Raw genomic sequence first — 112449 nt, 5'->3', positions numbered from 1 at the left:
TCCGGCCCCCGTTCGACCGCTCCAACCCCTCTCTTTCACGCCGATCAAGGATAGACCATGCGCCTGCCTTTGCCGCTCGATCTGCCTGCCGCCCTGCAACCGCTGGTTGCCCGCAATCAACAGTTCCTGCGCGATGCGCTGGCCGGGCACCCCGGGCTGAACCCGGACAGCTGGAGCGTTGAGCAGCGACGGCAGTTCGACCAGGTGTGCGCCGCGAGCGACTTCGTGCTGGCCCAGGCCCAGCGCGACCCGGCCATGCTGTTCGGCCTGCTGCAAGGTGGCGAGCTCGATCGGCCCTATGCCCCGGGCGAGCTGCGTGGGCAGATCAACGCCGTGGCCCAGGCCGCCCAGAGCGAGGACGAACTGGCGCGCAACCTGCGCCGCGAGCGCAACCGCCAGCAGCTGCGCATCATCTGGCGCGACATCACCCGCGCTGCGGCCCTGGGCGAAACCTGCCGCGACCTGTCCGACCTTGCCGATGCCTGTATAGATGAAGCCTACGCCTGGCTTTACCCACGCCACTGCCAGCAGTTCGGCACGCCCATCGGCAACCGCAGCGGGGAAGTGCAGCACATGGTGGTGCTGGGCATGGGCAAGCTGGGCGCGGTAGAGCTCAACCTGTCTTCCGACATCGACCTGATCTTCGCTTTCCCCGAAGGCGGCGAAACCACCGGGGTCAAGCGCTCGCTGGACAACCAGGAGTTCTTCACCCGGCTCGGCCAGCGCCTGATCAAGGCGCTCGACCCGGTCACCGTCGATGGTTTCGTGTTCCGCGTCGACATGCGCCTGCGCCCTTATGGCTCGGCCGGCTCGCTGGTGCTGAGCTTCAATGCGCTGGAGCAGTACTACCAGGACCAGGGCCGCGACTGGGAGCGCTACGCGATGATCAAGGCGCGGGTAGTGGCCGGCGACCAGGCGGCCGGCGCGCAGTTGCAGGAGATGCTGCGCCCGTTCGTGTACCGCCGTTACCTGGATTTCTCAGCCATCGAAGCGCTGCGCACCATGAAGCAGCTGATCCAGCAGGAAGTGCGACGCAAAGGCATGGCCGACAACATCAAGCTTGGCGCCGGTGGCATCCGCGAGGTGGAGTTCATCGCCCAGGCCTTCCAGCTGATCCACGGCGGGCGTGACCTCAGCCTGCAGCAACGGCCCTTGCTGAAAGTGCTGGCGACCCTGGAGGGGCAGGGTTACCTGCCGCCGGCGGTGGTCGCCGAGCTGCGCGAGGGGTATGAGTTCCTGCGTTACACCGAGCATGCGATCCAGGCCATCGCCGACCGCCAGACCCAGATGCTGCCGGATGACGACACCGACCGTGAGCGCATTGCCTACATGCTCGGCTTTGCCGACTGGGCCAGTTTCCACACGCAATTGATGGAGTGGCGCGGGCGCATCGACTGGCACTTCCGCCAGGTGATCGCCGACCCCGATGAAGACGAAGCCGAGGGCGAGCTGGTGGTGGGCGGCGAATGGTCGCCGCTGTGGGAGCAGGCCCAGGATGAAGAGGCGGCCTGTCGCCAACTCGAGGAAGCCGGCTTCAAGCAGCCCGCCGATGCCCTGCGCCGCTTGACCGCCCTGCGCGTCAGCCCGTCACTGCGCTCGATGCAGCGTATCGGCCGCGAACGCCTGGACGCCTTTATTCCGCGCCTGCTGGCCCAGGCCGTGGAGCATGCCAACCCAGACTTGGTGCTGGAACGGGTGCTGCCGCTGGTCGAGGCCGTGGCCCGTCGTTCGGCCTATCTGGTTTTGCTCACCGAAAACCCCGGCGCCCTGCGCCGCCTGCTGACCCTGTGCGCGGCCAGCCCGTGGATCGCCGAGCAGATCGCCCGTTACCCGTTGCTGCTCGACGAGTTGCTCAACGAAGGCCGCCTGTTCAGCCCGCCGCTGGCGCCAGAGCTGGCCGCCGAGCTGCGCGAGCGCCTGACCCGCATCCCCGAAGACGACCTTGAACAGCAGATGGAAGCGCTGCGCCACTTCAAGCTGGCCCACAGCCTGCGCGTGGCGGCGTCCGAGATCACCGGCAACCTGCCGTTGATGAAGGTCAGCGACTACCTGACCTGGCTCGCCGAAGCCATCCTCGACCAGGTGCTGGCCCTGGCCTGGCGCCAGACCGTAAGCCGTCATGGCCAGCCCAAGCGCAGTGATGGCAGCCTGTGCGACCCGGGCTTCATCATCGTCGGCTACGGCAAGGTCGGTGGCATCGAGCTGGGCCATGGCTCGGACCTGGACCTGGTGTTCATCCACGATGGCGACCCACAGGCCGAGACCGATGGCGCCAAGCCCATCGACAGCGCGCAGTTCTTCACCCGGTTGGGCCAGCGCATCATTCACCTGCTGACCACCCAGACCAACTCCGGGCAGCTCTACGACGTCGACATGCGCCTGCGCCCGTCCGGCGCCTCGGGCCTGCTGGTCAGCTCGCTCGGGGCCTTCGAGCGCTACCAGCAGAACGAAGCCTGGACCTGGGAGCACCAGGCGCTGGTGCGCGCCCGCGTGCTGGTGGGTTGCAAGCAGGTAGCGGCGGCGTTCGAGACGGTGCGCGCGGGGGTGCTGGGCAAGGCCCGTGACCTGGATAAACTGCGCGCCGAAGTGAGTGAAATGCGCGCCAAGATGCGCGACAACCTGGGCACCAAGGGCACCGCTGCAGGTACTGCGGGCAACGCCTTCGATGCCGGGCAACCCTTCGATATCAAGCAGGATGCCGGCGGTATCGTCGATATCGAATTTATGGTGCAATACGCCGCTTTGGCCTGGTCCCACGACCACGCGGCCATACTGCGCTGGACCGACAATATCCGCATCCTCGAAGAGCTGGAGCAGGCCGGGCTGATGCCCGCCGCCGACGCTGTGCTGCTGCGCGAGGTGTACAAGGCGTTCCGCGCGGCCTCGCACCGCCAGGCCTTGCAGAAGCAGGCCGGGGTGATCGATGCGGCGCAGTTCGTCGATGAGCGCCGCGAGGTGCGGCGGATCTGGGGTGAATTGGGCCTGACTTGAGGCGGGTGCAGGCCCTGTGGGAGCGGGTTTACCCGCGAAGAATGCGCCGCGGTGGTTGGCACGGGCTACGCCCGTGTTCGCGGCGGTTCGGCGCCCCGATAAACCCGCTCCCACAGGGGGCTCGACCACGACCGAGTGTCACCAGTGGTACACTGCACGCCACATAGCCTGAATATAAAGAGGGGAGGCCAGGTTGTAACGCAGCCTGCAGCCTCCCCGAATGTTTCTGGATAAAGCATGAAAATACTGATCATTGGCCCCAGCTGGGTCGGCGACATGGTGATGGCGCAGACCTTGTTCCAGTGCCTGAAACAGCAGCACCCCGACTGCGAGATCGATGTGCTGGCCCCCGAGTGGAGCCGGCCGATCCTCGAGCGCATGCCCGAGGTGCGCCAGGCCTTGAGCTTCCCGCTCGGCCACGGCGCGCTGGAACTGGCTACCCGCCGGCGCATCGGCAAGTCGCTGGCCGGCCAGTACGACCAGGCGATCCTGCTGCCCAACTCGCTCAAGTCGGCGCTGGTGCCGTACTTCGCCGGCATCCCCAAGCGCACCGGCTGGCGCGGCGAAATGCGCTACCTGCTGCTCAACGACGTGCGCAAGCTGGACAAGGCGCGCTACCCGCTGATGATCGAGCGCTTCATGGCCCTGGCCTACGCACCGGGTACCGAACTGCCGCAGCCTTATCCACGCCCCAGCCTGCGGATCGAGGCCCAGAGCCTTGATGCGGCCGTGGCCAAGTTCAACCTGCAGCTGGACCGCCCGGTACTGGCCCTGTGCCCCGGCGCCGAGTTCGGCGAGGCCAAGCGCTGGCCGGCCGAGCATTACGCGCAAGTCGCCGATGCGATGATCCGCCAGGGCTGGCAGGTGTGGCTGTTCGGTTCGAAGAACGACCACCCGGTGGGCGAGCAGATTCGCGACCGACTGATCCCGGGCTTGCGTGAAGAATCGTACAACCTGGCCGGCGAAACCTCGCTGGCCGAGGCCATCGACCTGATGTCCTGCGCCAACGCCGTGGTCTCCAACGACTCCGGCCTGATGCACGTGGCCGCCGCCTTGAACCGCCCGCTGGTGGCGGTGTACGGCTCGACTTCGCCGGGCTTCACCCCGCCGCTGGCCGAGCAGGTCGAGGTGGTGCGCACCGGCATCGAGTGCAGCCCCTGCTTCGACCGCACCTGCCGCTTCGGCCACTACAATTGCCTGCGTCTGCTCGAGCCGGCCAAGGTGATCGCCGCCCTGCACCACCTGGGCGGACCGAACCTGATCGATAGCGTGGCAGAGGTCGACTGAGTGCGGGTCCTGATCATCAAGACGTCGTCCCTGGGCGACGTCATCCACACCCTCCCGGCGCTCACCGACGCCGCCCACGCCATCCCCGGCATCCGTTTCGACTGGGTGGTGGAAGAGGGCTTTGCCGAGATCCCCAGCTGGCACCCGGCGGTCGACCAGGTGATCCCGGTGGCCATCCGCCGTTGGCGCAAGAACCTCTGGCAGACCATCAAGAGCGGCGAGTTCAAGGCCTTCAAGCAACGCTTGCGCGCGCGCAAGTACGACCTGGTGATCGACGCCCAGGGCCTGGTCAAGTCGGCCTGGCTGACTCGCTACGTGAAAGCGCCGGTGGCCGGGCTCGACCGCTATTCGGCCCGTGAAGGCCTGGCCAGTCGGTTCTATGACCGGCGCCTGTCGGTCGCCGTCGGCCAGCACGCCGTCGAGCGCGTGCGCCAGCTGTTCGCCCTGGCCCTGGCCTACGACCTGCCCGAGGGCCTGGGCAACTACGGCCTGGACCTCAACCGCCTGCAACTGCCGCCAGCGGCGCCCTACGTGGTGTTCCTGCATGGCACCACCTGGGCCACCAAGCACTGGCCGGAAGCCTACTGGCGCGAGCTGGCCGAACGCATGGGCCGGCGCAAGCTGCAGGTGATGCTGCCGTGGGGCAACCCGGCGGAGAAGGCCCGCGCCGAGCGTATCGCCCAGGGCTTGAATAACTGCCAGGTGCTGCCCAAGTTGAACCTGGTCGGCGTCGCCCGCGTACTGGCGGCCGCCAAGGCCTGCGTGGCGGTCGATACCGGCCTGGGCCACCTGGCCGCTGCGCTGGATGTGCCGACCATTTCGCTGTTCGGCCCCACCAACCCTGGTTTGACCGGTGCCTACGGACGCGCCCAGATCCACCAGGCGAGCAACTTCCCCTGCGCCCCGTGCCTGCAGAAGAAGTGCACCTACAAACCGAGCGCCGAGGATCTGCGCCGGTTCGATCTCAAACGCGAGTGGCCGCTGTGCTTCACTCGCCTGAATCCCGAGCATGTAGCGGGCCGCTTGAGCGCGCTGCTGCTGGCTGAGGATGTTCGTTGATGCAACTGGCTTTCGTGCTCTACAAATATTTCCCTTTTGGCGGGCTGCAGCGCGATTTCATGCGCATCGCCCTGGAGTGCCAGAAGCGTGGCCACCAGATCCGCGTGTACACGCTGATCTGGGAAGGTGATATTCCGCCGGGCTTCGAGGTGCTGGTGGCGCCGGTCAAGGCGCTGTTCAACCACCGCCGCAACGAGAAGCTCAGCGCCTGGATGGCGGCGGACCTGGCCAAGCGCCCGGTCGACCGCCTGATCGGCTTCAACAAGATGCCCGGGCTGGACGTGTACTACGCCGCCGACGGCTGCTTCGAGGACAAGGCCCAGACCCTGCGCGGTGGCCTGTACCGCCGCTGGGGCCGCTACCGCCATTTCGCCGAGTACGAGCGGGCGGTGTTCGCCAAGGATGCCCATACCGAGATCCTGATGATCTCCGAAGTGCAGCAGCCCCTGTTCATCAAGCACTACGACACCCCCGAGGCACGCTTTCACCTGCTGCCGCCGGGGATCTCCCAGGACCGCCGCCGCCCGGCCGATGCCGACGCCATCCGCGCCGACTTCCGCAAGGAGTTCGGCCTGGCCGACGACGAGCTGCTGCTGGTACAGATCGGTTCGGGCTTCAAGACCAAGGGTGTGGACCGCAGCCTCAAGGCCCTGGCCGCGCTGCCTTCGGCCCTGCGCAAGCGCACCCGGCTGATGGTCATCGGCCAGGACGACCCCAAGGTGTTCCAACTGCAGAGCGCCACCCTGGGCCTGGGCGAGCAGGTGCAGTTCCTCAAGGGCCGCAGCGATATTCCGCGCTTCCTGCTGGGGGCCGACCTGCTGATTCACCCGGCGTACAACGAAAACACCGGCACCGTGCTGCTCGAAGCGCTGGTCGCCGGCCTGCCGGTGCTGGTCTCGAAGGTGTGCGGCTATGCCCACTACATCGCCGAGGCCGACAGCGGCCTGGTGCTGGACGACCCCTTCGAGCAGGAACAGCTCAATAGCTACCTGCAACGCATGCTCGAAGACGCCGAGGCCCGCGCGGTCTGGTCGCGCAATGGCGTGGCCTTCGCCGACAGCGCCGACCTGTACAGCATGCCGCAGCATGCCGCCGACGTGATCCTCGGCCAGGAGACCGCATGAAGCTGATACTGGCCGAACCGTTCAAGCGCCTGTGGGCCGGGCGCGACCCGTTCGAGGCCGTCGAGCAGCTGCAGGGCGAGGTGTACCGCGAGCTTGAGGGCCGCCGCACGCTGCGCACCGAGGTCGATGGCGAGGGCTTTTTCGTCAAGATCCACCGTGGCATCGGCTGGGGCGAGATCTTCAAGAACCTGTTCAGCGCCAAGCTGCCGGTGCTCGGCGCCGGTCAGGAATGGCGGGCCATCCAGCGCCTGCACGAGGTCGGTGTGCCGACCATGACCGCGGTAGCCTACGGCGAGCGCGGCAGCAACCCGGCCACCCAGCATTCGTTCATCGTCACCGAAGAGCTGGCGCCGACCGTCAGCCTGGAAGACTTCAGCCTCGACTGGGTTCGTCAGCCGCCCGAGCCACGGCTCAAGCGTGCGCTGATCGCCGAGGTGGCGAAGATGACCGGCGGCATGCACCGCGCTGGCGTCAACCACCGCGACTGCTACATCTGCCATTTCCTGCTGCACACCGCCCGCCCGGTGACGGCGGATGACTTCAAACTGTCGGTGATCGACCTGCACCGGGCCCAGACCCGGGCGACAATCACCCGGCGCTGGCGCGACAAGGACCTGGCCGCGCTGTACTTCTCGGCACTGGACATCGGCCTGACCCGCCGTGACAAGCTGCGCTTCCTGCGCGGCTACTTCCAGCGCCCATTGCGTGAAGTGTTCAAGGAGGAAGCCGCACTGCTGGCCTGGCTGGAAAGCAAGGCGCAGAAACTCTACGAACGCAAGCAACGCTATGGGGATGCGCTCTGATGGCGGGTTGGACACTGGCGCCGGGCTACGAATGGCTGGCGGCGGACTTCGGTAGCTTGAACACGGTGTTCGCCCTGCAGGGCGAACACCTGACCCGCGACCCGCTCAGCGAGGTCATTCGTGTGCAGCGCGACGGCGTCTGGTATTACGTCAAGCGCTACACCGGTGCCGGCAAGCATATGCGCCGCTACCTGGGGCGTCCGCGGATCAAGGCCGAATGGCAGAACCTCAAGCAGTTCGCCAAGTGGGGCATCCCCACCGCCGAGGTGGTTGCCTGGGGCCTGGAACGCAACGGCCTGGCCTTTGGCCGCGGGGCGATGATCACCCGCGAGCTGCCGAACACCGAGGACCTGTCGGCGTTGGCCGAGCGCAACGACCCGCGCTTGAAAGATCGCGCCTGGGTCGACCATGTCAGCCGCCAGCTGGCCCGGCATACCCGCGAGATGCACGACCATCACTTCGCCCACAACGACCTGAAGTGGCGCAACCTGCTGGTGGACGATCAGGGCACGCTGTTCTTCATCGACTGCCCGACCGGCGATTTCTGGCGCGGCTTCATGCTCCGGCACCGGCTGATCAAGGACCTGGCGTGCCTGGACAAGGTCGCCAAATACCACTTGTCGGCGACCCAGCGCCTGCGTTTCTACCTGCAGTACCGCCGTCACGCGCGCCTGACTGCCCGCGACAAGCGGCGCATTCGCCAGGTGCTGAGCTTTTTCGAGGGAAGGGAATGACCGATTACCTGGCCAGCGCCGACCAGGCGCTGCTCAAGCGCCATGGCCTGAGCGATTTCGAAGCGCTGTGGGCATTGCAGCTGGACGCCGTGGACGAGCCCAACACCGGCCGTGGCGGCTGGAGCAGCGTGTTCCGCCTGGAGCTGGAGGGCAAGGGCTACTACCTCAAGCGCCAGTGCGACTACCTGACCCGCAGCCTGCAACGGCCGTTTGGCGAACCGACGTTCGCCCGCGAATTTCGCAACATCAGCCGCTACCAGAAGCTGGATATCCCGGCGTTGCAGGCGGTGTTCTTCGGCGAGCGCAAGCAGGCCGGCCAGCACCGTGCGATCCTCATGACCCGCGCGCTGGACGACTGGAGCGACCTTGAGCGTTTGCTGGAGCAATGGCCGCAGCTGCCCGAGGGGCAGCGCCGGGGCATCCTGCAGGCTTGCGGCCAGCTGGCCCGCACCCTGCACGGCGCCGGGCAGATGCATGGGTGTTTCTACCCCAAGCACATCTTCCTGCGCGAGCGCCGCGAAGGCTGGCAGGCACAGCTGATCGACCTGGAGAAGACCCGCCCGCTGCTGTTCGGCCAGCGCGACCGGGTCAAGGATCTGGAGCCGCTGTTGCGTCGCGCCCGTGCCTGGAGTGAGGCGGATGTGCGCGAACTGCTCGGCGCCTACCTGCAACAGCCGGTGGACAGCGCGCAGGTGAATGCCTGGCTGCAGCGCCTGACGCAACGCCGTCGCCATAAAGAGGCCCGCTGATGCTCCTGTCCGAACTGAAGGACCTCGGGCGCAGCCCGTCGTTGCCGCTGACCGTCACCCTCGCCGATGCTGCGGGCATGGCCGACCTGCAACTGCTCAGCCTGCTGCGCGTGCTGCCCGGCCAGCGCTATGTCGGCGCCGGTATCTGGCGCGGCACCCCGGTGCTGGCCAAGCTGCTGGTGGGCGGTAACGCCGCCCGCCATTTCCAGCGTGAGCTCGATGGCGTGCGCCTGCTGGCCGAGCAAGGCCTGACCACGCCGCAGTTGTTGGCCGATGGCCTGAAGGAAGGCGAGGGCGGCTGGCTGCTGTTCGAGTACCTCGATCACGCCGAAAGCCTGGCCGATGCCTGGGCCGCAGTGGAGCACCTGCCGATGCTCGCCGACGAGCAGCATGCAGTGCTGGGCGAGGCGCTGACGGCAGTGGCGCAGATGCACGCCAAGGGCCTGTGGCAGGAAGACCTGCACCTGGACAACCTGCTGCGCCAGGAGGGCCGGGTGTACCTGATCGATGGCGCTGGCATCAAGGCCGAGACGCCTGGCCAGCAACTGTCGCGTCAGCGTGTGCTGGAAAACCTCGGGGTGCTGTTCGCCCAGTTGCCCAAGCGCCTGGAGCCGTTCATCGAAGAGGCGCTGGTGCATTACCTGCTGGCCAACGGCGAGCACGCGCTGCCGCTCGAAGCCTTGCAGAAGCAGGTGGACAAGGTGCGCAACTGGCGCCTGAAGGATTACCTGGAGAAGGCCGGGCGCGAATGCACGCTGTTCAGCGTCGAGCGCACCCTGTCGGGCTTGCGCGCGGTGCGTCGCCCACAAGCCGAGGCGCTGCTGCCGGTGCTGGAGCAGGCCGATGCGTTGATCGACCAGGGCCACCTGTACAAGACCGGCGGTGCGGCGAGCGTCGCGCGGATCGAGGTGGGCGGGCGCACGCTGGTGCTCAAGCGCTACAACATCAAGAACACCGCGCACTGGTTCAAGCGTTTCTGGCGCCCGAGCCGGGCCTGGCATTCGTGGATCGAGGGCCACCGCCTGGAATTCCTCGAAATTGCCACGCCACGGCCGCTGGCAGTGCTGGAAACCCGCACCCTGGGCCTGCGCAACCGCGCCTACCTGCTGACCGAGTATGTCGATGGGCCGGACCTGACCGCCTGCTTTGCGCCGTTCGTGGACAGCGGCGACGCGCCGGATGAGCAGGTCGAGGCGCTGGTGCAGCTGATGCAGCAGCTGATCCGCGAACGCATCAGCCACGGTGACTTCAAGGGCCACAACCTGTTCTGGGACAACGGCCGCTGGTCGCTGATCGACCTCGATGCCATGTGCCAGCATGCCACCCAGCTCAGCTTCGCCCCGGCATTCGGCCGTGACCGCGCGCGGCTGCTGCGCAACTGGCCGCGCAGCAGTGCGTTGTATCAGCGGCTGGACCAGGTGTTGCCGCGCTTGACCGAGTGATGCACGAGGCCAGGTTTACGCGGTCCCTGTAGGAGCGGCCTTGTGTCGCGATAGGGCCGCAAAGCGGCCCCAGGATTTCAGCGTGAATACAGAAATCGCCGGGGCCGCTGCGCGGCCCTATCGCGACACAAGGCCGCTCCTACACGGACAGCGTGGTTCCCTCTAGCGTCGCCAGAACCCGCTCAGGCCCAGCACGGCCGAAGCCCCCAGGCCGATCCAGGCCAAGCTGTCCCAGAGCCCATCCCCGAGCAGCGCGGCGAACAGCCCGACGAGGCTCAGCAGCGCCACCAGCGCCGGCCAGGCGAAGATCCGCCCGGTGCTTTGCGAGTTGTGGCTCATGCCCGCGCCTCCTTCGCTTTGCGCTGTTTGCCCCACCACAGGTACAGGCCGCTGCCGAGCACGATGATGGTCAGCACGTCGAGCATGGCCCAGAGGATCTGCATCGGCCGCCCGCCGTAGTCACCGAAATGCAGCGGCTGCGACAGGCCCATGGCATCCATGTACCACGGGCGCTCGCCGACGGCGGTTACCTGGAGCGTGCGGGCGTCGATCAGCACCGGGGTGAACAGGTGCGAGGTCAGTGGCGTGGCGCCGTTCATGAACACCGCGTAGTGGTGCTCGCTGGAAAAGCGTGTGCCGGGGAAGGCGATGAAGTCCGGGCGCATGCCAGGGGCGGCTTGTTCGGCGATGTGCAGCAGCTGGGTGGCGGGTGCGCGCTCGGTGAGGGGCGGCGCATTGCGGTAGGGCGCGACCATGGCCGCCAGGCTGTCGTTGCGCCAGGCGGCGATGACCAGGTCGGACAGCGCGCTGATCACCCCGGTGACGCCCACCACCAGTGCCCAGCTGAGGGTGACCACGCCGATCAGGTTGTGCAGGTCGAGCCAACGCAGCCGTGAAGATTTTTCGTGGCGCACGGTGGCGAACTTCAGACGGCGCATGAACGGCGCGTAGAGCACGGTGCCGGAGACGATTGCCAGCACGAACAAGACGCCCATGAAGGCCAGCAGCAGCTTGCCCGGCAGCCCGGCGAGCATGTCCACGTGCAGGCGCAGCATCAGCATCATGAAGCCGCCGTTGGCAGCCGGCATGGCCACCGCCTCGCCGGTGCGGGCGTCGAGCATGAAGGTGTGCGAGTCGTTCGGGTCGGTGCCGGCGGTGGCGGCGGTGATCGCCACCACGCCGTTGGGTTCGTCCTTCTCGTAACCGAAGTACTGCATCACCTCGCCGGGGCGGTGCTGCTCGGCCTTGAGCACCAACTGCTGCAGGTCCAGGTGCGGGGTGCCTGCGGGCATCTCGCGCAATTCGGGGGCTTCGCCCAGCAGGTGCTCGATCTCGTGGTGGAAGATCAGGGGCAGGCCGGTGAGGGCGAGCAGCAGCATGAAGAGGGTGCAGATGAGGCTGGTCCAGGTGTGGATCGCTGACCAGCGGCGGATGGTTGAGCTTTTCATCACGGTACCGTTTACGTCTGTTGGACCGTGGGGCTGCTGCGCAGCCCTTTCGCCGGCAAGCCGGCTCCCACCATGCGATCCCTGTGGGAGCCGGCTTGCCGGCGAAAGGGCCGCGCAGCGGCCCCGGTCACTCAGAACTTGTAGGTGGCGCTGGCGACGACGCTGCGCTGGTCGCCGTAGTAGCAGTAGAAGCTGTCGCAGGTGGAGATGTAGTCCTTGTCGAACAGGTTGCTGGCGTTGAGCGCCACCGACGCACCCTTGAGGCTGTTGTCCAGGCGGCCGAGGTCGTAGTGCACCGAGGCGTCGAACACCGTGTAGGCGTCGGCCTTGCCCAGCCAGGTGTTGCCCTGGTCGCCATAGGTATTGCCGGTGTAGCGCGCGCCGGCACCGATGCCGAAGCCATCGAGCACGCCGCTGTGCCAGGTGTAGTCGGCCCACAGCGAGGCTTGCTGGTTGGGCATCAGCTGCAGGCGGTTGCCTTTGTACTGGCCATCCTGCACTTCGGACTTGGCCAGGGTGTAGGCGGCGATCACCTTGAGGTTCTCGGTGACGTCGGAGGTGGCTTCCAGCTCAAGGCCGCGCACCTTCACTTCGCCAGTCTGGCTGGTGACCGGCACCGCGCCGACGAAGCTGGTGGCCGAGACGTTCTTCTGGGTCAGGTCATACACCGCTGCGCTGAGCAGGGTATTGGAGCCGGGTGGCTGGTACTTGATACCCAGTTCCCACTGCTGGCCTTCGGTTGGCTTGAGCGAGTTGGTCGAGGTGACGTCGGCCTTGCTGGTGGGCTGGAACGACTCGGCGTACGACAGGTAGGGCACCAGGCCCGAGTCGAACACGTAGCTGATCGCCGCGTTGCCGCTGAACTTGCGGTTGAGCTGGCTGTTGTCGGTGTCGTCCTTGATGAAGTGGGTATCGGTCTTCACCCAGTCCTGGCGGCCACCCAGGGTCAGGCGCCAGTTGTCGAGGGCCATCTGGTCCTGGATGTACAGGCCGGTCTGGCGGGTTTTCTGGTCGTAGTCGTAGAACGCGTCGGAACGTGGCGGGCGGGTGATGGGCGCGCCGGTCACCGGGTTGTTCACATTGATGTCGGTGGCGCTGCCAAAGATCGCCGTGTAGTTGTTGTTCATGCGCTGGTGGTCCAGGCCGAGCAACAGGGTGTGGCTGACGGCGCCGGTGTCGAAGTCGCCCTGCAGGTTGTTGTCGACGGCGAACTGGCTGATGTCCTCGTCGACGTTGGTGGTGCCGCGGCCGACTGTGCCATCTGGACTGACCGTCGTGCCATTACTGTTGTAGCTGCGCACTGTGACGGTCTGGAACGCCAAGTCCGACTTGGTGTAGCGCAGGTTCTGACGGAACTGCCAGACATCGTTGATGCGGTGTTCGAACGCATAACCCAACGCGTAGTAGGTGCGGTCGTAGAAGTCGTAATCCGGATCGCCGAGGTTCTTGTGGTGGGAGATATCACCGAACGGCATCGAGATCTTGGTGCCCTGGATCGGGTAGAACTGGCTGGTGACGCCGGTGTCGTCACGGGTGAACTGGCTGAGGAAGGTCAGCTTGGTGTCGTCGTCGATGTTCCAGGTCAGGCTCGGCGCGATGTTGTAGCGCTTGTTCTCGATGTGGTCGATCTGCGTGTCGCTGTCGCGCACCACACCGCTGACGCCATAGAGGAACTGGCCCTGGTCGTCGATCTTGCCGGTGCTGGCGAAGTTGATCTGGCGATGGTTGTCGCTGCCGTACTGCACCTGGATCTCGTGGGCGCTTTCGGCTTGCGGGCGGCGGCTGACCATGTCCAGCAGGCCGCCGGGCGGGGTTTGGCCATAGACCGACGAAGCCGGGCCGCGCAGCAGGGCCAGGCGGTCGAGGTTCCAGGTTTCGGCTTTCGGGTTGGCGTACACGCCGCGGGGCAGTGGCAGGCCATCGAGGAACTGGGTCGGCTCGAAGCCGCGCACCAGCATCCAGTCATAGCGGGTGTCACTGCCGTAACTGGCGGAGACGATGCCCGGCATGTATTTCACGGCGTCATCGAGGCTGTGCACGCCGCGGTCGTTCATCTGCTGGCGGGTGGCAACGGAGATCGAACGCGGTGCTTCCACCAGGGCGGTGTCGGTCTTGGTGCCGGCGGCGGTGCGCTTGGCGAGGTAGCCGTCTACCGGGCCCCAGGCGCTTTCGCTGTCGCTGGCGGCGTTGACGGTGGTTTCCGGCAAGGCCAGGGCCGTTTCGGGGACGGCCACCAGGCTGTAGCTGCCGGCGCTGCTTTGCTGCAGTTGCAGCCCGGTGCCGCGCAGGGCGGCCTGCAGGGCGCCGAGGGCGTCGTACTGGCCGCTGACCGGGGCCGAGGTGCGGCCGCTGACCAGGGCCGGGTCCAGGGCCAGGGTGATGCCGGCCTGGCTGGCGATCTGGTTCAGGGTGCTGGCCAGTGGTGCGCCGGGCAGCGCGTAGGTGCGCAGGGCCGACTGTTCGGCGGCGAACAGGGCGGGGCTGGTCAACGGGGCGGCCAGGCCGATGGCCAGGGCCATCAGGCTGGGGCGAAGCAAGGCATCAACAGCGCGGGACATGCGGCGGCTCCTCGACGGATAAGTGCTATCTGCTTCCTTGCCGAGTGAGTTTTGAAAAGTGACAGGGGGTGGGGGAAAAAAAGCTGAAAGTTGCAAGCTTCAAGCTGCAAGAGCAAAGCGGGATCTGCAGTGACCTGCTTTTTCTTGAAGCTTGAAGCTTGAAGCTTGAAGCTTGAAGCTTGAAGCTTGCAGCTCGAGGCTGCCTCAGCGGGCGCTGACGGTTACCCACCACGGCGTATGCCGCTCGATCTTCACCGGCATTACCGGTTGCAGCGAGGCCAGCGCCAGGTCGGTGTTGGTCAGCGGGAAGCTGCCGCTCACGCGCAGGTCGGCGACCTCGTCGGCCACCCCCAGGTGGCCGCTGCGGTACTGGCCAAGGGTGGCCACCAGGTCGGCCAGGCGCACGTTGTCGACCACCAGCATGCCGCGGGTCCAGGCATCGGCGCCGACCGCTACCGGGCTGACCGCGCCCAGGCCTTCGGTGTTCATCAGCACTTGCTGGCCTTCGCGCAGTACCTGCTCGTCGCCGCTGTCGCGGGGTTTGGCGGCCACCGACGATTGCAGGACTTCCAGGCGGGTGCCACCGGCTTCGCGCTTCACCAGGAAACGTGTGCCCAGCGGGCGCAGGCGACCATCGGCGGTGCGCACTTGCAGTGGACGGCTGTCTTCATGCCCGGTTTCCACGGATATCTCGCCCTGGTGCAGCACGATCAGCCGTTGTTCGCCCTGGAAGTCGATATCCACTGCGGTGTGGCTGTTCAGGCTCAGCAGCGTGCCGTCTTCCAGGCGCAGGGTGCGTAGTTCGCCGGTGGCGGTACGTTGGTCGGCCAGCCAGTAGTCCGGCGACAGCGAGGGCATGCCGGCCCAGGCCAGCACGCCGCCGAGCAGCAGCATGCCGGCCAGCCCGCCGAGCCGTCGGCGCATGCCGCTGCGCGACTGCAGCAGGGCATGGCGGGCGGGGCCGGCGGCGGTGTTGAAGCGCTGGTCGAGCAGGCTCAGTTGCAGCCAGGCGCGGGCATGCTCTTCGTGGGCGGCATGCCAGCGCATGAATTCGTTGCGTTCGTCGGGGCTGCCGCTGCCTTCGTCCAGGCACAGCTTCCAGGCGATGGCGGCGTCCAGCACGGTGCTGGAGACGGGGCTGTTGTTCATGTCGGCTGCCCGTACAGGGCGATGTAGCACTGGCGCATGCCTTGGGCGATGTACTGGCGCACGCGGGACACCGAAACCCCCAGGCGCTGGGCGATTTCGGCGTGGCCGAGGCCGTCCAGGCGGTTGTGCAGAAACGCGGCGCGCGCCTTGCTCGACAGCTTGCCGAGCAGGCGATCGATGGCCTTGAGGTCTTCGAGGATCAGGTATTGCAGTTCTGGCGAGGGCTGTTCGGCTTCGGGCAACAGCGCAAGTTCCGCGAGGTAGGCCTGTTCCAGCGCGGCGCGGCGGAAGTGGTCGAACAGCAGGCCCTTGGCCACGGCAACCAGGAATGCGCGGGGTTCGCGGGGGGCGTCCAGCCGTTCGCGGCCGAGCAGGCGCACGAAGGTGTCCTGGCTCAGGTCTTCGGCGCGCTGGCGGCAGGCTGTGCTGCGTTGCAGCCAGGCCAGCAGCCAGCCGCGATGGTCGCGGTACAGCGCGCTGACCAGTTCGGCGTGTGGGCTCTGCGCAGACGTCAAGGAACGTCCCCCGATAAAGAATGCGTTAACTAACGATAATTATTCGCGATTGTCGCAGAGGCGAGGGTAGGGGCGCAATTGACGCTTATCGGATTGCCATTACGGTTGGATGCATGCCATCTGTGCAGCAGCGGCCTTGCCGGGGCACTCGACCGGTGGGAAAGGGGCTGCCTTGCAGCCCTTCGCGGGTAAACCCGCTCCCACAGGATTGCGCACAATCTCAAGCCAACACTGTACCTGTGGGAGCGGGTTTACCCGCGAAAGGCCTACAGGGCGACATGAATCGCGGCCGTTAGAAGCCGTGACTCGGCATTTTGCGCCGACGCCACTGTTTAAGCCTTTGCTCCAGCTGCAACGGACTGTCCAGTTGCTGGCGGCGGGCCTGGCTGAACAGGATCAGGGCCAGCTCGGCGGTGACCTGGGCGTCGGCACTGGCATGGTGGCGGGCTTGGACTTCGAGGCCGAAACGGGCGATCCAGTCATCCAGCCCGGCTTCGCGCAGCACCGTGTCGGGGTTGAGCATGGGGGCCAGCTCCGCCACATCGAAAAACGGGTGGCGCAGGCGCAGGCCAAGGCTGTCCTGCAGCGCCCGCGCCAGCATGTGCTGGTCGAACGAGGCATGGAACGCCAGCACCGGGCTGTCGCCAATGAACGCCATGAGGTCGAGCAAGGCTTCGGCCGGGTTGCAGCCGGCGGCCAGGGCGCTGGGGCCGAGGCCGTGGATCAGCACGCTGGCGTTGGTCTTCTGCTCGGGGCGGTGCAGGGTGCGCTCGAACTGCTGGCCGAGGTCGATGGCACCATCTTCGATGGCCACCGCGCCGATCGACAGCACCTGGTCGCGGTTGAGGTTCAGGCCGCTGGTCTCCAGGTCGAGCACCACCCAACGCTGCTCACGCAGGGAGCACACGGCCAGCGGCGCAGGCCCGGGCAGGCTGGCCAGGCGCTGGCGCAGGTGCTCGTCCAGCGTGGGCGCCGGTGGGCGCAGCCAGGCGAACAGGTTCACAGCTGATACCGCAAGGCCAGGCTGCTTTGCAGGCGCTGGGCCTGGCGCAGGGATTCGCGCAGGATGCGCCGGTCCAGGTGGTTGAGGCTGTCCGGGTCGAGGCGGTTGGAGTACGCCAGGTTGGCGCGGGTCTGGCGCTGGTGCTGCTGCATGCGGGTCTGCTGGATGAAGTGGTAAGCCTCCTCGAAGGCGGCGCCGTCGAGTGCGTCGATGACGCCCTTGGCAACCAGTTGGCGCAGGCGCTCGAGGGTGTTGCAGGCCTTGATGCCATGGGCCAGGGCCAGCAGCCGCGCGCCGTCGACGAAGGGCGTCAGGCCCTGCACCTTGAGGTCGAGGGTGGCGGCCTTGTCGTCACCCTGGCGGGTCAGTACGAACTCGCGCAGGCGCCCCACCGGCGGGCGCTGGCGCAGGGCGTTGTCGGCCATCATGCGCTGGAAGATGCGGTTGTCGGCCACCTGCTGGAGCAGGCCTTGGCGCAACTGTTCACAGCCCTGTTCATCGCCCCACACCACGCGCAGGTCGAAGTAGATGCTCGAGCCCAGCAGGTTCTCCGGGCTGGCCTCGCGCACGAAGCCGGCGAAGCGCCGCGCCCACTCGCTGCGCGACAGGCACAGCTCGGGGTTGCCGGCCATCACGTTGCCGGTGCACAGGGTGAAGCCGCACTGGGCGAGGTTGTGGTTGATGTGCTGGGCCAGCGGCAACAGCCTGGCGCGGATGGCATCGGCTTCGGCGCGGTCGTGGGCTTCGAAGAGGATGCCGTTGTCCTGGTCGGTGTGCAGGGTCTGTTCGCGGCGGCCTTCGCTGCCGAAGCACAGCCAGCTGAACGGCACGCCCGGGTCGCCGCGTTCGGCGATGGCCAGTTCTATCACCCGGCACACGGTGTGGTCGTTGAGCAGGGTGATGATCTGGGTGATCTGGGTCGAGGAAGCGCCGTGGGCGAGCATGCGTTCGACCAGTTGGCCGATCTCGCCACGCAACGACACCAGGCTGTCCAGCCGCGGGGCGTGGCGGATGGTGCGCGCCAGGTGCACCAGGTCGACCCGTTGCAGGGAGAACAGGTCGCGCTCGGAAATCACTCCGCACAGGCGCTGGTTGTCCACCAGGCAGACGTGGGCGATATGCCGTTCGGTCATGGCCATGGCGGCGTCGAAGGCGCTGGCCTGGGGGCTCAGGTAGAACGGCTTGGCGGTCATGTAGCGTTCGATCGGCGCGGTCAGCTCGGCGCTGGCATCGGCGACCACCTGGCGCAGGTCGCGCAGGGTGAAGATGCCGATGGGGTAGCGTTGCGGGTCGACGATGACGATGCTCCCGACCTGTTGTTCGTGCATCAGCCGCACCGCTTCGCGCAGGGGCGTGTCGGGGCTGCACACCACCGGGTGGCGCATGGCCAGTTCGCCCAGCGGGGTGTTCAGCGAATACTGGGTGCCCAAGGTCTCGACCGCTTTCTGGCGCACCTGCTGGTTGACCTGATCGAGCAGGCTGCTGACCCCGCGCAGGGCGAAGTCGCGGAACACGTCGGACAGGGAGAACACGCGGATGAACGCGGCTTTGTTCAATTGCAGGCAGAAGGTGTCTTCGCCTGCCAGGTGCTCGGTGCGGGTGGCGCGTTCGCCCAGCAATGCGGCCAGCGGGAAGCATTCGCCGCCGGTGATCTCGAAGGTGGTCTCGGTGCCCGGGCGGGTGATGTGCTGGCGTTCGCCGACCACACGGCCCTGCTTGACGATGTAGAAGTGCTCGACCGGGCCGTCGCTGGGCTTGATGATGCTTTCGCCAGCCGCGTAGAAGCGCAGCTGGCACTGTTCCACCAGGAAAGCCAGGTGGCTCTGTTCCATCTGGTTGAACGGCGCAAAGCGCTGCAGCAACTGCAGGGTGCCCTGGATGTTCTGCTGCACTGCGGTTTTGCCCGCCTGGCGGTAGGCGTCCTTTTTACTCATGAAGCTGACCGTTTCGCTACGCCGAACTATATATATCTATCTATAGGGCTCGGCTTTGTTGTTCTCGGCCTCCATGGTCGGCTGGCCGCCTTGTGGTGCCCATTGGACGTAAGTCTAGAGGCACTGATGGCAAGGCCCCGACGAAAGGCGCACAGGGCGGTGCGGGTTTAGGGTCTTAGGGTTTGAGCGACATTTTTGACGAGACGACCATGGCTGAGCATGACGACATATTGAGTGACGCCGAGCGTGAGGCGTTGGCCGTGGTGAGCGCGCCGGTGGCGCCCAAACCGGTGGTGCTGGTGGTGGATGACAACCCGGTGAACAGCCAGGCGCTGAGCTTGTACCTCAAAAGCCGGGGCATCGACTGCATGACCGCCGACGGCGCGCAGGAGGCGATGTTGAAGCTGCATTACGAGCGTCGGATTGCCCTGATGATCACTGATTTGCGTATGGAGCCGAAGGATGGCATGGAGCTTATCCGCCAGGTTCGCGAGTCGGAGCGGGCGGCGCTGTCGATCATCGTGGTGTCGGGCGACACCGATGTGAAGGAAGCGGTGGACGTGATGCACCTGGGGGTGGTGGATTTCCTGCTCAAGCCGGTGGACCTGGGCAAGCTGCTGGGGTTGGTGAAGAAAGAGCTGAAGATCGAAGATCATCCAGGGAGTCCGGCCCCCACTGGACACCGTGCATCGCATAAACGGCGTTGACCCTGTGGGAGCCGGCTTGCCGGCGAATGGGCCGCACAGCGGCCCCTTGCGGCTTACAGCCCGTTACGCGCCTTGAACTCGCGGCGACGACGGTGCAGCACTGGCTCGGTGTAGCCGTTTGGCTGCTTGGCACCTTCAACCACCAGCTCGATCGCCGCCTGGAACGCGATGTTGTCATCGAAGTTCGGCGCCATCGGGCGGTACTGGGCGTCACCGGCGTTCTGCTTGTCCACCACCGCGGCCATGCGCTTGAGGCTTTCCAGCACCTGCTCCTGGGTGACCACGCCATGGCGCAGCCAGTTGGCCAGCAGCTGGGCCGAGATGCGCAGGGTGGCGCGGTCTTCCATCAGGCCGACATCGTTGATGTCCGGCACCTTCGAGCAGCCCACGCCGTGGTCGATCCAGCGCACCACGTAGCCGAGGATGCCCTGGGCGTTGTTGTCCAGCTCGTTGCGGATCTCGTCGGCCGACCAGTTGGTGTCGGCGGCCAACGGGATGGTCAGGATGTCGTCCACCGAGGCCGGGGCACGCTGGGCCAGCTCGCGCTGACGGGCCTGCACGTCGACCTTGTGGTAGTGCAGGGCGTGCAGGGTGGCGGCGGTCGGCGATGGCACCCAGGCGGTGTTGGCGCCGGCCAGCGGGTGGGCGATCTTCTGCTCGAGCATCGCGGCCATCAGGTCGGGCATGGCCCACATGCCTTTGCCGATCTGCGCACGGCCTTGCAGGCCGGTGGCCAGGCCGACGTCGACGTTGTTGTTCTCGTAGGCGCCGATCCACTTCTCGTTCTTCATGGCGCCCTTGCGCACTACGGCGCCGGCTTCCATGGAGGTGTGGATTTCGTCACCGGTGCGGTCGAGGAAGCCGGTGTTGATGAACACCACGCGCTCGGCGGCGGCCTTGATGCAGGACTTGAGGTTGACCGTGGTGCGGCGCTCCTCGTCCATGATGCCGACCTTGACGGTGTTGCGCTTCATGCCCAGCAGGTCTTCGACGCGGCTGAAGATTTCGGCGGCGAAGGCCACTTCTTCCGGGCCGTGCATCTTCGGCTTGACGATGTACACGCTGCCGCTGCGGGTGTTCTTGCGGCTGGTGTTGCCGTTGAGGTTGTGCAGGGCGATCAGGTTGGTGAACAGGCCGTCCTGGATGCCTTCGGGGATTTCGTTGCCCTGGGCGTCGAGGATCGCTGGGTTGGTCATCAGGTGGCCAACGTTGCGCACGAACAGCAGCGAACGGCCGTGCAGGGTAACGCTGCCGCCGTTGGGGGCTGCGTATTCGCGGTCCGGGTTCATGGTGCGGGTGAAGGTCTTGCCGCCTTTGCTCACGCTCTCGGCCAGGTCGCCTTTCATCAGGCCCAGCCAGTTGCGGTAGACGATCACCTTGTCAGCGGCGTCGACGGCAGCGACCGAGTCTTCGCAGTCCATGATGGTGGTCAGCGCCGATTCCATCAGGATGTCTTTCACGCCAGCGGCGTCGGTGCTGCCGACCGGGGTGCTGGCATCGACCTGGATCTCGAAGTGCAGGCCGTTGTGCTTGAGCAGCACGGCGGTCGGTGCGGCGGCGTCGCCGTGGAAACCGATCAGTTGGGCGTCGTCACGCAGGCCGCTGTTGCTGCCGCCCTTGAGGGCCACGACCAGCTTGCCGGCTTCGATGCGGTAGGCGGTGGAGTCGACGTGGGAGCCGGCCGCCAGTGGCGCGGCTTCGTCGAGGAAGGCGCGGGCGAAGGCGATCACTTTGTTGCCACGCAGCTTGTTGTAGCCCTGACCCTTTTCGGCGCCGCCTTCATCGCTGATCACGTCGGTGCCGTACAGCGCGTCATACAGGGAGCCCCAGCGGGCGTTGGCGGCGTTCAGGGCGAAGCGGGCGTTCATCACCGGCACCACCAGCTGTGGGCCGGCCATGTGGGCGATTTCTTCGTCGACGTTTTGCGTGGTGGCCTGGAAATCGTCTGCTTGTGGCAGCAGGTAGCCGATTTCCTGGAGGAATGCTTTGTAGGCTACGGCGTCGTGGGCCTGGCCTTTGCGTGCCTGGTGCCAGGCATCGATCTTGGCTTGCAGCTCGTCGCGCTTGGCGAGCAGGGCTTTGTTCTTGGGAGCGAGGTCTTTGATGATCTCTGCCGCCCCGGCCCAGAACTTGTCGGCTTCGATGCCGGTTCCAGGGATCGCTTCGTTATTGACGAAGTCGTACAGGGCCTTGGCGACCTGAAGGCCACCGACTTGAACGTATCCAGTCATTGCTTGCCTCACCTCTGCTCAGCTATTTCGCTTTCGCTCTTCTGTATTAAGCCTGTAGCGCTTCTCTAAACACGGCACCAGTGCATGCACTCGTCGGGCGAGCGCGGCTGGGTGCGGCTCGCCAGACTGGCTGGCGGGCGGCTCGCGTATTTTCACAGGCGCCTTGGCAGACATCCAAACGACGCTTTGTAGTCCGCGTCGACGCATACTACATGAAGCAGCAGGCAGGTAAACATCAGACTAAAAGCGTCGCTGCGTGACCGATAAGTCGCGTAGGGTCACGCCGGGAAAGGGTATGTTCGCAAAAAACAGGTGGATTGTTCCAGATAAATCTTGAAACAGTACACGATTGGTCGGCCAGACTGTCCTGCGGCAGGTTGCCGCGCCTTGCCTATACTGATTCGGTCCCTGTTGTTCGGCCGTTTGACACGGCCCTGACCGAACCTGAAGGAGTGGCCTGTGGACCATCTCGTACTCACCGTGATCGCCCCCGACAAGGCCGGGCAGGTCGAACGCATTGCCCAGTGCATCGCCGATCACAGCGGCAACTGGCTGGAGAGCCGTATGTCGCGCATGGCCGGGCAGTTCGCCGGGATCCTGCGGGTGGCGGTGCCTGCTGAGAACTACGACGAACTGGTCGTGTCGCTCAATAAACTGTCGAAATACGATATTCGCGTGCTGATCGCCGAGAGCGGCATCGAGCCTTCCTGTACCTGGAAGCCGATCGCCATGGAGCTGGTGGGCAACGACCGGCCGGGCATTGTCCGTGATATCACCCGGTTGCTGGCGGAGCAAGGGGTCAACGTCGAGCGTTTGAGCACCGAGGTGCGGCCGGCGCCGATGAGCAGCGAACCGCTGTTCCATGCCGACGCCCTGCTGGCGTTGCCGTTGACCTTGGCTCTGGACGATTTGCAGGTGAAGCTGGAGAGCCTGGCGGATGACTTGATGGTGGAGTTGAAGTTGCGGCCGGAGGAGTGATTCGAAATCGCAGGGGCTGCTTCGCAGCCCTTTCGCGGCACAAGGCCGCTCCTACAGGTGACCGCGATCCCTTGTAGGAGCGGCCTTGTGCCGCGATGGGGCGCGAAGCGGCCCTGAGGTGGTTATCCCGATTTAACGGGGACGCTCCTGTGGATAACCTGGGGGCGTACCGCTACAACCCAACAACGGTGCAGGCTGGCGCGATTTGAGCAAAAAACACCCAGTAATCAGTAGCTTGTGCACAAACCACGGGGACGAGGGTGTGGATAACCTCTGGAGCGCTTGCTGCAGGCCACGCACCGCGTGGCCTGTAGGGGTTTGAGCATTATTTGATCAGTCGCGCTTGCGCAAACTGAGCCAGGCATCGACGCTGTACACGGCCAGGCCCGCCCAGATGCAGGCGAAGGCCATCAATGTGCTGGACGACAAATGCTCGCCGAACAGCAGCACCGCCTGCAGCAGCACCAGGGTCGGCGCCAGGTACTGCAGGAAGCCCAGGGTGGTGTACGGCAAGTGACGGGCGGCGGCGTTGAAGCACACCAGCGGTACCAGGGTCACCGGGCCGGCGGCGATCAGCCACAGCGCTTCGCTGCTGCTGAAGAAGTCCAGGCTGGCGCTGTTGGCGGTGGGGTGCAGCAGCAGCCAGCCGATGGCCAATGGCACCAGCATCCAGGTTTCCACCACCAGCCCCGGCAATGCGGCCACTGGTGCCTGTTTACGAATCAAGCCATAGAAGCCGAACGACAGCGCCAGCGCCAGCGACACCCATGGCAGGCTGCCGACCTGCCACACCTGCTGTGCCACTCCCAATGCCGCCAGCCCCACCGCCAGCCATTGCAGGCGGCGCAGGCGCTCGCCGAGTAGCAGCATGCCCAGCAGCACATTGATCAGCGGGTTGATGTAGTAGCCCAGGCTGGCCTCGAGCATGCGCCCGTTGTTCACAGCCCACACGTAAGTCAGCCAGTTGCCGGCGATCAGCGTGCCGCTCAGGGCCAGGATGGCCAGGCGGCGTGGGTTGTCACGCAGTTCGCGCCACCATCCGGGGTGTTTCCACACCAGCAGCAGCAACGAGCCGAACAGCGCCGACCAGAGCACTCGATGGACGATGATTTCCACCGCCGGGACGCTCTGGATGGCTTTGAAGTACAGGGGGAACAGGCCCCAGATGATGTAGGCGCCGAGGCCCAGAATGTACCCGCGGCGCGGGTTGGCGGCGTGCATGCAGAATCCTTGCTTAGGTAGCTAAATAACGCGACGCCTATTGTAGACAGAGCGCGCTGTGCTTCTAGAACAATTTCAACGGTTGTTCATCCAGCGCAGCCATCTGTTCGCGCAGCGCGAGGATCTGGTCGCCCCAGTAACGCGGCTGGCCGAACCAGGGGAAGCTCGGCGGGAACGCCGGGTCGTCCCAGCGCCGCGCCAGCCAGGCGCTGTAGTGCAGCTGGCGCAGGGCGCGCAGGGGCTCGATCAGGGGCAGTTCGCGCGGGTCGAAATCGTGGAATTCGTTGTAGCCGTCGATCAGTTCGGCCAGTTGGCCGAGGCGCTCTTCGCGGCTGCCGGCGAGCATCATCCACAGGTCCTGCACCGCCGGGCCCATGCGGCAGTCGTCGAGGTCGACCACATGGTAGGCCTCGTCGCGGTGCATCAGGTTGCCGGGGTGCAGGTCGCCGTGCAGGCGGATCAGCTTGTGCGGGGTACGTGCGTAGATGTCCTCGACGCGCTTGAGCAGGTCACGGGCCACGGATTCGAAAGCTGGAAGCAGCTCGCGGGGGACGAAATTGCCTTCGAGCAGGGTGCGCAGGGAGGCGTGGCCAAAGTTGTCCACAGCCAGTTGTTCGCGGTGTTCGAAGGGGCGGGTGGCACCGACTGCGTGCAGGCGGCCGAGCAGTTGGCCGAGGCGGTAGAGCTGGTCGAGGTTGCCCGGCTCGGGCGCATGCCCGCCACGGCGAGGGAACAGGGCAAAGCGAAAGCCCTGGTGCTCGAACAGCGAACGGCCGTCGTGCTGCAGCGGCGCAACCACCGGCACCTCGCAGTCGGCCAGTTCGGCGCTATAGGCATGTTCTTCGAGAATGGCCGCGTCGCTCCAGCGCCCCGGGCGATAGAACTTGGCGATCAGCGGCTGCGCGTCCTCGATGCCCACCTGGTAGACCCGGTTTTCGTAGCTGTTGAGCGCCAGGACACGGGCATCGCTGAGAAAGCCCAGGCTTTCCACGGCATCGAGCACGAGGTCGGGGGTGAGGGTGTCGAAGGGGTGGGACATACAGGGCTCCAGGCGCGGGGACAGCGTGGGCGCATGGTAGCGCATTCCTCGCGGCAACCGCGGAGCTGCGCTACACCGGCACGCCCAGCAGTACATAGGAGGGATGGAACTGCACCCGGATCTCGCAGCCTGCCCGTACCTGATGCTGCTCCAGCCATGGCTGCTCGGCGATCGCGCACAAGGTCTGGCCGTTGTCCAATACCAGGCGCACTTCGCGTTGTTCGCCGTCATCGGCGAGGACTTCCTCGACCGTGGCCTTGAGGCAATTGCTGCCGTGCTCGGCCTGCTCATCGGCGCCCAGCAACTGCAGCCAACCCGCTTTGAGCAGCGCCAGCACCGTGGCGCCCAGGGTCAGCTCGAGCCGTTCGGTACTGCCGCGGGTGATCAAGGCTTCTATCTCCAGCCCGCCGCCGAGGGTCAGGCTGATACGGTCATGCCGGCCTTCGCGGCGCAGGCCGCTGATCCGTCCCTGCAACTGGTTGCGGGCGCTGGTGCGCAGCATCAGACGCCCGAGCAAGTCGAGGTCGCTGCTGTGCTCTGCGGCTTCGAGCATCTGTGTCTGCAAGGCTTGCAGGCGCTGGTACAGGCGCAGCACGCGTTCGCCCTCGGCGGACAGCCGTGCGCCGCCACCACCGCGCCCGCCCGTGCTGCGCTCGACCAGCGGCTGGTCGGCGAGGTTGTTGAGCTCATCGATGGCGTCCCAGGCGGCCTTGTAACTGATGCCGGCGGCCTTGGCGGCGCGGGTGATCGAGCCTTGTTCGGCGACATGCTGCAACAGGGCAATGCGCTGCGGGCGGCGGGCGATGTGCTGGGTGAGCAGGGCGGGCAGGGACATGGGCGGGGTTCGGTTGTGCGGAAGATCCCGCGACGTTGCCGCCCGCACCCGGCCAAGTCAAGCCTGATCGGGCCGGGGCGTGCGCGCCAGGCAATAGATGTCGACGCGCCGGGCGCCCTGTTTGCGCAGCAGGCTGGCGATGGCCTGGGCGGTGGCGCCGGTGGTCAGCACATCATCGATCACCGCCAGGTGCAGGCCTTCGACTTCAGCGCCCGGGGCGAGGGCGAAGGCCTGGCGCAGGTTGCGCCGCCGGGCCTTGGCCCCCAAGGCCTGCTGGGCCTGGGTGTCGCGTGTGCGTTCGAGCAGCTGTTCGTCGCAGGGCAGTTGCAGTTGCGTGGCCAGCCAGCGGGCCAGCATCGCCGACTGGTTGAAGCCGCGTTGGCGCAGGCGGCGGCTGGCCAGGGGGACGGGCAACAAGCGATCAGGCCTTGGCAGGTGTTCGTTGAAGCGATGTTCCAGGGCCTGGCCGAGCAACTGTGCCATCAAGCGGCCCATCGGCCACTGGCTGTTGTGCTTGAAGCGGCTGATCAGGCTGTCGACCGGAAAGCCGTAATGCCACAACGCAACGACCTGGTGGAACGCCGGTGCGCGGCGGCGGCAACTGGCGCAGGTGAAGCCGTCCATCGGCAGTGGCAGCCCGCAGCGGCGGCATTGTTCGTGGAGCCAGGGCAGTTCGCTTTCGCAGGCCATGCACAGTGGCCAGGGCTGTTGCGCGGGTTCGTCGCAGAGCAAACAGTCGCGATCAATATTTATACACTTGTAAACCAGTGCTTTTATGTTTGGTTGACAGTCCATGGTCCTTCCGTAAATATGCGGGCTATCCGTGATGCGCTGGCGGGCTTTCCTGTCCCGGCGTCAGTCAGACCATAGATAAGGAAACGCCGATGAGCGCCAGCACAATTGCAACCACACGTCACGACTGGTCCCTGGCCGAGGTCAAGGCGCTGTTCCAGCAGCCGTTCAACGACCTGCTGTTCCAGGCGCAGACCATGCATCGCGCGCACTTCGACCCCAACCGCGTACAGGTATCGACCTTGCTGTCGATCAAGACCGGCGCCTGCCCGGAAGACTGCAAGTACTGCCCGCAGTCCGGCCACTACAACACCGGGCTGGAAAAACAGAAGCTGATGGAAGTGCAGAAGGTGCTGGAAGAAGCCGCCCGGGCCAAGGCCATCGGCTCCACCCGGTTCTGCATGGGCGCTGCGTGGAAGCACCCATCGGCCAAGGACATGCCCTACGTGCTGGAGATGGTCAAAGGGGTCAAGGCCATGGGCCTGGAAACCTGCATGACCCTCGGCAAGCTCGACCAGGAGCAGACCCTGGCCCTGGCTCAGGCCGGCCTGGACTACTACAACCACAACCTCGACACCTCGCCGGAGTTCTACGGCAGCATCATCACCACCCGTACCTACAGCGAGCGCCTGCAGACCCTGGCCTACGTGCGTGATGCCGGCATGAAGATCTGCTCCGGCGGCATCCTCGGCATGGGCGAGTCGCTGGACGACCGCGCAGGCCTGCTGATCCAGCTGGCCAACCTGCCTGAGCACCCGGAATCGGTGCCGATCAACATGCTGGTCAAGGTCGCTGGTACGCCGTTGGCTGAAGAGGAAGATGTCGACCCGTTCGATTTCATCCGCATGCTGGCCGTGGCTCGCATCCTCATGCCCAAGTCCCACGTGCGCTTGTCCGCCGGCCGTGAACAGATGAACGAGCAGATGCAGGCCCTGGCCTTCATGGCTGGCGCCAACTCGATCTTCTACGGCGAAAAACTGCTGACCACCGCCAACCCGCAGGCCGACAAGGACATGCAGCTGTTCGCCCGCCTCGGCATCAAGCCCGAAGCCCGTGAAGAGCACGCCGACGAAGTGCATCAGGCCGCCATCGAGCAGGCAGTGGTCGAGCAGCGCAACAGCGCGCTGTTCTACGACGCAGCCTCGGCCTGAGCATGGCCTTCGACCTCGCCGCGCGGCTGGCCGAACGGCGTGCCGCGGACCTTTACCGCCAGCGGCCACTGCTGCAGAGCCCGCAGGGGCCGCAGGTGGTGGTCGATGGCCAGCCACTGCTGGCCTTCTGCAGCAACGACTACCTGGGCCTTGCCAACCACCCCGAGGTGATCAAGGCCTGGTGCGACGGCGCCGAGCGCTGGGGTGTCGGCGGCGGTGCCTCGCATCTGGTGATCGGCCACAGCACACCGCACCACCAGGTCGAGGAGGCATTGGCCGAATTGACCGGGCGCCCGCGGGCACTGTTGTTCTCCACCGGTTACATGGCCAACCTTGGCGCCATCACCGCGCTGGTGGGGCAGGGCGACACGGTGTTGCAGGACCGCCTCAACCATGCCTCGTTGCTGGATGGCGGGCTGCTCAGTGGGGCGCGTTTCAGCCGCTACCTGCACAACGATCCGGCCAGCCTGGCCAGCCGCCTGGGCAAGGCCACCGGTAATACGCTGGTGGTCACCGATGGCGTGTTCAGCATGGACGGCGATTGCGCCGACCTGCCGGCCCTGGCTGAAGTGGCCCGCGCCCGTGGTGCCTGGCTGATGGTCGACGATGCCCATGGCCTGGGTACCTTGGGTGCCAAGGGTGGCGGTATCGTCGAGCACTTCGGGCTGGGCATCGAAGATGTGCCGGTGTTGATCGGCACGCTGGGCAAAGCCTGTGGCACGGCGGGCGCCTTCGTCGCGGGCAGCGAGGAACTGATCGAGGCGCTGGTGCAATTCGCCCGCCCCTACATCTACACCACCAGCCAGCCACCGGCGCTGGCCTGCGCCACGCTCAAGGCGCTGGAGTTGCTGCGCCGGGAAACCTGGCGGCGCGAGCACCTTTCGGCGTTGATCCGCCAGTTCCGCGAGGGCGCCGAGCAGATCGGCCTTAAGCTGATGGACAGCCACACGGCGATCCAGCCGATCCTGATCGGTGATGCCGCCCGGGCGATGGCGTTGTCGCGCCGGCTGCGCGAGCTTGGCCTGTTGGTGACGGCTATTCGCCCACCTACCGTACCCGCTGGCAGCGCGCGGCTGCGGGTGACGCTGAGCGCCGCCCACAGTGAGGCGCAGGTCCAGCTATTGTTGAATGCATTGGCCGAGTGTTATCCACCGCTGGAGGCCGCTGATGCGTAACCGTTTGATCCTTCTGCCCGGCTGGGGGCTGGGTACTGCGTCACTGGAGCCGCTGGCCGCCAGCCTGCGTGCCCAGGACCTGCGCCTGCAGGTGGAGCTGATGCCGCTGCCGGAACTGCCCCACAGCGATGTGCAGGCCTGGGTCGAGCACCTCGACCGGCAGTTGCCGACCGATGCCTGGCTGGGCGGCTGGTCGCTGGGTGGCATGCTTGCCAGCGCCTTGGCCCACAAGCGTGGCGACCACTGCTGTGGGCTGCTCACCCTGGCCAGCAATCCCAGTTTCGTCGCCCGGCCGGACTGGCCCCATGGGATGGCGGCGGACACCTTTGGCACCTTCCTCGATGGCTGCCGAAGCCATACGCAGGTCACCCTAAAGCGCTTCCGCACCCTGTGCAGCGACGGCGCGCTGCAGCCGCGCACCTTGTTGCGTCAGTTGGGGGTGGGCGTACCCGATACCGACCCGTTGTACCTGGCCACCGGCCTGGAAGTGTTGGCCAAGCTGGATACCCGCGCGGCACTGGAGCAGTACGGCGGCCCGCAACTGCACCTGTTTGCCGGCAGTGACGCGTTGGTTCCGGCGGAGGCGGCCAAGGCGTTGAGCGAGTTGTTGCCGGACGTGGAAGTCGGCCTGGTCGAAGACAGTTCCCACGCCTTCCTGTTGGAATATCCGCAGGAGCTGGCGGCGGGCATCAAGAGTTTTTTGCATGAGAGTGGCGATGACTGACCTTTCCCAGCCGAGCCTGCCCGGCGGCCTGCCAGACAAACGCCAGGTGGCGGCTTCGTTCTCCCGTGCCGCCGCCAGCTACGACAGTGTCGCGGCCTTGCAGCGTGCGGTGGGGGCGACCTTGCTGGACAAACTGCCGGACGACCTGGCGCCTGAGCGCTGGCTTGACCTGGGCAGCGGCACGGGGCACTTCAGCCGGCTGCTGGCGACGCGTTTCGCCGGTGCCAGCGGCGTGGCCATGGATATCGCCGAGGGCATGCTGCGCCATGCCCGTGAGCAAGGTGGTGCGCAGTATCACGTGGCGGGTGATGCCGAGCGCCTGCCGCTGGCCGATGGCAGTGTCGACCTGCTGTTCAGCAGCCTGGCGGTGCAGTGGTGTGGCCAGTTCGGCAGCGTTTTGAGCGAGGCCGGGCGGGTGTTGCGCCCGGGCGGTGTGATGGCGTTCAGCAGCCTGTGCGTCGGTACGCTCGATGAACTGCGCGCCAGTTGGCAGGCGGTAGACGGCATGGTCCACGTCAACCGCTTCCGCCATTTCGACGACTACCAGCGCCTGTGCGCGGGCAGCGGCCTGGAACTGATCGGCCTGGAGCGCCGCGCCCATGTGCTGCACTACCCGGACGTGCGCAGCCTGACCCACGAACTCAAGGCCCTTGGCGCGCACAACCTCAACCCTGGGCGCCCTTCGGGGCTCACCGGGCGGGCGCGGATGCAGGGGCTGCTGCAGGCTTACGAGCAGTTCCGTCAGCCCCAGGGGCTGCCGGCCACCTACCAGGTGGTCTATGGTGTGCTGCGTCAATCTGCGGCAGAGGGGCAGTAACATGAGCCAGGCCTATTTCATCGCCGGCACCGACACTGACGTTGGCAAGACCACCATCGCCGCCGGCCTGCTGCATGCGGCGCGACAGCATGGCTTGAGTACCCTGGCAGCCAAGCCGGTGGCGTCCGGTTGTGCGGTCACCTCCAAGGGGTTGCGCAACAGCGATGCCCTGGCGCTTATCGATGAAAGCTCGATCAAGCTGCCTTATGAGGAGGTCAACCCTTTCGCCTTCGAGCCGGCCATCGCGCCCCATGTCGCCGCGCGCGAAGCCGGGGTGGCGCTGAGTGTGCCGACGTTGCTGGAAGCCATGCACCATGTGCTGGCACAGAATGCCGATTTCACCCTGGTCGAAGGTGCCGGGGGATGGCGCGTGCCGCTTTCGGGCCACGCCAACCTGTCGGACCTGGCGATTGCCCTGAAGCTGCCGGTGATCCTGGTGGTTGGCGTGCGCCTCGGGTGTATCAACCACGCCCTGCTCAGTGCCGAGGCGATTGCCCGAGATGGCCTGCAACTGGCCGGTTGGGTAGCGAATATCGTCGACCCACGGACATCGCGGCTGGAAGATAACCTTTCCAGCCTGGCAGAGCGGCTGCCCGCGCCTTGCCTGGGGCGGGTGCCATGGCTCAAGCAGGCGAGTGCGGATGCGGTGGCCGCGCATCTGCAGCTGGATCTGCTGGATTAGACGGCCTGCCGGATGGCGGCATGATCCGGTCTATTGGCTGGCACTAGGCTATTAGGGATTTAAACGGGCCTTTTCCTGGCTGGCCTGCTTTAATAAGCCCTGTTCATTACCCAGCGTCACGGAGTCCTGACATGGAAATCAACGCAAGCTCCGCCTTCTACGCAGGCCTGGGGGCTATCCAGAACGGGCAGAACCGCGTCGACCAGGCCGCCCAGCAGATCGCCAGTGGCGCCGTCGAGCGTGGCAACACCAGCCAGTCCACCGACTACCAGGCCGAGCGCCTGCGTGGCGTCGACCGCAGCCAGCAGATGGACCTGGCCACCAGCACCGTGCAACTGGCGCTGGGCAAGCAGGAAGTCGAACTGGGCGTCAAAGTCGCCAAGGCCTCGGACGAAATGCTCGGTCGGTTCATCGACACCTACGCCTGATCGTCACCTCACATTCAGCAACATCGCGGGGCAAGCCCGCTCCCACGCCCCGCCCTGCGGCATTGCGTGGGAGTGGGCTTGTCCCGCGATGCGTTTAGAGGGTAGTGGCGTAAATGTCATGTTGGGCGGCGTAAATGACACTGAGCCTTCCTTGACATCGCAGTCACCTAAACGTAAGTTTCAAACAACTGTTTGATCGATAACCGCCAAGCGTTGGTCGGTGTCAGCGGTCTCCCCAGAGAACTCATCACAGAGGTTCATCGCAATGCCTGATTACAAAGCTCCCTTGCGTGATATCCGCTTCGTCCGCGACGAACTGCTTGGCTATGAGGCGCACTATGCGAGCCTGCCGGCCTGCCAGGACGCCACGCCAGACATGGTGGACGCGATTCTTGAAGAAGGCGCGAAATTCTGTGAGCAGGTATTGGCCCCGCTGAACCGTGTCGGTGACCTGGAAGGCTGCACCTGGAGCGAGTCGGGCGTGAAAACGCCGACCGGTTTCAAGGAAGCCTACGAGCAATTCGTCGAAGGCGGCTGGCCGAGCCTGGCCCATGACGTCGAGCATGGCGGCCAGGGCCTGCCTGAGTCGCTGGGCCTGGCCCTGAGCGAGATGGTCGGTGAGTCGAACTGGTCGTGGGGCATGTACCCAGGCCTGTCCCACGGCGCGATGAACACCATCTCCGAGCACGGCACCCCCGAGCAGCAGCACACTTACCTGACCAAGCTGGTGTCCGGTGAGTGGACCGGCACCATGTGCCTGACCGAGCCGCACTGCGGTACCGACTTAGGGATGCTGCGCACCAAGGCCGAGCCTCAGGCCGACGGCAGCTACAAGGTTTCCGGCACCAAGATCTTCATCTCGGCCGGTGAACACGACATGGCCGGCAACATCGTCCATATCGTCCTGGCTCGCCTGCCCGATGCGCCTGCCGGCACCAAAGGCATTTCGCTGTTCATCGTGCCCAAGTTCCTGCCAAACGCCGAAGGCGGCGTCGGTGAGCGCAACGGCGTGAGCTGCGGCTCGCTCGAGCACAAGATGGGCATCCACGGCAACGCCACCTGCGTGATGAACTTCGACAGCGCCACCGGCTACCTGATCGGCCCAGCCAACAAGGGCCTGAACTGCATGTTCACCTTCATGAACACCGCACGCCTGGGCACCGCACTGCAAGGCCTGGCCCACGCTGAAGTGGCGTTCCAGGGCGGCCTGAAGTACGCCCGCGATCGCCTGCAGATGCGCTCCCTGACCGGCCCGAAAGCGCCTGAAAAGGCGGCCGACCCGATCATCGTCCACCCCGACGTGCGCCGCATGCTGCTGACCATGAAGGCCTTCGCCGAAGGTAACCGTGCGATGGTCTACTTCACCGCCCAGCAGGTGGATATCGTCAAGTACAGCCAGGATGAAGAGGCCAAGAAAAAGGCCGACGCACTGCTGGCCTTCCTCACCCCGATCGCCAAGGCCTTCATGACCGAAGTCGGCTTTGAAGCCGCCAACCACGGCGTGCAGATCTACGGTGGCCACGGCTTCATCGCCGAGTGGGGCATGGAGCAGAACGTGCGCGACAGCCGCATTTCCATGCTGTACGAAGGCACCACCGGCATCCAGGCCCTCGACCTGCTCGGCCGCAAGGTGCTGATGACCCAGGGCGAGGCGCTCAAAGGCTTTACCAAGATCGTCCACAAGTTCTGCCAGTCGCAGGAAGGCAACGAGGCTACCAAGGAGTTCGTCGAGCCACTGGCGGCGATCAACAAGGAGTGGGGCGAGCTGACCATGAAGATCGGCATGGCGGCGATGAAGGATCGCGAGGAAGTCGGTGCCGCTTCGGTGGATTACCTGATGTACTCCGGCTACGCCTGCCTGGCTTACTTCTGGGCCGACATCGCTCGCCTGGCCGCCGAGAAGCTGGCTGCCGGCACCAGCGAAGAGGCGTTCTACACCGCCAAGCTGCAGACTGCGCGCTTCTACTTCCAGCGCATCCTGCCGCGCACCCGCACGCATGTCGCGGCGATCCTGTCCGGTGCCGACAACCTGATGGCGATGAAGGAAGAAAACTTCGGCCTGTCCTACTAAGGCCAGCCGGCTGTAGCAAAACCGCCTGCCGTTACCGGCAGGCGGTTTTTTTTCGTCCGTCGATTCAGCTGGCCAAGTGGCGGTGGCCCGCTGGGCAGGGGCTCAGGCATCTCCAATGCGATCGCGGAGCAAGCCCGTTCTTACAAAAAGAAGGGAAAAGTTTGCAGAGATGTCGCATCCAGTAACGAGTGTGCCTCAAGCATGCACACCTACCTGCCGTTAACCCGACGTCAAAATTTCATCTATTCAGGTGCACAGTGGATGAAGTAGGGGCACAATGCCATTATTGATCTGCCGGGTCGGAGATTACCCTTGTTTCGTCTATCCGCTGTACGCGTGAGCCACTTCCTGCCTTCGCTGATTCTTTTGCTGTCGGGCCTTGCCGCGGCCTATGTGAGGGACCTGAGTGTCTTCTTCACATCGCTGTTCAATGTGCTGCCCACCTTGGTCCTGCTGTTGGGCGGGGCCTATTGCGCGGTGTATCGCCGGCAGCGCGAGCTGTTCCTGATGGTCACGGTGTACATCGCCTATTTCCTGCTCGACACCCAGACCGACTTCTACCGCGACAATGGCCGGGTGCGCGAGGATGCTGCAGTGATCTTCCACCTGGTCTGCCTGCTGCTCCCGGCGTTGTTCGGTCTGTATGCGGCCTGGCAGGAACGTACCCACCTGGCCCAGGACATGCTCGCCCGCTTTGCCGTGCTGTTCGCTGTCGGCAGCGTGGCGCTGGCGCTGGAGCAGAGCTTCCCCGAGGCCCTGTTGGGCTGGCTGGCGGAGATCCGCTGGCCGTCGCTGCATGGCCAGTGGATGAGCCTTATCCAGTTGGCCTACCCGCTGTTCTTCGCCGTGTTCATCCTGCTGGTGGTGCAGTACCTGCGCGAGCCCCGGCCTTTGCATGCGGCGCAGGTCATCGGGCTGATCGGTATCTTCTGGATGCTGCCCAAGACCTTCATTCTGCCGTTCACCCTGAACATCATGTGCAGCCAGGTGATGCTGATGATCGCTGCCGCCGTCTCCCACGAGGCCTATCAGATGGCCTTCCGCGACGAACTGACCGGCCTGCCGGGGCGCCGCGCATTGAACGAGCGCATGCAGCGGCTGGGGCGCAACTACGTGATCGCCATGAGCGACGTCGACCACTTCAAGAAATTCAACGACACCCATGGCCATGACGTCGGTGACCAGGTTCTGCGCCTGGTGGCCAGCCGCCTGTCCAAAGTCACCGGCGGTGGCCGCGCCTACCGCTATGGCGGCGAGGAGTTTGCCCTGGTGTTCGCCGGCAAGACTGCCGAGGAATGCCTGCCGCACCTGGAGGCGGTGCGCGAGATGATCGCCAACTACGCCATCCAGCTGCGCGACCAGAGCAATCGCCCGCAGGACGATGGCGCCGGCCGACAGCGCCGTGCTGGGAGCGGTAGTAGTACGGTTTCGGTCACCATCAGCATCGGTATCGCCGAGCGCCAGCTTGAGCATCGCAACCCCGAGCAAGTGCTCAAGTCCGCGGACCAGGCCCTGTACAGCGCCAAGGGCGCGGGGCGTAACTGCGTGATGACCTTCGGCCAGCAATCGCAGCGCGGTGCCATACGCATGGCGTGACCATGGATGACTATTCGGTCGCATGATGACCCTATGTCTCGAAAAAGTTGTTCGGTTACACTGGCTACAACCCAGTGCCGCGGTCCCGTCGGACCGCCCCGAGCCTTATAGCGAGAGGTTGTCATGGCTGAATATAAAGCGCCCCTGCGCGATATGCGCTTCGTTCTCAATGAAGTCTTCGACGTGGCCGCACTCTGGTCGCAGTTGCCCGCCCTGGCCGAGACGGTCGATGCCGACACCGCCATGGCCGTGCTGGAGGAGGCCGGCAAGGTCACCAGCAAGACCATTGCCCCGTTGAGCCGTGCCGCCGACGAAGAAGGCTGCCACTGGGACAACGGCGCAGTGCGCACCCCGGCAGGCTTCATCGAGGCCTACCAGACCTTTGCCGAAGGTGGCTGGGTGGGCGTGGGTGGCGATCCGCAGTTCGGCGGCATGGGCATGCCCAAGGCGATTTCCGCCCAGGTCGAAGAGATGGTCAACGCCTCGAGCCTGGCGTTCGGCCTGTACCCGATGCTCACCGCCGGTGCCTGCCTGTCGATCAACGCCCACGCCAGTGAGGCGCTGAAGGAGAAATACCTGCCGAACATGTACGCCGGCGTCTGGGCCGGTTCCATGTGCCTGACCGAGCCCCACGCCGGTACCGACCTGGGCATCATCCGCACCAAGGCCGAACCGCAGGCCGACGGCAGCTACAAGGTCAGCGGCACCAAGATCTTCATCACCGGTGGCGAGCACGACCTCACCGAGAACATCATCCATCTGGTGCTGGCCAAGCTGCCGGACGCCCCGGCCGGCCCCAAGGGCATTTCGCTGTTCCTGGTGCCCAAGTTCCTGGTCAACGAAGACGGCAGCCTCGGTGCGCGCAACCCCGCCAACTGCGGCTCGATCGAGCACAAGATGGGCATCCAGGCCTCGGCCACCTGCGTGATGAACTTCGACGAGGCAGTCGGCTATATCGTGGGTGAGCCGAACAAGGGCCTGGCCGCCATGTTCACCATGATGAACTACGAGCGCCTGGGTGTTGGCATCCAGGGCCTGGCCTCGGCCGAGCGCTCGTACCAGAACGCCGTCGAGTACGCCCGTGACCGCCTGCAGAGCCGCGCACCAACCGGCCCGCAGGCCAAGGACAAAGCCGCCGACCCGATCATCGTCCACCCGGACGTGCGTCGCATGCTGCTGACCATGAAGGCGCTGATCGAGGGTGGCCGGGCCTTCTCGAGCTACGTGGCGCTGCAACTCGACAGCGCCAAGTACAGCGAAGACGCCGCGACCCGCAAGCGCAGCGAAGAACTGGTGGCCCTGCTGACCCCAGTGGCCAAGGCTTTCCTCACCGACCTTGGCCTGGAGTGCACCGTGCACGGCCAGCAGGTGTTCGGTGGCCACGGCTACATCCGTGAGTGGGGCCAGGAGCAACTGGTACGTGATGTGCGCATCACCCAGATCTACGAAGGCACCAACGGCATCCAGGCCCTGGACCTGGTCGGTCGCAAGGTGGTGGCCAGCGGCGGCGCCTACTACCAGCTGTTTGCCGACGAGATCCGCCAGTTTGTCGCCGCCGCTGGCAGCGAGTTGGGTGAGTTCACCAAGCCGCTGGCGGCTTCCCTCGACCAGCTCGACGAACTGACGGCCTGGGTGCTGGACAAGGCCAAGGGCAACCCTAACGAAATCGGCGCGGCGTCGGTGGAGTACCTGCACGCGTTCGGTTACGTCGCCTATGCCTACATGTGGGCACTGATGGCCCGTGCGGCCAAGGCGGGCGAGGGCGATGCCGACTTCTACGGGGCCAAGCTGGGTACTGCACGGTTCTACTTCGCGCGGCTGTTGCCACGGGTGCATTCGTTGGTGGCTTCGGTGAAGGCAGGGAGCGATTCGCTCTATCTGCTGGACGCTGAACAGTTCTGATCAACCTGTGGGCTGCCCTGCCGCCCACTCCAGTCCGTCCGGCGCGTCAATCGGCAGCGCTTACGCAGGGCACGATTTTCGTGGCCCTGCTTGTAGGAATGTTGTCGTGGTGGCGTGGGATTGATCGGAAAGCTGCAAGTATCAAGTCCCTGCTGGCCTCGCCATTTGCCCATGAATCCTTTTGTAAGCTTTGGCTTACATGACGTGGTGACTTTTCGCCCCTTTCCTAAGATTGGATCCACGGTTACTCTTTCTTACATGGACGTAGCGCAGGAAGCGCAATGGACAAACAGGGACACGAAAGGATCCTGCCAGGACGGTGGGGAGATAGGGATGTCACAGGGAAACAGTCTAGGAAACCTCGCTTCGGCGGGGTTTTCTTTGTGCCTGTGTTTTTCAGCCGAGCACGTCCAGCGCTGATATGCCCAGCTGGCGCGCGTCGGTTTCTGCTTCCAGCAGGGTGCGCAGCAGCTCCACAGACGCCTGCTGGCGCTGGGCATCGCGGAATACCAGGCCGACCTTCAGCGGTACCCGCGGCTCGCTCAAGGGTTTCCACAGCAGTGCCTGGTCATCCTCGGCAGCCTCTTTGGCTCGCCCTGGCAGGACGGTGGCCAGCGCCGTGTGCGCCAGGCTGTCGAGAATCCCCGCCATGTTGTTCATCTCTGCCTGTACCTGCGGCCTGCGGCCCAGGTTGGCCAGTTGTGCCTTCCAGATCTGGCGGATCTGGAACTCTTCACCCAGCATCAGCATCGGCAGCTCGGCCGCCTGGCGTAGCGAGACCTTCTTGAAGTCTTTCAAGGGGTGGGTATTGGGGATGACCAACTGCAACTCGTCCTCATACAGCAACAAGCCGTGCAGCCCCGGTTGGCGCGGTGGCAGGTAGCTGATCCCGATATCCAGGTTGCCGTTGAGCAAGCGTCGCTCGATCTCCAGCCCCGACAGTTCATAGATCTGCACCACAAGGTGCGGCTGAGCCTTGCGCACGCGTTCCAGCAGCTGTGGCACCAGGCTTGGGCGCACGGTCTGCAGCACGCCGATGGCCAGGGTACGCAGCGACTGGCCCTTGAAGTTGCGCATGGCCTCGTGGGCCCGCTGCAGGCCATCGAGCAGGGGCAGGGCGTGGTTGTACAGGGTGTGGGCGGCCAGGGTTGGCAGCAGGCGTTTGTTGCTGCGTTCGAACAGGCTCAGGTCGAGGCTGTGCTCCAGCTGACGGATCTGTTGCGACAGCGCCGGCTGGGACAGTGACAGGCGTTCGGCGGCGCGGCCCACATGGCCTTCTTCATACACCGCGACGAAATAACGCAGTTGGCGAAAATCCATAAGTGATACTTATCGAAAAAGCTGAAAAAACCAAATGGCCCCGGAGCGCCCCGAGGCCTAGTCTATCGCCGTATTCCAGTGGGTTACAGCGATCATCGAGGCGATTGTTACCCCGGATGAAAAACACTTTTGATAGGCAAGGCAAAATATCAAATCCGGCATTCGACCGGAGGCCTTGACCGCCGCCGACCGTGAATGGCTGGAGCCCTGATGAACCTGTTCAACCTGCGCCGCCCGGCCCCTGCCGTGGCAGCGCCCAAGCCTGTCCCGGCGGCCGAGCCCGCCACGGCGCAGCTATCGCGCGAACGGCTGATGCCCGGCAGCGAGCGTGCGGCGCAGGTGTTCGTGCGCGGCCAGGGTTCCTGGCTGTGGGACAGTGAAGGGCATGCCTACCTGGACTTCACCCAGGGCGGCGCGGTCAACAGCCTCGGCCACAGCCCGAGCGTGCTGGTCAAGGCGTTGGGCAGCCAGGCCCAGGCATTGATCAACCCAGGCGCGGGTTACCACAGCCGCACCCTGCTCAGGCTGGTCGAGCTCCTGTGCCAGAGCACCGGCAGTGACCAGGCCTACCTGCTCAACAGCGGCGCCGAGGCCTGTGAAGGGGCGATCAAGCTGGCGCGCAAGTGGGGCCAGCTGCACCGTAACGGCGCCTACCACATCATTACCGCCAGCCAGGGCTGCCACGGGCGAAGCCTGGGGGCGCTGTCGGCTTCCGACCCGTTGCCGTGCAACCGCTGCGAGCCGGGGCTGCCGGGTTTCAGCAAGGTGCCGTTCAACGACCTCGCCGCGCTGCATGCGGCGGTGGACTCGCGCACCGTGGCGATCATGCTCGAACCGATCCAGGGTGAGGCCGGCGTGATCCCGGCCACCCGTGAATACCTCAAGGGTGTCGAGCAGTTGTGCCGTGAACTGGGCATCCTGCTGATCCTCGACGAGGTGCAAACCGGCGTAGGGCGTTGCGGTGCCCTGTTGGCGGAACACACCTACGGCGTGCGGGCTGACATCGTCACCCTGGGCAAGGGCTTGGGCGGCGGTGTGCCATTGGCGGCGTTACTGGCCCGTGGTTCGGCCTGCTGCGCCGCTCCCGGCGAGCTGGAAGGCAGCCACCACGGCAACGCCCTGATGACCGCCGCTGGGCTAGCGGTGTTGCAGACCGTGCTGGAGCCGGGGTTCTGCGAGCAGGTGCAGGACAGCGGCCGGCACCTGCGCGATGGCCTCAGCCGCCTGGCCGGGCGCTATGGCCAGGGCGAAGTGCGCGGCCAGGGCTTGCTGTGGGGGCTGCAGTTGCGCGATGACGCCGCCGCAGCCTTGGTCGAGGCCGCGCTGCATGAAGGCCTGCTGCTCAATGCCCCGCAGGCCGATGTGGTGCGCTTATCGCCGGCCCTGACCGTGAGCAAGGGCAACATCGACGAGATGCTCCTGCGCCTGGCCCGCGCCTTTGCCCGTTTGCACACCCAGCAAGCCAACCGCCGTGAAGTGTCGGCCTGACCGGCCACCCGGCGTAACGAATTCAACGAACCGTCTCGCGTTTCTGCGCATCGCCCTTGGCCTGTAGTGTTTGGCTCGGGGCGTTTTTTTTGCCTGGCGTTCTGTGATGGAACCACTGCGCGGTGCAGCTAGTCTTTGTTGAAACCCTTCAAGGAGCGTTTCGCATGGATTTCATTCGCATCATCATCGCCATCATCCTGCCGCCACTGGGGGTGTTCCTCCAGGTGGGTTTCGGTGGGGCGTTCTGGCTGAACATCCTGCTGACCTTGCTGGGGTACATTCCGGGCATCGTGCATGCGGTGTACATCATCGCCAAGCGTTGAGGCCTGGCTGGCCTCATCGCCGGCAAGCCGGCTCCCACAGGCAAAGTACAGGTCTTGAGTTCGGCGCGCTCAGGTGGGAGCCGGCTTGCCGGCGAAAGGGCTGCAAGGCAGCCCCGTCCATCTACCGGCCCAACACCCGGCAATAGAACTTCCACTCCTCCTCCAGCGCATGCGCCAGGTTCGCCGCCTGGCGGAACCCATGGCGCTCACCGGGATAGAAGTGCCCCTCGGCCTCGATGCCGTTGGCCGTGAGGGCGTCGAGCATGCTGCGGGTCTGCTCCGGTACCACCACCGCGTCCAGCTCGCCCTGGAAGAACACCACCGGCACCTTGATCCGCCCGGCGTGCAGCAGCGGCGTGCGCTGGCGATAACGTTCGGCATCGCGCCGCGGGTCGCCGATCAACCAGTCGAGGTAATCGCCCTCGAACTTGTGGGTCGCGCGGCCAAGTGCCTCAGGGTCGCTGACGCCATAAAGGCTGGCACCGGCACGGAAGACCTCATGGAACGCCAAGGCGCACAAGGTGGTATAGCCCCCGGCGCTGCCGCCGCGGATAAAGGCCTGGCTCGGCTCGATCAGGCCCCGTGAGGCGAGGTGGGCGACGGCGGCGCAGGCATCCTCCACGTCGCTCTCGCCCCAGCGCAGATGCAGTGCCTGGCGGTAGGCACGACCATAGCCGCTGCTGCCGCGGTAGTTGAGGTCGGCGACGGCGAAACCGCGCTGGGTCCAATACTGGATACGCGGGTCGAGCACCGGGTAGCAGGCCGAGGTCGGGCCGCCGTGGATGAACACCAACAGTGGCGACGGTGTGCCACCGGCCATGGCGGGGTAGAAGAAGCCGTGGGCCACGCCATCGCCGCTGGCATAGCGGATCGGCTGCGGGGTGCTGATATGCGCGGCGGGCAGTACCTGCGCGCCGCCTGCCAGTACCAGGACGTCATGGTTGCTGCGGTCGATGGCAATCACAGCCGGCGGGCTGATCGGCGACGCGGCGATGGCGTAGACATGCCCGGCATCCATGGCCAGGCTGCGAAAGCGTGTATAGGCGCTGGCGTAACGCGCCATCTCGCCCGTGTTGCTGCGTAGCCCGAGCTGGCCGAAGCCGTCCTCGAACCAGCTGGCCAGGTAGCTTTGCGGGCCAAGCGCCAGCCAGGTGCAGGGCCCCAGTTGCCAGGGAGCCGCGGCGTGGTCGGCGCTTGCCGAAGGCAGGCGCTGCCAGTGCCCATCGACCTCGCCCCAGGGCTGCCAGTAGCCGTCGAGGTCAGACAGGCAGTACAAGCGGCCCTGGGCATCGAAGCGCGGTTGTTGCAGGGACTCTGTGCCCCCGGCAATGCAGTGTGGCGCCCCCCACGCACCGCTGGCATCGCGCTCGCGACACATCAGGCGGGTGACGGTCCAGGGTTGATGCGGGCGGTCCCATTCAATCCAGGCCAGGCGACAGCCATCGGCGCTGATGGCCGGTGTGGCATAGAAGTCGGCCCCTTCGGCGAGCACATCACGCCGGCCTTCGGCAAGGGCAACCAAGCGGTGCTCGATGTGGCTGCCATGGCGCTCCTCGATCGCCAGCACCTCACCCGCGTGCCACAACAGGTCGCCGTAACGGCAATCGTTGTGCTGGGTCAGCTTGTGAGGTGGCGTGCCATCGAGCGCCTGGAAATAGACCTGTTGATCGTTCTCGTTGACGAACGCCAGGCCATCACCCGTGAGGCAGAAGCTGCCGCCACCATATTCGTACACCCGGCTGCGCACACTGAAACCATCGGGGGTGAGGCAGTGGGCCTGTTGGTCGCGCCAGTGCCAGATACGGCAAGCGCCGTCGGCTGGGCGGAACTCATTCCAGAACAAGCCCTGCTCACCGGCCTTGAGCTCGGCAAAATCGGTGCCGGCGGCCACCGCCTGTGCGGCGCTGAACTCAGCCGCGGGCGATGACATGGGAGTTGCGCTCATTGCGGAAGGTCAGCTCTTCGATGGCAAGGGTGGCGTGCTCGGCCTCCTCGCGGGCCTTGAGGATGATGCCGTGGTCCGGCGATTTGCCGCACACCGGGTCCGCCTTGCTGGCATCGCCGGTGAGCATGAACGCCTGGCAGCGGCAGCCGCCGAAGTCCTTTTCCTTTTCGTCGCACGAGCGGCAGGGTTCGGGCATCCAGTCATAGCCGCGGAAGCGGTTGAAGCCGAACGAGTCGTACCAGATGTGGTGCAGGTCATGCTCGCGCACATTGGGGAACTGCACCGGCAACTGGCGCGCGCCATGGCAGGGCAGGGCGGTGCCGTCGGGGGTGATGGTCAGGAACAGGCTGCCCCAGCCGTTCATGCAGGCTTTGGGGCGCTCTTCGTAGTAGTCCGGGGTGACGAAGATCAGCTTGCAGGGGTGGCCTTCGGCCTTGAGCCTGGCGCGATATTCGTTGGTGATGCGCTCGGCGCGCTCCAGCTGCTCGCGGGTTGGCAGCAGGCCCAGGCGGTTGAGCTGCGCCCAGCCGTAGAACTGGCAGGTGGCGAGTTCGACGAAGTCGGCTTCCAGGGCGATGCACAGCTCGATGATGCGGTCGATCTTGTCGATGTTGTGCCGGTGCGTGACGAAGTTGAGCACCATCGGGTAGCCGTGGGCCTTCACCGCCCGGGCCATCGCCAGCTTCTGCGCGAATGCCTTCTTCGAGCCGGCCAGCAGGTTGTTCACTTGCTCGTCGCTGGCCTGGAAGCTGATCTGGATATGGTCCAGCCCGGCCTGCTTGAAGGCGGCAATCTTCTGCTCGGTCAGGCCGATGCCGGAGGTGATCAGGTTGGTGTAGTAACCCAGGCGCCGGGCTTCAGCGATCAATTCGGCAAGGTCCTGGCGCACCAGCGGCTCGCCGCCGGAAAAACCGATTTGCGCGGCGCCCATCTCGCGGGCTTCGGCCATCACCTTGAACCACTGCTCGGTCGTCAGCTCCTTGCCCTGCTCGGCGAAGTCCAGCGGGTTGGAGCAGTACGGGCACTGCAACGGGCAGCGGTAGGTGAGCTCGGCCAGCAGCCACAAGGGCAGGCCGACCGGCACCTCAGGCGAGGGTGATCCAGTGTTCGGCACGGGCCACCTCCATGAATTGCTCGATATCGTCGGCGACTTCGGGCACACCGGGGAACTGCTGTTCAAGCTCGCTGATGATCGCCGCAACGCTGCGTTGGCCATCGACCAGCCCGCCGATCAGGCCGGCGCTGTCGTTGAGCTTGATCATGCCTTCGGGGTACAGCAGCACATGGCCCTTCTGCGCCGGCTCGTACTGGAAACGGTAGCCGGGGCGCCAGGCGGGCACCTGATCACGATTGAAACTCATAGGGCGATCCCCTTGTGCCAGACCCGTTCAGCCGTGACGCTGTGATAGGGCGGGCGGTTCAGTTCATAGGCCATGCTCATGGCGTCGAGCATGCTCCAGAGGATATCCAGCTTGAACTGCAGGATCTGAAGCATGCGCTCCTGCCCGGCACGGGTGGTGTAGTGCTGCAGGGTAATCGCCAGGCCGTGTTCCACATCGCGGCGGGCCTGGCCCAGGCGGGTGCGGAAGTACTCATAGCCGGCCGGGTCGATCCAGGGGTAGTGCTGCGGCCAGCTGTCCAGCCGCGACTGGTGGATCTGCGGGGCGAACAGTTCGGTCAGCGAGCTGCTGGCGGCCTCCTGCCAGCTGGCGCGGCGGGCGAAGTTGACGTAGGCGTCGACGGCAAAGCGCACGCCGGGCAGCACCAGCTCCTGGCTGCGCAACTGGTCCGGGTCCAGGCCCACGGCCTGGCCCAGGCGCAGCCAGGCCTCGATGCCGCCGTCCTCGCCTGGGGCGCCGTCATGGTCGAGCAGGCGCTGGATCCATTCGCGGCGCACCTCGCGGTCCGGGCAGTTGGCCAGGATCGCTGCATCCTTCATCGGGATGTTGACCTGGTAATAGAAGCGGTTGGCCACCCAGCCCTGGATCTGCTCGCGGCTGGCGCGGCCCTGGTACATCGCCACGTGAAACGGGTGATGGATGTGGTAATAGGCGCCCTTGGCGCGCAGGGCCTGCTCGAATTCGGCAGGGGACATCGGTGTTGCGTCATTCATTCAGCACACTCCCTTGGAATGAACCATCGGCCCCTGTGGGAGCGGGTTTACCCGCGAATGCTTCGGTGCAATCACTGCCGCATTCGCGGGTGAACCCGCTCCCACAGGCTTGTGCAAGACCTTCACAATTCGATGCTCATGCCATCGAAGGCCACTTCCACACCCCGACGCAGCACCTCGGCCCTTTGCGGCGAGTCTTCGTCGAGGATCGGGTTGGTGTTGTTGATGTGGATAAGCACCTTGCGCTGGCGCGGGAAGCCGTCCAGCACTTCGAGCATGCCGCCTGGGCCGTTCTGCGCCAGGTGGCCCATCTCGCGGCCGGTGCGGGTGCCGACACCGCAACGCTGCATTTCATCATCCTCCCACAGGGTGCCGTCGACCAGCAGGCAGTCGGCGCCGTGCATCATCTGCAGCAGCTTGTCGTCGACCTGGCCCAGGCCCGGGGCATAGAACAGCTTGCCGCCGGTGCGGGTGTCCTCCACCAGCAGGCCCAGGTTGTCGCCCGGGTGCGGGTCGAAACGGTGCGGCGAGTAAGGCGGTGCGGCGCTGCGCAGGGGGAAGGGGGTGAAGCGCAGGTTGGGGCAGGCGTCGATCACGAAGCTGCCTTCGAGCTCGATGCGGTTCCAGGCCAGGCCGCCGTTCCAGTGGCTGAGCATGGTGAACAGCGGGAAGCCGGTGGTCAGGTCCTGGTGGACCATGTCGGTGCACCACACCTTGTGCGGGCAGCCTTCGCGCAGGCTGAGCAGGCCGGTGGTGTGGTCGATCTGGCTGTCGAGCAAAACGATCGCGTCGATGCCGGTATCGCGCAGCGCGCGGGCCGGCTGCATGGGCGCAAAGGCCTGCAACTGGGCGCGGATGTCGGGCGAGGCGTTGCACAGGATCCAGTGCTCGCCGTCATCGGACAGGGCGATGGAAGACTGGGTGCGCGCAGTGGCGCGCAAGGTGCCGTCGCGGTAACCCTTGCAGTTGGCGCAGTTGCAGTTCCACTGCGGGAACCCGCCACCGGCGGCAGAGCCGAGAATCTGGATGTACATGGCCACTCTCTATCCGAAAACCGTGTCCGAAAACGAAAACGCCCCGGCGGGCCGAGGCGTTGAACCGCAGAGCTGCTTAGCGGCTGGCGAAGTACATGGTGACTTCGAAGCCGATACGCAGGTCGGTGTAGGCGGGTTTGGTCCACATGGGATGTCTCCTTCCGGATGGGTTGGGTTGATCGGTTACTCATTGGGCCGCGCCTGGAGTGCGCGGTTCCATTGGCTGAGATTGCGCTATCTTACAAGAAAAATTTGTACCGAAAGGTTAATTCTTCGAAAAGCGCCATTGCATGATGAGTAACAATCGGCTGCGTGTCAGTGCCAGCTCGAGTTCGGCGCCGCGGCGTTGGCGAGGCACAGCCAGCCGTGTTCGGCGTCGAGTAATTGGCGCAGCAGGTCGTCCAGTTGCGCTTGCTCGACAGTGAGAATAGACCTGCTCATGTAGGAAAGATCGGGATTCTGTGTCGCCAGATGTGCCTGCCACGCCCATTCCGCCACCTCAGCGTTGGTCATGGCGCTTTCCTCGAACTGCGCGGCGAGTTGCTGGCGGGCATGGATGTCGAGGCGCACGCCGTCCTTGAGCAGCTGGAGCAGATGGTCGAGGATCTGCGCGTGGCTGGCGTGGGGGGATTGCACGCCGAACAGCAGCCCGCCGACCCCGTCGACCTGATGAAAGGCACTGAACACGGCATATCCCAATTGCAACTCGACCCGCAGCCGCTGGTAGAACGGGCCTTGCAACAGTTGCGCGAGCAGTCGGCCGCAGCCTTGCAGTGCCGCAGGCAGCGGACAGAACAACAGCAAAGCGTGCTCGCTGCCCAGGGGCATAACCTGATGCCAGAATCTTCCAGTGAAATTCGCCGGTGTTCGAGCTTCGCCAGGCAGCCCCAAGATGTATTGCAGGGCGGCGCCCAGGGCACCTTGTTGCCTTTCGTCAAAGCCAATCGCCAAGCCTTGCCAGCTGGCTTGTTGCCAAAGTGAGTCGAGTTGTGACGGCTTGGGAATGCAGGATGGCTGAGGTTGCTGATCTGCGGACAACAGCACGTCCGGTAATGCCTTCAGCAGTGCGCGTATTGGGGGCAATGCCGGTTGTGTGGCGGGTGGCGCCTTCCAGCAATGCGTGGAGGGCGTGTGCAGCATCGACAGTGCTTCCGTGATGCAGCGGATCACTGCGGCCGGCTGCCCGCTTGAACGCAGTTGCCAGTACTCGCCGCTGGTGCTGAAGCATAGTGACAGCGCGACCCTTTCGGCGCGCTCCATCAACGGTTGCAGGCTGCACTCGAGAATAGCCTGGAAACGCTGGCGCAGAGGCGAGGGAATACGCCAGCGCAGGTACAAGGTGGCGTACTGGCGCACGGATGGCAGGCTGAGGTCTAGGGCCAGTCCGTCCGGCAGCGGCGCACTGCGTGGCGGCATTTCGGTATCGAGCAGCGGTTCGGCGGGAGGTAGTTTCCAGTGCCCCGCGCCTCGCTGTGGCAGGTCGTCCAGAAGCTTGGCGAGTCCGGCCAGACCCTGCTCGTCGAGTCCTTGGTATGGCTGGCCCATGCTGTCGCGGCGGGCGAGATCGAGGGCGCCTCTGGCCAGCTCATGGCGCCGTTGCAGCACTGTATAAGCGTCGTTCAGATGTTCAGGCGCTTGTCGCTTGATGAACGCGAACCAGCTGTGAAGCAAAGCCTGTATTTGTGGCAGGGACGCACTGTCGGTCAGCTGCAACTGGATATGCCAAAGCATCTGCCCGGCGTGGGCGTGGAGCAAATTCGCCTTGCACCGTTGCACCCAACCACGCTGGCGGATCTCAGCTAGCCAGGTGCCGGGCCGGTTGTCGCTGAGCAGGCTCAGCAGCAGGTTCAGGGCCTGTTCCGCCCCAGGAGGTAGACCTTCGTGGGCGTACAACAGGTCGTGGCGCGTTTTGTACGAGTCTGGTTGACGTAGAGGGCTGTCGAGCAGGGGCGGCGGGGCTTGTTGTTCCATGCGTGGGCCAGACGCGAACAGCTCGCCGTGTCGGCGACCCATACGCTCCAGTTCATCCAATGGCTGAGGGCCGACCAGGCTTAAGGTGATCTGTCCGCCCCGGTAGAAGTGGTGGTGAAATTGGGCCAGCGCTTTCTGGAACCTTTCATTCTGCAGCTGCAATGTGTGGCGATTGCCGGCGTGGAAACCGCCAAGCGGATGTCGTTGAGACACTGATTGAAGCAAGACGAAGTCGCGCTGAGCTTCCTTGTTGCGTGACCAGGCGATGAACTCGGCATGAATAACCTCGCGTTCACGGCGCTGGCGGTCGCGGCTCAAATCTGGCTCGGCGAGCATTTGACATAGTCGTTCGAGCCCGCCGGCCAGGGCGTTCGGCGGCACTTCGAAGAAAAAATCGGTGGTGCGCTCGCGGGTGCTGGCATTCACCTGGCCACCTTGGCTCTGCACATAGCGCATCAGCCCAGCTTCCAGGGGGAAGCGGGAGGTGCCAAGGAAGAACAGGTGTTCCAGGAAGTGCGCCAGGCCTGGCCATTCAGGCGGGGCGTCGTGGCTGCCTGCGTGTACCCGCAGTGCCGTAGCTGAGCGCTTGAGGCGCGGGGAATGGCGCAGGGTGAGTTGCAAGCCATTGGCCAGCGATAGTTGTCGGGTGGCAACAGGCATAGGGACTCCAGCAAGACATAGCGCATGCTAACGCGTTCATGGGCAATGGGGTATTGCTGCTGGGGTGTTGACTGCGGGAGTCGAGGGCTTATGGATTGAAATTTTACTACTGTTATTTTTACTAGTTGTTCATTGCGTTAGCCGGTAGTTCAATAGTTCTACCCGCCGTGGATGACGTAGTTATCTGGGTTGTCGCGCTGTTTGCAAAGTGCGCAGGCGAGAGGATTTTTGTTGTCATTGATACTCTCTTGGAGGTTTTCTATGTCAGTAAAAAACTGGATGGTGGCCGTTTGCTTCCTGCTGATATCGGCTTGCGCCACTTCTATCAGGTCGCCAACGGAGCCCGTAGCGGTGACTGCAGATCCTCAACTGGCAGCCACCAATACCGCCCCCCGCGCAAGCTTGGCCGATGGTCAAAGCATTGCAGCTTTGATGAATAAGAATTACAACGAAACAACTACGTCCTGTACTGAGTATGGTACAGGGAAAACACGAGGGTATTATTTTTGCACCGGGGTGTTAGCTCGGACTACGGATAACGGTAACTTCAATCCATGGGAGCCCAGTGCTACGGCATTGCAGCTAAGAGCGACATCTTTCTCGTGGATACGGCACGATATAAATACAAGGACCTTCTACAAACGAGCAGGGTTTCTATTATTGAGCCCAGCTGATGTATTAGCAGGTACCATACCCGGCGCGACTTACCTAACTGTTGGTAGTAATGTTGCGGTGACGTGTGTTTATCCTTTTGATGCCTATACCACAAGAACGATGAACAGAAACTACCTGGGTTGTGATTTTGAAGGCACAGGTTTAGGTCATCCTAACATTGGACACACGTGGGGTAGCTGCGACAACAAGCTTGGACTTACAACGGCCGCGCAATGGAACAGCCATTTTATTTCTAATGGACAGGTTAACTACCGGCAATGCTCGTGGAATGCTGATAATCCTCAGGGTTGGCGCAATGCCATTGCCTCCCACGCCAGTTTCCCAACAGGACAGAGTTCATGGAACGAAGTCATGTTTTTTAATTATGGCCCCAACGTGTCCCCAAGTGTTAACGACACAATGGCGCGTTGGATCGTGGCCTTCTTCTACGATCCTGCGAAAAGCGGATCATTGAATGATGCCCAGGTGTTTCAGGCGAAGCTGGCAAGTCTCAAAAATAGACGCGTTCCTATCCTAAAGCTCGATTTCAATGCCCCAGCGGCACAGCGCTTCCAGTTCAATGCAGCCGATCAGGCCCATCAATACTATCCTTGAACAGGATTGGATAGCCGAATGAAGCGCTTGTGTGTCGCTTCATTCGGTTTGCAATCATTTCCTGACCAGATGCAACTCTGTGCGTAGGTCGGTCAAGTACGGAAAGGCTTTTCGCCCCTCCAGCACTCGTTCGTGCTCCAGCTCCGCCAGCAGCAGGCTCTCGTCACGCCCGGCCATCGCCAGCAGGCTGCCGTCCGGCCCGACGATGCTGCTCTGCCCGCAATACTGGATCTGGCCTTCGCTGCCACAGTAGTTGGCGTAGACCAGGTAGCACTGGTTCTCCTGCGCCCGCGAGCGCACGGTCACCTGGCAGACGAAGTCGTACGGCGCCATGTTGGCCGTCGGCACCAGAATCAGCTCGGCGCCGGCCAGTGCCAGGCGCCGGGCGTTCTCCGGGAACTCGATGTCATAGCAGATCAGCAGGCCGACCTTCCAGCCGTCCAGCTCGACCACCGGGAAGTGATTGGCGCCCGGGCTGAACATCGAGCGGTCAAGCTCGCCGAACAGGTGGGTCTTGCGGTAGTTGCACAGGCTGCGGCCATGGGCGTCGATCAACTGAACGCTGTTGTAGATCGCGCCGTCGTCGGCCCGCTCGGGGTAGCCGTAGGCGATGGCGATGCGCTGAGCCTGGGCGATTTCCACCACGGTCATCGCCGAAGGGCCATCGTCGGCCTCGGCCAGGCGTTCCACCTGGTCCAGGCCAATGTTGTAGCCACTCAGGAACATCTCCGGGCACACCAGCAGTTGGGCACCTTGCTGGGCAGCCAGCTGGGCCTGGTGCTGCAGGCGTTCGAGGTTGCCGGGCACGTCCAGGGGGCCGGGCGTGCCCTGGAACAGGGCGATGCGCATCACGCTACTCCTTCGCTCAGTCGGCCAGGGCGATCGGTCCGATTTCATCGAACACATCGCCCGGGCCTGGGTTGTCCGGGTGGGTCTGGCCACCGAAGTGGTTCATGATACCCCACACCGCGTTCAGCGAAGTCTGCACCGCGCCTTCCACCCAGGCCGGGGTCCACGACACGTCGTCACCGGCGATGAAGATGCCGCGCTGCTCGGCGGGCATGTCCTGTTGCATGAAGTGCGCGTACATGCGCTGGTTGTAGCGATAGTGGCCCGGCAGCGCGCCCTTGAAGGCGCCGAGGAAGTGTGGGTCGGCCTCCCAGGAAATGGTGATCGGGTCGCCGATGATGTGCCCGGCGATGTCGGTCTTGGGGTAGATCTTCTTCAGTGCGTCGAGGGCCAGCTGCACGCGCTTTTCGGTCGGGTGCGGCAGCATCTTCAAGGCATCGCTCATCCAGGCGTAGGACAGGCAGATCACCCCTGGCTTGTCGTCACCGTTGTCGAACAGGTAGGTGCCGCGGGTCAGGCGGTCGGTCAGGGTCATGCTCATCAGGTCGCGGCCGGTCTCTGGATCTTTGTCTTTCCAGAATGGCCGGTCGACCATCACGAAGGTCTTCGACGACTGCATGTAGCGGGTACGGTCCAGGGCCATCCACATCTTTTGCGAGAACAGCGCCTCCTCGCAGTCGATCTGGGTGGTCAGCAACCAGCTCTGGCAGGTGGTGAGCACCGCCGCATAGTGGCGTACGTCGCCATAGTTGTCGGTAACGGCCAGCAGGCCATCGGAGGCCCGGGCGATGCGTTTTACCCCGGTGCGCGGTGCGCCGCCGTGCAGCGAGCGCAGGCTGGTGCCGGCCGGCCAATGGGTGCAACGCTCCGGCACATGGCGCCAGATACCCTGCGGTACCTGCTCGACGCCGCCGACCACCAGGTGCTGATGATCGTCGCAGTTGGTCATGACCACCCGGAAGATTTCCAGCATCGAGTTGGGGAAGTCGGAGTCCCAGCCGCCGGTACCGAAGCCTACCTGGCCAAACACTTCGCGGTGCTGGAAGCTCAGCTTGGCGAACGAGCGCGAGGTGGCGACGAAGTCATAGAAGGTGCGGTCATCCCACAGCGGCACCAGCTTGTTCCACAGGTCTTTCAGGCGTGGCACATCGCGGTCGCGGATGGCCTGCTGGATATCGCTGAATTGTGCGCCGCTTTCCAGGGCATCGGCCCAGGCATCGGCCACTTCGTGGAACAGTTGCGGCAGGTCGGCCTTGTTTTCGGCGTAGTAGGTCTGGCCTTCGAGGTCGATCACCGTGCTGCCTGAGGCAGGGGTGAGCGGGTTGGGGAAGGGTTTGGTTTCCAGGCCCAGCTTGTCGACGTAGTGATAGAACGCCGTGGACGACACCGGGAAGCGCATGCCGCCCAGCTCGGCGACGATGCCATCGGTGCCATTGAAGGCTTGCGAACGCAGGCGCCCGCCCAGCTTCGACGCCTCGTATACCACTGGCTTGAGGCCCAGCTTCATCAGCTCGTAGGCCGCCACCAGCCCGGCAATGCCACCGCCGACAATCGCCACTTCCTCGCCATGCCGCGCCGCGGGGATGCTGCCCAGGCCGGCCGGGTGTTCCAGCCAGTCATCGAAGCCGAAGGGGAAGTCCGGGCCGAAGATGGTGATGGGTTTCTTGCCGTCGGCGGGGTGGCGGTTGTTCTTGTTCATGTAGTGACCTTGCCAGAGAGGCTGCGCAGCGGGCGGAGCCTGAGTATAGAGAATGACTGGTGGCCATTTTATGAAGCGCGGTGTTCGTAAATAAGATGCAGAGTGGCGTCGTTATGTCGTTTATTTCGTCGTTATGATGCTACGACATCCCATATCGACGAATCAGTTCAACGAGGCCAGATGTTCGACTGTCTCGGGGTACTTCTGCACCAGGCGAATCAAGGCGATGGCCTGGGCGTTGGGTTGGGAGCGGCCTTGTTCCCAGTTCTCCAATGTGCGTGCGTTGGTGCGCAGGTAGGCGGCGAACACCGCGCGTGACATGTTCAGGCGCTGGCGCAGTTCGATCAGTTCGTTGGGTACCAGAGGTGCCAGCTGTTCGAATTCGACCCTGTGCGAGCGCAGGGTGAGCTTGCCGGCCCGTTCGCCGGCGAGGGCGTCGAAGCCTTCGGTGAGTTCAGTGAAGATGTTGCGTGGCATTGGTTGTCCTCATCAGGTATTCGCGCTCCAGCAGATGCTTGAGCGTTTGGCGTTGCTGGGCTGTCAGGTCGTCCTGGACGTCCTTGCCGTACAGCGTGAACAGCCAGAACTGCTGCCCGGCAGACCACCAGTAGTAGATGATCCGCGTTCCACCGCGTTTGCCCTTGTGCCGTTGAGTGTCCGCGAAGCGCACCTTCCTCAGGCCTCCCGTGCCCTTGATGACATCGCCGGCATGTGGGTGCATCAGGAGCAATCGCTGCAGCAAGCGGAAATCCTCATCGTCCAGAAGTTGAGGGCGATAGCGCTCGAAGGCGGGTAATTCGACAAATAGCGCATCCATGCTTTTGTACGTGTCCTGCGTATAGTTTGTGGTGTGGTCGCCAAAGCGTCAATAGGGCGGACTGCTGTCAGCCTAAATGGGGAGGGGAGAAGAGGGAGGGGGAGAGAATTGCTGGATATGTCGCAGATAAAGGGCTGAAGCCTTGGATACCTCGTCTTCTCGGCATCTGCGGCGATGGGCTATCCAACCATTCCTACAGACCATCTAAAGATAAGGAATTATCCTACTTGTCTTGTCGTTCTGGTCTGGCTGCACGGGTAATTCTTCACGGCTAATTTCTTGCGGTCGCCGCACATTCGGTGACTGGGCGTGAGAACCCAGCAATCTTTACTTGGAGGCATGCTGTCATGGCAGCTGTGCGCGGGCAGGCTTTGCCTGGCCGGATTCAGCCTCCAAGTTGCCGGTTCTCACCCCGTGCATGGCTGCCACCCATTCCCGTGAGAAGGCTGCGTGGCGGTCTTTTCTCTGACCGGTTATGGAGGCTGTACCCATGAAAAAAATCGTCCCCGACCCACCCCTGAAACTGAACCCCACCACCGAGCGTTCGTTCTGCACCTGCCAGTCCAGTCACCCGCCGATCTTCACCGTCCGCCCCGGTGTCGATGCCGCCGACGCGCTTGTGCACACCAGCATGTTGGCGTCCGCTATCCAGGAAATCGCCGACGACTACGCCCTGCATCACGCGCCCGAGGCGAATCGGGCGATGATCTGGTCGATCGTGCATTCGGCTGAAACCATCCGGGCACTGACGGATGGCCTGCTTGACGCGATGGAAGCCTGACGGCCGACCGCGGGGGAGTCAGCCCGGCTGCCCGCGGTCCACCTTGCTGCTGAGGATGATCGACGTGGTGGTCTTCTCGACCCCGTCGAGGCTACCGATCTGGTCGAGCAACTGGTCCAGCTGCTCCGGCGAATCGCTGTACAACCAGGCCACATAGTCGAACTCGCCACTGACCGCACACAGCTGCTGCACCTGGCCCATGGCCGACAGCCGCCGCACCACCTCCTTGCCCGCGCGCGGCTGCACCTTGATCCCCACATAGGCTTGCAGCCCGCCACCGATCAGGCGCTGGCCAAGCCGTACGCCATAGCCGGTGATCACCTTGCTTTTCTCCAGCCGTGCCAGACGCGAATTCACCGTGGTGCGGGCGATGCCGAGCAGGCGGGCGAGGGTGGCGACGCTTTCGCGGGCATTGATCTGCAACAGGGCGATCAGCTGGCGGTCGATTTCGTCGAGGGCGATGGGGCGTGAGTCAGGCATGGCGAATCTCTGCAAGGGACGCGCTAGCCTAGCCAGCCGCCACGGTGCAGGGCAAGCGCTGGCTTTTGTAGCGCAAGCCGCTAATATTGCGGCCTCACGCCACCGGCAAGGATCGGGCGGCCACCATTGCAGGCGGAGTTGCAGATGAGTCTCAGGGACTGGTACTGGAAACGCTGGATTCGTCGCCAGGGGGGCAAAGTCAGCCTGGGGGTGTCGAAGTTCGGCAAGCGCGCCGTACTCGACCTTGAGCAGGAGGTCCGCCTCGGCGATGTGCTACTCGACTGCCGCGAGCTGTCGATCGGCGCCCATACCTACATCCGCAGCGATTGCCTTCTGCAACTGGTCGAGTCGATTGGTCGCTTCTGTTCGATCGGCAGCGGTGCCGTGATCGGCCAGGAAAAGAACACCCATCCGGTCGATTGGCTCAGTACCCACCCGTTCCAGTACACCGGCACGCCCCTTGAATACACCGCGCGCGTGGACATGGCCAGCATTGGCCACGATGTGTGGATCGGGCACAGCGCGATGGTGATGGAAGGGGTCAAGGTCGGTACCGGGGCGATCATCGCCACCCGTGCCGTGGTCACCCGGGACGTGCCGCCCTATGCCGTGGTGGCGGGTGTGCCTGCCAAGGTGGTCCGCTACCGCTATCCGCCAGAGATGATAGAGCGCCTGCTCGCCAGCCGTTGGTGGGAGCGTGACGTGCAGGCGTTGCAGCGCTTGCCGCTCAATGACCCGGCGGCCTGCCTGGCGGCAATCGAGCCACTTCCCCCGGCACGCTATGGGCGGATTCGCATCAGCCGTAAAGGTGGCGAGGTGTTGGCCGGCCCGCAGTGAGCACCCAGGCCACAGAAACGAAAAAGCCGCGCATCAGCGCGGCTTTTGTATTTCTGGTGGGCCTACACGGACTCGAACCGTGGACCAAAGGATTATGAGTTGCCTGGAGACGCTGCAAACCCAGTGAAAACGTGCGTAGCTTAGCGTAGGCATAGTTAGCTGGAAGTAGCGTGGTTACTGGTGTTTAGCGTAATTTGGCGAAATGGGTGGAAGCTGGGCACGATACCGCCAGTGTATTGTTTTTTGTAGCGCGGAGCGGTCAGGCTTTTCGGCCATGACGTTGCTCACCTGGTAAACATGTGATCAAGGTTGTTGCAAGGTGGCAATTACACACCTAAGATGCCCGCCTTCTCTCACCCGACAGCAAAGGAGGTACATCATGCAACAGTTGATCACCCTTTGCAGGTCGCGCCTGGCTTGATCGCATTCGCCGCTACTCGTTAGCGGTACCGCAACGCCCGGCCTCTGGCCTGCCAATCCGAACATCTTTTTGTTTCAACCCATCAGGATTGGACTATGGGCACTTGCATTCGCAATTTGTCCGACGGCGCCGTATTGGTCGCCGCGGACGACACCTGGATCGAAGGAAAAGCGATCCAACAACTCGAAACCACCGCTCGCCTAGGGGGCATGCATCGGGTGGCCGGCATGCCGGACCTGCATCCGGGGCGTGGCTATCCGGTCGGCGCGGCATTCTTTTCCGTGGGGCGTTTGTACCCGGCGCTGGTCGGCAATGACATCGGCTGTGGCATGGCGCTGTGGCGCACGGACATCCCGACCGCCAAGCTGCATCTGGACAAGCTGGAGAAACGCCTTGGCAACCTCGACCTGCCGCTCGACGAGACGTGGCAGGAGGCCGTCGCCAGCTTCGGTTTGCCTGCCACGGGGCACGAGCGTTCTCTAGGCACCATTGGTGGTGGTAACCACTTCGCCGAGCTGCAGCAACTCGATGAAAACTACGACGATGCGGCCCTGGCAGCCTTGGGCATCGAGCGCAAACACCTGCTGTTGCTGGTGCACAGCGGCTCGCGTGGTTTGGGCGAGGCGATCCTGCGTGAGCAGGTCGACCTGTTCGGTCATCACGGACTGGAGGCGGGCAGCGAGGCCAGCACTCATTACCTGGGCCGGCACGACGGCGCCCTGCGTTTTGCCGAAGCCAACCGTCAGTTGATTGCCCGGCGCATGCTCGACCGCTTGCGTGCCGATGGCGATGTACTGCTCGACATCAACCACAACCTGGTGTCGCCAGCGCAGGTCGACGGGCTCGATGGTTGGCTGCATCGCAAAGGCGCCACACCGTCGGATCAGGGGGCGGTGGTGATCCCTGGTTCGCGCGGCGACTACAGCTACCTGGTACAGCCGATCGCCGACGAGCGCAGCCTGTTGTCCCTGGCCCATGGCGCCGGACGCAAATGGATGCGCAGCGAGTGCAAGGACCGCCTCGCCTCGCGCTACAGCGTCGAGCAACTGAGTCGTACGGCACTAGGCAGCCGCGTGATCTGCGCCGACCGGGCGCTGATCTACGAGGAAGCGCCGGAGGCCTACAAGGCTATCGACTCGGTGGTGGGTGCCTTGCGTGAAGCGGGGTTGGTTCGCGTGCTGGCACGACTGAAACCGGTGCTCACCTACAAGACGCGCGGAGGGTGCTGCTGATGATCCTACTGCAACTCTCGGCGGCTCAGGGGCCGGAAGAATGTGCCCTGGCAGTGGCCAAGGCATTGCTCAGGCTGCAGGTCGAAGCGGATGCCCAGGCCGTGGCGGTACGGATACTCGAAGAAGAGCCGGGGCCGCGGCGCGGTACCTTGCGCTCGGTGTTGCTGGCACTGGATGGCGAGCAGGCCGAGCGCCTGGCGGATCACTGGACGGGCTCGCTGCAATGGACGTGCAGCAGTCCGTACCGGCCGGGGCATGCGCGCAAGAACTGGTTCTTTGGGGGCGCACGGTTTGCGCCACCGGCACCGGAATTGGCGAGCGAGATCCACTTCGAGACCTTGCGTTCGTCCGGGCCGGGTGGTCAGCATGTCAACACCACCGACTCGGCAGTGCGCGCCACGCACCTGGCCAGCGGCGTCAGCGTCAAGGTACAGAGCGAGCGTAGCCAGCACGCCAACAAACGCTTGGCGCTGCTGCTCATCGGTCAACGCCTGGCGCAACAGGCAGAGCAGGTCGACAGCGAACTGCGCGCGGAGCGGCGGTTGTTCCATCACCGCATCGAGCGTGGCAATCCACGTCGGGTGTTTCGTGGCGAGCGCTTCGAGCCGGCTGACGAGTAGATTGTGTGCGAATAGTCGTCGAGCAAAAGTCAGGCCGGGCGGCGTAGGCGATGCCGGCCCCACAAAAACGGATGAGGAAAGGACCCGATTCGCACTCGGGTTTACGAGTTGCAAATGAGCACTCCGTATCTGAGGCGATCCCGCCAAAAACGCAAAAGCCGCGCAATGCGCGGCTTCGAAGATGGTGGGCCCACACGGACTCGAACCGTGGACCAAAGGATTATGAGTCCTCTGCTCTAACCGACTGAGCTATAGGCCCTCAGCAGGTGCGCGGATTATAACGAGGGTTTCGATACCGTGCCATCCGAAAGATCCGATAGTGCTATGCGCAGGAAGGTAGCGGCGAACTCTGCGGGCGGCAGGGGCAGGCTGACGATGTAGCCCTGTATCTGTTCACAGCCCTCGGCGGCGAGGAAGCGCTGCTGGGCCTGGTTCTCCACACCCTCGGCAATGATGGTGAGCTGCATGCTGCGCCCGAGCGCAATGATCGCACGGGCGATGGCGGCGTCGTGGGGGTCATCCGGCAGGCCGCGGATGAACGACTGGTCGATCTTGAGGATGTCCAACGGCAGGCGTTTGAGGTAGCTGAGCGAGGAGTAGCCAGTGCCGAAATCGTCGATGGCCAGCTGCACGCCAAGCTGCTTGAGCTGGTAGAGCACGACCAGGGCTTCTTCGGCCTGGCTCATGATGAAGTTCTCGGTGATTTCCAGCTGCAGGTCGCCCGCCTTGAGCTGGTAGGTCCTGAGCAGTTGCTCGATGCGCTTGGCCAGGTTCGGCTGGCGCAGCTGGGCGCCAGCGAGGTTGATCGAGAGCGGGCCGAAGGACTGGTAGTTCTTTTTCCACGCATGCATCTGCCGGCAGGTCTGTTCCAGCACCCAGTCGCCAAGCTGGAGGATGGTGCCGTTCTCTTCGGCGAGGTGGATGAACCGCTCGGGCGGCACCTCGCCGAAGGTGGGATGGGTCCAGCGGATCAGCGCCTCGGCGCCTACCAGGCCTTGGGTCTTGAGGCTGAACTTGGGCTGGTAGCACAGGCTCAGCTCGTTGCGTTCGATGGCGCGGCGCAGTTCGTGCTCGAGGGCAATGCGTTCACTGGCTTGGGCGGTAAGGTCGCGGGTGTAGGCTTCAACCCGGTTGCGGCCCTTGGCTTTGGAGCGGTACATCGCGGCGTCGGCGTTGCGGATCAGGGTGGCAACGTCGGTGCCGTCCTGTGGGTAAAGGCTGATGCCGATGCTGGCGCTGGTGAAGAACTCATGCTCGCCGGCCTGGAAGGGTGCATGGAAGCAAGCCAGCAGCTTGTTGGCGATGGCGCTGGCGTCGTCGGGTTTGTGCAGGCCGGGCAGCAGGATGATGAATTCGTCACCCCCCAGGCGGGCCACGGTATCGACGTCGCGCACCTGCTCCTTCAGGCGTTGGGCGATGCCTTTGAGCAGCAGGTCACCGACCGGGTGGCCGAGGCTGTCGTTGATGTGCTTGAAGCGGTCGAGGTCGAGGAACAGCACCGCACCCTGGCGGTTGGAGACCTGGGCGCAGGTGAGCACGGCCTGCAGGCGGCTCTCGAACAGCGTGCGGTTGGGCAGGCCGGTCAGTGGGTCGTGATGGGCCTGGTAGTCGAGCTTGGCCTGGGCGTGCTTGAGGCTGGAGATGTCGGCGAATACGGCGACGAAGTGGGTGATCTCACGCTCGCTGTTGCGCACGGCGCTGATGGTCAGCCAGCTGGGGTAGAGCTCGCCGTTCTTGCGTTTGTTGTGGATTTCGCCCTGCCAGTGGCCTTCGGCGGTCAACTGGTGCCACATGGCGAGGTAGAAGGCGCTGTCGTGCTGGCCGGAGGCAAGCAGGCGAGGGGTCTGGCCGAGGGCTTCGATCTCGCTGTAGCCGGTGATCTCACTGAAGGCGCGGTTGACCGCACTGATGCGCTGGTCGATGTCGGTGATCAGCACGCCTTCGGCGGTGTTCTCGAACACCGTGGCCGCCAGCTGCAGTTTTTCCTGCATCAGGTGGCGTTCGGTGATGTCGCGGGCGATGGTCAGCATGCAGTCGACGCCGCCGATCGGCAGTGGCCGGGCTGCCAGCTCGCACAGGCGGATCTGCCCGTCGCTGCGGCGGATATGGCAGCTGAAGTCGCGCACAGCGCCCTCGCGCTGGAGCCGTTCGATCAGGCGCTGGCGTTCGTTGAGGTCGACCCAGATGCCGAGGTCCAGGGAGGTCTGGTCGACGTTCGGGCTTATGTCGTAACCGGTCAGGCGACAGAAGCCTTCATTGACCTCCAGCAGCAGGCCATCACTCTGGCGCGACAGCAGCAGGCCGTCGGGGGAGGCATGGAAGGCCTTGGCGAACTTTTCTTCCGAGGTTTGCAGCTGCTGCTGGGTCTCTTTCAGCTGGCTGATGTCGCGTACCGCCACCACCAGGGCCCGGGTGCCATCGAGGTCGAATGCCTCGGCGGAGGTGAGGCCGGTGAACAGCTGGCCGTTGCTGCGGCGGAAGGTCATCTCGAGGTTGCGCACACCGCTGCGCTGCAGGCGTTCGAGCATGATCGGGCCGGTGCCGGCGACGCCCCACAGGTCGAGTTCGGTGGCGGTGCGGCCGAGTACCTGGTTCGGGCTCAAGCCGATCTGTTCTTCGAACGCTTCGTTGACCTCCAGCAGGCAGCCGTCGCTTTGCCGGGCGATGAGCAGAATGTCCGGGCACTGCTGGAATACCGAGGCGAACTTCTGCTCCGACAGGCGCAGGGCGTCCTCGGTGTGTTTGGTTTCGCTGATGTCGATCATCAGGCCGCGCATCAGGGGCTTGTGGCCGTGTTCGATCATGCTGACGATGTTGCGCACCCACAGGGCGTGACCATTGGCGCGGATCACTCGATAGTCGAGGCTGTGATCGCGCCCGGCGGCAGTCTCGCTGTCGCAGTAGGCCTGAGCCCAGAGCGCGTCCTCCGGGTGCAGGATGCTGCGCCAGAAACCGGGCTTGAGCCATTCGCTCAGCGGGTAGCCGAGCAGGTCTTCGGCATGGGGCGAAACATAGCTGTAGGTGAAATCGTTGGCGTCGGCCTCCCAGGCGATTGCCGACAGGCTCTCGACCAGGCCGCGATAGTGATATTCGCTGCTGCGCAGCTCTTGCTCCAGGGCGATGCGTCGGGAAATTTCCGAACTGAGCCGGCGGTTGACGCGAATCACCGCAGCGAGGATGGCCACCAGCAGCAGGACTGCAGGCAGGCCGTACAGCAGCATGTCATGCCAGAAGGTGCGCTGGTCGACGACATTGCCCACCCAGCGTTGCTGGATATGGCTGATTTCGCTGTTGCTCATGTCGGCCATGACCTTGTCGAGGATGGCCACGAGAATCTTCTGCTGCTGTGGCACGGCCATGGCCAGTTGGTAGCGGTAGGGCGTTTCGCCGCTGACGTATAGGCCATCGAGCTTGAGCTGGCGCAGGCTCCAGATGCTTGAGGCAAGGTCGCCGACCACGGCGTCCACGGCGTCGGTGGCCAGTGCCTGCAGCGCCGAGCTGACGTTGGGCATGGCCACCAGGTTGAGGTCCGGGTGGTGCGTGCGCAGCAGTTCGTGGGGGGCGTAGTTCTCTACCACGGCGATCTTCAGGCCGTAGAGGTCCTTGAGGCTGCGCGGCTGCGCGCCACCGGAGTGGGCGAGTATGACGATCGGGAAGTCCAGGTAGGGGCGGGTGAAGGCCAGGTAGCTCTGGCGTTCGGGGGTGGACATGATGCCGGGCAGCAGGTCGATGCGGTTATTGCGCGCCTGCTCGAGCACCTCGGTCCAACTGCTGGGCTCGATCGGTTTGAGCGTGACGCCCAGGCGCTCCTGGATAAGGGCGATGTAATCGGCGGCCAGTCCCTGGTAACGGCCTTCCTGGTCGCGAAATTCGAAGGGCGGCCATGAAGCGTCTACGCCCAGGCGCAGCTGCGGGTGTGCGCTGAGCCAGGCTTGTTCCTCGTCAGTCAGGGTCAGGGCGCCGGCCGTTGTGTTCCAGACCATCAGGAGCAGCAACAGGAGGGCCGGCATCAAGGGCATAACGGCCTCTCGATCAGGGGGTCTGAGTCGAGTGTAGACGGGCATCCTGCCAGCAGGGTGATGCCGGTCATGACCTTTTGTCACATAAGAAAAACCCCGGCCTGGGCCGGGGTTCGTCATCACTCGTCGAGGAAGGAGCGCAGATGCTCGCTTCGCGTCGGGTGGCGCAGCTTGCGCAGCGCCTTGGCTTCGATCTGACGGATCCGCTCGCGGGTCACGTCGAACTGCTTGCCGACTTCTTCGAGGGTGTGGTCGGTGTTCATGTCGATGCCGAAACGCATGCGCAGCACTTTGGCTTCACGTGCGGTCAGGCCCGAGAGCACGTCACGGGTCGCTTCCTTGAGGCTTTCGACCGTGGCCACGTCGATCGGGGACTGCATGGTGGAGTCCTCGATGAAATCGCCCAGGTGCGAGTCTTCGTCGTCACCGATCGGCGTTTCCATGGAGATCGGCTCCTTGGCGATCTTCAATACCTTGCGGATCTTGTCCTCTGGCATCTCCATGCGTTCACCGAGCTCTTCCGGGGTCGGTTCACGACCCATTTCCTGCAGCATCTGCCGGGAAATGCGGTTGAGCTTGTTGATCGTCTCGATCATGTGCACCGGAATACGGATGGTGCGTGCCTGGTCGGCGATCGAACGGGTGATCGCCTGGCGGATCCACCAGGTGGCATAGGTCGAGAACTTGTAGCCGCGACGGTATTCGAACTTGTCCACCGCCTTCATCAGGCCGATGTTGCCTTCCTGGATCAGGTCGAGGAACTGCAGGCCACGGTTGGTGTACTTCTTGGCGATGGAGATCACCAGACGCAGGTTCGCCTCGACCATTTCCTTCTTGGCGCGGCGGGCCTTGGCCTCACCGATGGACATGCGACGGTTGATTTCCTTGATTTCGGCAACGGTCAGGCCGGTCTCGGTCTCAAGGTCGATCAGTTTCTGCTGGCAGGCGACGATCGCGGCGTTTTTCTCACCCAGGGCAGCGGCCCATTTGGTGCTGCGCTTGGCGAGGTCACCGCTCCAGGTCTGGTCGGTCTCGTTGCTCGGGAACAGCCGCAGGAAGTCGGCCCGCGGCATGCGCGCGTCACGCACGCACAGCTGCATGATGGCGCGTTCTTGCTGGCGCAGACGGTCCAGGGCGCTGCGAACGCGCTCTACCAGTGCTTCGAACTGCTTGGGTACCAGCTTGATCGGCATGAACAGATCAGCCAGGGCCTGCATGGCGCCAATGCTTTCGGCGTGGGTGCGGCCATGCTTCTTCAGCACCTTGAGGGTGATGACGAGCTGGTCGGAGACTGCACCGAAACGCTGGGCTGCAACGACAGGGTCCGGACCGCTTTCGGTCTCTTCCTCGTCGTCACTGCTCTCGGCGTTTTCTTCGTCTTCGTCTTCCTCTTCCTTCGCGGCAGCAGCCTTGGCACCTGGGATCGGTACTTCTTCGGTCGGTGCGGCGATGTTGTCATCAGGGTCGATATAACCGCTGAGGACGTCGGACAGACGGCCACCTTCGGAGGTGACGCGGTCGTATTCGCTGAGGATGTGGTCGACAGTGCCGGGGAAGTGAGCGATGGCGCCCATGACTTCACGGATGCCTTCCTCGATGCGCTTGGCGATTTCGATTTCGCCTTCGCGAGTCAGCAGCTCGACGGTACCCATTTCACGCATGTACATGCGCACCGGGTCGGTCGTGCGGCCGATATCGGTCTCAACTGCCGCCAACGCTGCGGCGGCCTCTTCGGCTGCGGCTTCGTCAGTGTCGGCTTCCGCCAACAACAGGGCATCCGCATCCGGAGCACTCTCGAATACGTTGATCCCCATGTCGTTGATCATGCGGATGATGTCTTCCACCTGCTCCGGATCTGAAATATCCTCGGGCAGGTGGTCGTTGACCTCCGCGTAAGTCAGGTAGCCCTGCTCACGACCGCGGGTGATCAACTCTTTGATGCGAGATTGCTGTTGCGCTTTTCCGGACATAACACCCTATCCACTGAAGGTCTTGGCGGGCAAAAAACAAGCCGAGGATTATACCCGAGCATGGACCTCACGCGCCAGATGAGGTCGGGTTTTGTGCGGGAACATTGCGGCGGAGCAAGTCACGAAGCTTGGCAGTTTCGTCCTCGTCCAAGCCTGTTAGACGAGATTTGCTGATCAAATGTTCCAGGCTGCGCTCGCGTTGGCGGGCGGACAAGCTAGTTATAGTGTCGAAAAACTGTTGTTCAAGGTTGTCGGCATCGATCAACCATTCCTTTTCCGCCAGGGCACGCAGCAAGCGGCCTTGTTCGGTGCCATGCCAGCGTGCGATCAGCTGCATAGAGCTTAGCTTAGGATTCTTCTGCGCAGCCTCGATCAGGGCCACCAGCAGTTGGCTGTAGAGTTGCTGCTCGTCGGCGAAATGGCCGGCATCTTCGACCTTGCCGGCCAGCAACGGGTGGTGCAACAGCGTGCGCAGCGCCGATAACGACGGTGGTTCCACCGGCGCCGGCACCCGCGGTGGTGCGTCGCCACGTTGGCCATCGCGCTGCCAGGGCTTGCCGCCTTTCTTGTCCCAGGGCTTACCTTCCCATTGTTTCTTGCCGCCCTTGTTCGGTGTCCAGGGGCGTTGCTCCTGTTGCGCCGGGGCGTAGTCGGGCTGGTGCTGCAGGTCGCCATAGTCCGGGGTATAGCTGGCCATGGCGTCGTAGTCGAAGCCCGGGTCGTAATCCGGCACGCTGCTGGCGGCCGGCGCGCTCTGCGCCAGTTGCTCCAGCTGCTGCGGGTCGAGGCCGGTGATCTCTTTCAGGCGGTTGCGCATCAGTTGGCGCAGGTTTGCCCCTGGGACCTTTTCGATCAGCGGGGCGGCCAGCGTGACCATGTGCGCTTTGCCTTCCAGCGAGCGCGGATCAGCTTCGTTGCTCAACTGCTCGAAGAAATAGTCGGCCAGCGGCTGGGCGTGCTGGTTGATGCGGGCATGGAAGGCGTCGGTGCCTTCCGCGCGGACCAGGCTGTCCGGGTCTTCGCCCTCGGGCAGGAACAGGAAGCGTGCGCGGCGGCCATCCTGCAGGCTCGGCAGGGTCGATTCCAGTGCGCGCCAGGCAGCCTTGCGCCCCGCCTGGTCGCCGTCGAAGCAGAACAGGACGCTGGGCACCACGCGGAACAGCCGCTTGAGATGTTCTTCGCTGGTGGCCGTGCCCAGTGTCGCCACGGCGTTGCGCAGCCCCTGCTGGGCCAGGGCGATGACGTCCATGTAGCCTTCGACGACGATGATTTCGTCGAGGTTGCGGTTGTTCTTGCGTGCCTCGTACAGGCCGTACAGCTCCTGGCCTTTATGGAATACCGGGGTTTCCGGGGAGTTCAGGTACTTGGGCTTGTCGTCGCCCAGTACTCGGCCGCCGAAGGCAATGACCCGGCCACGGCTGTCGCGGATCGGGAACATCACGCGGTCGCGAAAGCGGTCGTAACGCTTGCCGCTCTCGGCGTTCTCGATCAGCAGGCCGGCATCGATCATCACCTTCTGCTGCAGCGCGTCGGCGCCCAGGTGCTTGAGCAGGTTGTCCCAGCCTGGCGGGGCGAAGCCGAGGCTGAAATCGCGGGCGATCTCGCCGGACAGGCCGCGGCCCTTGAGGTAGTCCACCGCCGCCTTGCGGGTCGGGTGGCTGCGCAGGGCCTGGCGATAGAATTCGCTGGCCGCTTCGAGCAGCGGGTACAGGGGGGAGTCGGTTGGCTGGCGCGGTTTCTGCCCCTTGCGGCCCTCTTCGCGTGGCACTTCCATACCGGCTGCACGGGCCAGTTCCTCGACCGCCTGGGGGAAGTCCAGGTTGTCGTGGTCCATGATGAAGCCCAGCGCGTTGCCGCCGGCGCCGCAGCCAAAACAGTAGTAGAACTGCTTGTCGGGGCTGACGGTGAAGGAGGGGGACTTCTCCTTGTGGAACGGGCAGCAGGCGGAAAGATTCTTGCCGGTCTTTTTCAGCTGGACGCGCGAACTCACCACGTCGACGATGTCGGTGCGGTTCAGGAGGTCATCGATGAAACTCTGGGGAATCAGCCCGGCCATGGCAGCCTCGTCATCTGGCAACTGGCAAGTCTAAACGCTTGTGCTCGGGTTTGGCGTGGGGTATTGCGAAGGGGTATGTGCTCGTCACCAGCCTGTTAGGGCTCGTCAGAAAGGACGTGCACGTCTGGCCAATGGCCAGGTCTGACGTGTTGCTGCAGGTTGCCCATGGCTTTTGCCGGGGCACCCCAGGCGCATGGCCAAGGGTTTGAAACGACCGCTGCCATCTGCCCGACACGAGGCCGGGCGGGGCAGAAGCTTTGCGTAGAACGGCTGTATTAGTACAGACGAACTGCGCGGCGCTGTTCGCGCTGAACTTTCTTCGCGTGACGCTTTACAGCGGCAGCGGCTTTGCGCTTACGCTCGGCGGTCGGCTTCTCATAAAACTCGCGGCTACGAACTTCAGCCAGTACACCGGCTTTTTCGCAGGAGCGCTTGAAACGACGCAGAGCTACGTCGAAGGGTTCGTTCTCTTTAACTTTGACGGCTGGCATCCAGGGCTACCTTAATTCATTACCGGGGTAGACGTGCTCCTGGCAAAACATAAGGTGTGCTGGAGTACGTCGGTTTTCAAGGGTTGCGGATGTTAACCCTTAGCTGGCAGGAATGCAAAGCCTCTGATCGAAAACCGCTGGTCGGCACAGGGTACGGGGACTATCATGCGCGCCTTCGAATTCAGCCTCGACAGGGCACGAACCCATGCTAGTACTGGGATTGGAAACATCCTGCGACGAAACTGGCGTCGCATTATACGACAGCGAACGCGGCTTGTTGGCCGACGCGCTGTTCAGCCAGATCGACCTGCATCGCGCCTATGGTGGCGTGGTACCCGAGCTTGCCTCGCGCGACCACGTCAAGCGCATGCTGCCGCTGATCCGGCAGGTGCTGGAGGAGGCCGACTGCGTCGCCACCGAGATCGACGCCATCGCCTACACCGCGGGTCCTGGCCTGGTCGGCGCGTTGCTGGTGGGCGCCTCCTGCGCCCAGGCCCTGGCGTTTGCCTGGGATATCCCGGCGATCGGTGTGCACCATATGGAAGGGCACTTGCTGGCGCCGATGCTCGAAGAGCAACCGCCGGAGTTTCCGTTCGTCGCTTTGTTGGTGTCGGGCGGTCATACCCAGCTGGTACGGGTCGATGGCATTGGCCAATACGAACTGCTCGGCGAGAGCCTGGACGATGCGGCCGGCGAGGCGTTCGACAAGACGGCCAAGCTGATCGGCCTCAATTATCCAGGTGGGCCTGAAATCGCTCGCCTGGCCGAGCAAGGCACCCCGGGGCGCTTCGTGTTCCCGCGGCCGATGTGCGACCGTCCAGGCCTGCAGTTCAGCTTCAGCGGCCTCAAGACGTTCGCCTTGAATACTTGGCAAAAATGCCGCGATGCCGGGGACGACAACGAGCAAACCCGTTGCGACGTGTCGCTGGCGTTCCAGCAGGCGGTGGTGGAGACTCTGACCTTCAAGTGCAAGCGGGCGCTCAAGCAGACCGGCCTCAAGCGCCTGGTCATCGCCGGTGGTGTGAGTGCCAACACCGCCCTGCGCACGTCACTGGAGACCATGCTGGCTGGCCTCAAGGGCAACGTCTATTACGCGCGCCCGCGCTTCTGCACCGACAATGGCGCGATGATCGCCTATGCTGGCTGCCAGCGCCTGATGGCTGGGCAGCAGCAAGACCTGGCGATCAGCGTGCAGCCGCGCTGGCCGATGGAGCAATTGCCGGCACTGTAGAAAGGGCTGGGTTCGGGCGAGGGTTTCAGAAGTGCCGTTCGCGTCCGGCAAACAAGTCACGCAAATTGTTGCGATGGCGCCAGACGATCATCACCGTGAGCACCGTCATAGGCAGCAGAGCTGCGGGCTCGCGCCAGGCCAGCAGTGGCAGGGTGAGGGGCGTGGCGATCAACGCGGCCAACGAGCTGGTGCGGGTGAGGTAGAAGGTCAGCAGCCAGGCGCCGATGGCCAGCAGGGCGGCCGGCAAGTACAGGGCCATGAGCATGCCAGCGGCAGTGGCCACACCCTTGCCGCCCTGGAAGCGGAAGTAGATCGGTAACAGATGACCGACTACCGCGCAGATACCGACCCAGGCCTGGTCTTGCAGGTCCAGCCCGGCCAGGCGTGCCAGCAGTACCGGCAGCATGCCCTTGCACAGGTCGCCCAGCAGCGTCAGGATCGCCAGCTTGCGCCCGGCCAGGCGCAGCATGTTGGTGGCGCCGGCATTGCCCGAGCCGCTGGAGCGGGGGTCGGGGCTGCCGCTGAGGCGGCTCAGGACGATGGCAAAGGACAGAGAGCCGAGCAGGTAGGCAAGCAGCGCCAGTAACCAAAACATGCTAACTATTCCGGGCGAGGACGCCCTGATTCTAACGGCGCCCGTCGCCCTTGTCGTGCTGTGGAGAGAAGTGCTTGGACAGAGTGTTCATCGAAGGCCTGGAAGTCGATACCGTGATCGGCGCCTACGACTGGGAGCGGGATATTCGCCAGTGCCTGCGCCTGGACCTGAGTTTCGCCTGGGACAACCGCCCGGCCGCCGCCGGTGATGACCTGTCGTTGGCACTGGACTATGCCAGCGTTTCGGCGCGGGTCCAGGCGTTTGCCGAGCAGGCTCGCTACGAGTTGGTCGAGACGTTCGCCGAGCGCCTGGTGGCGGTGCTGATGGCCGAGTTCAACATCCCCTGGGTGCGCCTCAAGCTCACCAAGCCGGGCGCAGTGCCGGCAGCCCGCGGCGGCGTTGGCGTGGAGATCGAGCGCGGATGTCTCTGAACACGGTTTACCTCGGCCTGGGCAGCAACATCGATCGCGAGCGGCACTTGTGTGCGGGGCTCGATGCGTTGGCTGGCATGCTCAGCGGCATGCAGTGTTCGGCAGTGTTCGAGAGCCAGGCGGTGGGCATCAAGAGCGGCCCGTTCTACAACCTGGTGGTGCGCGGGCAGACCGAGTTGCCGCTGCTGGAGTTCGACCGGCGGCTCAAGTTCATCGAGGCGGAAAATGGCCGATATGCGCCGGACCGCAAGGGTTTGCCGCTGGATATCGATGTGCTGATGTACGGCGATCTGCACGGCACCTTCGATGGGTTGGTGCTGCCGCGTGCGGAAATCCTGAAAAATGCCTTTGTGCTGTGGCCGCTATCGCTGCTGGCGCCGGCGCTCATGCATCCAGGTGCGGGGAAAAGCATGGCGCAGCTGTGGCATGAGGCGAGCATCCAACAGGTGCTGGCGCCGGTGCCGTTCGAATGGCGTGGGTTGCAGTTGACCCCGGCGTGAGCCTGCGCTGCCCTCTTCGCGGGTAAACCCGCTCCCACATGTACTGCACGACAGTTGTGGGAGCGGCGATTCGCCGCTGAGGTCTGCTCGCGAAGAGGCCGGGCAGATCAAGCGGACTTGTAAGCTTCGAGCGCCTTCAGGCGCTCGGCTTTAAGCGCTTCGCCCAGGCCCTGGCCGGTAAGCCCGGTTTCCAGCAATGGCTTCACATCCACGGCACGCGCCGCTTCTGCGGCCCCGCGCAAGTACTCGCCTTGTGGATAACCTGAGCCCAGCGTCGCCATCTCGCACGCGGCGATGAAGTCCTCGAAGCGCTGCGGCCGCCGGTACACGTCGAACTTCTGCAGCATTTCCAGCAGGCTTGCAGGCTCCAGCGCCAGGGCATGGTCCGCCCGCTCGGCAAACTCCCCCACCAGCGCCGCCAGTTCCTGGCATTCGCGCGGGGCCTTGAGGCGCTGGTTGAGCGCCTTGATCGCGGCAGGCTGCAACCCTCGCAGCAGGCACGCCCAGCGCACCGGCAGCGGCTGCTGACGCCTTGCCGCCTGGTGCAGCGCCGGCAATGTTTCAGCGCCGTGCGCAAGCTCGGGCATCAGTTCCATAAGTGCGCCACAGCTACGCAGTACTTCAATGAACACCTGCGGCTCGCGTTCCATCAAGGCACGCTCGACCTCTTTCCAGCTGCGCTCGGCGGTCAGCGCCTGTAGTTCGCCCGATTCGGCAATCTGGCGCATCAGCCCCAAGGTTTCTTCGGCGACCTTGAAACCCAGCGGCGCGTAGCGGGCAGCAAAACGGGCAACACGCAGTACACGCAGGGGATCTTCGGCGAACGCCGGGGAAACATGGCGAAGGATGCGCTGATCCAGGTCGCGTTTACCGTGGTAGGGATCGTACAGCGTGCCCTGTTCGTCCTCGGCCATGGCGTTGATGGTCAGGTCGCGACGAATCAGGTCTTCTTCGAGGGTGACATCCGGGCTTGCGTGAAAGGTGAAGCCGCCATAGCCACGGCCGCTTTTGCGCTCGGTGCGGGCCAAGGCATATTCCTCGCCCGTCTTCGGGTGCAGGAATACTGGGAAATCGGCACCGACGGGGCGAAAGCCCTGGGCCTGCATCTGTTCGACCGTGGCGCCGACCACCAACCAGTCGATGTCACTGACCGGGCGGCCGAGCAAGCGGTCGCGCACGGCACCGCCAACCTTGTAGATCTGCATGTGGAACCTCCATTACTGGCGACAGGATACCTTGTCGACAGCAATGGAGGGGGTGCTGCGCTAGAGGTGGTGCACCACGGCCAGGTCCATGCGCCCGTAGTCGCCGGCCTCGCCGTGTTCGCTGCGGGGCGGCATGTGGTGGGTTTTCATCACCTGGTCGCCCTGGACGGTCTCGAGGTGGATGTCGAAGCCCCACAGGCGGTGCAGGTGCTTGAGCACTTCGTCGGTGGAGTCGCCCAGTGGCTTACGGTTGTGCTGCTGGTGGCGCAGGGTCAGGGAGCGGTCGCCGCGGCGATCGATGCTCCAGATCTGCACGTTGGGTTCACGGTTACCCAGGTTGTACTGCGCGGCCAACTGTTCACGGATGGTGCGATAGCCATCCTCGTCATGGATCGCCGGCACCAGCAGATCGTCGCGCTGGTCGTCGTCGAGAATGCTGAACAGCTTGAGGTCGCGCATCACTTTCGGTGACAGGTACTGCAGGATGAAGCTCTCGTCCTTGAAGCTGCTCATGGCGAACTTGAGGGTGGAAAGCCAGTCGCTGCCGGCGATGTCCGGGAACCAGCGGCGATCTTCTTCCGTCGGGTTTTCGCAGATACGGCGGATGTCGGTGTACATGGCAAACCCCAGGGCGTAGGGGTTGATGCCGCTGTAATAGGGGCTGTCGAAGCCCGGCTGGAACACCACGCTGGTGTGCGACTGCAGGAACTCCATCATGAAGCCTTCGGTGATCAGCCCTTCGTCGTACAGGTCGTTCATCAGGGTGTAGTGCCAGAAGGTCGCCCAACCCTCGTTCATCACCTGGGTTTGGCGTTGCGGGTAGAAATACTGCGCAATCTTGCGCACGATGCGCACCACTTCACGTTGCCAGGGTTCGAGCAGCGGCGCGTGTTTCTCGATGAAATACAGGATGTTTTCCTGAGGTTCGGCAGGGAAGCGCGCATCGTCGCGCTCGCCGCCCTTTTCGGTGCCTTTGGGGATGGTGCGCCACAGGTCGTTGATCTGCCGCTGCAGGTGCTCTTCACGCTCCTTCTGCCGGCGACGCTCCTCTTCGGCCGAGATCGGGTAAGGGCGTTTGTAGCGGTCAACACCATAGTTCATCAGGGCGTGGCAGGAGTCGATCAGGTCTTCGACAGCGTCGATGCCATGGCGCTCCTCGCACTGGGCGATGTACTGCTTGGCGAATACCAGGTAGTCGATGATGGAACTTGCGTCTGTCCAGGTACGGAACAGGTAGTTGCCCTTGAAGAAGCTGTTGTGGCCATAGCAGGCATGGGCGATCACCAGTGCCTGCATGCACATGGTGTTCTCTTCCATCAGGTAGGCGATGCACGGGTCGGAATTGATCACGATCTCGTAGGCCAGGCCCATCTGCCCACGGCTGTAGGATTTCTCGGTACTGAGAAATTGCTTGCCATAGGACCAGTGGTGATAACCCAACGGCATGCCCACGGACGCATAGGCGTCCATCATTTGTTCGGCGGTGATCACTTCGATCTGGTTGGGGTAGGTATCCAGCGCGTAACGCGCGGCCAGGCGACTGATTTCGCGGTCGTAGGTCTGGATCAGCTCGAATGTCCATTCGGAGCCGGTGGAAATGGGTTGGCGTCTCTGCTCTCTGGCGGTCATGTGGCTAACCTGCGCTGGAAGAGTTCACGGAAGACCGGGTAGATGTCGCCGGCCGATACCAACTGTTGCTGGGCAAAGGTGTCGGGGAAACCCTCGCCGATGCGCTCGTACTCGTACCACAGCGCCTGATGCTCGCGTGGGGTGATTTCGACATAAGTGTAGTACTGCACGTGCGGCATGATCTGCTTGGACAGGATGTCGCGGCAGATCGGCGAGTCGTCGTTCCAGTTGTCACCGTCGGACGCCTGGGCGGCGTAGATGTTCCAGTCGCTGGCCGGGTAGCGCTCAGCCATGATTTCCTGCATCAGCTTGAGCGCGCTGGAAACGATGGTGCCGCCGGTTTCGCGGGAGTAGAAGAATTCTTCCTCGTCGACTTCGCGGGCACTGGTGTGGTGCCGGATGAACACCACCTCGATGCGGTCATAGTTCCGCTTGAGGAACAGGTACAAGAGGATGAAGAAGCGTTTGGCGATGTCCTTGGTGGCCTGGGTCATGGAGCCGGAAACGTCCATCAGGCAGAACATCACCGCCTTGGAGCTGGGGTTGGGCTGCTTGACCAGCAGGTTGTACTTGAGGTCGAAGGTATCGAGGAACGGCAGACGGTTGATACGTGCCTTGAGCCGCTCGATCTCGGCCTCGGTTTCCTGAATGTCGGTGAAGTTGTCGGGCTCCTCGACTTTCAGCCGATCCAGCTCCTTTTGTGCCTCGCGCAACAGTGCGCGGCTGCTGCCCGTCAGCGCGATGCGCCGGGCATGGGCCGAACGCAGGGTGCGCACGATGTTGATGCGCGAGGGATTGCCTTCGTTGGCGATCCCGGCGCGCACGGTCTTGAAGGTGTCGGCACCGGTCAGGTGGCGTTTGACCAGGTTGGGCAGCTCAAGGTCCTCGAACATGAATTCGAGAAACTCTTCCTGGGTGATCTGGAAGACGAAATCGTCCATGCCGTCGCCGGAGTTGCCGGCCTTGCCGCGCCCGCCACCCCCGCCACCGCCTTGTGGTCGAGCGATATGCTCACCTGCAGTGAACTCTTTGTTGCCGGGGTGGACGATGGTCTGCTTGCCGCCGCGACCGTGGTGCAGCACCGGTTCGTCGATGTCACGGCCCGGGATGCTGATCTGCTCGCCATGCTCCATGTCCATGATGGAGCGGCGGCTAACGGCCTCTTCGACGGCTTTCTTGATGTGCTCACGGTACCGCCGCAAAAAGCGCTGGCGGTTGACCGTGCTCTTGTTCTTGCCGTTCAGGCGTCGGTCGATTACGTAGCTCATGATCCCTCCGGTGACTGGATGCAGCTACTGACTTCAAGCTGCAAGATGGAGCAGCCACCGCTGCTGAAAGCCGTAGCGCCAGAGCTCGCCCTGGCGCTGCACGGCTTGCAGCTTGCGGCTTGTCGCTTGCCGCTTTATTGCGATTTGCGGACCCGCAGGTACCATTCCGACAGCAGGCGCACCTGCTTGTCTGTGTAGCCGCGCTCGACCATCCGGGTGACGAAGTCGTTGTGCTTCTGTTGATCTTCCTTGCTGGCCTTGGCATTGAAGCTGATGACCGGCAGCAGGTCCTCGGTGTTGGAGAACATTTTCTTCTCGATGACCACCCGCAGCTTCTCGTAGCTGAGCCAGCTGGGGTTCTTGCCATTGTTGTTGGCCCGGGCGCGCAGCACGAAGTTGACGATTTCGTTGCGGAAATCCTTCGGATTGCTGATGCCGGCCGGCTTCTCGATCTTCTCCAGCTCTTCGTTGAGGGCGATGCGGTTGAGGATCTCGCCGGTTTCCGGGTCGCGGTACTCCTGATCCTGAATCCAGAAATCGGCATACAGCACGTAGCGGTCGAAGATGTTCTGGCCGTACTCGCTGTAGGACTCGAGGTAAGCGGTCTGGATTTCCTTGCCGATGAACTCGATGTAGCGCGGCGCCAGGTATTCCTTGAGGTAGCGCAGGTAACGTTCGCGAACTTCGGCCGGGAATTGCTCCTGCTCGATCTGCTGCTCCAGCACATACAGCAGGTGCACCGGGTTGGCCGCGATTTCGTGCGGGTCGAAGTTGAACACCTTGGACAGGATCTTGAAGGCGAAGCGGGTCGACAGGCCGTTCATGCCCTCGTCGACGCCTGCCGAGTCGCGGTACTCCTGGATCGATTTGGCCTTGGGGTCGGTGTCCTTGAGATTCTCACCGTCATAGACCCGCATCTTCGAATAGATGTTGGAGTTTTCCGGCTCCTTGAGCCGCGAAAGCACGGTGAACTGGGCCAGCATCTTGAGGGTGTCGGGCGCGCAGTGGGCCTTGGCCAGCGAGCTGTTGACCAACAGCTTGTCGTAGATCTTGATCTCGTCGCTGACCCGCAGGCAGTAGGGCACCTTGACGATGTAGATACGGTCGATGAAGGCTTCGTTGTTCTTGTTGTTGCGGAAGGTGTGCCACTCCGATTCGTTGGAGTGGGCCAGCAGGATGCCGGTATAGGGGATGGCCCCGAGCCCTTCGGTACTGTTGTAGTTGCCTTCCTGGGTGGCGGTGAGCAAGGGGTGCAGGACCTTGATCGGCGCCTTGAACATCTCGACGAATTCCATCAGGCCCTGGTTGGCCCGGCACAGCGCGCCCGAATAGCTGTAGGCGTCGGCGTCGTTCTGCGGGAATTCTTCGAGTTTGCGGATATCCACCTTGCCGACCAGGGCAGAGATGTCCTGGTTGTTCTCGTCACCGGGTTCGGTCTTGGCGATGGCGATCTGGTTGAGGATCGAGGGATAGAGCTTGACCACCTTGAATTTGCTGATGTCACCGCCGAACTCTTGCAGGCGTTTGGTGGCCCAGGGCGACATGATGGTGTTCAGGTAACGGCGGTTGATGCCGAACTCTTCTTCGAGGATCGCGCCATCTTCGGTGGCGTTGAACAACCCCAGCGGGGACTCGAATACCGGCGAGCCCTTGATGGCATAGAAGGGTACTTTTTCCATCAGCTGCTTGAGTTTCTCGGCCAGCGACGATTTACCGCCGCCCACCGGGCCCAGCAGGTAGAGGATCTGCTTCTTCTCTTCCAGGCCTTGGGCGGCATGGCGGAAGTAGGAGACGATCTGGTCGATGCATTCTTCCATCCCATGGAAGTCGGCAAAGGCCGGATAGCGGCGGATCACCTTGTTGGAGAAGATCCGCGACAGCCTGGAGTTGCTTGAGGTGTCGATCAGCTCTGGGTCGCCGATGGCCAGCAACAGCCGCTCGGCCGCCGAGGCATAGGCGCTGCGATCCTCTTTGCACAGCTCGAGGTACTCCTGCAGCGAGAGTTCTTCCTGGCGGGTGGACTCGAAACGTTGTTGGAAGTGGCTAAAAATGCTCATGACGTCACCTCGCTCGATACGTGGAGACGACGCCGGATCAGTCAGCCGATGCTGGCATGCAACCGGTTTTTGCCGATTGCTGTATACCCCCCAGAACACCCTGAAACGCTACCGATGACCCGCACGCCGGTGTACCGGCTCTCCCCTATTTTGGATGGCCTGGGCTTAAGGATAGTTGGTTATACGAGAGGTCAAGGGCAGGGGGCGAAGAAGACGTCTGTGACCGTTCGTCAGGTCGGTCGCGAGCCCGCACGGAACGCGGGCTGCAGGAAAAATGAAAAAATTATTCAGCACTGCCCTGAGCGGTTTCGCCCGGGTAGGTGCTGCGCCACAGTTCGAAGCCTCCGTCGATGCTGTAGACGTTGGAGAAGCCCTGGCCGACGAGGTAGGCGGCGGCGCTCTGGCTGGAGTTGCCGTGGTAGCAGACTACCAGTGTAGGCGCGTCGAGGTCGGCGTTGCGGATGAAGTCGGCAACCGAGTGGTTATCCAGATGAGTGGCGCCGCTGATGTGGCCAGCGGCATAGGCTTGCGGGTCGCGAATGTCGACCACGACCGCGCCTTCTGCGCGCAGGGCGAGGGCCTGTTCGGGGGTGATGCGCTTGAATTCGCTCATGGGGGCGGTTCCTTCAGGGCTGATCGGTAGGGGCGGCCGGTGCTGCCGGCAGGCGAGGGGTGCCCTCGCGGGTGCAGTCGCAGCGGTGGTATTCGCCGCTGTCGACGTTGTACAGGGTCATGGCGCCACCCCAGACGCAGCCGGTGTCCAGGGCGATGACGCCCGGTGCATTGACGCGGCCTTCAAGGGCAGCCCAGTGGCCGAAGATGATTTTCACATGGCGCGCACGGCGGTCGGGGTGGTCGAACCATGGCTTGTAGCCTTTTGGCGCGCTGTCTGCGCCTTCCTTGGTCTTGAGGTCGAGCTTGCCGGCGGCGGTACAGAAGCGCATGCGGGTGAAGTAGTTGGTGATCACCCGCAGGCGCTCGACGCCGGTGAGATCCTTGCTCCACTTGTTCGGTTCGTTGCCGTACATGCCGTCCAGGTAGAGCTTCAGGCGATTGTCGTCGCGCAGCACTTCCTCGACTTCAGCAGCCAGCTCCAGCGCTCTGCCCAGGGTCCATTGCGGCGGGATCCCGGCATGAACCATGGCGATGCCACGGGGCTCGTCGTAGTGCAGCAGCTTCTGCCGGCGCAGCCAGTCGAACAACTGGTCGGCATCCGGCGCTTCGATGATCTCGCGCAGGGTGTCGCTCTTCTTCAGGCGCTCGACGTTATGCCAGGCCGCCAGCAGGTGCAGGTCGTGGTTACCCAGCACGCACACCAGGGCGTGGCGAATGGAGTACAGGTAGCGCAGTGTTTCGAGCGACTCGGGGCCGCGGTTGACCAGGTCACCCACCAGCCACAGGCGATCGACGGCAGGGTCGAAGCGTACGCGTTCGAGCAGGCACTTGAGCGGCTGCAGGCAGCCTTGCAGGTCACCGACCGCGTAAGTGGCCATCAGTGCAGGGCCCCGGGAACGGCCAGGCGGAAGGGTGCGATCTCGGCATCGAAGCGTTTACCGTCTTCGGCGAACATCTGATAGCTGCCCTGCATGGTGCCGACGCGGGTGGTGATGACCGCCCCGCTGCTGTAGGTGTGGCTCTGGCCTGGGTCGATCAGCGGTTGTTGGCCGATCACGCCGGCGCCGCGCACTTCCTCGACTTCGCCATCGCCATTGGTGATCAGCCAGTGACGCGACATCAGCTTGGCCTTGACCGTGCCGTTGTTCTGCACGGTGATGGTGTAGGCGAAAGCGAAGCGACTGTTTTCGGGGTCGGATTGTTCTTTGAGGTAGCGGGTCACGACGCTGACGTCGATCTGGTAGCGGGGGTCGGACATGCAAGGGCCTTGGGCGAACTGACGCAATAACGCAGTCTAGGCCATTGGCGGGGGGGAGGGCCAGTCATGGCTGACCGTGGGGCAAGCACGCTCCCACGGGAGCGTGCTTGTGTTGCGAGGTGGGGTCAGCCTTGCTGCTCGGCCAGCTTGTCGGCCAGGCGCACGAACGCTGCCAGGTCCAGTTGCTCGGGGCGCAGGCTGCCATCGACGCCAGCGGCCTCGATGGCCTGGCTGTCGAGCAGGCCCTTGAGCGTGTTGCGCAGGGTCTTGCGGCGCTGGTTGAAGGCTTCGCGCACGACACGCTCCAGCAGCAGAGGGTCCTTGGCCGGGTAAGGCAGCACTTCATGGGGCACCAGGCGCACGATGGCCGAATCGACCTTCGGTGGCGGGTTGAAGGCGCCGGGGCCTACGTTGAACAGGTGTTCCACGCGGCAGTGGTACTGCACCATGATCGACAACCGCCCCCAGTCACCACCGCCAGGCCCTGCGGCCATACGCTCGACCACTTCCTTCTGCAGCATGAAGTGCATGTCGCGGATCAGGTTGGCGTGTGCCAGCAGGTGGAAGATCAGCGGCGTGGAGATGTTGTAGGGCAGGTTGCCCACCACTTTCAGGCTGCGTTGCGGTACACCCAGCTGATTGAAGTCGAACTTCAGGGCGTCGCCCTGGTGCAGGCGGAAATTGTCACGCCCGGCGAACTTGTGTTGCAGGATCGGCACCAGGTCCTTGTCCAGCTCCACCACGTCCAGTTGTGCGCCGCTGTTCAGCAGGCCCTCGGTGAGGGCGCCCTGGCCAGGGCCGATTTCCAGCAGGTTTTCGCCGGCCTTGGCGTGGATCGCCCGCAGGATGCGGTCGATGATTCCGGCGTCATGCAGGAAGTTCTGGCCGAAGCGCTTGCGCGCCCGGTGTTGGTAATGCTCGGTCATGGTCGGTTCTCGGCCATCTGGTAGGCGGTTTCCAGGGCGACGCGCAGGCTGCCGGTGTCGATCTTGCCGGTGCCGGCCAGGTCCAGGGCGGTGCCGTGGTCGACCGAAGTACGGATGATCGGCAGGCCCAGCGTCACGTTGACCGCGGCGCCGAAGCCCTTGTACTTGAGTACGGGCAGGCCTTGGTCGTGGTACATCGCCAGCACTGCGTCGCAGTGCTCCAGATATTTGGGGGTAAACAGGGTATCGGCCGGTAATGGTCCGCGCAGGTCCATGCCTTCGGTACGCAGGCGCTCCAGTACGGGCTCGATGATGTCGATTTCTTCGCGGCCAAGGTGGCCGCCTTCGCCGGCATGCGGGTTGAGCCCGCAGACCAGGATGCGTGGTTTGCCGATGCCGAACTTGTCACGCATGTCCGCATGCAGGATGCGGGTCACGCGCTCCAGGCGCTCGGCGGTGATGGCCTCGGCAATGTCGCGCAGCGGCAGGTGCGTGGTCACCAGGGCCACGCGCAGGCCATGGGTGGCCAGCATCATGACCACCTGTGCGGTGTGGGTGAGGTCGGCGAGGAACTCGGTATGCCCGGAGAAGGCGATACCGCTCTCGTTGATCACGCCTTTGTGTACCGGGGCGGTGATCATCCCGGCAAAATGCCCGTCAAGGCAGCCTTGCCCGGCGCGTGTCAGCGTATCCAGCACAAACGCTGCATTGGCCTTGTTCAGTTGCCCGGCGGCCACCGGCGCGGCCAGGGGCGTATCCCAGACGTACAGGCTGCCGGCAGGGGCAGGGTGTTCGGGCAGTTTGTCCGGGGTGACGAGCAGCAGGCTGACGGCCAGGCCCAACTGCGTGGCCCGCTCGGCGAGCAGGTCACGGCTGGTGATGGCGATCAGGGGGTGGGGCTGGGCCTCGGCGGCGAGCAGCAGGCACAGGTCGGGGCCTATGCCGGCTGGTTCGCCGGGTGTAACGGCAAAGCGCAGGGGCTTCACTGGGTGGCCTGGTCAGCGCCAGGCAGCTTGACTTCAACGTAAGCCTCGTCGCGGATCTGGCGCAGCCAGGTCTGCAGCTCTTCGTCGTACTTGCGGTTGCGCAGGACGCTCATGGCCTGCTGCTCACGGGCTTTTTCGGTGCTGTCGGTGGCGCGGCGGCCCAGCACTTCCAGCACATGCCAGCCGTACTGGGTACGGAACGGCTTGGTCACCACGCCTTGTTTGGCGTCGGCCATCTGCTCGCGGAATTCCGGGACCAGGCTGTCCGGGTCGACCCAGTTGAGGTCACCACCGTGGAGTGCCGAGCCTGGGTCTTCCGAGAAGCTCTTGGCCAAGGTGGCAAAGTCTTCGCCGCTGCTGATCCGGTCGTACAGTTTTTCAGCGAGCTCCTTGGTGGCGGCTTCGCTGCGGATCTCGCTTGGCTTGATCAGGATGTGGCGCACATGCACTTCGTCACGCAGCACGCTCTCGCTGCCACCACGTTTCTCCTCGAGCTTGAGGATGATGAAGCCGTTGGGGATGCGAATAGGCTGGGTGACGTCGCCGGCGCTCATGCTGCTGAGCATCTTGGCGAAGTCCGGTGGCAGTTGGCCGGCTTTACGCCAGCCCATCTCGCCGCCTTCCAGGGCGTTTTCGCTGGCCGAGCGTTCGATGGCCAGCTTGCCGAAGTCGGCGCCCTGCTTGAGCTGCTGGTAGACCTGGCCGGCCTGCTGGGCTGCCGCCTGGATCGCCGTGGAGTTGGCGCTTTCCGGGGTCGGGATAAGGATGTTGGCCAGGCGGTACTCTTCCGACATCTGCATCTTGCCGAGGTCGGAATTGAGGAAGTTCTTCACTTCCTGCTCGGACACCTGGATACGTTCGGCGACACGACGCTGACGCACGCGGCTGATGATCATCTCGCGCTTGATCTGTTCGCGGGCGTCGTCGAACGACAGGCCATCATGGGCCAGGGCAGCACGGAACTGCTCCGGCGACATGCCATTGCGCTGGGCAATGGTGGCGACGGCCTGGTTCAGCTCTTCGTCGGTGATGCGGATGCCCGAGCGCTCGCCGATCTGCAGTTGCAGGTTCTCGACAATCAGGCGTTCCAGTACCTGCTGCTCCAGCGCGCCAGCCGGCGGCACGCCGCCACCGCGCTTGGCGATGGTCTGCTGGACCTCACGCACGCGCTGGTCCAGTTGGCTCTGCATGACCACGTCGTTGTCGACGATGGCCACCACGCGGTCCAGGGACTGCGGTGCGGCATGCGCCGCGCCGCTGAGTAAAACGGCGCCCAGCATCAGCGGGCGCAGACGATCAATAAGCTTGGTCTTCACGTTCACGATAACCTTGAATGCCTTTGTCCAGGAACGACTCAACCTTGTTGCCCACTACACCGCCGAGGCCCTTGAGCACGACTTGCAGGAAGATACCGTGGTCGCCCTTCTCGTTGTCCGGGACCGCCTGGCTGAAATCGTCGTAGTCCATCCAGTAGCGGTTGATCAGGCGCAGCTTCCAGCAGCAGTTGTCGTACTCGAAACCACCCATGGCTTCCAGGGTGCGGTTGCGGTTGTAGTCGTGCTGCCAGCGCGCGATCACGCTCCACTGCGGAACGATCGGCCAGATGACCGAGAAGTCGTGCTGCTGGATCTTGTAGTAATCCTTGATGTAGCCCGGTTCGCCTGGAGTGCCGTAGTCACCGCCGCCAACTTTCCACAAGCCGGTCAGCGAGTCATAGGTGATCAGGTCGTTGCGGTAGCGGTAGCCGAGGTTGACGATCTTGTTCGGATTGTCTTCAGGCTGGTAGTGGAACATCGCGCTACCCGAGCGAGTGCTGCGGCTGTCCGGGTCCCAGTTGAAGTCCGAGTTGAAGCGCCAGTCGCGGTTGAAGGCGTACTCGTATTCCAGAGCGTACGGTGACACGTCCGACAGGCTGTCCTTGCGGGTGCTGTAGTCGATGCCTGGCAACTGGACCTTGCGATCCTTGAAGTAGTAGGCCTGGCCAATGCTCAAGCGCTGACGCTGGAAGCCGTTGTCCTCGATCCAGCGGTTGGTCACACCCAGCGACAGCTTGTTTTCGTCGCCGATGCGATCGGTGCCGCTGAAGCGGTTGTCGCGGAACAGTGAACCGTAGTCGAACAGACGCTCGCTCGTATCAAAGATCGGAATGTCCTTCTGGTCCTTGTACGGGACGTAGAGGTAGAACAGTCGCGGCTCGAGGGTCTGGCGGTAGTTGGTGCCGAACATCTGGGTGTTGCGATCGAAGTACAGGCCGCTGTCGACGCTGAAGATCGGGATATCACGGTTCAGTGTGCTGTTGTAGCTGCCATAGCCCGGAAGGCCCGACTGCGTGATCGCCTGGGCCTGGCCCTGGCTGTCCAGGTCGAGGTCGTAGCGGGTGACGGCATACTTGAGCTTCGGTTTGATATAGCCGTAGCTCGCTTCCATCGGCAGGCTGATGGCCGGTGCCGCGTGCAGGCGGGTACCGTTGGCACGGGCGATGCCGGTGACGCTCTCGTCAAGGCGGCGGCCGCCGAGGACATTGCCGTCAGCATCGGTCACGAGGCCGAGCGATTTGTCAGGCAGGCCATCCTTGTCGAACACCAGGTCGTTCTTCAGGTCACGCTCGAAGCGAACGGCTTCGGCTTCGTAGCTGAGGTCGAGCCCTTCAGGGTGGTACGGCAGCAAGCCGGTGATCGAAAGCTGTGGAAGCTTGTCGTAAGGGGTAATCTGCGAAATGGTCGCCATTTCGTAGGCATGCACGTTCAACCGGGCAGTGTAGTCGTCGCCACGGTAGTTAAGCGTGCCGCGCTGGTTGACGTAGTCTCGGCTTTCGACACCGATCTGGTCAGACTCCAGGTCCTGGAAGTAGAACGGGTCGCTGATGTCGGTGTAGTCCACCTCGCCCATCAGGCGATCATCCAGGCCGCCCTTGTGCTGCCAGTTGATCATCCAGCGTTCTTTCTTGTAGTCCGTCTGCAGCTTGCGGTCGTCGTCCTGATCGCTCAGGTAGGCGCCACCGAACTGGCCTTCGCTGGATTTGGTCAGGTAGCGGAACTCGCCTTCCATGAGCATGCCGCGCTTGGCCATATAGCGCGGATACAACGTGGCGTCGTAGTTCGGCGCCAGGTTGAAGTAGTACGGGGTGACCAGCATGAAGCCGGTATCGCTGCTGCTGCTGAACGATGGCGGCAGGAAGCCGGACTGCCGACGATCATCGATCGGGAAGTAGATGTACGGCGTATAGAAGACCGGGAAATCCTTGACCCGCAGCGTGACGTTGGTGGCAGTACCAAAGCCGGTGGCCGGGTTCAGGGTGATGTTGTTGCCCTTGAGCTGCCATGCGTTGCTGCCCGGCTCACAGGTGGTGTAGGTACCATCCTTGAGGCGGATGATCGCGTTTTCCGCGCGCTTGGCGTACAGCGCATTACCGCGGATGTGCGATTTGTGCATCACGTATTCGGCGTTGTCGACCCGGGCTTCGCCGGTGTCGAGCTGAATCTGTGCCTCATCACCGACTACCAGCGAGCCGTTGTCACGGATCTTGACGTTGCCCTTGAGCTCGCCACGGTTCTCGGCCTGGTACAGGTTGGCTTCGTCCGCTTCGGCCTGCATGCTGCCCTGGCGCATGACCACGTCACCGGCGAGGGTGGCGATCTGCTGCTCCTGCTGGTACTTGGAAACCTTGGCGTTGATGTAGGTCGGGGCTTCGTCCTTGGGCGTGGTGTCATCCATGCCTGGGCGGGTTGGCTCGATATAGGCGCCACCGCAGTACGGGCCGGTCTCGGCCAGCTGCGCGGCCGTGAGCTTCTCGCGGGGTACCCAGTCGAGGTGGCTGTAGTCTTCGCTGCGCGACTTCAGGGCGCGGCCCTTGCTCTCGGTAACCAGTACCGGCTTGTCGGCCTGCTCCTGGGCCACTTGCTCTGGTGTTTCATCACCGGAACTGGCGGCAGCGGCACCCGGATGAACCGGGCGAGGCGGCAGGTTACTGGCAGCCTTGGGCTTGCAGTCCCAGCCACCGGAAGCGGACACTTGGCAGTCGAACTGCTCGGCTGCTAACGCATGCGGCATGGCCAAAGGTTGCAGGGCCAGCAGACCGCCAGTGACCAGCAATGGAAACTTTCTACGAAACGCGGGGGATTTCAATGCCATCTTATTAGTCCGGGCTTCCTGCGTGCCATCTGCCCGCGTGTGGGGGCCGCACGCCTCTCGATGGTCTGAAAAAGATGCTGGATAATAAAGCATGACCCGCTTGACGGCTAGCGCCGTCGGAGACCCTTGTAATGCCCGACCACGATGTACGTCTGCAACAACTGACTGCCTGGCTCGCCGAGCAGCTCGAGATTCTATTTCGCACCAACGGCTGGGGTGACGTGCCCGCCGGCAGCCTGACCGCCGCCAGCAGCGATGCGAGTTTCCGCCGCTACTTCCGCTGGGAGGGCGCCGGCCACAGCTTCGTGGTCATGGATGCGCCACCGCCCCAGGAAAACTGCCGCCCGTTCGTTGCCATCGACCACTTGCTGGCCAGTGCCGGCGTGCATGTGCCGCAGATCCATGCCCAGGACCTTGAGCGCGGCTTCCTGCTATTGGGCGATATGGGGCGCCAGACTTACCTGGACGTCATCGATGCCGACAACGCTGACGCCCTGTTCAAGGACGCCATCGACGCGCTGCTGGCGTTCCAGCGCCTGCCGATGGACGCCCCGTTGCCGAGCTACGACGACGCGCTGCTGCGCCGCGAAGTCGAGTTGTTCCCGGAGTGGTACGTTGGCCGCGAGCTGGGCGTGAAGCTGACTGAAGCCCAACAGGCCAGCTGGCAGCGGGTCAGCCAGCTGTTGATCGACAGCGCCCTGGCGCAACCTAAAGTACTGGTGCACCGCGACTACATGCCGCGCAACCTGATGCAAAGCACGCCGAACCCCGGTGTGCTGGACTTCCAGGATGCGGTCTACGGCCCGGTCACCTACGACATCACCTGCCTGTTCAAGGACGCCTTCCTCAGCTGGCCCCAGGCCCGCGTCGAGGGGTGGCTCAGCGATTATTGGCAAAAGGCCCAGGCCGCCGGTATTCCAGTACAGCCGGCATTCGAGGACTTCCACCGCGCCAGCGACCTGATGGGGGTGCAGCGCCACCTCAAGGTGATCGGTATTTTCGCCCGCATCTGCCACCGTGACGGTAAACCGCGCTACCTCACTGACGTACCGCGTTTCTTCGCCTATATAGATGAAGTGATTGGTCGTCGTCCGGAGTTGGCCGAGCTGGGCGCGCTGATCGGTGAACTCAAGGCCGGGGCCCATTCATGAAGGCAATGATCCTCGCGGCGGGCAAGGGCGAGCGCATGCGCCCACTGACCCTGCACACCCCAAAACCGCTGGTGCCGGCCGCCGGCAAGCCATTGATCGAGTACCACCTGGAGGCGCTGGCCCGGGCCGGCTTCACCGAGGTGGTCATCAACCATGCCTGGCTCGGCCAGCAGATCGAGGATCACCTGGGCGATGGCAGCCGCTTCGGCCTGCGCCTGCGCTACTCGCCGGAAGGCGAACCGCTGGAGACCGGCGGCGGCATCTTCAAGGCGCTGCCGCTGCTGGGTGATGCGCCGTTCGTGCTGGTCAACGGCGATATCTGGACCGACTACGACTTCAGCGCGTTGCAGGCGCCGTTGCAGGGGCTCGCGCACCTGGTGCTGGTAGACAACCCCGGGCATCACGGGCGAGGCGACTTCCGTCTGCGGGGCGAGCAGGTAGCTGATGGCGATGACGCGCCCGGGACGCTGACTTTCAGCGGTATCTCGGTGCTCGCCCCGGCGCTGTTCGACGCTTGCCAACCCGGCGCCTTCAAGCTCGCACCGCTGCTGCGCAAGGCCATGGCTGCGGGCCAGGTGAGTGGCGAGCACTATCAGGGGCACTGGGTCGATGTCGGCACCCTCGAGCGCCTGGCCGATGTCGAACGCCTGATCGGCGAGCGCGCCTGACATGTGGTGGCCAAGCACAGTGATTGGTGCCGGGGCCGGTTTCGCCATGGCCAGTATCCCCGGGGCTTTGCTCGGGGCGCTGCTGGGTCAGGCCATGGATCGGCGCCTGCGTCTGCAGGGATGGGACGACATGCGCGAGCGCCTTGGCGGGCGCCCGGCGCTGCGCGACGAAGAGTTGCTGTTCGTGCTGCTTGGGCGTCTGGCCAAGAGCGATGGCCGGGTTGCCGAGGGGCATATCCAGCAGGCGCGCCAGGAAATGACCCGGCTGGACCTGGCGGAGCCCGCGCGGCTGCGGGCGATTGCCGCGTTCAACCGGGGCAAGTCGGGCAAGGGGCGGCTGGGCCATTACCTGCGCCGGATCAAGTTGCAGCCGCATGCCGCCGAGGGCACCTTGCGCGCCTGCTGGCGAATGGTCTGGGCGGATGGCAAGGCCGGCCGGCATGAGCACGACCTGCTGCTGCGATGGGGCGAACAATTGGGGCTCAGCCGCCAGCAGGTGCAGGCTCTGGCCAAGGAGTACGAGCCACGGCGCTCGTCCGTCGAAGGCGGCGTGATGACCTATGCCGCCGCCTTGCGGCTGCTTGGGGTGGAGCCGGACACCGAGGCCGACAAGGTCAAGCAGGCCTATCGGCGACTGCTCAGCCGGCACCATCCGGACAAGCTGGTGGGCAGTGGTGCCAGTGAGGCCAAGGTGCGCGAGGCGACCGAGCACACGCGTGAGCTGCATCAGGCCTATGCCCTGATCCGCAAGCGGCGGGGCTTCTAGCGAAGCTATCGCGGGGCGCCGATGCGACGTGCCCCGCGATGTTCGTCACTGTTCCTGTGGTGTCAGCCAGCCGCGAACCCGGCGCAGCAACTGCTCTTGCTCCGCTGCCTTGTTGCCCGGTATGGCCATCAGCGAAATCTGGCGGTACCCGCTGTCCTTCTGCCGCTTGCTGGCCTGCAGGCGCTGCTCGGCGGCCAGGCGGTCCTGGGGGCGCGTGGTGTAGTAGAGGTCGGCGGTCGGCACTTTCAGGGTCGGAGTCAGGCTCAGCAGGTCGTGCTCGACCCGTGCGGGCGTCTGCGCCGCGACCATCACCAGTTTCTGTACCTCTGGCGGCTGCTTCTCGCTGAGGTAGCGCGCCGCCCAATAGGCGCCGCTGCCGTTGCCCAGCAGCACGATGCTGCGTGCCTGCTGCTGTTGCGCATAGGCCACGGCGGCATCCAGGCGGGCGAAGATGCGCTCGGCGTCGTCCTGGTCGGTGTGTTCGTCGGCCTTGGCGGCGTCGGTGCTTTCGGCGGTGTCGGTCTCGGCGGCTGTGGCTTGGGCAACGTTGGCGTTGGCGTCTGCGGGCGTATCCTTGGTCGGCGCTGTTTCACCTGAGTCCTTGGCCGGTTCTGCGGCGGGCTTGGCCTCGACGCGCGCCTGCGGGCGTTCGGCCAGCAGGTCTGGAAGGCTCACGCTCAAGGTGTGCCAGCCGACATCGGGGAAGCCGCGGCGCAACGGCCCGACCGTGGTCGGCCAGTCGGCGCTTTCGCCGGCACCGGGGACGATGATCACCGCACCTTTCGGGTCGCTGTCGTTGGCCGGCTTCCACAGCGCCAGGAAGTGTTCACCGTTGGCCTGCAGGGTCTGCTGCTCGGCCTTGGGCACCTGGCGCTCGAGGGCCAGGGCATCGTCCTGGCTGCGTTCGGCCAGCGCCGGGCGCACCACGGGGGCAGGGGCGGCCTCGGTGGCTGCCTCGGGTTTTTCGGCATCGGCCGCTTGCGCGCCGAGGGGCAGGAGCGAGGCCAGGCAGAACATGGCCAGCGTCGTGCGATAGAGTGTGAGCATGGATCGGTCCAAGGCCATAAAGTTAACGGCAGCCTAATAGTATTTGTCCGCGACGGCCACGTCAGGTGGCCGTCCTTGCCAAGACGAGCGTAGAGATGAAGCGAGTGCGTTGCCTGTGGGTTATCGGCTGGTTGTGTCTACCCTTGATCGCTTTGGCGCGCCCGGAGGCGCCGCCTTCGGTAGTGCTGGAGCCCGCCCAGCAACAGTGGCTGGAGGCGCATCGCAGCCTGCGGGTCGGCCTGGTGCTGCAAGCGCCCTATGCCCAGTTCGACCGGCGTTTGCAGCAGTTCTACGGGGCCAACGTCGAGCTGGTCAGTGCGCTGGCCCAGGCCCTCAGGCTCGACCTGACCTGGCGCGGCTTCACCGATGAAGCGGCGCTGGAGCACGCGCTGCAAGCTGGCGAGATCGATTTCGCCCCAGGCCTGACCCAGACCCCCGCCAGCCTGCGCAACTGGTTGTTCAGCGACCCTTACATGCGCGTGCCGCAACTGGTGGTGGGCCTGCGCAGCGGTGCGGTGGCGGTGGACCTGGAGAAGCTCAGCGCCAACGACCGAGTGGCAGTGCGCATGCCATCCAGGCTCGCCGACTACCTGCGCGGCAACTACGGCAACCTCAACCTGCAGGGCGTGCCCAATGAGCGTGAGGCCCTGCAGCTGGTGCTGGGCGGGCAGGCCGGTTTTGCCGTGCTGGACGAGGCGCAGCTCAGTCGCCTGTCCCGCGAGAGTGAGTTTGGCGAGCTGGCCGTGGTCGGTGACATCGGCCTGCCGCAATTGCTACGGGTGGGTTCGCGGCGCGACTGGCCGCTTTTGGCCGACGTCCTTGAGCGTGGGCTGCAGGCCATGCCGGCCAAGGACCTCGAGCAGATCCACCAACGCTGGCTGCAGCCGAAATACCCGCGCTTCTCCGAATCGCCCGGTTTCTGGCAGAACCTCGCCTTGCTGTTCGGCCTGTTGCTGTTGTGCGCCATGGCCACGCTGGTGTGGCAGCGTCGCCAACAGCGGGGGTTGGAGCGCGGCTTGCTGGCTGCACGCGAGAGCCTGGTCGAGCGCCAGACTCGCGAGCAGGCGCTGCGCCTGAGCCAGTTCTCCATCGACCAGAGCACCGTCGGGATTCTGTGGGTCAACTGGGACAGCCACGTGCGCTACGCCAACCATGCCGCCGAACGCATGCTCGGTTTTGCCGAGAGCGCCTTGCTTGAGCGCCCGCTGATCGACATCGAGCCCACCCTGGCCATGGACCGCTGGCTGGCGCTGTGGAAGCGCGCCCGTGGCGGCGAAGGCGAGCTGCAGTTCGAGAGCCAGTGCCGCTGCGCCGACGGCAGCTTGCTGCCGGTCGATCTGTCGTTGTCGTTCCTGCGCTTTCGCGATGCCGAATACCTGGTGGTGTTCCTCACCGATGTCACCGAACGCCGCCGGGCATTGGCCGCCCTGCGCGAAAGCGAAGCGCGGCTCAAGGGGATCGCCGGCAACGTGCCAGGGCTGGTGTTCCGCCTGGAGCGCGACGCCGCCGAAGGCGAGTTGGAGTTCCCCTATATCAGTGAAGGCAGCGAAGCGCTGGTCGGTTACACCCCGGCGGCGATCCAGCACCCTGACATGGGCCTGCGCAACCTGGTGCATCCGCAGGACCGCGCCGATTATCACCGGGTCCAGGACATGGCCCTGGCCACTGACCAGGACTGGTCGTGGCAAGGCCGCATCCTCACCCGTCAGGGCGAGCAGCGCTGGGCCGACATCAAGGCCACCACCCGGCGCCTGGCCGATGGCCGAGTGGTGTGGGACGGGGTGGTCTGGGACATCACCCAGGGCAAGCAGGCCGAGTTGGCGCTGGCCGCGTCCCAGGAGCAACTGCGCGAGTTGTCGGCGCACCTGGAGAGCGTGCGCGAAGAGGAGAAGGCGCGGATTGCCCGCGAGGTGCACGACGAACTGGGGCAGATGCTGACGGTGCTCAAGCTTGAAGTGTCGATGTGCGAGCTGGCGTTCGCCGAGCTGGACCCTGCCCTCAACGAGCGCCTGGCCAGCATGAAGCGCCTGATCACCCAGTTGTTCCAGCTGGTACGCGACGTGGCCACGGCCCTGCGCCCGCCGATCCTCGACGCCGGCATCGCCTCGGCCATCGAGTGGCAGGCGCGGCGTTTCGAAGCGCGCACGCAGATACCCTGCCTGGTGCAGGTGCCGGACAATCTGCCACCCTTGAGTGATGCCAAGGCCATCGGCCTGTTCCGTATCCTGCAGGAGGCGCTGACCAACGTCATGCGCCATGCCCAGGCGCACACGGTGCAGATCGATCTGGTGCACGAGGCCGGGCAGTTGCGCATGACCGTGATCGACGACGGCGTGGGGTTTGCCATGGAGGCGGCGCGGCCGACGTCGTTCGGCCTGGTGGGTGTGCGTGAGCGGGTGTTGATGCTCGGTGGCAGCATGAGCCTGGACAGCGAACCGGGCGAGGGCACCAGCCTGAGCGTGGCGATTCCTTTGAAACAGGAGAAACAATCGTGATTCGAGTGCTGGTGGCCGAAGACCACACCATCGTCCGGGAAGGCATCAAGCAATTGATCGGCCTGGCCAAGGACATGCAGGTGGCGGGCGAGGCGGGCAATGGCGAGCAGTTGCTCGAGACCCTGCGCCATACGCCCTGCGAGGTGGTGCTGCTGGATATCTCCATGCCTGGGGTGAACGGCCTGGAGGCGATCCCGCGGATCCGCGCGCTGAACAACCCGCCGGCGATCCTGATGTTGTCCATGCATGACGAAGCGCAAATGGCGGCGCGGGCGCTCAAGGCCGGGGCGGCGGGCTATGCGACCAAGGACAGCGACCCGGCGCTGCTGCTCACGGCCATCCGCCGGGTGGCCGGGGGCGGGCGTTACATCGACCCGGCCCTGGCCGACCGCATGGTGTTCGAGGTGGGCCTGACCGAAACCCGGCCGCTGCACACGCTGCTGTCGGAGCGCGAGTTCTCGGTGTTCGAGCGCCTGGCCCAGGGCGCCAACGTCAACGACATTGCCCTGCAGCTGGCGCTGTCGAGCAAGACCATCAGCACCCACAAGGCGCGGCTGATGCAGAAGCTCAAGGTCAACTCGCTGGCGGAGCTGGTGAAGTACGCCATGGAGCACAAGCTGGTGTGAGTGTTCTGGTTGCGACAGGTAGAGCAGCGGCTTGGCACATATCCCTGTGGGAGCGGGTTTACCCGCGAATGGGCCTGACCTGCTGTTCTCGCTGGCTGCACCGGCCTCTTCGCGGGTAAACCCGCTCCCACAGGCTCGGCATGGGGCCTGATTGGCATTCCAAACGCGCCATCCTTGTAGGGCGATCCCTACAACAAGTCTTCCATCCGGATGATGGCATTCTCTCAGTGCCCCCGATTTTCGGGCGTTTGCGCCTCTTCTACTCTTTTGCCTACGCAGTCATTCCAACAAGAAGGTGCAGGGCATGAGCGAGGCGAATTCGAACGAGACGCTGGTCAGCTTCCGTGGTGTGCAGAAGAGCTACGACGGCGAATCGCTGATCGTCAAAGACCTCAACCTGGACATTCGCAAGGGTGAGTTCCTGACCCTGCTCGGCCCCTCCGGTTCGGGCAAGACCACCAGCCTGATGATGCTGGCCGGCTTCGAAACCCCTACCGCCGGCGAGATCCAGCTGGCCGGGCGCTCGATCAACAACGTGCCGCCGCACAAGCGCGACATCGGCATGGTGTTCCAGAACTACGCGCTGTTCCCGCACATGACCGTGGCCGAGAACCTGGCCTTCCCGCTGACCGTGCGCAACCTGAGCAAGACCGACGTCAGCGAGCGGGTCAAGCGCGTACTCAACATGGTCCAGCTCGATGCCTTCGCCAAGCGCTACCCGGGGCAGCTGTCCGGCGGCCAGCAGCAGCGCGTCGCGCTGGCCCGGGCCTTGGTGTTCGAGCCCCAGCTGGTGCTGATGGACGAACCGCTCGGCGCCCTGGACAAGCAACTGCGCGAACACATGCAGATGGAAATCAAGCACATCCACCAGCGCCTGGGCGTGACCGTGGTGTACGTGACCCATGATCAGGGCGAGGCGCTGACCATGTCCGACCGGGTGGCGGTGTTCCACCAGGGCGAGATCCAGCAGATCGCCGACCCGCGCACCCTCTACGAAGAACCCTGCAACACCTTCGTCGCCAACTTCATCGGTGAGAACAACCGTATCAACGGCACCCTGCTGGCCAGCGATGGCAAGCGTTGCCAGGTGCAGCTGGGCCGTGGCGAGCGGGTCGAGGCGCTGGCGGTCAACGTCGGCCAGCCCGGCGAGCCGGTCACCCTGTCGATTCGCCCCGAGCGCGTGCGCCTCAACGGCCACAGCGAAAGCTGCGTCAATCGCTTCTCTGGCCGGGTGGCCGAGTTCATCTACCTGGGCGACCACGTGCGGGTGCGCCTGGAAGTCTGCGGCAAGGCCGACTTCTTCGTGAAGCAGCCGATTGCCGAACTCGACCCGGCCCTGGCCGTGGGCGATGTGGTACCGCTGGGCTGGGAGGTGGAGCACGCCCGCGCGCTCGATCCGATTGCACAAGCCCACTGATGGACTGATGGATTGCTTCACCAACCCTGTACTGTGGAGAGAATAATAATGCGCAAGCAGTTGAAACTGACCGCCCTGGCCCTGGGGCTGTTCGCCGCCGGCCAGGCCATGGCGGCCGACCTCACGGTGATTTCTTTCGGGGGCGCCAACAAGGCCGCCCAGACCAAGGCGTTCTACGAGCCATGGGAGAAGGCGGGCAAGGGCAAGATCGTCGCCGGTGAGTACAACGGCGAGATGGCCAAGATCAAGGCCATGGTCGACACCAAGAGCGTGAGCTGGAACCTGGTGGAGGTGGAGTCGCCAGAGCTGGCCCGCGGTTGCGACGAGGGCATGTTCGAGGAACTCGACCCGGCGCTGTTCGGCAATGAAGCTGATTATGTCCCGGGCGCCATCCAGCCCTGCGGCGTGGGCTTCTTCGTCTGGTCCACGGTCATGGCCTACAACGCCGACAAACTCAAGACCGCCCCCACCAGTTGGGCCGATTTCTGGGACACCAAGCAGTTCCCGGGCAAGCGCGGCCTGCGCAAGGGCGCCAAGTACACCCTCGAATTCGCCCTGATGGCCGACGGTGTCGCGCCGAAGGAAGTCTACAAAGTGCTGGCCACCAAAGAGGGCCAGGACCGCGCCTTCAAGAAACTCGATGAGCTCAAGCCGAGCATCCAGTGGTGGGAAGCCGGTGCCCAGCCGCCGCAGTACCTGGCCTCGGGTGACGTGGTCATGAGCTCGGCCTACAACGGTCGCATCGCCGCTGTGCAAAAAGAGAGCAACCTCAAGGTGGTGTGGAACGGCGGCATCTACGACTTCGACGCCTGGGCCATCCCGAAAGGTGCCAAGGATGCCGAAGAGGCGAAGAAATTCATCGCCTACAGCGTCCAGCCTGAGCAGCAGAAGATCTACTCCGAGAACATCGCCTACGGTCCGGCCAACAGCAAAGCGGTGAGCCTGCTGTCGGACGAGGTGAAGAAAGACATGCCGACCACGCCTGAGAACATTGCCAACCAGGTGCAGATCGACGTGGCCTTCTGGGCTGACAACAGCGAGCAGCTGGAGCAACGCTTCAACGCCTGGGCGGCGAAGAAGTAACGCCCGGGACATTGGGCCGCCACGCGGCCCATCGCCGGCAAGCCGGCTCCCACAGGTAAAGCGTCAAGCCTGAGGGTGTCGCACTACTTGTGGGAGCCGGCTTGCCGGCGATGGGGCGCGCAGCGGCCCCGATTGCAGCTTTACCAGGCTCCCTGTTTCCCTGTTTTCCCGGAGTTCGCCATGGCCATTGCAGTGCCCCTCAACGAAGGCGCAGGTAAAAGCCTCAAACAGCGCCTCAAGCATGCCGAGCGGGTCAACCGCTGGAAGGCCCAGGCGTTGATCGCGCCGCTGGCGCTGTTCCTCCTGCTGGTGTTCCTGGTGCCGATTGCGGCGCTTTTGTACAAGAGCGTCGGCAACCCCGAGGTGGTCGCCGGCCTGCCGCGCACCGTCGAGGCCGTGGCGCAGTGGGACGGCAAGAGCCTGCCCGGCGAGGAGGCCTACAAGGCCCTGAGCCAGGACCTGGCCGAATCACGCAAGAATCAGACACTGGGCGATCTGTCCAAGCGCCTGAACATGGAGCTGGCCGGCTACCGCAGCCTGCTGGCCAAGACTGCGCGGGCGCTGCCGTTCAAGGCGGAGCCTGCTTCTTATAAAGATGCCTTGCAGACACTGGACGAGCGCTGGGGTGACCCGGCCTACTGGCAGGCGATCCGCCGCAACACCAGCAGCGTCACGCCGTTCTACCTGCTGGCGGCGCTCGATCACCGTATCGACGACCTCGGTGAGCTGGCCAAGGCCACGCCGGACCAGGCCATCTACCTCGACATCTTTGCCCGCACCCTGTGGATGGGCGTGGTGATCACCGCCATCTGCCTGGTGCTGGCCTATCCGCTGGCCTACCTGCTGGCCAACCTGCCCACCCGACAGAGCAACCTGCTGATGATCCTGGTGCTGCTGCCGTTCTGGACCTCGATCCTGGTGCGGGTAGCAGCGTGGATCGTGCTGCTGCAGTCGGGCGGGCTGATCAACAGCGCGCTGATGGCCATGGGCATCATCGACCAGCCGCTGGAGCTGGTGTTCAACCGCACTGGCGTGTACATCTCGATGGTGCACATCCTGCTGCCGTTCATGATCCTGCCGCTGTACAGCGTGATGAAGGGTATCTCGCCCAGCTACATGCGTGCGGCGATCTCGCTGGGCTGCCACCCGTTCGCCAGCTTCTGGCGGGTGTACTTCCCGCAGACCTACGCTGGCGTCGGTGCCGGTTGCCTCTTGGTGTTCATCATCTCGATCGGCTACTACATCACCCCGGCACTGCTGGGCAGTCCGAACGACCAGATGGTCAGCTACTTCGTCGCCTTCTACACCAACACCAGCATCAACTGGGGCATGGCCACCGCGCTGGGCGGGTTGCTGCTGCTGGCCACCGTGGTGCTGTACCTGATCTATAGCTGGCTGGTCGGCGCCAGCCGCCTGCGCCTGAGCTGAGGAGCCTTGTCATGCTGAGCCCTTACATGTCGCCCGTGGAGCGGGTGTGGTTCTATACCTTGCGCATTCTCTGCGGGCTGGTGCTGCTGTTCCTGGTGCTGCCGGTGCTGGTGATCGTGCCGCTGTCGTTCAACAGCGGGAGTTTTTTGGTGTACCCGCTGCAGGGCTTTTCGCTGCACTGGTACCAGGACTTCTTCGCCTCGGCCGAGTGGATGCGTTCGCTGAAGAACAGCATCATTGTCGCCCCGGCGGCGACGGTGCTGGCCATGGTGTTCGGCACCCTGGCCTCGATCGGCCTGACCCGCGGCGACTTCCCCGGCAAGTCGCTGGTGATGGCGCTGGTGATCTCGCCGATGGTGGTGCCGGTGGTGATCATCGGTGTGGCGAGTTATCTGTTCTTTGCCCCGCTGGGGATGGGCAACAGCTTCATCTCGCTGATCCTGGTGCATGCGGTGCTGGGTGTGCCCTTCGTGATCATCACCGTGTCGGCCACCTTGCAGGGCTTCAACTACAACCTGGTGCGTGCGGCAGCCAGCCTTGGCGCCTCGCCATTGCTGACCTTCCGTCGGGTGACCTTGCCGCTGATTGCGCCGGGAGTCATTTCCGGGGCGCTGTTCGCCTTCGCCACCTCGTTCGATGAAGTGGTGGTGACCCTGTTCCTGGCCGGGCCCGAGCAGGCCACCCTGCCGCGGCAGATGTTCAGCGGTATCCGCGAGAACCTCAGCCCGACCATCGCGGCGGCGGCGACCCTGCTGATCGCGTTTTCGGTGGTGTTGCTGCTGACCCTGGAGTGGTTGCGTGGCCGTAGCGAGAAGTTGAGGACCCAGCAGCCGGGCTGATTTTCGGATGCCTGTACCGGCCTCTTCGCGGGTAAACCCGCTCCCACATGGACCGCGCTAACCTCGAGGCAAGCATCGTACCTGTGGGAGCTGGCTTGCCAGCGATGAGGCCAGCACTGAAAACATAAGACAGTTGCTCCACAGGTTATGTGCAGCTCTCGAGATCTGCGCGATCCCTGTGGGAGCGGGTTTACCCGCGAAGGGCCGGCACAGGATTGACACCAATCAGCCCTGATCTGCTTCCCTGGGTTACAATGCGCGCCACCGTGATTCTGCCCAACAGGTGCGCCATGCAGCCCTACGCTATTGCCCCCTCCATTCTTTCCGCCGATTTCGCTCGCCTGGGCGAGGACGTCGACAAGGTTCTGGCCGCCGGGGCCGACATCGTCCACTTCGATGTCATGGACAACCACTACGTACCCAACCTGACCATCGGCCCGATGGTCTGCACCGCGCTGCGCAAGTACGGCGTGACCGCGCCGATCGACGTGCACCTGATGGTGAGCCCGGTCGATCGCATCATCGGCGACTTCATCGAAGCCGGCGCCACCTACATCACCTTCCACCCGGAAGCCACCCAGCACATCGACCGCTCGCTGCAGCTGATCCGCGACGGCGGCTGCAAGGCCGGCCTGGTGTTCAACCCGGCCACCGGCCTGGATGCGCTGAAGTACGTGATGGACAAGATCGACATGGTCCTGCTGATGAGCGTCAACCCAGGCTTCGGCGGGCAGAAGTTCATCCCCGGTACCCTCGACAAGCTGCGTGAGGCCCGTGCACTGATCGACGCCAGCGGCCGTGATATCCGCCTGGAAATCGACGGCGGCGTCAACGTCAACAACATCCGCGAAATCGCCGCAGCCGGCGCCGACACCTTCGTCGCCGGTTCGGCGATCTTCAACGCCCCGGACTATCAGGAAGTAATCGCCAAGATGCGTGCCGAAATGGCGCTGGCACGCGCATGAGCGGCTTCGAGCAGCTGTTCCCGGGGACGCTGCCCAGGCTGGTGATGTTCGATCTGGATGGCACCCTGATCGATTCGGTCCCCGACCTGGCCGCAGCCGTCGACCGCATGCTGCTCGAACTCGGGCGCGAGCCCGCTGGGCTCGACGCCGTGCGTCACTGGGTGGGCAACGGCGCCCAGGTGCTGGTGCGCCGGGCGCTGGCCGGTGGCCTGGACCACGACAGCGTGGACGATGCCCTGGCCGAGCGCGCGCTGGCGCTGTTCATGGAGGCCTACGCCGACAGCCATGAGCTGACCGTCGTCTACCCCGGTGTGCGCGACACCCTGCGCTGGCTGAGCAAGCAGGGCGTGGAGATGGCGCTGATCACCAACAAGCCCGAGCGCTTCGTTGCCCCCTTGCTCGACCAGATGAAGATCGGGCGCTACTTCCGCTGGATCATTGGCGGCGACACCCTGCCACAGAAAAAGCCCGACCCGGCGGCGCTGCTGTTCGTGATGCAGATGGCCGGTGTGGCGCCTGCGCAGTCGCTGTTCATCGGCGATTCGCGCAGCGACGTGCTGGCGGCGAAAGCGGCCGGGGTGCAGTGCGTCGGCCTGAGCTATGGCTACAACCATGGCCGTCCTATCGACGAGGAGTCTCCCAGCCTGGTGATCAGCGACCTGCGCCTGCTGCTGCCTGGTTGCTTAGTCACCGACACTGGGATAACGTTGGCGGACCTTCAAGCCCCGCACAGCAGAGACAACGACGTGGTGGTTACTGGCAAATTCTGGATGAAAGTCATCAAGGCCCTGGCCCGCTGGCGCTGGCGCGCCTGACTTATGCCCGCCGGCGCCTGCCGGCCCGTCCGCTTGCCTGACCCCATTGCTGCTTGCCACGAGGCTACACATGACCCGCGAAGAATTCCTGCGCCTGGCCGCTGCCGGCTATAACCGCATCCCCCTGGCCCGCGAAACCCTGGCCGACTTCGATACCCCCCTGTCGATCTACCTCAAACTGGCCGACCAAGCCAACTCGTACCTGCTCGAATCCGTGCAGGGCGGCGAGAAGTGGGGCCGTTATTCGATGATCGGCCTGCCGTCGCGCACCGTCATGCGTGTGCATGGCTACCACGTGAGCATCCTGCAGGATGGCGTGGAAGTGGAAAGCCATGACGTCGAAGACCCGCTGGCCTTCGTCGAGGCCTTCAAGGATCGCTACAAGGTCGCCGACATTCCGGGCCTGCCGCGTTTCAACGGCGGCCTGGTCGGCTACTTCGGCTACGACTGCGTGCGCTATGTGGAAAAACGCCTAGGTGCTTGCCCGAACCCGGACCCGCTGGGGGTGCCGGACATCCTGCTGATGGTTTCCGACGCCGTGGTGGTGTTCGACAACCTGGCGGGCAAGATGCACGCCATCGTGCTGGTCGACCCCAGCGACGAGCAGGCCTTCGAGCAAGGCCAGGCCCGCCTTGAAGGCCTGCTGGAGAAACTCCGCCAGCCGATCACCCCGCGCCGCGGCCTCGACCTGGATGGCCCGATGGCGGCCGAGCCGGCGTTCCGCTCCAGCTTCACCCAGGGTGACTACGAGCGCGCGGTGGACACCGTCAAGGAGTACATCCTCGCCGGTGACTGCATGCAGGTGGTGCCGTCGCAGCGCATGTCCATCGATTTTGCGGCAGCGCCGATCGACCTCTACCGCGCCCTGCGCTGCTTCAACCCGACGCCCTACATGTACTTCTTCAACTTCGGCGACTTCCATGTCGTGGGCAGTTCGCCAGAAGTGCTGGTGCGGGTCGAGGACAACCTGGTCACGGTGCGCCCGATCGCCGGTACCCGCCCGCGCGGCGCCACCGAAGAGGCCGACCGCGCCCTGGAAGACGACCTGCTGTCGGATGACAAGGAAATCGCCGAGCACCTGATGCTGATCGACCTGGGCCGCAACGACGTGGGGCGTGTGTCGTCCACCGGCAGCGTGCGCCTGACCGAGAAGATGGTGATCGAGCGCTATTCGAACGTGATGCACATCGTCTCCAATGTCACCGGCCAACTGGCCGAGGGGCTGACGGCAATGGATGCGCTGCGGGCGATCCTGCCGGCGGGCACCCTGTCGGGGGCGCCGAAGATCCGCGCCATGGAGATCATCGATGAGCTGGAACCGGTCAAGCGCGGCGTCTACGGCGGCGCCGTGGGCTACTTCGCCTGGAACGGCAACATGGATACCGCCATCGCCATCCGCACTGCGGTGATCAAGGACGGCGAGCTGCATGTGCAGGCCGGCGGCGGCATCGTCGCCGACTCGGTGCCGGCACTGGAGTGGGAAGAAACCATCAACAAGCGTCGGGCGATGTTCCGCGCGGTGGCCCTCGCCGAGCAGACCAGCAAACGCTGAGCAGGCCGTGGTCCATGAACCCGGCGGGCCGCCACGCGCCCCCGGAGTCCCCCGTATTCAAGAGGTTCGTTCCAGATGCTACTGATGATCGACAACTACGACTCCTTCACCTACAACGTCGTGCAGTACCTCGGCGAGCTGGGTGCCGAGGTCAAGGTCATCCGCAATGACGAGATGACCATCGCCCAGATCGAAGCCCTCAACCCCGAGCGCATCGTGGTTTCCCCCGGCCCCTGCACCCCGAGCGAAGCCGGTGTGTCCATCGAGGCGATCCTGCACTTTGCCGGCAAGCTGCCGATTCTGGGCGTCTGCCTTGGCCATCAGTCGATCGGCCAGGCCTTCGGCGGTGACGTGGTGCGTGCCCGCCAGGTGATGCATGGCAAGACCAGCCCGGTGGTGCACCGTGACCTGGGCGTGTTCGCCAGCCTCAACAACCCGCTGACCGTGACCCGTTACCACTCGCTGGTGGTCAAGCGCGAGACGCTGCCGGACTGCCTGGAAGTGACTGCCTGGACCGCCCACGCCGATGGCTCGGTCGACGAGATCATGGGCCTGCGCCACAAGACACTGAATATCGAAGGGGTGCAGTTCCACCCCGAGTCCATCCTGACCGAGCAGGGCCACGAGCTGTTCGCCAATTTCCTCAAGCAGACCGGCGGCCGCCGCTAAGGATCGACCATGGATATCAAGACTGCGTTGAGCCGTATCGTCGGCCACCTGGACCTGAGCACCGATGAAATGCGCGAGGTCATGCGCCAGATCATGACTGGCCAGTGCAGTGAGGCGCAGATCGGCGCCTTCCTGATGGGCATGCGCATGAAGAGCGAAAGCATCGACGAGATCGTCGGCGCGGTGTCGGTGATGCGCGAGCTGGCCGACAAGGTCGAGCTCAAGAGCCTCGATGGCGTGGTCGACATCGTCGGCACCGGCGGCGATGGCGCCAACATCTTCAACGTTTCCACCGCGTCCTCGTTCGTCCTTGCGGCCGCCGGCTGCCCGGTGGCCAAGCACGGCAACCGCGCGGTGTCCGGCAAGAGCGGCAGTGCCGACCTGCTGGAAGCCGCCGGCATCTACCTGAACCTCACCCCGGTGCAGGTCGCCCGCTGCATCGACAGCCTGGGGATCGGTTTCATGTTTGCCCAGAGCCACCACAAGGCCATGAAGTATGCCGCCGGCCCGCGTCGCGAGCTGGGGCTGCGCACCCTGTTCAACATGCTCGGCCCGCTTACGAATCCGGCCGGGGTGAAGCATCAGGTGGTCGGGGTGTTCAACCAGGCGCTGTGCCGCCCGCTGGCCGAAGTGCTGCAGCGCCTTGGCAGCAAGCATGTGCTGGTGGTGCACTCCAAGGACGGCCTGGACGAGTTCAGCCTGGCGGCGCCCACCTTCGTGGCCGAACTGAAGAATGACCAGATCACCGAGTATTGGGTCGAGCCCGAAGACCTCGGCATGAAGAGCCAGAGCCTGCACGGCCTGGCGGTCGATGGCCCGCAGGCGTCGCTGGACTTGATCCGTGACGCACTGGGCCGGCGCAAGACCGAGAACGGCCAGAAGGCCGCCGAAATGATCGTGCTCAATGCTGGTGCGGCGCTGTATGCCGCCGATCACGCCATGACCCTGGCCCAGGGCGTGGAACTGGCCCATGACGTGCTGCACACCGGGCTGGCCTGGGAAAAGCTGCAGGAGCTGGGCGCCTTTACCGCGGTATTCAAAGTGGAGAACGAAGCATGAGCGTGCCGACGGTGCTGGAAAGGATCATCGCCCGCAAGTTCCAGGAAGTGGCCGAGCGCAGCGCGCGGGTCAGCCTTGCCGAACTGGAGCGCCTGGCCAAGGCGGCTGACGCCCCGCGTGGCTTCGCCAATGCCTTGATCGAGCAGGCCAAGCGCAAGCAGCCGGCGGTGATCGCCGAAATCAAGAAGGCTTCGCCCAGCAAGGGTGTGATTCGCGAGCACTTCGTGCCGGCCGAGATCGCGGTCAGCTATGAAAAAGGCGGGGCGACCTGCTTGTCGGTGCTGACCGACGTGGATTACTTCCAGGGCGCCGACGCGTACCTGCAGCAGGCCCGCGCCGCGGTGTCGCTGCCGGTGATCCGCAAGGACTTCATGGTCGACCCGTACCAGATCGTCGAAGCCCGCGCCCTGGGTGCCGACTGCGTGCTGCTGATCGTCTCGGCGCTGGATGACGTGAAGATGGCCGAGCTGGCCGCCACGGCCAAGGACGTCGGCCTCGACGTGCTGGTCGAAGTGCACGACGGCGATGAACTGGAGCGCGCGCTGAAGACCCTCGATACCCCGCTGGTCGGCGTCAACAACCGTAACCTGCACACCTTCGAGGTCAGCCTGGAGACCACGCTCGACCTGCTGCCACGCATCCCTCGCGATCGCCTGGCCATCACCGAGAGTGGCATCCTCAATCGGGCTGATGTCGAGTTGATGGCAATCAACGAGGTGTATTCGTTCCTGGTCGGCGAGGCGTTCATGCGCGCCGAGCAGCCGGGGCTGGAACTGCAGCGGCTGTTCTTCCCTGACCAGGTGAAGAAGACCGTTCAGGCCCTGGACTGATCGAACCGAAGCCGGCGCTTGTTGCCGGCTTTTTTGTGTCTGTATTCGAGGGCCTCATCGCGGGGCAAGCCCGCTCCCACGCAAGCGCTGTGACAACGTGGGAGCGGGCTTGCCCCGCGATGAGGCCGGTAGAGCTTTCATCGAAGGTGGATCAATGACCGATCAACCCCTGGCCCTGACCGTCGAACAGGGCCTGCACGCCGAGCAGGAATTGCTGGCCGCCGTGTGCCGTGGCGAGCGTGACGCTGGCGTGCTGTTCTGGCGCCCCACCGATCATGCGCTGGTGATGCCACGCCGTATGAGTCGCCTGGATAACTTCGAAGCCGCCTGCGCCGAGTTGGCGATCGCCGGCTGGCCGGTATTGCTGCGCGAAACCGGTGGTGAGCCTGTGCCGCAGTCGCATTCAACCGTGAACGTGGCGCTGGTCTACGTCGCGCCGCGCAGCGAAGGCGATCATGGGCGCATCGAGAATGCCTACGAGCGGCTGTGCCTGCCACTGTGCGATGTACTGCGCGAGTGGGGTGGGGTGGCGTCGGTGGGGGAAATCGATGGTGCCTTCTGCGATGGCCGTTACAACGTCAACCTGAACGGCCGCAAACTGGTCGGCACTGCCCAGCGCTGGCGCCAGGGCCTGGGCGGCAAGCGCCCGGTGGTGTTGGTGCACGGTGCGCTGCTGCTGGACAACGAGCGCGAATCGATGGTGGCGGCGGTCAATCGTTTCAATGAATGTTGCGAGCTTGAACAGCGTTGCCGGGCCGACAGCCATATCGCCTTGCATGAAGTGGCGCCACAGGCGCCCTGGTTCGAGCGCCTTTCCCTGGCCTATGCCGAGGTCATTGCCGGGCTGCCGAAAGATTAGCGGGTGCCGTAGACCACCATGGTCTTGCCTTTCACCTGCACCAGGCTGCGCTCCTCGAGATCCTTGAGGACGCGGCCGACCATTTCCCGTGAACAGCCGACGATGCGCCCGATCTCCTGGCGGGTGATCTTGATCTGCATGCCGTCGGGGTGGGTCATGGCGTCTGGCTGCCTGCACAGTTCGAGCAGGCAGCGGGCAACCCGGCCGGTCACGTCGAAGAAGGCCAGGTCGCCGACCTTGCGCGTGGTATTGCGTAGCCGCTGGGCCATTTGCGCGCCGAGGGCGTAGAGAATCTCCGGGTCCTGGCGGCCCAGCTCGCGGAATTTGTCGTAGCTGATCTCGGCCACTTCGCATTCGGTCTTGGCCCGCACCCAGGCGCTGCGCTGATGCTCCTGGCCGGCGGGCTCGAACAGGCCTAGCTCGCCAAAGAAGTCGCCGTTGTTGAGGTAGGCGATGATCATCTCGTGGCCGTCGTCGTCCTCGATCAGGATGGTCACCGAGCCTTTGATGATGAACGAGAGGGTCTCGGCCCGGTCGCCCGCGCAGATGATGTTGCTTTTGGCGGCGTAGCGACGGCGCTGGCAGTGCACCAGCAGCTTTTCGATGTTCTTGATCTTGGGCGCAAGGGCTGAGGAGACCATCACGAAATCCTGTTCGATGTGAGGCATTGGCTTTTTATTGAGGCTGCCTGGCGTGATGCGCCAGTCATTTGGCGCCAGCTTATCAGACACGCCCCCATGTATCGGCATGAAAGCGCTGCGCCTTGAGCTTTTCCGACAGCGTCACAAGGTCTAAGCTGGCACCCTTTTTACGAGATCGGGAGTCCGGATAGATGAAGGCACGCATCCAGTGGGCGGGTGAAGCAATGTTCCTCGGCGAGTCGGGGAGTGGCCATGTGGTGGTCATGGACGGCCCGCCCGAAGCCGGCGGCCGCAACCTTGGCGTGCGCCCGATGGAAATGCTGCTGTTGGGGCTGGGCGGATGCAGCAGCTTCGATGTGGTCAGCATCCTCAAGAAGTCACGTCAGGCGGTGGAGAGCTGCGAAGCCTTCCTGGAAGCCGAGCGCGCCAGTGAGGACCCCAAGGTGTTCACCAAGATCCATATGAACTTCGTGGTCAAAGGGCGTGGGCTGAAAGAAGCACAGGTCAAGCGCGCGGTGGAGCTGTCGGCCGAAAAGTACTGCTCGGCATCGATCATGCTCGAGCGTGCCGGGGTGGAAATCACCCACGGTTACGAGATTGTCGAACTCGGGTGACCGGCAATGGCGCCTGGCAGTCAGGCGCTTTGCAGGTTCAGCCGCTCAGCGGCCAGTAGCCAGGCGACGCCCGGGGTGAGCGCGAGCAGCAGCAACGGGATGTTGAACAGCAGTAGCCCGAGTATTTCGCTGCTGCTCCAGGTGTTGCCGAAAGATTGGGCAAACAGCATGCACTGCAACTGCGCCGTGACCACGGCGGCCAAGCCGAACAGGGCGATAAGCGTACGACGCTTGCGGCAGTGGTAAGCCAGCAGCAGGAACAGCAGCAGCCCAGGCACTGTGAACAGCAGCATCTCGACCACACTGTTGCTGTCGGGCTCGCCGAGGTCGGGCAGTTGCAGGCTGAAGGCGGTTTGCCTGATGGAAGCTGTCATCAGGCAGACAAACCCATAGGCAACCGGTATCAGCCCTAGGCTTTGCAGCAACCGAGCCGTGATCAGTCGGAACTTCAACGGCGCAACGCCGGCAGCCACTGCAACAGGCGCTCGGGTAGCCTGGCCCGCAGCTGTGCACTCAAGGCTTCCCGTCGTTTCTGGTACAGCAGGCCCAGGCCGATGACGCCAAGGCCGATCAGGGTGAGCACCAGCGGGAACAGCAGCGAGTCGGCGAATACCTCGTAGGACAGATAGCCGAGATAGGCCGCCACGCCCATCGCCCCGAATACCATGAACACCGGCCGGCGCAACAACACGGCCAGCCCCATCAGCCCCAGGTTGATCAGGCAATACAGCGCCTTGCCCAGTTCGCTGGCGCTGTCCATCGACGTGAGCCCGCCCCAGAACGCCAGCAGGCCGGCCAGGTAGCCCCAGCCAGCGTAGTCCTGGCGGGTGCGGCCATCGACGCCGACGAACACCACCAGCACGGCCAGGCCGAACCACACCGAGACCGTGCGTCGCTGCTCCCAGCTGAACACATCGCCATACACCCACTCGGTCAGGTCCATGGACATGAACCACAGTGCGAGCGCGATCGGAATGACGATGAACGGGAAGGGCACCAGGCGCAGCATCAGCAGGCCGGCCACCACGGTTGCGGCTTCCATGGCCAGCCAGCCGCCCTGCACATAGGTGTAGTACTGGTGATAGTCACCCTGGGCATCGTCCAGCGGCCACCAGCCCACCAGCCGTTCCACGGCGAATACCGCCAGTGGCACGATGCTCACCGCGACGGCCGCCAGCACGCCGGCGGCGATGGGCTGCCCGCGGCGTTGCAGTGACAGGGCGAACAGGGTGAGCGTGGCGATGTAGAGCAAGGCGATGGACAGCAGTGCACTGTCGCCGATGCGCATCCAGGCTTCGGTGAGCAACCAGCCCATCGCCCCCATGATCAGCAGGGCGCCGAAGTAGAAGGCGACGTGGGCCAGCTGGAAGCTGCCGCGGCTTTGTGGCTGCTGGCGCAGGAAGTCCAGCAGTGCGCGGTCCTGGCCCGGTTGCAGTACGCCGGCGTCTACCGCGTGTGCCAGGTCCTTGGCGTCGAAGCGTTCCATGCGCTGTGCCTCAGATGCGGTAGGTGCTCTTGGTCATGACCTTGGCCATCAGGCTCATGCCGAAACGGATGGGCGCCGGGAAGCGATAGCCGCCAGCTTCCAGCGCGGATTCGGCGTGGTGCTCTTCGTCGACGCGCATCTGTTCGAGGATGGCGCGGGATTTGCCATCGCTCTCTGGGATCTGTTCAAGGTGCTCGTCCAGGTGTTTGCACACTTGATGCTCGGTGGCGGCGACGAAACCCAGGCTGACCTTGTCGCTGACCAGGCCGGCGAGTGCGCCGATGCCGAAGGACATGCCGTAGAACAACGGGTTGAGCACGCTGGGGTGGCTGTTGAGCTGGCGAATACGCTGCTCGCACCAGGCCAGGTGGTCGATTTCTTCTTCTGCCGCATGCTCCATGGCCTTGCGCACCTGGGGCAGCTTGGCGGTCAGGGCCTGGCCCTGGTAGAGCGCCTGGGCGCAGACTTCACCGGTGTGGTTGATGCGCATCAGGCCGGCGACGTGGCGGCTCTGCTGCTCGTCGAGTTCGGCGTCGGGCTGGATGATCGCCGGTGACGGGCGCGAAGGTTGGCCGCTGAAGGGGAGCAGGGTGCGCATGGCGGTATCGGCCTGCAGCAACAAGCGGTCGAGCGGCGAGTAGTGACGTTCGGTAGCCATCGGGCACCTCCACTAGAGTGTGCCCGACAGTTTACCGCAATCGGCTGGAGGGGGCTTGCCCTGGATCAGCCCGGTGGCCAGTGCATCTGGCGCTGGCCAAGCACGTGCATATGGATGTGGTAGACGGTCTGGCCGCCTTTGGGGTTGCAGTTCATGACGACGCGGAAGCCTTCCTCGCAGCCTTGCTCGATGGCCAGGCGCTGGGCGGTGAAGAGGATGTGCCCGGCCAGGGCTTTGTCTTCTTCGGTCAGGTCGTTGAGGGTGCGGATGTGTTTTTTCGGGATGACCAGGAAATGCACCGGCGCCGCAGGGTGAATGTCCTTGAAGGCGAGGATCTGGTCATCTTCGTAGATGATATCCGCCGGGATTTCCCGGTTGATGATTTTGAGGAATAGATCGTCCACAGCACATGCTCCATGGTGAGTGTCCGGGCCGAGTGTACTGAGCCCGCTGCCACTCGCCCAGTGCTTATTCCATGCCTACCGGGCAGTAGCGGCGGTGGATCACGCCGGCCAGCTTGCGCGTCAACCAGCGCGGCAACAGGCGCGGGGCAAAGGCCAGCCAGCGGTTGCGCCGGCCTGGGATGATCCGCGCGCGGTTCTTGTCCAGGGCGCGTACGGTGTACAGCGCGATCTCCTCGGGGCTCGGGCTGTTGGCGTCGAGGCGGGGAATGCGCCGGCGCGACGAACGAACCGGCCCGGGGCACAGCACCGAGACTTTGATCCCGGTGCGCCCGAGCTCTTCACGCAAGGCTTCGCTGAAGCTGAGCACATAGGCCTTGCTGGCGGCGTAGGCGGCCATCCAGGGGCCAGGCGCGACCCCGGCCAGGCCTGCGACATTGAGGATCTGCCCGCCACCCTGCACGGCCATCAGGTTGCCGATGGCATGGCACAGGCGGCTCAGGGCCAGGATATTGACCTCCAGCAGGTCCTGCTCGTCGGCCCATTCATGGGCAAGGAAGGGCCCGTAGGTGCGTTGGCCTGCGCAGTTGACCAGCAGGTCGATGCGCCGCTCGCCTTCCTCCAGCTCAAGCACGAACCCTGACAGGCGCAGGGGCTGGCTGAGGTCGCAGGCGCGGAACAGCACCTCCACGCCAAAACGCTGGGTCAGTTCGATGGCCACCGGCTCCAGCGTCTCGCGCTGGCGTGCCACCAGGATCAGATTGCGCCCGCGCCGCGCCAGGGCCTCCGCCAGGGCCAGGCCCAGGCCGGTGGAAGCGCCGGTAATCATGGCGTAACGGGTCATGCAAGGCTCCTGGAGCTTAAGGGGCGCCTAGTTTACAGCCTGGTTGGTTTGCTACAAGGCGTTGCTGCGTAGCTGTTGGGCGCGATCCAGGGCGCCTCGGTATTCGCTGTGCAGGCGTTCGATCAGTGCTGCGGCGCTGGGTAGGTCGTTGATCTCACCGACGCCCTGGCCTGCGGACCAGACGGTCTTCCAGGCCTTGGCTTCCTCGTCCAGCGGTTTGAGCTTGCCGGCTTCATGGCTGCTGGTGAGCGCCGCCAGGTCGTAGCCGGCCTGGTCCAGGCTTTGCCGCAGAAAGCTGGCCGGGATGCCGGATACTGCTGGCGTGTGGATGATATCGGCGGCGGTTGCGCTGAGGATCATCTGTTTATAGGCGTCCTGTGCCTGGCTCTCACGGGTGGCGATGAAGCGTGTGCCCATGTAGCCCAGGTCTGCCCCCAGCAATTGCGCCGCGAGCAGTTCGTGGCCGTGGTTGAGGCAGCCTGCCAGCAGCAGGGTCTTGTCGAAGAACTGGCGGATCTCGGCGACCAGGGCGAACGGGCTCCAGGTGCCGGCATGGCCACCCGCGCCGGCGGCCACGGCGATCAGCCCATCGACACCGGCCTCTGCCGCCTTCTGCGCATGGCGTCGGGTGGTCACGTCATGGAACACCAGGCCGCCGTAGCCGTGCACTGCATCCACCACCTCCTTCACTGCACCGAGGCTGGTGATGACGATGGGCACGCGATGCTCGACGCACAGGGCCAGGTCGGCCTGCAGACGCGGATTGCTTGGATGGACGATCAGGTTGACTGCATAGGGGGCTGGCGCTTGCAACTGAGCCAGGCCTGCCTCTATCTCCTCCAGCCAGGCCTTGAAGCCTGCGCTGTCGCGTTGGTTGAGCGCAGGGAAGCTGCCCACCACACCGCTGGCGCAACAGGCCAGCACCAGTTGCGGGTTGGAAATCAGGAACATCGGCGCGGCCACCAGTGGCAGGCGCAGCCGTTGTTGCAGCGAGGCGGGCAGGGACATGGCGAAACTCCTGTGCAGGGTGGGCTATCGTCAGAACGGTTTGACCACCACCAGAATTACGATCCCCAGCAGGATCAGTACCGGCGCCTCGTTGAACCAGCGGTAGTACACGTGGCTGCGGGTATTGGTGCCGGCGGCGAAGCGTTTGCGCTGGGCGCCGCAGATATGATGGTAGGCGGTCAGCAGCACCACCAGGGTCAGCTTGGCGTGCAGCCAGCCCTGGCTCAGCCAGCCGGGGTTGAGGTAGAGCATCCAGCCGCCGAACACATAGGTGGCGATCATCGCCGGGTTCATGATGCCCCGGTACAGCTTGCGCTCCATGGTGATGAAGCGGTCGAGGCTGATGCTGTCCTGGCTCTGGGCGTGGTAGACGAACAGGCGTGGCAGGTAGAACAGGCCGGCGAACCAGCAAACCACGCTGACGATGTGCAGCGCCTTGATCCATAGATAGAGCATGTGCGGTTCCTTCAGGTTTTCACGGTCGTGCGAATAGTAGTGGGCAAGCGCCAAAGGGTCATGGGAATAGTTGTTACAGGCCTGCCGGGCCCCTATTATCGTGCGCTTTCCAGTGGGCTCGTTGATAAGGGGCAAGCGTTATGATCAAGGTCGGTATCGTCGGCGGCACGGGTTACACCGGTGTCGAACTGCTGCGTCTGCTGGCGCAGCATCCACAGGCCGAAGTGGCGGTCATCACTTCGCGCTCCGAAGCGGGCGTGGCGGTTGCCGACATGTACCCCAACCTGCGCGGCCACTACGACGGGCTGTGTTTCAGCGTGCCGGACAGCAAGGCGTTGGGCGCCTGTGATGTGGTGTTCTTCGCTACCCCGCACGGCGTGGCCCACGCCCTGGCCGGCGAGCTGCTGGCGGCGGGCACCAAGGTCATCGACCTGTCCGCCGACTTCCGCCTGCAGGACGCCGTGGAGTGGGGCAAGTGGTACGGGCAACCGCACGGCGCGCCTGAACTGCTCAAGGACGCGGTCTACGGCCTGCCTGAAGTGAACCGCGAGAAGATCCGCCAGGCGCGCCTGATCGCCGTGCCCGGTTGCTACCCGACCGCTACCCAGCTGGGCTTCCTGCCGTTGCTGGAAGCTGGCCTGGCCGACCCTTCGCGGCTGATCGCCGACTGCAAGTCCGGCGTCAGTGGTGCAGGCCGTGGTGCCGCCGTAGGTTCGCTGTTCTGCGAGGCCGGCGAGAGCATGAAGGCCTATGCGGTCAAAGGGCACCGCCATCTGCCGGAAATCAGCCAAGGCCTGCGACTGGCCGCAGGCAAGGACATCGGCCTGACCTTTGTGCCTCACCTGACCCCGATGATCCGCGGCATTCATGCCACCCTTTATGCCAACGTCGTTGATACGTCGGTCGATCTGCAGGCGCTGTTCGAAAAGCGCTATGCCAACGAACCGTTCGTCGACGTGATGCCGGCCGGCAGCCACCCAGAGACCCGCAGCGTGCGCGGCGCCAACGTCTGCCGTATCGCTGTGCACCGGCCACAGGGTGGCGACCTGGTGGTGGTGCTGTCGGTGATCGACAACCTGGTCAAGGGCGCGTCCGGCCAGGCGGTGCAGAACCTGAACATCCTGTTCGGCCTGGACGAGCGCATGGGCCTGTCCCACGCCGGCCTGTTGCCTTAAAGCAGTGGCAAGTTGCAAGCTTCAAGCTGCAAGCGGGGCTGTCGTATTCGGCTTGAAGCTTGCGGCTAGTCGCTTGCAGCTTTCGTATTGTTGACCGATTTTCTCGGACAAGCGGATAATACGCGCCATCGAGTTTTATGGCGGCACTGCGCCGGGAGAATCAGCATGAGCGTCGAAACCTTCACCCCCACGGCTTTGGAGTTCACCCCAGGGGCTGCACACAAGGTGAAGACCCTGGTCAGCGAAGAGGGCAACGAGCGTCTGAAGCTGCGCGTTTTCGTGACGGGCGGTGGTTGCTCGGGCTTCCAGTACGGCTTCACCTTCGATGAAGACGTGGCCGAGGATGACACTATCGTCGAGCGTGAAGGTGTCGCGCTGGTGGTTGACCCGATGAGCTTCCAGTACCTGGCGGGCGCCGAAGTGGACTACCAGGAAGGCCTGGAAGGTTCGCGCTTCGTGATCAAGAACCCGAATGCCAGCACCACCTGTGGCTGTGGTTCGTCGTTCTCGATCTGATCTGTGGGCTGACATGAAAACGCCGCGCATTTGCGCGGCGTTTTGCATTGTGCGGCTGGCTACGCGGGGTAGATTGCGCCGAGGACGCGCAGGCCCCTGGCGGCGGTGACGCTGGGCCGGTTGGCGGGGATGCGTTCCAGGCAGCAATGGGCCAGCCAGGCAAAGGCCATGGCCTCGACCCAGTCCGGATTGACGCCGTGCGCTGCTGTGCTGGACACCTGGGCGTCCGGCAGCAGTTGCGCCAAGCGTGCCATCAGCGCGCCGTTGCGGGCGCCTCCGCCGCACACCAGCAAGGCTTCGGTGCCTTGTTGAGCCTGGCCTAGCGAGTCGATGATGCTGCGTGCAGTCAGCTCCAGCAGGGTGGCCTGTACGTCTTCGTCGCGGTAGCTGGGCAGTTGGGCGAGATGGCCGTCGAGCCAAGGCAGGTTGAAGACCTCGCGGCCGGTGCTTTTCGGGCCGCTGCCAGCGAAGAACGGGTCGCTCAGCAGTGCATGGAGCAAGGCCGGCTGCACCGCCCCGCTCGCCGCCCAGGCGCCATCGGCATCAAATACCTGGCCGCGCTTGCGCTCGATCCAGGCATCCAGCAGCACATTGCCCGGCCCGCAGTCGAAGCCATGCACTGGCTTGTCCTTCTCGATCAAGCTGAGGTTGCTGAAACCGCCCACATTGAGAATCGCCAGTCGCTGGCCAAGGTGGCCGAACAGCGCTTCATGGAAGGCCGGCACCAGCGGCGCGCCCTGGCCGCCCGCCGCCACGTCGCGGCGCCTGAAGTCACCGACCACACAGATGCCGGTCAGCTCGGCCAGCAGCGCCGGGTTGCCGATCTGTACCGTGAAGCCGCGGGCGGGTTCGTGGCGAATGGTCTGCCCATGGCTGCCGATGGCGTCGATGGCATCGGGCTGCAGGCCTTGCTCGCGCAGCAGGTAGTTGATCCCTTCGGCGGCGAGGGTGGCCCAGTGGTTCTCCGCCAGTGCCGCGCGGGCGATCTCGTCGGGGCCGCTGGCGCAAAGGCCGAGCAGCTGCTGGCGCAGGTCGGTGGGCATGGGGATGTAGTGGGTGGCGAGCAGCCGAAGCTGCTCGCCTTGTTCGATCAGGGCGATGTCCAGGCCATCAAGGCTGGTCCCGGACATCACGCCAAGATAGAGCGCCATGTGGTCAGCGCTTGTTGGCGGCGAGCAGGGTGGCCTTTTCCTGATCCATACGGGCGATCAAGGGTTGGCTCTGCTGGTTGAAGCGCGCGCGCTCAGCCTTGGCGATCGGGTCGGCCATCGGCACCTTCTGGCTCAGTGGGTCGACGTGCACGCCGTTGACCTGGAACTCGTAGTGCAGGTGCGGGCCGGTCGACAGGCCGGTAGTGCCGATGTAGCCGATGACCTGGCCTTGTTTGACGCTGCCGCCGGTCTTGATGCCCTTGGCGAAGCCCTGCATGTGGCCATAGAGCGTCTTGTAGGCGTTGCCGTGGGCAATGATCACGGTGTTGCCATAGCCGCCACGGCGCCCGGCCAGCTCAATGCGCCCATCGCCGGCGGCCTTGATTGGTGTGCCGCGCGGGGCGGCGTAATCGACACCTTTGTGGGCGCGGATCTTGTTCAGGATCGGGTGTTTGCGGCCAGCGGAAAAGCGCGAACTGATGCGGGCGAAGTCCACCGGCGTACGGATGAACGCCTTGCGCAGGCTGTTGCCGTCGGCGGTGTAGTAGTTGGTGTTGCCTTGCTTGTTGGTGTAGCGCACGGCGGTGTAGGTCTTGCCGCGGTTGGTGAAGCGGGCCGACAGGATGTTGCCGGTGCCGACCACCTTGCCGTCCATCATCTTCTGCTCATAGACCACGTCGAATTCGTCGCCCGGGCGGATGTCCTGGGCGAAGTCGATGTCGTAACCGAGGATGCGTGCCATGTCCATGGTCATGCTGTGGGACAGCCCCGCGCGTTGCGCCGAGGCCGAGAGCGAACTCTTGATCACGCCATGGGCGTAGGCGGTGCGCATGACTGGCTTGCTGACTTCGCGATCGAAGCTGAAGCCCTTGTCGGTGCGGGTCAGGCGGATGGTTTCGAGGTTGCTGACCTTGCTGTGCAGGCTGGTCAGTTGGCCGTTCTTGTCCAGTTCGAACTGCAGTACCTGGCCATGCTTGAGCTGGCTGAACTGCTTGGCCTGCTTGTTGCTCGCCAGCAGGTCGTGGACGGCGTTGGCCGGCAGGCCAACCTTGTTGAACAGTGTGGAGAGCGTATCGCCGCGGGCCACGACTACCTCGCGGTGGCCGGGGGCCTTGTCTTCCTGTTTGGCGACGGGGGCGGGCTCGGGCTTGGCCTGGGCGGTGTCCGCTTCATCGCCTTCGATCTGGGCGAAAGGCGAGTCGGTGCGTTGTTCGGATTGCACCAGTGGCGCGACGCGGGACTCTTCCTTCAGCTGCTCTGCCGGGCTCTCCAGCTCCAGGCTTAGCGTGGTTTTCTTGGCTTCTACTTCGCTGGAAGGGAATACCAGCAAGGCCAGGCTGAGGAGAGCAGCGATGCCGCTGGCGGCCAACAGATGGCTTTTCGGATAAAGCGGGGGCGCTTTAGGCGTTTCGTTGGTCATAAGTGAGGTGACTTTGAAAAGGATGAAGTGGAAAAGATGAATGACATGATGAAGATGAAATAACTGTATAAAATATAACCAAAACCATTCTCGCGCAAGGGCGCGTAGACGTTGCGTTGCGCCGTTCGGGTCACATTCCGTTGCGAAACTTGTATTTGATGGCCGATCTTGTATGGTTGGCTCCCCTTGAATCTGAGCCTTGCGGGTCTGTCTATGAAGTCTGTTGAAGAGCAGCTGGCGCTAATCAAGCGCGGTGCGGAAGAGGTATTGGTCGAGTCGGAACTGGTGGAGAAGCTCAAGCGCGGCCAGCCGCTGCGTATCAAAGCGGGCTTCGACCCTACCGCGCCGGACCTGCACCTGGGCCACACGGTGCTGATCAACAAGCTGCGCCAGTTCCAGGATCTGGGTCACCAGGTGATCTTCCTGATTGGTGACTTCACCGGCATGATCGGTGACCCGAGCGGCAAGAGTGCCACTCGCCCGCCGCTGACGCGCGAACAGGTGCTGGATAACGCCGAGACCTATAAGCAGCAGGTGTTCAAGATTCTTGACCCGGCCAAGACCGAGGTCGCGTTCAACTCCACCTGGATGGATAAGCTCACGCCGGCTGATTTCATCCGCCTGGCTTCGCAGTACACGGTCGCGCGCATGCTCGAGCGTGACGACTTCGACAAGCGCTACAGCAGCAATCAGCCTATCGCGATCCATGAGTTCCTCTATCCGCTGGTACAGGGCTATGACTCGGTGGCGTTGAAGGCGGACGTTGAGCTAGGCGGCACGGACCAGAAATTCAACCTGCTGATGGGGCGTGAGCTGCAGCGCTCTTATGGTCAGGAGGCGCAGAACATCGTCACCATGCCGCTGCTCGAAGGGCTCGACGGCGTGAAGAAGATGTCCAAGTCGTTGGGCAACTACGTCGGCATCCAGGAAGCGCCGGGTGTGATGTTCAGCAAGCTCGTGTCGATTCCGGACACCTTGATGTGGCGTTACTTCGAGTTGCTCAGCTTCCGTTCCATGGAGGAGATCGACCAGTTCCGTGCGGATGTGGCGCAGGGCGCGAATCCGCGTGACATCAAGATCAAGCTGGCGGAAGAAATCGTAGCGCGCTTCCATGGTGAAGAGGCTGCTGCCAATGCTCACCGTGCGGCGGGTAATCGGATGAAGGAGGGCGAGCTGCCTGAGGATCTGCCCGAGATCGAAGTCGCTGCGGCTGAAAGCTTGCCGATTGCTGCTGTGTTGAACCGGGCTGGGCTTGTGAAAAACTCGGCTCAGGCACGGGATCTGCTCAGTGCTGGCGCCGTGAAGGTTGATGGTGCAGTGGTTGAGCGTGATTTCATGTTTGCCCTGGGAGCTACCCATGTGTGCCAGGCGGGCAAGAAGGCCTTTGGGCGAGTTACTCTCAAGGCTGAGTGATCTCCTAGTGGCGTAGCTATATAGA

101 protein-coding genes and 1 tRNA gene are annotated in these 112449 nt (G+C 64.1%); 49 read left to right on the top strand and 53 right to left on the bottom strand.

The window, feature by feature from the left end; all coding sequences use genetic code 11:
- Positions 1–57 precede the first annotated feature (57 nt).
- From glnE to ACQ4N9_RS05545, 8 genes are all read left to right on the top strand, one after another.
- The gene (gene glnE, locus ACQ4N9_RS05580; RefSeq protein WP_390966228.1) at positions 58–2991 is read left to right on the top strand and encodes a bifunctional [glutamate--ammonia ligase]-adenylyl-L-tyrosine phosphorylase/[glutamate--ammonia-ligase] adenylyltransferase; all 2934 of its coding nucleotides are present in this window, start codon (positions 58–60) and stop codon (positions 2989–2991) included.
- A 237-nt stretch (positions 2992–3228) separates the two neighbouring features.
- Entirely contained in the window at positions 3229–4278 is a 1050-nt protein-coding gene (gene waaF, locus ACQ4N9_RS05575) for a lipopolysaccharide heptosyltransferase II (RefSeq protein WP_390966226.1), read from the top strand.
- Entirely contained in the window at positions 4279–5337 is a 1059-nt protein-coding gene (waaC, locus tag ACQ4N9_RS05570; RefSeq protein WP_110992296.1) for a lipopolysaccharide heptosyltransferase I, read from the top strand.
- On the top strand, positions 5337–6461 hold the full coding sequence (locus tag ACQ4N9_RS05565; protein WP_390966223.1) for a glycosyltransferase family 4 protein: 1125 nt from the start codon (positions 5337–5339) through the stop codon (positions 6459–6461). Before waaC ends, ACQ4N9_RS05565 begins: the two co-directional genes overlap by 1 nt.
- Positions 6458–7264 carry a lipopolysaccharide core heptose(I) kinase RfaP gene (gene rfaP / locus ACQ4N9_RS05560; protein WP_390966221.1) on the top strand — a complete coding sequence of 269 codons (807 nt, stop codon included), beginning with the start codon at positions 6458–6460 and terminating at the stop codon, positions 7262–7264. Before ACQ4N9_RS05565 ends, rfaP begins: the two co-directional genes overlap by 4 nt.
- A complete protein-coding gene (locus ACQ4N9_RS05555; RefSeq protein ID WP_347148891.1) occupies positions 7264–7998 on the top strand; it encodes a lipopolysaccharide kinase InaA family protein in 735 nt (244 codons plus the stop codon). The genes rfaP and ACQ4N9_RS05555 overlap by 1 nt, the downstream gene beginning before the upstream one ends.
- Positions 7995–8747 (top strand): lipopolysaccharide kinase InaA family protein, encoded by a 753-nt coding sequence (locus ACQ4N9_RS05550; protein WP_125857169.1) that lies wholly within the window; start codon positions 7995–7997, stop codon positions 8745–8747. Before ACQ4N9_RS05555 ends, ACQ4N9_RS05550 begins: the two co-directional genes overlap by 4 nt.
- Positions 8747–10189, top strand: coding sequence for a lipopolysaccharide kinase InaA family protein (locus ACQ4N9_RS05545; protein ID WP_390966218.1), 1443 nt, complete (start codon positions 8747–8749; stop codon positions 10187–10189). Before ACQ4N9_RS05550 ends, ACQ4N9_RS05545 begins: the two co-directional genes overlap by 1 nt.
- A 162-nt stretch (positions 10190–10351) precedes the next feature.
- Here ACQ4N9_RS05545 and ACQ4N9_RS05540 read toward each other — a convergent pair whose 3' ends face one another.
- The 7 genes from ACQ4N9_RS05540 to ACQ4N9_RS05510 all read right to left on the bottom strand — a co-directional run bounded on the left by ACQ4N9_RS05540 (position 10352) and on the right by ACQ4N9_RS05510 (position 18796).
- Positions 10352–10528, bottom strand: a complete 177-nt coding sequence (locus ACQ4N9_RS05540) for a hypothetical protein (RefSeq protein WP_390966216.1) — start codon at positions 10526–10528, stop codon at positions 10352–10354.
- Positions 10525–11637: a PepSY-associated TM helix domain-containing protein gene (locus ACQ4N9_RS05535; RefSeq protein WP_390966214.1), complete on the bottom strand. Its 1113-nt coding sequence runs from the start codon at positions 11635–11637 to the stop codon at positions 10525–10527. Before ACQ4N9_RS05535 ends, ACQ4N9_RS05540 begins: the two co-directional genes overlap by 4 nt.
- A 131-nt stretch (positions 11638–11768) precedes the next feature.
- Positions 11769–14195 carry a TonB-dependent siderophore receptor gene (locus ACQ4N9_RS05530; RefSeq protein ID WP_390966212.1) on the bottom strand — a complete coding sequence of 809 codons (2427 nt, stop codon included), beginning with the start codon at positions 14193–14195 and terminating at the stop codon, positions 11769–11771.
- Positions 14196–14399: 204 nt separating this feature from the next.
- Positions 14400–15344 (bottom strand): FecR domain-containing protein, encoded by a 945-nt coding sequence (locus ACQ4N9_RS05525; RefSeq protein ID WP_390966210.1) that lies wholly within the window; start codon positions 15342–15344, stop codon positions 14400–14402.
- A complete protein-coding gene (locus ACQ4N9_RS05520; RefSeq protein WP_110992306.1) occupies positions 15341–15859 on the bottom strand; it encodes an RNA polymerase sigma factor in 519 nt (172 codons plus the stop codon). Before ACQ4N9_RS05520 ends, ACQ4N9_RS05525 begins: the two co-directional genes overlap by 4 nt.
- Positions 15860–16151: 292 nt before the next feature.
- A complete protein-coding gene (locus ACQ4N9_RS05515) occupies positions 16152–16862 on the bottom strand; it encodes a 3'-5' exonuclease (protein WP_390966207.1) in 711 nt (236 codons plus the stop codon).
- Positions 16859–18796, bottom strand: coding sequence for a putative nucleotidyltransferase substrate binding domain-containing protein (locus tag ACQ4N9_RS05510; protein ID WP_390966205.1), 1938 nt, complete (start codon positions 18794–18796; stop codon positions 16859–16861). Before ACQ4N9_RS05510 ends, ACQ4N9_RS05515 begins: the two co-directional genes overlap by 4 nt.
- A 209-nt stretch (positions 18797–19005) precedes the next feature.
- On the opposite strand from ACQ4N9_RS05510, the gene ACQ4N9_RS05505 reads away from it, so the two are divergent.
- Positions 19006–19503 (top strand): response regulator, encoded by a 498-nt coding sequence (locus ACQ4N9_RS05505; protein WP_390966203.1) that lies wholly within the window; start codon positions 19006–19008, stop codon positions 19501–19503.
- A gap of 53 nt (positions 19504–19556) precedes the next feature.
- Here ACQ4N9_RS05505 and ACQ4N9_RS05500 read toward each other — a convergent pair whose 3' ends face one another.
- A complete protein-coding gene (locus ACQ4N9_RS05500; protein WP_390966201.1) occupies positions 19557–21734 on the bottom strand; it encodes a malate synthase G in 2178 nt (725 codons plus the stop codon).
- A 459-nt stretch (positions 21735–22193) separates the two neighbouring features.
- Between ACQ4N9_RS05500 and ACQ4N9_RS05495 the strand changes: the two genes are divergently transcribed.
- Positions 22194–22712: a glycine cleavage system protein R gene (locus tag ACQ4N9_RS05495; RefSeq protein WP_390966199.1), complete on the top strand. Its 519-nt coding sequence runs from the start codon at positions 22194–22196 to the stop codon at positions 22710–22712.
- A gap of 333 nt (positions 22713–23045) precedes the next feature.
- Here the strand turns inward: ACQ4N9_RS05495 and rarD are convergent, their stop codons facing one another.
- The 4 genes from rarD to ACQ4N9_RS05475 form a co-directional block, all read right to left on the bottom strand.
- The gene (gene rarD / locus ACQ4N9_RS05490) at positions 23046–23933 is read right to left on the bottom strand and encodes an EamA family transporter RarD (protein WP_125857179.1); all 888 of its coding nucleotides are present in this window, start codon (positions 23931–23933) and stop codon (positions 23046–23048) included.
- Positions 23934–23997: 64 nt separating this feature from the next.
- Positions 23998–24972 carry a serine/threonine protein kinase gene (locus ACQ4N9_RS05485; protein ID WP_390966196.1) on the bottom strand — a complete coding sequence of 325 codons (975 nt, stop codon included), beginning with the start codon at positions 24970–24972 and terminating at the stop codon, positions 23998–24000.
- 70 nt (positions 24973–25042) lie between these two features.
- Positions 25043–25807: a TOBE domain-containing protein gene (locus ACQ4N9_RS05480; RefSeq protein WP_125462316.1), complete on the bottom strand. Its 765-nt coding sequence runs from the start codon at positions 25805–25807 to the stop codon at positions 25043–25045.
- A gap of 57 nt (positions 25808–25864) precedes the next feature.
- Positions 25865–26602, bottom strand: coding sequence for a ComF family protein (locus ACQ4N9_RS05475; protein WP_390966194.1), 738 nt, complete (start codon positions 26600–26602; stop codon positions 25865–25867).
- An 89-nt stretch (positions 26603–26691) separates the two neighbouring features.
- On the opposite strand from ACQ4N9_RS05475, the gene bioB reads away from it, so the two are divergent.
- From bioB to ACQ4N9_RS05430, 9 genes are all read left to right on the top strand, one after another.
- Positions 26692–27750, top strand: a complete 1059-nt coding sequence (bioB, locus tag ACQ4N9_RS05470) for a biotin synthase BioB (RefSeq protein ID WP_125857183.1) — start codon at positions 26692–26694, stop codon at positions 27748–27750.
- Between the two features lie 2 nt (positions 27751–27752).
- Positions 27753–28925 carry an 8-amino-7-oxononanoate synthase gene (gene bioF, locus ACQ4N9_RS05465; protein ID WP_390966192.1) on the top strand — a complete coding sequence of 391 codons (1173 nt, stop codon included), beginning with the start codon at positions 27753–27755 and terminating at the stop codon, positions 28923–28925.
- Positions 28918–29649 carry an alpha/beta fold hydrolase gene (locus tag ACQ4N9_RS05460; RefSeq protein WP_125462320.1) on the top strand — a complete coding sequence of 244 codons (732 nt, stop codon included), beginning with the start codon at positions 28918–28920 and terminating at the stop codon, positions 29647–29649. Before bioF ends, ACQ4N9_RS05460 begins: the two co-directional genes overlap by 8 nt.
- Complete coding sequence (bioC, locus tag ACQ4N9_RS05455; RefSeq protein ID WP_390966189.1) at positions 29642–30466, top strand: malonyl-ACP O-methyltransferase BioC; 825 nt, start codon at positions 29642–29644, stop codon at positions 30464–30466. Before ACQ4N9_RS05460 ends, bioC begins: the two co-directional genes overlap by 8 nt.
- Before the next feature lies 1 nt (position 30467).
- Positions 30468–31148, top strand: a complete 681-nt coding sequence (bioD, locus tag ACQ4N9_RS05450) for a dethiobiotin synthase (protein WP_390966187.1) — start codon at positions 30468–30470, stop codon at positions 31146–31148.
- A gap of 131 nt (positions 31149–31279) precedes the next feature.
- Positions 31280–31576, top strand: coding sequence for a pyrroloquinoline quinone biosynthesis protein PqqE (locus ACQ4N9_RS05445; RefSeq protein ID WP_125462323.1), 297 nt, complete (start codon positions 31280–31282; stop codon positions 31574–31576).
- 265 nt (positions 31577–31841) lie between these two features.
- Positions 31842–33647, top strand: coding sequence for a phenylacyl-CoA dehydrogenase (locus ACQ4N9_RS05440; protein WP_390966185.1), 1806 nt, complete (start codon positions 31842–31844; stop codon positions 33645–33647).
- Positions 33648–33959: 312 nt separating this feature from the next.
- Positions 33960–35243, top strand: a complete 1284-nt coding sequence (locus ACQ4N9_RS05435) for a GGDEF domain-containing protein (RefSeq protein WP_390966183.1) — start codon at positions 33960–33962, stop codon at positions 35241–35243.
- 123 nt (positions 35244–35366) lie between these two features.
- The gene (locus ACQ4N9_RS05430; protein WP_390966182.1) at positions 35367–37145 is read left to right on the top strand and encodes an acyl-CoA dehydrogenase C-terminal domain-containing protein; all 1779 of its coding nucleotides are present in this window, start codon (positions 35367–35369) and stop codon (positions 37143–37145) included.
- Positions 37146–37541: 396 nt separating this feature from the next.
- Here ACQ4N9_RS05430 and ACQ4N9_RS05425 read toward each other — a convergent pair whose 3' ends face one another.
- Positions 37542–38465, bottom strand: coding sequence for a LysR family transcriptional regulator (locus tag ACQ4N9_RS05425; protein WP_390966180.1), 924 nt, complete (start codon positions 38463–38465; stop codon positions 37542–37544).
- Positions 38466–38675: 210 nt separating this feature from the next.
- Between ACQ4N9_RS05425 and ACQ4N9_RS05420 the strand changes: the two genes are divergently transcribed.
- Positions 38676–39953 (top strand): aspartate aminotransferase family protein, encoded by a 1278-nt coding sequence (locus ACQ4N9_RS05420; RefSeq protein ID WP_390966178.1) that lies wholly within the window; start codon positions 38676–38678, stop codon positions 39951–39953.
- Positions 39954–40117: 164 nt separating this feature from the next.
- Positions 40118–40276 carry a YqaE/Pmp3 family membrane protein gene (locus ACQ4N9_RS05415; protein WP_009681539.1) on the top strand — a complete coding sequence of 53 codons (159 nt, stop codon included), beginning with the start codon at positions 40118–40120 and terminating at the stop codon, positions 40274–40276.
- A gap of 121 nt (positions 40277–40397) precedes the next feature.
- Here the strand turns inward: ACQ4N9_RS05415 and ACQ4N9_RS05410 are convergent, their stop codons facing one another.
- From ACQ4N9_RS05410 to pqqF, 7 genes are all read right to left on the bottom strand, one after another.
- A complete protein-coding gene (locus tag ACQ4N9_RS05410; RefSeq protein ID WP_390966176.1) occupies positions 40398–42221 on the bottom strand; it encodes an alpha/beta hydrolase family protein in 1824 nt (607 codons plus the stop codon).
- On the bottom strand, positions 42187–43335 hold the full coding sequence (pqqE, locus tag ACQ4N9_RS05405) for a pyrroloquinoline quinone biosynthesis protein PqqE (RefSeq protein WP_390966174.1): 1149 nt from the start codon (positions 43333–43335) through the stop codon (positions 42187–42189). Before pqqE ends, ACQ4N9_RS05410 begins: the two co-directional genes overlap by 35 nt.
- Positions 43307–43582 (bottom strand): pyrroloquinoline quinone biosynthesis peptide chaperone PqqD, encoded by a 276-nt coding sequence (gene pqqD, locus ACQ4N9_RS05400; protein WP_390966172.1) that lies wholly within the window; start codon positions 43580–43582, stop codon positions 43307–43309. The genes pqqE and pqqD overlap by 29 nt, the downstream gene beginning before the upstream one ends.
- The gene (pqqC, locus tag ACQ4N9_RS05395; RefSeq protein ID WP_110994307.1) at positions 43579–44334 is read right to left on the bottom strand and encodes a pyrroloquinoline-quinone synthase PqqC; all 756 of its coding nucleotides are present in this window, start codon (positions 44332–44334) and stop codon (positions 43579–43581) included. The genes pqqD and pqqC overlap by 4 nt, the downstream gene beginning before the upstream one ends.
- 122 nt (positions 44335–44456) lie before the next feature.
- Positions 44457–45368 carry a pyrroloquinoline quinone biosynthesis protein PqqB gene (gene pqqB, locus ACQ4N9_RS05390; RefSeq protein ID WP_390966170.1) on the bottom strand — a complete coding sequence of 304 codons (912 nt, stop codon included), beginning with the start codon at positions 45366–45368 and terminating at the stop codon, positions 44457–44459.
- Positions 45369–45444: 76 nt separating this feature from the next.
- Complete coding sequence (gene pqqA / locus ACQ4N9_RS05385; RefSeq protein WP_008365141.1) at positions 45445–45516, bottom strand: pyrroloquinoline quinone precursor peptide PqqA; 72 nt, start codon at positions 45514–45516, stop codon at positions 45445–45447.
- A 167-nt stretch (positions 45517–45683) separates the two neighbouring features.
- The gene (pqqF, locus tag ACQ4N9_RS05380; protein WP_390966168.1) at positions 45684–47999 is read right to left on the bottom strand and encodes a pyrroloquinoline quinone biosynthesis protein PqqF; all 2316 of its coding nucleotides are present in this window, start codon (positions 47997–47999) and stop codon (positions 45684–45686) included.
- A gap of 261 nt (positions 48000–48260) precedes the next feature.
- Here pqqF and ACQ4N9_RS05375 point away from each other — a divergent pair, with 261 nt between their 5' ends.
- Positions 48261–49268: a hypothetical protein gene (locus ACQ4N9_RS05375; protein WP_390966166.1), complete on the top strand. Its 1008-nt coding sequence runs from the start codon at positions 48261–48263 to the stop codon at positions 49266–49268.
- Between the two features lie 54 nt (positions 49269–49322).
- On the opposite strand, the gene ACQ4N9_RS05370 is transcribed toward ACQ4N9_RS05375, so the two are convergent.
- The 4 genes from ACQ4N9_RS05370 to ACQ4N9_RS05355 all read right to left on the bottom strand — a co-directional run bounded on the left by ACQ4N9_RS05370 (position 49323) and on the right by ACQ4N9_RS05355 (position 52633).
- On the bottom strand, positions 49323–50117 hold the full coding sequence (locus tag ACQ4N9_RS05370; RefSeq protein ID WP_390966165.1) for a carbon-nitrogen hydrolase family protein: 795 nt from the start codon (positions 50115–50117) through the stop codon (positions 49323–49325).
- 16 nt (positions 50118–50133) lie between these two features.
- Positions 50134–51816, bottom strand: a complete 1683-nt coding sequence (locus tag ACQ4N9_RS05365; protein WP_390966163.1) for a flavin monoamine oxidase family protein — start codon at positions 51814–51816, stop codon at positions 50134–50136.
- 162 nt (positions 51817–51978) lie between these two features.
- Positions 51979–52293 carry a helix-turn-helix domain-containing protein gene (locus ACQ4N9_RS05360; RefSeq protein ID WP_390966161.1) on the bottom strand — a complete coding sequence of 105 codons (315 nt, stop codon included), beginning with the start codon at positions 52291–52293 and terminating at the stop codon, positions 51979–51981.
- Positions 52271–52633: a toxin gene (locus ACQ4N9_RS05355; RefSeq protein WP_390966159.1), complete on the bottom strand. Its 363-nt coding sequence runs from the start codon at positions 52631–52633 to the stop codon at positions 52271–52273. Before ACQ4N9_RS05355 ends, ACQ4N9_RS05360 begins: the two co-directional genes overlap by 23 nt.
- Positions 52634–53123: 490 nt before the next feature.
- Between ACQ4N9_RS05355 and ACQ4N9_RS05350 the strand changes: the two genes are divergently transcribed.
- The gene (locus ACQ4N9_RS05350; RefSeq protein ID WP_258705574.1) at positions 53124–53414 is read left to right on the top strand and encodes a DUF3077 domain-containing protein; all 291 of its coding nucleotides are present in this window, start codon (positions 53124–53126) and stop codon (positions 53412–53414) included.
- A gap of 18 nt (positions 53415–53432) precedes the next feature.
- Here the strand turns inward: ACQ4N9_RS05350 and ACQ4N9_RS05345 are convergent, their stop codons facing one another.
- Positions 53433–53894, bottom strand: a complete 462-nt coding sequence (locus ACQ4N9_RS05345; RefSeq protein ID WP_390966157.1) for an Lrp/AsnC family transcriptional regulator — start codon at positions 53892–53894, stop codon at positions 53433–53435.
- Between the two features lie 144 nt (positions 53895–54038).
- Between ACQ4N9_RS05345 and ACQ4N9_RS05340 the strand changes: the two genes are divergently transcribed.
- The 3 genes from ACQ4N9_RS05340 (at position 54039) to prfH (ending at position 57004) form a co-directional block, all read left to right on the top strand.
- Positions 54039–54731: a CatB-related O-acetyltransferase gene (locus ACQ4N9_RS05340; protein WP_390966155.1), complete on the top strand. Its 693-nt coding sequence runs from the start codon at positions 54039–54041 to the stop codon at positions 54729–54731.
- Positions 54732–55247: 516 nt separating this feature from the next.
- Positions 55248–56384 (top strand): RNA ligase RtcB family protein, encoded by a 1137-nt coding sequence (locus tag ACQ4N9_RS05335; protein ID WP_011531823.1) that lies wholly within the window; start codon positions 55248–55250, stop codon positions 56382–56384.
- Positions 56384–57004: a peptide chain release factor H gene (prfH, locus tag ACQ4N9_RS05330; protein WP_390966153.1), complete on the top strand. Its 621-nt coding sequence runs from the start codon at positions 56384–56386 to the stop codon at positions 57002–57004. Before ACQ4N9_RS05335 ends, prfH begins: the two co-directional genes overlap by 1 nt.
- A gap of 182 nt (positions 57005–57186) precedes the next feature.
- Here prfH and ACQ4N9_RS05325 read toward each other — a convergent pair.
- From ACQ4N9_RS05325 to rpsU, 5 genes are all read right to left on the bottom strand, one after another.
- Positions 57187–57263 (bottom strand) — tRNA-Ile (locus ACQ4N9_RS05325).
- A gap of 16 nt (positions 57264–57279) precedes the next feature.
- Positions 57280–61023, bottom strand: coding sequence for a bifunctional diguanylate cyclase/phosphodiesterase (locus tag ACQ4N9_RS05320; RefSeq protein ID WP_390966151.1), 3744 nt, complete (start codon positions 61021–61023; stop codon positions 57280–57282).
- A 119-nt stretch (positions 61024–61142) separates the two neighbouring features.
- Entirely contained in the window at positions 61143–62993 is a 1851-nt protein-coding gene (gene rpoD / locus ACQ4N9_RS05315) for an RNA polymerase sigma factor RpoD (protein ID WP_390966149.1), read from the bottom strand.
- 67 nt (positions 62994–63060) lie between these two features.
- Positions 63061–65049: a DNA primase gene (dnaG, locus tag ACQ4N9_RS05310; protein WP_390966147.1), complete on the bottom strand. Its 1989-nt coding sequence runs from the start codon at positions 65047–65049 to the stop codon at positions 63061–63063.
- 275 nt (positions 65050–65324) lie between these two features.
- A complete protein-coding gene (gene rpsU, locus ACQ4N9_RS05305; protein WP_003255575.1) occupies positions 65325–65540 on the bottom strand; it encodes a 30S ribosomal protein S21 in 216 nt (71 codons plus the stop codon).
- Between the two features lie 205 nt (positions 65541–65745).
- On the opposite strand from rpsU, the gene tsaD reads away from it, so the two are divergent.
- Complete coding sequence (gene tsaD, locus ACQ4N9_RS05300) at positions 65746–66771, top strand: tRNA (adenosine(37)-N6)-threonylcarbamoyltransferase complex transferase subunit TsaD (RefSeq protein WP_279846038.1); 1026 nt, start codon at positions 65746–65748, stop codon at positions 66769–66771.
- 25 nt (positions 66772–66796) lie between these two features.
- Here tsaD and plsY read toward each other — a convergent pair whose 3' ends face one another.
- The gene (gene plsY, locus ACQ4N9_RS05295; protein WP_390966145.1) at positions 66797–67366 is read right to left on the bottom strand and encodes a glycerol-3-phosphate 1-O-acyltransferase PlsY; all 570 of its coding nucleotides are present in this window, start codon (positions 67364–67366) and stop codon (positions 66797–66799) included.
- A 74-nt stretch (positions 67367–67440) separates the two neighbouring features.
- Here plsY and folB point away from each other — a divergent pair, with 74 nt between their 5' ends.
- Together folB and folK are read left to right on the top strand one after the other, a co-directional pair.
- On the top strand, positions 67441–67797 hold the full coding sequence (gene folB, locus ACQ4N9_RS05290) for a dihydroneopterin aldolase (RefSeq protein ID WP_323833245.1): 357 nt from the start codon (positions 67441–67443) through the stop codon (positions 67795–67797).
- Complete coding sequence (folK, locus tag ACQ4N9_RS05285) at positions 67788–68297, top strand: 2-amino-4-hydroxy-6-hydroxymethyldihydropteridine diphosphokinase (RefSeq protein WP_390966144.1); 510 nt, start codon at positions 67788–67790, stop codon at positions 68295–68297. The genes folB and folK overlap by 10 nt, the downstream gene beginning before the upstream one ends.
- 107 nt (positions 68298–68404) lie before the next feature.
- Here folK and ACQ4N9_RS05280 read toward each other — a convergent pair whose 3' ends face one another.
- From ACQ4N9_RS05280 to ACQ4N9_RS05230, 11 genes are all read right to left on the bottom strand, one after another.
- On the bottom strand, positions 68405–69502 hold the full coding sequence (locus tag ACQ4N9_RS05280) for a multifunctional CCA addition/repair protein (RefSeq protein ID WP_390966142.1): 1098 nt from the start codon (positions 69500–69502) through the stop codon (positions 68405–68407).
- A gap of 60 nt (positions 69503–69562) precedes the next feature.
- Positions 69563–71131: a SpoVR family protein gene (locus ACQ4N9_RS05275; RefSeq protein ID WP_110994289.1), complete on the bottom strand. Its 1569-nt coding sequence runs from the start codon at positions 71129–71131 to the stop codon at positions 69563–69565.
- Positions 71128–72399, bottom strand: coding sequence for a YeaH/YhbH family protein (locus ACQ4N9_RS05270; protein WP_390966139.1), 1272 nt, complete (start codon positions 72397–72399; stop codon positions 71128–71130). Before ACQ4N9_RS05270 ends, ACQ4N9_RS05275 begins: the two co-directional genes overlap by 4 nt.
- Before the next feature lie 134 nt (positions 72400–72533).
- Positions 72534–74456 carry a PrkA family serine protein kinase gene (locus ACQ4N9_RS05265; RefSeq protein ID WP_390966137.1) on the bottom strand — a complete coding sequence of 641 codons (1923 nt, stop codon included), beginning with the start codon at positions 74454–74456 and terminating at the stop codon, positions 72534–72536.
- Positions 74457–74739: 283 nt separating this feature from the next.
- Entirely contained in the window at positions 74740–75069 is a 330-nt protein-coding gene (gene glpE / locus ACQ4N9_RS05260) for a thiosulfate sulfurtransferase GlpE (protein WP_323833249.1), read from the bottom strand.
- Positions 75070–75082: 13 nt separating this feature from the next.
- Positions 75083–75949: a symmetrical bis(5'-nucleosyl)-tetraphosphatase gene (locus ACQ4N9_RS05255; protein ID WP_390966135.1), complete on the bottom strand. Its 867-nt coding sequence runs from the start codon at positions 75947–75949 to the stop codon at positions 75083–75085.
- Positions 75949–76329 carry a Co2+/Mg2+ efflux protein ApaG gene (apaG, locus tag ACQ4N9_RS05250; RefSeq protein ID WP_125462348.1) on the bottom strand — a complete coding sequence of 127 codons (381 nt, stop codon included), beginning with the start codon at positions 76327–76329 and terminating at the stop codon, positions 75949–75951. The genes ACQ4N9_RS05255 and apaG overlap by 1 nt, the downstream gene beginning before the upstream one ends.
- Before the next feature lie 125 nt (positions 76330–76454).
- Positions 76455–77255 (bottom strand): 16S rRNA (adenine(1518)-N(6)/adenine(1519)-N(6))-dimethyltransferase RsmA, encoded by an 801-nt coding sequence (rsmA, locus tag ACQ4N9_RS05245; RefSeq protein ID WP_125462349.1) that lies wholly within the window; start codon positions 77253–77255, stop codon positions 76455–76457.
- On the bottom strand, positions 77252–78241 hold the full coding sequence (pdxA, locus tag ACQ4N9_RS05240) for a 4-hydroxythreonine-4-phosphate dehydrogenase PdxA (protein ID WP_390966132.1): 990 nt from the start codon (positions 78239–78241) through the stop codon (positions 77252–77254). The genes rsmA and pdxA overlap by 4 nt, the downstream gene beginning before the upstream one ends.
- A complete protein-coding gene (surA, locus tag ACQ4N9_RS05235; RefSeq protein ID WP_110994281.1) occupies positions 78238–79557 on the bottom strand; it encodes a peptidylprolyl isomerase SurA in 1320 nt (439 codons plus the stop codon). The genes pdxA and surA overlap by 4 nt, the downstream gene beginning before the upstream one ends.
- The gene (locus tag ACQ4N9_RS05230) at positions 79538–82372 is read right to left on the bottom strand and encodes an LPS-assembly protein LptD (RefSeq protein WP_390966130.1); all 2835 of its coding nucleotides are present in this window, start codon (positions 82370–82372) and stop codon (positions 79538–79540) included. The genes surA and ACQ4N9_RS05230 overlap by 20 nt, the downstream gene beginning before the upstream one ends.
- A 131-nt stretch (positions 82373–82503) precedes the next feature.
- Between ACQ4N9_RS05230 and ACQ4N9_RS05225 the strand changes: the two genes are divergently transcribed.
- Genes ACQ4N9_RS05225 through ACQ4N9_RS05215 form a run of 3 tightly spaced genes read left to right on the top strand, consistent with a single transcriptional unit; the run spans position 82504 to position 84957 of the window.
- On the top strand, positions 82504–83523 hold the full coding sequence (locus ACQ4N9_RS05225; RefSeq protein WP_390966128.1) for an aminoglycoside phosphotransferase family protein: 1020 nt from the start codon (positions 82504–82506) through the stop codon (positions 83521–83523).
- On the top strand, positions 83520–84191 hold the full coding sequence (murU, locus tag ACQ4N9_RS05220; RefSeq protein WP_390966126.1) for an N-acetylmuramate alpha-1-phosphate uridylyltransferase MurU: 672 nt from the start codon (positions 83520–83522) through the stop codon (positions 84189–84191). Before ACQ4N9_RS05225 ends, murU begins: the two co-directional genes overlap by 4 nt.
- Position 84192: 1 nt before the next feature.
- Positions 84193–84957, top strand: a complete 765-nt coding sequence (locus tag ACQ4N9_RS05215; RefSeq protein WP_390966124.1) for a TerB family tellurite resistance protein — start codon at positions 84193–84195, stop codon at positions 84955–84957.
- 45 nt (positions 84958–85002) lie between these two features.
- On the opposite strand, the gene ACQ4N9_RS05210 is transcribed toward ACQ4N9_RS05215, so the two are convergent.
- Positions 85003–86004 carry an alpha/beta hydrolase family protein gene (locus ACQ4N9_RS05210; RefSeq protein ID WP_390966122.1) on the bottom strand — a complete coding sequence of 334 codons (1002 nt, stop codon included), beginning with the start codon at positions 86002–86004 and terminating at the stop codon, positions 85003–85005.
- A gap of 95 nt (positions 86005–86099) precedes the next feature.
- Here ACQ4N9_RS05210 and ACQ4N9_RS05205 point away from each other — a divergent pair, with 95 nt between their 5' ends.
- The 13 genes from ACQ4N9_RS05205 (at position 86100) to ACQ4N9_RS05145 (ending at position 100641) form a co-directional block, all read left to right on the top strand.
- A complete protein-coding gene (locus ACQ4N9_RS05205; protein ID WP_390966120.1) occupies positions 86100–88499 on the top strand; it encodes a PAS domain-containing sensor histidine kinase in 2400 nt (799 codons plus the stop codon).
- Complete coding sequence (locus ACQ4N9_RS05200; RefSeq protein ID WP_172670942.1) at positions 88493–89125, top strand: response regulator; 633 nt, start codon at positions 88493–88495, stop codon at positions 89123–89125. Before ACQ4N9_RS05205 ends, ACQ4N9_RS05200 begins: the two co-directional genes overlap by 7 nt.
- Before the next feature lie 304 nt (positions 89126–89429).
- Positions 89430–90542, top strand: a complete 1113-nt coding sequence (locus ACQ4N9_RS05195; RefSeq protein WP_125462358.1) for an ABC transporter ATP-binding protein — start codon at positions 89430–89432, stop codon at positions 90540–90542.
- Positions 90543–90590: 48 nt separating this feature from the next.
- Positions 90591–91625, top strand: a complete 1035-nt coding sequence (locus ACQ4N9_RS05190; protein ID WP_390966118.1) for an ABC transporter substrate-binding protein — start codon at positions 90591–90593, stop codon at positions 91623–91625.
- Between the two features lie 180 nt (positions 91626–91805).
- On the top strand, positions 91806–93053 hold the full coding sequence (locus ACQ4N9_RS05185) for an ABC transporter permease (protein WP_110994272.1): 1248 nt from the start codon (positions 91806–91808) through the stop codon (positions 93051–93053).
- Positions 93054–93064: 11 nt separating this feature from the next.
- On the top strand, positions 93065–93892 hold the full coding sequence (locus ACQ4N9_RS05180; protein WP_125462360.1) for an ABC transporter permease: 828 nt from the start codon (positions 93065–93067) through the stop codon (positions 93890–93892).
- A gap of 290 nt (positions 93893–94182) precedes the next feature.
- On the top strand, positions 94183–94857 hold the full coding sequence (rpe, locus tag ACQ4N9_RS05175; protein ID WP_125462361.1) for a ribulose-phosphate 3-epimerase: 675 nt from the start codon (positions 94183–94185) through the stop codon (positions 94855–94857).
- Positions 94854–95672, top strand: a complete 819-nt coding sequence (locus ACQ4N9_RS05170; RefSeq protein WP_125857220.1) for a phosphoglycolate phosphatase — start codon at positions 94854–94856, stop codon at positions 95670–95672. Before rpe ends, ACQ4N9_RS05170 begins: the two co-directional genes overlap by 4 nt.
- Before the next feature lie 70 nt (positions 95673–95742).
- Positions 95743–97224 carry an anthranilate synthase component I gene (gene trpE / locus ACQ4N9_RS05165; protein WP_125857221.1) on the top strand — a complete coding sequence of 494 codons (1482 nt, stop codon included), beginning with the start codon at positions 95743–95745 and terminating at the stop codon, positions 97222–97224.
- Between the two features lie 75 nt (positions 97225–97299).
- Positions 97300–97893, top strand: a complete 594-nt coding sequence (locus tag ACQ4N9_RS05160; RefSeq protein ID WP_125857222.1) for an aminodeoxychorismate/anthranilate synthase component II — start codon at positions 97300–97302, stop codon at positions 97891–97893.
- A gap of 9 nt (positions 97894–97902) precedes the next feature.
- On the top strand, positions 97903–98952 hold the full coding sequence (trpD, locus tag ACQ4N9_RS05155; RefSeq protein WP_125857223.1) for an anthranilate phosphoribosyltransferase: 1050 nt from the start codon (positions 97903–97905) through the stop codon (positions 98950–98952).
- Positions 98949–99782, top strand: a complete 834-nt coding sequence (gene trpC, locus ACQ4N9_RS05150) for an indole-3-glycerol phosphate synthase TrpC (RefSeq protein ID WP_125857224.1) — start codon at positions 98949–98951, stop codon at positions 99780–99782. The genes trpD and trpC overlap by 4 nt, the downstream gene beginning before the upstream one ends.
- Positions 99783–99936: 154 nt before the next feature.
- A complete protein-coding gene (locus ACQ4N9_RS05145; RefSeq protein ID WP_110994265.1) occupies positions 99937–100641 on the top strand; it encodes a lipoate--protein ligase family protein in 705 nt (234 codons plus the stop codon).
- Here ACQ4N9_RS05145 and crp read toward each other — a convergent pair.
- Positions 100638–101282: a cAMP-activated global transcriptional regulator CRP gene (gene crp / locus ACQ4N9_RS05140; protein WP_110994327.1), complete on the bottom strand. Its 645-nt coding sequence runs from the start codon at positions 101280–101282 to the stop codon at positions 100638–100640. The genes ACQ4N9_RS05145 and crp overlap by 4 nt on opposite strands.
- 191 nt (positions 101283–101473) lie before the next feature.
- Here crp and ACQ4N9_RS05135 point away from each other — a divergent pair, with 191 nt between their 5' ends.
- Positions 101474–101896: an OsmC family protein gene (locus tag ACQ4N9_RS05135; RefSeq protein WP_004376171.1), complete on the top strand. Its 423-nt coding sequence runs from the start codon at positions 101474–101476 to the stop codon at positions 101894–101896.
- A 20-nt stretch (positions 101897–101916) separates the two neighbouring features.
- On the opposite strand, the gene ACQ4N9_RS05130 is transcribed toward ACQ4N9_RS05135, so the two are convergent.
- The 7 genes from ACQ4N9_RS05130 to hemJ form a co-directional block, all read right to left on the bottom strand.
- Complete coding sequence (locus tag ACQ4N9_RS05130) at positions 101917–102270, bottom strand: hypothetical protein (protein WP_390966113.1); 354 nt, start codon at positions 102268–102270, stop codon at positions 101917–101919.
- 74 nt (positions 102271–102344) lie between these two features.
- Positions 102345–103382 (bottom strand): DUF2157 domain-containing protein, encoded by a 1038-nt coding sequence (locus ACQ4N9_RS05125; protein WP_390966111.1) that lies wholly within the window; start codon positions 103380–103382, stop codon positions 102345–102347.
- 10 nt (positions 103383–103392) lie between these two features.
- On the bottom strand, positions 103393–104040 hold the full coding sequence (gene coq7, locus ACQ4N9_RS05120) for a 2-polyprenyl-3-methyl-6-methoxy-1,4-benzoquinone monooxygenase (protein ID WP_110994262.1): 648 nt from the start codon (positions 104038–104040) through the stop codon (positions 103393–103395).
- A gap of 65 nt (positions 104041–104105) precedes the next feature.
- Positions 104106–104444, bottom strand: a complete 339-nt coding sequence (locus tag ACQ4N9_RS05115) for a histidine triad nucleotide-binding protein (RefSeq protein WP_390966109.1) — start codon at positions 104442–104444, stop codon at positions 104106–104108.
- A gap of 64 nt (positions 104445–104508) precedes the next feature.
- Positions 104509–105285 (bottom strand): SDR family NAD(P)-dependent oxidoreductase, encoded by a 777-nt coding sequence (locus tag ACQ4N9_RS05110; protein ID WP_390966108.1) that lies wholly within the window; start codon positions 105283–105285, stop codon positions 104509–104511.
- A 51-nt stretch (positions 105286–105336) separates the two neighbouring features.
- Entirely contained in the window at positions 105337–106293 is a 957-nt protein-coding gene (locus ACQ4N9_RS05105; RefSeq protein ID WP_390966106.1) for an NAD(P)H-dependent flavin oxidoreductase, read from the bottom strand.
- A 30-nt stretch (positions 106294–106323) separates the two neighbouring features.
- The gene (hemJ, locus tag ACQ4N9_RS05100; RefSeq protein WP_110994259.1) at positions 106324–106749 is read right to left on the bottom strand and encodes a protoporphyrinogen oxidase HemJ; all 426 of its coding nucleotides are present in this window, start codon (positions 106747–106749) and stop codon (positions 106324–106326) included.
- Positions 106750–106889: 140 nt separating this feature from the next.
- On the opposite strand from hemJ, the gene argC reads away from it, so the two are divergent.
- Together argC and erpA are read left to right on the top strand one after the other, a co-directional pair.
- Positions 106890–107924: an N-acetyl-gamma-glutamyl-phosphate reductase gene (argC, locus tag ACQ4N9_RS05095; RefSeq protein WP_110994258.1), complete on the top strand. Its 1035-nt coding sequence runs from the start codon at positions 106890–106892 to the stop codon at positions 107922–107924.
- A gap of 165 nt (positions 107925–108089) precedes the next feature.
- Positions 108090–108440 carry an iron-sulfur cluster insertion protein ErpA gene (gene erpA, locus ACQ4N9_RS05090; RefSeq protein ID WP_125462372.1) on the top strand — a complete coding sequence of 117 codons (351 nt, stop codon included), beginning with the start codon at positions 108090–108092 and terminating at the stop codon, positions 108438–108440.
- 59 nt (positions 108441–108499) lie between these two features.
- Here erpA and ACQ4N9_RS05085 read toward each other — a convergent pair whose 3' ends face one another.
- Together ACQ4N9_RS05085 and ACQ4N9_RS05080 are read right to left on the bottom strand one after the other, a co-directional pair.
- Positions 108500–109591 carry an anhydro-N-acetylmuramic acid kinase gene (locus tag ACQ4N9_RS05085; protein WP_390966103.1) on the bottom strand — a complete coding sequence of 364 codons (1092 nt, stop codon included), beginning with the start codon at positions 109589–109591 and terminating at the stop codon, positions 108500–108502.
- Positions 109592–109595: 4 nt separating this feature from the next.
- Positions 109596–111011, bottom strand: a complete 1416-nt coding sequence (locus tag ACQ4N9_RS05080) for a peptidoglycan DD-metalloendopeptidase family protein (protein ID WP_390966101.1) — start codon at positions 111009–111011, stop codon at positions 109596–109598.
- Positions 111012–111224: 213 nt separating this feature from the next.
- On the opposite strand from ACQ4N9_RS05080, the gene tyrS reads away from it, so the two are divergent.
- Positions 111225–112424, top strand: coding sequence for a tyrosine--tRNA ligase (gene tyrS, locus ACQ4N9_RS05075; protein ID WP_390966099.1), 1200 nt, complete (start codon positions 111225–111227; stop codon positions 112422–112424).
- Positions 112425–112449 lie beyond the last annotated feature (25 nt).

Source organism: Pseudomonas sp. ES1 (genome assembly GCF_050586605.1).
Taxonomy (GTDB): domain Bacteria; phylum Pseudomonadota; class Gammaproteobacteria; order Pseudomonadales; family Pseudomonadaceae; genus Aquipseudomonas; species Aquipseudomonas sichuanensis.
This window is presented reverse-complemented; position numbering and strand designations above follow the sequence as displayed.

Bases quoted from the DNA above. Each gene is read 5' to 3' on its own strand.
- glnE (WP_390966228.1), top strand. From the start codon at position 58: ATGCGCCTGCCTTTGCCGCTCGATCTGCCTGCCGCCCTGCAACCGCTG.
- waaF (WP_390966226.1), top strand. From the start codon at position 3,229: ATGAAAATACTGATCATTGGCCCCAGCTGGGTCGGCGACATGGTGATG.
- ACQ4N9_RS05565 (WP_390966223.1), top strand. From the start codon at position 5,337: ATGCAACTGGCTTTCGTGCTCTACAAATATTTCCCTTTTGGCGGGCTG.
- rfaP (WP_390966221.1), top strand. From the start codon at position 6,458: ATGAAGCTGATACTGGCCGAACCGTTCAAGCGCCTGTGGGCCGGGCGC.
- ACQ4N9_RS05555 (WP_347148891.1), top strand. From the start codon at position 7,264: ATGGCGGGTTGGACACTGGCGCCGGGCTACGAATGGCTGGCGGCGGAC.
- ACQ4N9_RS05550 (WP_125857169.1), top strand. From the start codon at position 7,995: ATGACCGATTACCTGGCCAGCGCCGACCAGGCGCTGCTCAAGCGCCAT.
- ACQ4N9_RS05545 (WP_390966218.1), top strand. From the start codon at position 8,747: ATGCTCCTGTCCGAACTGAAGGACCTCGGGCGCAGCCCGTCGTTGCCG.
- ACQ4N9_RS05540 (WP_390966216.1), bottom strand. From the start codon at position 10,528: ATGAGCCACAACTCGCAAAGCACCGGGCGGATCTTCGCCTGGCCGGCG.
- ACQ4N9_RS05535 (WP_390966214.1), bottom strand. From the start codon at position 11,637: ATGAAAAGCTCAACCATCCGCCGCTGGTCAGCGATCCACACCTGGACC.
- ACQ4N9_RS05530 (WP_390966212.1), bottom strand. From the start codon at position 14,195: ATGTCCCGCGCTGTTGATGCCTTGCTTCGCCCCAGCCTGATGGCCCTG.
- ACQ4N9_RS05525 (WP_390966210.1), bottom strand. From the start codon at position 15,344: ATGAACAACAGCCCCGTCTCCAGCACCGTGCTGGACGCCGCCATCGCC.
- ACQ4N9_RS05510 (WP_390966205.1), bottom strand. From the start codon at position 18,796: ATGAGTAAAAAGGACGCCTACCGCCAGGCGGGCAAAACCGCAGTGCAG.
- ACQ4N9_RS05505 (WP_390966203.1), top strand. From the start codon at position 19,006: ATGGCTGAGCATGACGACATATTGAGTGACGCCGAGCGTGAGGCGTTG.
- ACQ4N9_RS05500 (WP_390966201.1), bottom strand. From the start codon at position 21,734: ATGACTGGATACGTTCAAGTCGGTGGCCTTCAGGTCGCCAAGGCCCTG.
- rarD (WP_125857179.1), bottom strand. From the start codon at position 23,933: ATGCACGCCGCCAACCCGCGCCGCGGGTACATTCTGGGCCTCGGCGCC.
- ACQ4N9_RS05485 (WP_390966196.1), bottom strand. From the start codon at position 24,972: ATGTCCCACCCCTTCGACACCCTCACCCCCGACCTCGTGCTCGATGCC.
- ACQ4N9_RS05480 (WP_125462316.1), bottom strand. From the start codon at position 25,807: ATGTCCCTGCCCGCCCTGCTCACCCAGCACATCGCCCGCCGCCCGCAG.
- ACQ4N9_RS05475 (WP_390966194.1), bottom strand. From the start codon at position 26,602: ATGGACTGTCAACCAAACATAAAAGCACTGGTTTACAAGTGTATAAAT.
- bioB (WP_125857183.1), top strand. From the start codon at position 26,692: ATGAGCGCCAGCACAATTGCAACCACACGTCACGACTGGTCCCTGGCC.
- bioF (WP_390966192.1), top strand. From the start codon at position 27,753: ATGGCCTTCGACCTCGCCGCGCGGCTGGCCGAACGGCGTGCCGCGGAC.
- ACQ4N9_RS05460 (WP_125462320.1), top strand. From the start codon at position 28,918: ATGCGTAACCGTTTGATCCTTCTGCCCGGCTGGGGGCTGGGTACTGCG.
- bioC (WP_390966189.1), top strand. From the start codon at position 29,642: ATGACTGACCTTTCCCAGCCGAGCCTGCCCGGCGGCCTGCCAGACAAA.
- bioD (WP_390966187.1), top strand. From the start codon at position 30,468: ATGAGCCAGGCCTATTTCATCGCCGGCACCGACACTGACGTTGGCAAG.
- ACQ4N9_RS05445 (WP_125462323.1), top strand. From the start codon at position 31,280: ATGGAAATCAACGCAAGCTCCGCCTTCTACGCAGGCCTGGGGGCTATC.
- ACQ4N9_RS05440 (WP_390966185.1), top strand. From the start codon at position 31,842: ATGCCTGATTACAAAGCTCCCTTGCGTGATATCCGCTTCGTCCGCGAC.
- ACQ4N9_RS05430 (WP_390966182.1), top strand. From the start codon at position 35,367: ATGGCTGAATATAAAGCGCCCCTGCGCGATATGCGCTTCGTTCTCAAT.
- ACQ4N9_RS05425 (WP_390966180.1), bottom strand. From the start codon at position 38,465: ATGGATTTTCGCCAACTGCGTTATTTCGTCGCGGTGTATGAAGAAGGC.
- ACQ4N9_RS05420 (WP_390966178.1), top strand. From the start codon at position 38,676: ATGAACCTGTTCAACCTGCGCCGCCCGGCCCCTGCCGTGGCAGCGCCC.
- ACQ4N9_RS05415 (WP_009681539.1), top strand. From the start codon at position 40,118: ATGGATTTCATTCGCATCATCATCGCCATCATCCTGCCGCCACTGGGG.
- ACQ4N9_RS05410 (WP_390966176.1), bottom strand. From the start codon at position 42,221: ATGAGCGCAACTCCCATGTCATCGCCCGCGGCTGAGTTCAGCGCCGCA.
- pqqD (WP_390966172.1), bottom strand. From the start codon at position 43,582: ATGAGTTTCAATCGTGATCAGGTGCCCGCCTGGCGCCCCGGCTACCGT.
- pqqC (WP_110994307.1), bottom strand. From the start codon at position 44,334: ATGAATGACGCAACACCGATGTCCCCTGCCGAATTCGAGCAGGCCCTG.
- pqqB (WP_390966170.1), bottom strand. From the start codon at position 45,368: ATGTACATCCAGATTCTCGGCTCTGCCGCCGGTGGCGGGTTCCCGCAG.
- pqqF (WP_390966168.1), bottom strand. From the start codon at position 47,999: ATGCCTGTTGCCACCCGACAACTATCGCTGGCCAATGGCTTGCAACTC.
- ACQ4N9_RS05375 (WP_390966166.1), top strand. From the start codon at position 48,261: ATGTCAGTAAAAAACTGGATGGTGGCCGTTTGCTTCCTGCTGATATCG.
- ACQ4N9_RS05370 (WP_390966165.1), bottom strand. From the start codon at position 50,117: ATGCGCATCGCCCTGTTCCAGGGCACGCCCGGCCCCCTGGACGTGCCC.
- ACQ4N9_RS05365 (WP_390966163.1), bottom strand. From the start codon at position 51,816: ATGAACAAGAACAACCGCCACCCCGCCGACGGCAAGAAACCCATCACC.
- ACQ4N9_RS05360 (WP_390966161.1), bottom strand. From the start codon at position 52,293: ATGCCACGCAACATCTTCACTGAACTCACCGAAGGCTTCGACGCCCTC.
- ACQ4N9_RS05355 (WP_390966159.1), bottom strand. From the start codon at position 52,633: ATGGATGCGCTATTTGTCGAATTACCCGCCTTCGAGCGCTATCGCCCT.
- ACQ4N9_RS05350 (WP_258705574.1), top strand. From the start codon at position 53,124: ATGAAAAAAATCGTCCCCGACCCACCCCTGAAACTGAACCCCACCACC.
- ACQ4N9_RS05345 (WP_390966157.1), bottom strand. From the start codon at position 53,894: ATGCCTGACTCACGCCCCATCGCCCTCGACGAAATCGACCGCCAGCTG.
- ACQ4N9_RS05340 (WP_390966155.1), top strand. From the start codon at position 54,039: ATGAGTCTCAGGGACTGGTACTGGAAACGCTGGATTCGTCGCCAGGGG.
- ACQ4N9_RS05335 (WP_011531823.1), top strand. From the start codon at position 55,248: ATGGGCACTTGCATTCGCAATTTGTCCGACGGCGCCGTATTGGTCGCC.
- prfH (WP_390966153.1), top strand. From the start codon at position 56,384: ATGATCCTACTGCAACTCTCGGCGGCTCAGGGGCCGGAAGAATGTGCC.
- ACQ4N9_RS05320 (WP_390966151.1), bottom strand. From the start codon at position 61,023: ATGCCCTTGATGCCGGCCCTCCTGTTGCTGCTCCTGATGGTCTGGAAC.
- rpoD (WP_390966149.1), bottom strand. From the start codon at position 62,993: ATGTCCGGAAAAGCGCAACAGCAATCTCGCATCAAAGAGTTGATCACC.
- dnaG (WP_390966147.1), bottom strand. From the start codon at position 65,049: ATGGCCGGGCTGATTCCCCAGAGTTTCATCGATGACCTCCTGAACCGC.
- rpsU (WP_003255575.1), bottom strand. From the start codon at position 65,540: ATGCCAGCCGTCAAAGTTAAAGAGAACGAACCCTTCGACGTAGCTCTG.
- tsaD (WP_279846038.1), top strand. From the start codon at position 65,746: ATGCTAGTACTGGGATTGGAAACATCCTGCGACGAAACTGGCGTCGCA.
- plsY (WP_390966145.1), bottom strand. From the start codon at position 67,366: ATGTTTTGGTTACTGGCGCTGCTTGCCTACCTGCTCGGCTCTCTGTCC.
- folK (WP_390966144.1), top strand. From the start codon at position 67,788: ATGTCTCTGAACACGGTTTACCTCGGCCTGGGCAGCAACATCGATCGC.
- ACQ4N9_RS05280 (WP_390966142.1), bottom strand. From the start codon at position 69,502: ATGCAGATCTACAAGGTTGGCGGTGCCGTGCGCGACCGCTTGCTCGGC.
- ACQ4N9_RS05275 (WP_110994289.1), bottom strand. From the start codon at position 71,131: ATGACCGCCAGAGAGCAGAGACGCCAACCCATTTCCACCGGCTCCGAA.
- ACQ4N9_RS05270 (WP_390966139.1), bottom strand. From the start codon at position 72,399: ATGAGCTACGTAATCGACCGACGCCTGAACGGCAAGAACAAGAGCACG.
- ACQ4N9_RS05265 (WP_390966137.1), bottom strand. From the start codon at position 74,456: ATGAGCATTTTTAGCCACTTCCAACAACGTTTCGAGTCCACCCGCCAG.
- glpE (WP_323833249.1), bottom strand. From the start codon at position 75,069: ATGAGCGAATTCAAGCGCATCACCCCCGAACAGGCCCTCGCCCTGCGC.
- ACQ4N9_RS05255 (WP_390966135.1), bottom strand. From the start codon at position 75,949: ATGGCCACTTACGCGGTCGGTGACCTGCAAGGCTGCCTGCAGCCGCTC.
- apaG (WP_125462348.1), bottom strand. From the start codon at position 76,329: ATGTCCGACCCCCGCTACCAGATCGACGTCAGCGTCGTGACCCGCTAC.
- rsmA (WP_125462349.1), bottom strand. From the start codon at position 77,255: ATGACCGAGCATTACCAACACCGGGCGCGCAAGCGCTTCGGCCAGAAC.
- ACQ4N9_RS05230 (WP_390966130.1), bottom strand. From the start codon at position 82,372: ATGGCATTGAAATCCCCCGCGTTTCGTAGAAAGTTTCCATTGCTGGTC.
- ACQ4N9_RS05225 (WP_390966128.1), top strand. From the start codon at position 82,504: ATGCCCGACCACGATGTACGTCTGCAACAACTGACTGCCTGGCTCGCC.
- murU (WP_390966126.1), top strand. From the start codon at position 83,520: ATGAAGGCAATGATCCTCGCGGCGGGCAAGGGCGAGCGCATGCGCCCA.
- ACQ4N9_RS05215 (WP_390966124.1), top strand. From the start codon at position 84,193: ATGTGGTGGCCAAGCACAGTGATTGGTGCCGGGGCCGGTTTCGCCATG.
- ACQ4N9_RS05210 (WP_390966122.1), bottom strand. From the start codon at position 86,004: ATGCTCACACTCTATCGCACGACGCTGGCCATGTTCTGCCTGGCCTCG.
- ACQ4N9_RS05205 (WP_390966120.1), top strand. From the start codon at position 86,100: ATGAAGCGAGTGCGTTGCCTGTGGGTTATCGGCTGGTTGTGTCTACCC.
- ACQ4N9_RS05195 (WP_125462358.1), top strand. From the start codon at position 89,430: ATGAGCGAGGCGAATTCGAACGAGACGCTGGTCAGCTTCCGTGGTGTG.
- ACQ4N9_RS05190 (WP_390966118.1), top strand. From the start codon at position 90,591: ATGCGCAAGCAGTTGAAACTGACCGCCCTGGCCCTGGGGCTGTTCGCC.
- ACQ4N9_RS05185 (WP_110994272.1), top strand. From the start codon at position 91,806: ATGGCCATTGCAGTGCCCCTCAACGAAGGCGCAGGTAAAAGCCTCAAA.
- ACQ4N9_RS05180 (WP_125462360.1), top strand. From the start codon at position 93,065: ATGCTGAGCCCTTACATGTCGCCCGTGGAGCGGGTGTGGTTCTATACC.
- rpe (WP_125462361.1), top strand. From the start codon at position 94,183: ATGCAGCCCTACGCTATTGCCCCCTCCATTCTTTCCGCCGATTTCGCT.
- ACQ4N9_RS05170 (WP_125857220.1), top strand. From the start codon at position 94,854: ATGAGCGGCTTCGAGCAGCTGTTCCCGGGGACGCTGCCCAGGCTGGTG.
- trpE (WP_125857221.1), top strand. From the start codon at position 95,743: ATGACCCGCGAAGAATTCCTGCGCCTGGCCGCTGCCGGCTATAACCGC.
- ACQ4N9_RS05160 (WP_125857222.1), top strand. From the start codon at position 97,300: ATGCTACTGATGATCGACAACTACGACTCCTTCACCTACAACGTCGTG.
- trpD (WP_125857223.1), top strand. From the start codon at position 97,903: ATGGATATCAAGACTGCGTTGAGCCGTATCGTCGGCCACCTGGACCTG.
- trpC (WP_125857224.1), top strand. From the start codon at position 98,949: ATGAGCGTGCCGACGGTGCTGGAAAGGATCATCGCCCGCAAGTTCCAG.
- ACQ4N9_RS05145 (WP_110994265.1), top strand. From the start codon at position 99,937: ATGACCGATCAACCCCTGGCCCTGACCGTCGAACAGGGCCTGCACGCC.
- crp (WP_110994327.1), bottom strand. From the start codon at position 101,282: ATGGTCTCCTCAGCCCTTGCGCCCAAGATCAAGAACATCGAAAAGCTG.
- ACQ4N9_RS05135 (WP_004376171.1), top strand. From the start codon at position 101,474: ATGAAGGCACGCATCCAGTGGGCGGGTGAAGCAATGTTCCTCGGCGAG.
- ACQ4N9_RS05130 (WP_390966113.1), bottom strand. From the start codon at position 102,270: ATGACAGCTTCCATCAGGCAAACCGCCTTCAGCCTGCAACTGCCCGAC.
- ACQ4N9_RS05125 (WP_390966111.1), bottom strand. From the start codon at position 103,382: ATGGAACGCTTCGACGCCAAGGACCTGGCACACGCGGTAGACGCCGGC.
- coq7 (WP_110994262.1), bottom strand. From the start codon at position 104,040: ATGGCTACCGAACGTCACTACTCGCCGCTCGACCGCTTGTTGCTGCAG.
- ACQ4N9_RS05110 (WP_390966108.1), bottom strand. From the start codon at position 105,285: ATGACCCGTTACGCCATGATTACCGGCGCTTCCACCGGCCTGGGCCTG.
- ACQ4N9_RS05105 (WP_390966106.1), bottom strand. From the start codon at position 106,293: ATGTCCCTGCCCGCCTCGCTGCAACAACGGCTGCGCCTGCCACTGGTG.
- hemJ (WP_110994259.1), bottom strand. From the start codon at position 106,749: ATGCTCTATCTATGGATCAAGGCGCTGCACATCGTCAGCGTGGTTTGC.
- argC (WP_110994258.1), top strand. From the start codon at position 106,890: ATGATCAAGGTCGGTATCGTCGGCGGCACGGGTTACACCGGTGTCGAA.
- erpA (WP_125462372.1), top strand. From the start codon at position 108,090: ATGAGCGTCGAAACCTTCACCCCCACGGCTTTGGAGTTCACCCCAGGG.
- ACQ4N9_RS05085 (WP_390966103.1), bottom strand. From the start codon at position 109,591: ATGGCGCTCTATCTTGGCGTGATGTCCGGGACCAGCCTTGATGGCCTG.
- ACQ4N9_RS05080 (WP_390966101.1), bottom strand. From the start codon at position 111,011: ATGACCAACGAAACGCCTAAAGCGCCCCCGCTTTATCCGAAAAGCCAT.
- tyrS (WP_390966099.1), top strand. From the start codon at position 111,225: ATGAAGTCTGTTGAAGAGCAGCTGGCGCTAATCAAGCGCGGTGCGGAA.